At 66.1% G+C, this 93,305-nt stretch carries 93 protein-coding genes, 1 tRNA gene, 3 pseudogenes and 1 riboswitch (1 of these 98 running past the window's edge); of the genes and pseudogenes, 42 read left to right on the top strand and 55 right to left on the bottom strand.

Annotation, left to right across the window (positions count from 1 at the left end):
• The 4 genes and pseudogenes from RM96_RS31140 to RM96_RS31130 all read left to right on the top strand — a co-directional run.
• Positions 1-276 (top strand): annotated as a pseudogene (locus tag RM96_RS31140) (MFS transporter); the annotation flags it as partial.
• A 15-nt stretch (positions 277-291) separates the two neighbouring features.
• Positions 292-984, top strand: coding sequence for a helix-turn-helix domain-containing protein (locus tag RM96_RS31135; protein WP_039015575.1), 693 nt, complete (start codon positions 292-294; stop codon positions 982-984).
• Positions 985-1,189: 205 nt separating this feature from the next.
• Positions 1,190-1,327, top strand: a pseudogene (locus tag RM96_RS38055) (DUF3158 family protein); the annotation flags it as partial.
• Positions 1,328-1,479: 152 nt separating this feature from the next.
• Positions 1,480-1,851: a DUF5594 family protein gene (locus RM96_RS31130; protein WP_039015574.1), complete on the top strand. Its 372-nt coding sequence runs from the start codon at positions 1,480-1,482 to the stop codon at positions 1,849-1,851.
• Between the two features lie 27 nt (positions 1,852-1,878).
• Here RM96_RS31130 and RM96_RS31125 read toward each other — a convergent pair whose 3' ends face one another.
• Positions 1,879-2,781: an aldose epimerase family protein gene (locus RM96_RS31125; protein ID WP_039015573.1), complete on the bottom strand. Its 903-nt coding sequence runs from the start codon at positions 2,779-2,781 to the stop codon at positions 1,879-1,881.
• A gap of 249 nt (positions 2,782-3,030) precedes the next feature.
• Here RM96_RS31125 and RM96_RS31120 point away from each other — a divergent pair, with 249 nt between their 5' ends.
• Positions 3,031-3,471 carry a cupin domain-containing protein gene (locus RM96_RS31120; protein WP_039015572.1) on the top strand — a complete coding sequence of 147 codons (441 nt, stop codon included), beginning with the start codon at positions 3,031-3,033 and terminating at the stop codon, positions 3,469-3,471.
• An 18-nt stretch (positions 3,472-3,489) separates the two neighbouring features.
• Here the strand turns inward: RM96_RS31120 and RM96_RS31115 are convergent, their stop codons facing one another.
• Complete coding sequence (locus RM96_RS31115; protein ID WP_039015598.1) at positions 3,490-4,704, bottom strand: polyhydroxyalkanoate depolymerase; 1,215 nt, start codon at positions 4,702-4,704, stop codon at positions 3,490-3,492.
• A gap of 266 nt (positions 4,705-4,970) precedes the next feature.
• Here RM96_RS31115 and RM96_RS31110 point away from each other — a divergent pair, with 266 nt between their 5' ends.
• Positions 4,971-5,627, top strand: coding sequence for a glutathione S-transferase family protein (locus tag RM96_RS31110; protein ID WP_039015571.1), 657 nt, complete (start codon positions 4,971-4,973; stop codon positions 5,625-5,627).
• Between the two features lie 45 nt (positions 5,628-5,672).
• On the opposite strand, the gene RM96_RS31105 is transcribed toward RM96_RS31110, so the two are convergent.
• Positions 5,673-7,697, bottom strand: coding sequence for an acetoacetate--CoA ligase (locus tag RM96_RS31105; protein WP_052279851.1), 2,025 nt, complete (start codon positions 7,695-7,697; stop codon positions 5,673-5,675).
• A 109-nt stretch (positions 7,698-7,806) separates the two neighbouring features.
• Positions 7,807-9,336 (bottom strand): 4-hydroxy-3-polyprenylbenzoate decarboxylase, encoded by a 1,530-nt coding sequence (gene ubiD / locus RM96_RS31100; protein WP_039015596.1) that lies wholly within the window; start codon positions 9,334-9,336, stop codon positions 7,807-7,809.
• 641 nt (positions 9,337-9,977) lie between these two features.
• On the opposite strand from ubiD, the gene RM96_RS31095 reads away from it, so the two are divergent.
• A complete protein-coding gene (locus tag RM96_RS31095; RefSeq protein ID WP_039015570.1) occupies positions 9,978-11,033 on the top strand; it encodes a lytic transglycosylase domain-containing protein in 1,056 nt (351 codons plus the stop codon).
• Between the two features lie 77 nt (positions 11,034-11,110).
• On the opposite strand, the gene RM96_RS31090 is transcribed toward RM96_RS31095, so the two are convergent.
• The 4 genes from RM96_RS31090 to ribBA form a co-directional block, all read right to left on the bottom strand.
• Entirely contained in the window at positions 11,111-12,292 is a 1,182-nt protein-coding gene (locus tag RM96_RS31090; protein WP_039015569.1) for a pyridoxal phosphate-dependent aminotransferase, read from the bottom strand.
• A 101-nt stretch (positions 12,293-12,393) separates the two neighbouring features.
• Positions 12,394-12,900 (bottom strand): transcription antitermination factor NusB, encoded by a 507-nt coding sequence (gene nusB, locus RM96_RS31085; RefSeq protein ID WP_039015568.1) that lies wholly within the window; start codon positions 12,898-12,900, stop codon positions 12,394-12,396.
• The gene (ribH, locus tag RM96_RS31080) at positions 12,893-13,396 is read right to left on the bottom strand and encodes a 6,7-dimethyl-8-ribityllumazine synthase (RefSeq protein ID WP_039015567.1); all 504 of its coding nucleotides are present in this window, start codon (positions 13,394-13,396) and stop codon (positions 12,893-12,895) included. Before ribH ends, nusB begins: the two co-directional genes overlap by 8 nt.
• Positions 13,397-13,460: 64 nt before the next feature.
• Positions 13,461-14,570, bottom strand: coding sequence for a bifunctional 3,4-dihydroxy-2-butanone-4-phosphate synthase/GTP cyclohydrolase II (gene ribBA / locus RM96_RS31075; RefSeq protein WP_039015595.1), 1,110 nt, complete (start codon positions 14,568-14,570; stop codon positions 13,461-13,463).
• A 308-nt stretch (positions 14,571-14,878) separates the two neighbouring features.
• On the opposite strand from ribBA, the gene RM96_RS31070 reads away from it, so the two are divergent.
• A complete protein-coding gene (locus RM96_RS31070) occupies positions 14,879-15,715 on the top strand; it encodes a serine aminopeptidase domain-containing protein (protein WP_039015566.1) in 837 nt (278 codons plus the stop codon).
• Positions 15,716-15,820: 105 nt separating this feature from the next.
• Here RM96_RS31070 and RM96_RS31065 read toward each other — a convergent pair whose 3' ends face one another.
• From RM96_RS31065 to RM96_RS31055, 3 genes are all read right to left on the bottom strand, one after another.
• On the bottom strand, positions 15,821-16,054 hold the full coding sequence (locus RM96_RS31065; protein WP_039015594.1) for a hypothetical protein: 234 nt from the start codon (positions 16,052-16,054) through the stop codon (positions 15,821-15,823).
• 66 nt (positions 16,055-16,120) lie between these two features.
• Complete coding sequence (locus tag RM96_RS31060; RefSeq protein WP_238587479.1) at positions 16,121-16,699, bottom strand: hypothetical protein; 579 nt, start codon at positions 16,697-16,699, stop codon at positions 16,121-16,123.
• A gap of 264 nt (positions 16,700-16,963) precedes the next feature.
• Positions 16,964-17,278: a hypothetical protein gene (locus tag RM96_RS31055; protein WP_039015564.1), complete on the bottom strand. Its 315-nt coding sequence runs from the start codon at positions 17,276-17,278 to the stop codon at positions 16,964-16,966.
• Between the two features lie 326 nt (positions 17,279-17,604).
• Here RM96_RS31055 and RM96_RS31050 point away from each other — a divergent pair, with 326 nt between their 5' ends.
• Positions 17,605-17,874, top strand: coding sequence for a hypothetical protein (locus tag RM96_RS31050; RefSeq protein WP_039015563.1), 270 nt, complete (start codon positions 17,605-17,607; stop codon positions 17,872-17,874).
• Between the two features lie 81 nt (positions 17,875-17,955).
• Positions 17,956-18,198, top strand: coding sequence for a hypothetical protein (locus tag RM96_RS31045; RefSeq protein WP_039015562.1), 243 nt, complete (start codon positions 17,956-17,958; stop codon positions 18,196-18,198).
• 139 nt (positions 18,199-18,337) lie between these two features.
• On the opposite strand, the gene RM96_RS31040 is transcribed toward RM96_RS31045, so the two are convergent.
• From RM96_RS31040 to RM96_RS40380, 3 genes and pseudogenes are all read right to left on the bottom strand, one after another.
• Positions 18,338-18,961, bottom strand: coding sequence for a riboflavin synthase (locus RM96_RS31040; protein WP_039015561.1), 624 nt, complete (start codon positions 18,959-18,961; stop codon positions 18,338-18,340).
• Between the two features lie 92 nt (positions 18,962-19,053).
• Positions 19,054-20,169 carry a bifunctional diaminohydroxyphosphoribosylaminopyrimidine deaminase/5-amino-6-(5-phosphoribosylamino)uracil reductase RibD gene (ribD, locus tag RM96_RS31035; RefSeq protein ID WP_039015560.1) on the bottom strand — a complete coding sequence of 372 codons (1,116 nt, stop codon included), beginning with the start codon at positions 20,167-20,169 and terminating at the stop codon, positions 19,054-19,056.
• Positions 20,170-20,224: 55 nt separating this feature from the next.
• Positions 20,225-20,428 (bottom strand): annotated as a pseudogene (locus RM96_RS40380) (pilus assembly protein); the annotation flags it as partial.
• On the opposite strand from RM96_RS40380, the gene RM96_RS31030 reads away from it, so the two are divergent.
• Positions 20,349-20,696, top strand: coding sequence for a hypothetical protein (locus RM96_RS31030; RefSeq protein ID WP_152624247.1), 348 nt, complete (start codon positions 20,349-20,351; stop codon positions 20,694-20,696). The pseudogene RM96_RS40380 and the gene RM96_RS31030 overlap by 80 nt on opposite strands.
• 22 nt (positions 20,697-20,718) lie before the next feature.
• Here RM96_RS31030 and nrdR read toward each other — a convergent pair whose 3' ends face one another.
• Together nrdR and glyA are read right to left on the bottom strand one after the other, a co-directional pair.
• Positions 20,719-21,183, bottom strand: coding sequence for a transcriptional regulator NrdR (gene nrdR / locus RM96_RS31025; protein ID WP_039015559.1), 465 nt, complete (start codon positions 21,181-21,183; stop codon positions 20,719-20,721).
• A 148-nt stretch (positions 21,184-21,331) separates the two neighbouring features.
• On the bottom strand, positions 21,332-22,579 hold the full coding sequence (gene glyA, locus RM96_RS31020; protein ID WP_039015558.1) for a serine hydroxymethyltransferase: 1,248 nt from the start codon (positions 22,577-22,579) through the stop codon (positions 21,332-21,334).
• A gap of 137 nt (positions 22,580-22,716) precedes the next feature.
• A riboswitch (ZMP/ZTP riboswitch) is annotated at positions 22,717-22,817 on the bottom strand.
• Positions 22,818-22,971: 154 nt separating this feature from the next.
• Here glyA and ybgC point away from each other — a divergent pair.
• The 11 genes from ybgC (at position 22,972) to RM96_RS30965 (ending at position 33,675) form a co-directional block, all read left to right on the top strand.
• Positions 22,972-23,376 carry a tol-pal system-associated acyl-CoA thioesterase gene (gene ybgC / locus RM96_RS31015; RefSeq protein ID WP_039015557.1) on the top strand — a complete coding sequence of 135 codons (405 nt, stop codon included), beginning with the start codon at positions 22,972-22,974 and terminating at the stop codon, positions 23,374-23,376.
• Positions 23,373-24,056, top strand: coding sequence for a protein TolQ (gene tolQ, locus RM96_RS31010; protein WP_039015556.1), 684 nt, complete (start codon positions 23,373-23,375; stop codon positions 24,054-24,056). Before ybgC ends, tolQ begins: the two co-directional genes overlap by 4 nt.
• 60 nt (positions 24,057-24,116) lie before the next feature.
• Positions 24,117-24,554 carry a protein TolR gene (tolR, locus tag RM96_RS31005; protein ID WP_039015555.1) on the top strand — a complete coding sequence of 146 codons (438 nt, stop codon included), beginning with the start codon at positions 24,117-24,119 and terminating at the stop codon, positions 24,552-24,554.
• Between the two features lie 69 nt (positions 24,555-24,623).
• Positions 24,624-25,667, top strand: a complete 1,044-nt coding sequence (gene tolA, locus RM96_RS31000; protein WP_052279849.1) for a cell envelope integrity protein TolA — start codon at positions 24,624-24,626, stop codon at positions 25,665-25,667.
• A gap of 208 nt (positions 25,668-25,875) precedes the next feature.
• Positions 25,876-27,228, top strand: coding sequence for a Tol-Pal system beta propeller repeat protein TolB (gene tolB, locus RM96_RS30995; protein WP_039015553.1), 1,353 nt, complete (start codon positions 25,876-25,878; stop codon positions 27,226-27,228).
• 15 nt (positions 27,229-27,243) lie between these two features.
• Positions 27,244-27,753, top strand: a complete 510-nt coding sequence (pal, locus tag RM96_RS30990; RefSeq protein ID WP_039015552.1) for a peptidoglycan-associated lipoprotein Pal — start codon at positions 27,244-27,246, stop codon at positions 27,751-27,753.
• Between the two features lie 18 nt (positions 27,754-27,771).
• Positions 27,772-28,530, top strand: a complete 759-nt coding sequence (ybgF, locus tag RM96_RS30985) for a tol-pal system protein YbgF (RefSeq protein ID WP_039015551.1) — start codon at positions 27,772-27,774, stop codon at positions 28,528-28,530.
• A gap of 122 nt (positions 28,531-28,652) precedes the next feature.
• Positions 28,653-29,336, top strand: a complete 684-nt coding sequence (gene queC, locus RM96_RS30980) for a 7-cyano-7-deazaguanine synthase QueC (RefSeq protein ID WP_039015550.1) — start codon at positions 28,653-28,655, stop codon at positions 29,334-29,336.
• 41 nt (positions 29,337-29,377) lie between these two features.
• Complete coding sequence (locus RM96_RS30975; protein ID WP_039015549.1) at positions 29,378-30,493, top strand: YeeE/YedE family protein; 1,116 nt, start codon at positions 29,378-29,380, stop codon at positions 30,491-30,493.
• Positions 30,494-30,559: 66 nt separating this feature from the next.
• Positions 30,560-30,635 (top strand) — tRNA-Lys (locus RM96_RS30970).
• 226 nt (positions 30,636-30,861) lie between these two features.
• On the top strand, positions 30,862-33,675 hold the full coding sequence (locus tag RM96_RS30965; protein WP_082016797.1) for an EAL domain-containing protein: 2,814 nt from the start codon (positions 30,862-30,864) through the stop codon (positions 33,673-33,675).
• Between the two features lie 14 nt (positions 33,676-33,689).
• Here RM96_RS30965 and RM96_RS30960 read toward each other — a convergent pair whose 3' ends face one another.
• From RM96_RS30960 to RM96_RS30950, 3 genes are all read right to left on the bottom strand, one after another.
• Positions 33,690-34,193, bottom strand: a complete 504-nt coding sequence (locus RM96_RS30960) for a DUF3318 domain-containing protein (protein ID WP_039015548.1) — start codon at positions 34,191-34,193, stop codon at positions 33,690-33,692.
• Positions 34,190-34,570, bottom strand: a complete 381-nt coding sequence (locus tag RM96_RS30955; RefSeq protein ID WP_039015547.1) for a phage holin family protein — start codon at positions 34,568-34,570, stop codon at positions 34,190-34,192. The genes RM96_RS30960 and RM96_RS30955 overlap by 4 nt, the downstream gene beginning before the upstream one ends.
• A 171-nt stretch (positions 34,571-34,741) precedes the next feature.
• Positions 34,742-35,068, bottom strand: coding sequence for a DUF883 family protein (locus RM96_RS30950; RefSeq protein ID WP_193752557.1), 327 nt, complete (start codon positions 35,066-35,068; stop codon positions 34,742-34,744).
• 246 nt (positions 35,069-35,314) lie between these two features.
• On the opposite strand from RM96_RS30950, the gene RM96_RS30945 reads away from it, so the two are divergent.
• The gene (locus RM96_RS30945; RefSeq protein ID WP_039015546.1) at positions 35,315-35,953 is read left to right on the top strand and encodes a peroxiredoxin; all 639 of its coding nucleotides are present in this window, start codon (positions 35,315-35,317) and stop codon (positions 35,951-35,953) included.
• 149 nt (positions 35,954-36,102) lie between these two features.
• Here the strand turns inward: RM96_RS30945 and RM96_RS30940 are convergent, their stop codons facing one another.
• A complete protein-coding gene (locus RM96_RS30940; protein WP_039015545.1) occupies positions 36,103-37,296 on the bottom strand; it encodes an acyl-CoA dehydrogenase in 1,194 nt (397 codons plus the stop codon).
• Between the two features lie 250 nt (positions 37,297-37,546).
• Here RM96_RS30940 and RM96_RS30935 point away from each other — a divergent pair, with 250 nt between their 5' ends.
• A complete protein-coding gene (locus tag RM96_RS30935) occupies positions 37,547-38,341 on the top strand; it encodes an IclR family transcriptional regulator (RefSeq protein ID WP_039015544.1) in 795 nt (264 codons plus the stop codon).
• A gap of 12 nt (positions 38,342-38,353) precedes the next feature.
• On the opposite strand, the gene kynA is transcribed toward RM96_RS30935, so the two are convergent.
• From kynA to kynB, 3 genes are read right to left on the bottom strand one after another with little or no spacing between them, the layout of a single operon-like run.
• On the bottom strand, positions 38,354-39,229 hold the full coding sequence (gene kynA / locus RM96_RS30930; RefSeq protein WP_039015543.1) for a tryptophan 2,3-dioxygenase: 876 nt from the start codon (positions 39,227-39,229) through the stop codon (positions 38,354-38,356).
• Positions 39,230-39,241: 12 nt separating this feature from the next.
• Positions 39,242-40,498, bottom strand: a complete 1,257-nt coding sequence (gene kynU / locus RM96_RS30925; protein ID WP_039015542.1) for a kynureninase — start codon at positions 40,496-40,498, stop codon at positions 39,242-39,244.
• 37 nt (positions 40,499-40,535) lie between these two features.
• Complete coding sequence (kynB, locus tag RM96_RS30920) at positions 40,536-41,195, bottom strand: arylformamidase (RefSeq protein ID WP_039015541.1); 660 nt, start codon at positions 41,193-41,195, stop codon at positions 40,536-40,538.
• A 154-nt stretch (positions 41,196-41,349) separates the two neighbouring features.
• Here kynB and RM96_RS30915 point away from each other — a divergent pair, with 154 nt between their 5' ends.
• Positions 41,350-41,832, top strand: coding sequence for an Lrp/AsnC family transcriptional regulator (locus RM96_RS30915; RefSeq protein WP_039015540.1), 483 nt, complete (start codon positions 41,350-41,352; stop codon positions 41,830-41,832).
• Here the strand turns inward: RM96_RS30915 and RM96_RS30910 are convergent.
• Both RM96_RS30910 and RM96_RS30905 read right to left on the bottom strand, forming a co-directional pair.
• On the bottom strand, positions 41,829-42,275 hold the full coding sequence (locus RM96_RS30910; protein WP_039015539.1) for a MarR family winged helix-turn-helix transcriptional regulator: 447 nt from the start codon (positions 42,273-42,275) through the stop codon (positions 41,829-41,831). The two genes, RM96_RS30915 and RM96_RS30910, sit on opposite strands and share 4 nt — an antisense overlap.
• 27 nt (positions 42,276-42,302) lie before the next feature.
• Entirely contained in the window at positions 42,303-42,863 is a 561-nt protein-coding gene (locus tag RM96_RS30905) for a flavin reductase family protein (RefSeq protein WP_039015538.1), read from the bottom strand.
• Positions 42,864-43,012: 149 nt separating this feature from the next.
• Between RM96_RS30905 and RM96_RS30900 the strand changes: the two genes are divergently transcribed.
• From RM96_RS30900 to msrA, 5 genes are all read left to right on the top strand, one after another.
• Positions 43,013-44,083, top strand: a complete 1,071-nt coding sequence (locus tag RM96_RS30900; RefSeq protein ID WP_039015537.1) for a hypothetical protein — start codon at positions 43,013-43,015, stop codon at positions 44,081-44,083.
• Positions 44,080-44,898, top strand: a complete 819-nt coding sequence (locus RM96_RS30895; protein ID WP_039015536.1) for an alpha/beta fold hydrolase — start codon at positions 44,080-44,082, stop codon at positions 44,896-44,898. The genes RM96_RS30900 and RM96_RS30895 overlap by 4 nt, the downstream gene beginning before the upstream one ends.
• A 94-nt stretch (positions 44,899-44,992) precedes the next feature.
• On the top strand, positions 44,993-46,237 hold the full coding sequence (locus RM96_RS30890) for an acyl-CoA dehydrogenase family protein (RefSeq protein ID WP_039015535.1): 1,245 nt from the start codon (positions 44,993-44,995) through the stop codon (positions 46,235-46,237).
• Positions 46,234-47,763: a class I adenylate-forming enzyme family protein gene (locus RM96_RS30885; protein ID WP_052279848.1), complete on the top strand. Its 1,530-nt coding sequence runs from the start codon at positions 46,234-46,236 to the stop codon at positions 47,761-47,763. Before RM96_RS30890 ends, RM96_RS30885 begins: the two co-directional genes overlap by 4 nt.
• A gap of 93 nt (positions 47,764-47,856) precedes the next feature.
• Positions 47,857-48,399 (top strand): peptide-methionine (S)-S-oxide reductase MsrA, encoded by a 543-nt coding sequence (gene msrA / locus RM96_RS30880; RefSeq protein WP_039015534.1) that lies wholly within the window; start codon positions 47,857-47,859, stop codon positions 48,397-48,399.
• Here msrA and RM96_RS30875 read toward each other — a convergent pair.
• The 5 genes from RM96_RS30875 to RM96_RS30855 form a co-directional block, all read right to left on the bottom strand.
• Positions 48,396-49,475: a DUF72 domain-containing protein gene (locus tag RM96_RS30875; RefSeq protein WP_039015533.1), complete on the bottom strand. Its 1,080-nt coding sequence runs from the start codon at positions 49,473-49,475 to the stop codon at positions 48,396-48,398. The two genes, msrA and RM96_RS30875, sit on opposite strands and share 4 nt — an antisense overlap.
• A complete protein-coding gene (locus RM96_RS30870) occupies positions 49,472-50,707 on the bottom strand; it encodes an SAM-dependent methyltransferase (RefSeq protein ID WP_039015532.1) in 1,236 nt (411 codons plus the stop codon). The genes RM96_RS30875 and RM96_RS30870 overlap by 4 nt, the downstream gene beginning before the upstream one ends.
• Positions 50,708-50,937: 230 nt before the next feature.
• Positions 50,938-51,576 carry a pyridoxamine 5'-phosphate oxidase gene (pdxH, locus tag RM96_RS30865; RefSeq protein ID WP_039015531.1) on the bottom strand — a complete coding sequence of 213 codons (639 nt, stop codon included), beginning with the start codon at positions 51,574-51,576 and terminating at the stop codon, positions 50,938-50,940.
• Between the two features lie 128 nt (positions 51,577-51,704).
• Entirely contained in the window at positions 51,705-52,898 is a 1,194-nt protein-coding gene (locus RM96_RS30860; protein WP_039015530.1) for an MFS transporter, read from the bottom strand.
• 329 nt (positions 52,899-53,227) lie between these two features.
• On the bottom strand, positions 53,228-55,537 hold the full coding sequence (locus RM96_RS30855; RefSeq protein WP_039015529.1) for an AsmA family protein: 2,310 nt from the start codon (positions 55,535-55,537) through the stop codon (positions 53,228-53,230).
• Between the two features lie 194 nt (positions 55,538-55,731).
• Between RM96_RS30855 and tcdA the strand changes: the two genes are divergently transcribed.
• Positions 55,732-56,601, top strand: a complete 870-nt coding sequence (gene tcdA / locus RM96_RS30850) for a tRNA cyclic N6-threonylcarbamoyladenosine(37) synthase TcdA (RefSeq protein ID WP_082016796.1) — start codon at positions 55,732-55,734, stop codon at positions 56,599-56,601.
• A 3-nt stretch (positions 56,602-56,604) separates the two neighbouring features.
• On the opposite strand, the gene RM96_RS30845 is transcribed toward tcdA, so the two are convergent.
• A complete protein-coding gene (locus tag RM96_RS30845; protein ID WP_039015528.1) occupies positions 56,605-57,183 on the bottom strand; it encodes an AAA family ATPase in 579 nt (192 codons plus the stop codon).
• Positions 57,184-57,342: 159 nt separating this feature from the next.
• Here RM96_RS30845 and RM96_RS30840 point away from each other — a divergent pair, with 159 nt between their 5' ends.
• Positions 57,343-57,774, top strand: a complete 432-nt coding sequence (locus RM96_RS30840; protein ID WP_039015589.1) for a bacteriohemerythrin — start codon at positions 57,343-57,345, stop codon at positions 57,772-57,774.
• 8 nt (positions 57,775-57,782) lie between these two features.
• Here the strand turns inward: RM96_RS30840 and RM96_RS30835 are convergent, their stop codons facing one another.
• Both RM96_RS30835 and trxA read right to left on the bottom strand, forming a co-directional pair.
• Positions 57,783-58,163 (bottom strand): cupin domain-containing protein, encoded by a 381-nt coding sequence (locus RM96_RS30835; protein ID WP_039015588.1) that lies wholly within the window; start codon positions 58,161-58,163, stop codon positions 57,783-57,785.
• An 82-nt stretch (positions 58,164-58,245) separates the two neighbouring features.
• Positions 58,246-59,091, bottom strand: coding sequence for a thioredoxin (gene trxA, locus RM96_RS30830; protein ID WP_039015527.1), 846 nt, complete (start codon positions 59,089-59,091; stop codon positions 58,246-58,248).
• 207 nt (positions 59,092-59,298) lie between these two features.
• On the opposite strand from trxA, the gene RM96_RS30825 reads away from it, so the two are divergent.
• Positions 59,299-61,014 carry a long-chain fatty acid--CoA ligase gene (locus RM96_RS30825; protein ID WP_039015526.1) on the top strand — a complete coding sequence of 572 codons (1,716 nt, stop codon included), beginning with the start codon at positions 59,299-59,301 and terminating at the stop codon, positions 61,012-61,014.
• Between the two features lie 21 nt (positions 61,015-61,035).
• Here the strand turns inward: RM96_RS30825 and RM96_RS30820 are convergent, their stop codons facing one another.
• Together RM96_RS30820 and RM96_RS30815 are read right to left on the bottom strand one after the other, a co-directional pair.
• Positions 61,036-61,836 carry an ankyrin repeat domain-containing protein gene (locus RM96_RS30820; protein WP_082016795.1) on the bottom strand — a complete coding sequence of 267 codons (801 nt, stop codon included), beginning with the start codon at positions 61,834-61,836 and terminating at the stop codon, positions 61,036-61,038.
• Between the two features lie 13 nt (positions 61,837-61,849).
• Positions 61,850-62,620: a gamma-glutamylcyclotransferase gene (locus RM96_RS30815; RefSeq protein WP_039015586.1), complete on the bottom strand. Its 771-nt coding sequence runs from the start codon at positions 62,618-62,620 to the stop codon at positions 61,850-61,852.
• A gap of 133 nt (positions 62,621-62,753) precedes the next feature.
• Here RM96_RS30815 and RM96_RS30810 point away from each other — a divergent pair, with 133 nt between their 5' ends.
• Together RM96_RS30810 and RM96_RS30805 are read left to right on the top strand one after the other, a co-directional pair.
• Positions 62,754-63,575, top strand: a complete 822-nt coding sequence (locus RM96_RS30810) for a DUF1223 domain-containing protein (protein ID WP_039015525.1) — start codon at positions 62,754-62,756, stop codon at positions 63,573-63,575.
• Positions 63,576-63,687: 112 nt separating this feature from the next.
• Positions 63,688-64,008: a hypothetical protein gene (locus RM96_RS30805; protein ID WP_039015524.1), complete on the top strand. Its 321-nt coding sequence runs from the start codon at positions 63,688-63,690 to the stop codon at positions 64,006-64,008.
• A 32-nt stretch (positions 64,009-64,040) separates the two neighbouring features.
• Here the strand turns inward: RM96_RS30805 and RM96_RS30800 are convergent, their stop codons facing one another.
• The 7 genes from RM96_RS30800 to RM96_RS30770 all read right to left on the bottom strand — a co-directional run bounded on the left by RM96_RS30800 (position 64,041) and on the right by RM96_RS30770 (position 68,614).
• Entirely contained in the window at positions 64,041-64,388 is a 348-nt protein-coding gene (locus RM96_RS30800; protein WP_039015523.1) for an FKBP-type peptidyl-prolyl cis-trans isomerase, read from the bottom strand.
• Between the two features lie 65 nt (positions 64,389-64,453).
• Positions 64,454-65,002, bottom strand: coding sequence for a YaeQ family protein (locus RM96_RS30795; RefSeq protein ID WP_039015522.1), 549 nt, complete (start codon positions 65,000-65,002; stop codon positions 64,454-64,456).
• A gap of 139 nt (positions 65,003-65,141) precedes the next feature.
• Positions 65,142-65,450, bottom strand: coding sequence for a hypothetical protein (locus RM96_RS30790; protein WP_039015521.1), 309 nt, complete (start codon positions 65,448-65,450; stop codon positions 65,142-65,144).
• 100 nt (positions 65,451-65,550) lie between these two features.
• Positions 65,551-66,135 (bottom strand): YceI family protein, encoded by a 585-nt coding sequence (locus RM96_RS30785; RefSeq protein ID WP_039015520.1) that lies wholly within the window; start codon positions 66,133-66,135, stop codon positions 65,551-65,553.
• Positions 66,136-66,157: 22 nt separating this feature from the next.
• Positions 66,158-66,541 carry an MAPEG family protein gene (locus RM96_RS30780; RefSeq protein ID WP_039015519.1) on the bottom strand — a complete coding sequence of 128 codons (384 nt, stop codon included), beginning with the start codon at positions 66,539-66,541 and terminating at the stop codon, positions 66,158-66,160.
• 64 nt (positions 66,542-66,605) lie between these two features.
• Positions 66,606-66,857, bottom strand: a complete 252-nt coding sequence (locus RM96_RS30775) for an RNA-binding S4 domain-containing protein (RefSeq protein WP_193752558.1) — start codon at positions 66,855-66,857, stop codon at positions 66,606-66,608.
• A complete protein-coding gene (locus tag RM96_RS30770; protein ID WP_039015518.1) occupies positions 66,857-68,614 on the bottom strand; it encodes a glutamine--tRNA ligase/YqeY domain fusion protein in 1,758 nt (585 codons plus the stop codon). Before RM96_RS30770 ends, RM96_RS30775 begins: the two co-directional genes overlap by 1 nt.
• Positions 68,615-68,850: 236 nt before the next feature.
• On the opposite strand from RM96_RS30770, the gene RM96_RS30760 reads away from it, so the two are divergent.
• Entirely contained in the window at positions 68,851-70,290 is a 1,440-nt protein-coding gene (locus RM96_RS30760; protein WP_039015516.1) for a CoA transferase, read from the top strand.
• 12 nt (positions 70,291-70,302) lie between these two features.
• On the opposite strand, the gene RM96_RS30755 is transcribed toward RM96_RS30760, so the two are convergent.
• The 5 genes from RM96_RS30755 to RM96_RS30735 all read right to left on the bottom strand — a co-directional run bounded on the left by RM96_RS30755 (position 70,303) and on the right by RM96_RS30735 (position 75,370).
• The gene (locus RM96_RS30755) at positions 70,303-70,920 is read right to left on the bottom strand and encodes an FMN-binding negative transcriptional regulator (protein ID WP_039015515.1); all 618 of its coding nucleotides are present in this window, start codon (positions 70,918-70,920) and stop codon (positions 70,303-70,305) included.
• 32 nt (positions 70,921-70,952) lie between these two features.
• The gene (locus tag RM96_RS30750) at positions 70,953-71,570 is read right to left on the bottom strand and encodes a pyridoxamine 5'-phosphate oxidase family protein (RefSeq protein WP_039015584.1); all 618 of its coding nucleotides are present in this window, start codon (positions 71,568-71,570) and stop codon (positions 70,953-70,955) included.
• A gap of 81 nt (positions 71,571-71,651) precedes the next feature.
• Positions 71,652-72,512, bottom strand: a complete 861-nt coding sequence (locus RM96_RS30745; protein ID WP_039015514.1) for a PhzF family phenazine biosynthesis protein — start codon at positions 72,510-72,512, stop codon at positions 71,652-71,654.
• A gap of 182 nt (positions 72,513-72,694) precedes the next feature.
• Positions 72,695-74,320 carry a gamma-glutamyltransferase gene (gene ggt / locus RM96_RS30740; protein WP_039015513.1) on the bottom strand — a complete coding sequence of 542 codons (1,626 nt, stop codon included), beginning with the start codon at positions 74,318-74,320 and terminating at the stop codon, positions 72,695-72,697.
• Positions 74,321-74,392: 72 nt separating this feature from the next.
• The gene (locus RM96_RS30735) at positions 74,393-75,370 is read right to left on the bottom strand and encodes a Bug family tripartite tricarboxylate transporter substrate binding protein (protein ID WP_039015512.1); all 978 of its coding nucleotides are present in this window, start codon (positions 75,368-75,370) and stop codon (positions 74,393-74,395) included.
• Between the two features lie 187 nt (positions 75,371-75,557).
• On the opposite strand from RM96_RS30735, the gene RM96_RS30730 reads away from it, so the two are divergent.
• Entirely contained in the window at positions 75,558-76,442 is an 885-nt protein-coding gene (locus RM96_RS30730; protein WP_039015511.1) for a LysR substrate-binding domain-containing protein, read from the top strand.
• A 290-nt stretch (positions 76,443-76,732) separates the two neighbouring features.
• Positions 76,733-78,988 carry a catalase/peroxidase HPI gene (gene katG / locus RM96_RS30725; protein ID WP_039015510.1) on the top strand — a complete coding sequence of 752 codons (2,256 nt, stop codon included), beginning with the start codon at positions 76,733-76,735 and terminating at the stop codon, positions 78,986-78,988.
• A gap of 133 nt (positions 78,989-79,121) precedes the next feature.
• Here the strand turns inward: katG and RM96_RS30720 are convergent, their stop codons facing one another.
• Complete coding sequence (locus RM96_RS30720; RefSeq protein WP_039015509.1) at positions 79,122-80,624, bottom strand: tripartite tricarboxylate transporter permease; 1,503 nt, start codon at positions 80,622-80,624, stop codon at positions 79,122-79,124.
• 13 nt (positions 80,625-80,637) lie between these two features.
• Positions 80,638-81,099 carry a tripartite tricarboxylate transporter TctB family protein gene (locus RM96_RS30715; protein WP_039015508.1) on the bottom strand — a complete coding sequence of 154 codons (462 nt, stop codon included), beginning with the start codon at positions 81,097-81,099 and terminating at the stop codon, positions 80,638-80,640.
• Positions 81,100-81,442: 343 nt separating this feature from the next.
• Between RM96_RS30715 and RM96_RS30710 the strand changes: the two genes are divergently transcribed.
• Entirely contained in the window at positions 81,443-83,206 is a 1,764-nt protein-coding gene (locus RM96_RS30710) for a potassium/proton antiporter (protein WP_039015507.1), read from the top strand.
• 15 nt (positions 83,207-83,221) lie between these two features.
• Here RM96_RS30710 and RM96_RS30705 read toward each other — a convergent pair whose 3' ends face one another.
• The 3 genes from RM96_RS30705 to RM96_RS30695 form a co-directional block, all read right to left on the bottom strand.
• The gene (locus tag RM96_RS30705) at positions 83,222-84,217 is read right to left on the bottom strand and encodes a tripartite tricarboxylate transporter substrate binding protein (RefSeq protein ID WP_039015506.1); all 996 of its coding nucleotides are present in this window, start codon (positions 84,215-84,217) and stop codon (positions 83,222-83,224) included.
• A 25-nt stretch (positions 84,218-84,242) separates the two neighbouring features.
• Positions 84,243-84,698, bottom strand: a complete 456-nt coding sequence (locus RM96_RS30700; RefSeq protein ID WP_039015505.1) for a DUF2214 family protein — start codon at positions 84,696-84,698, stop codon at positions 84,243-84,245.
• A gap of 96 nt (positions 84,699-84,794) precedes the next feature.
• Positions 84,795-86,015, bottom strand: a complete 1,221-nt coding sequence (locus RM96_RS30695) for a CaiB/BaiF CoA transferase family protein (RefSeq protein WP_039015504.1) — start codon at positions 86,013-86,015, stop codon at positions 84,795-84,797.
• 273 nt (positions 86,016-86,288) lie between these two features.
• Between RM96_RS30695 and alaS the strand changes: the two genes are divergently transcribed.
• Entirely contained in the window at positions 86,289-88,913 is a 2,625-nt protein-coding gene (gene alaS / locus RM96_RS30690) for an alanine--tRNA ligase (RefSeq protein WP_039015503.1), read from the top strand.
• Between the two features lie 61 nt (positions 88,914-88,974).
• On the opposite strand, the gene RM96_RS30685 is transcribed toward alaS, so the two are convergent.
• From RM96_RS30685 to RM96_RS30675, 3 genes are all read right to left on the bottom strand, one after another.
• Positions 88,975-89,745, bottom strand: a complete 771-nt coding sequence (locus RM96_RS30685) for a slipin family protein (protein ID WP_039015502.1) — start codon at positions 89,743-89,745, stop codon at positions 88,975-88,977.
• Positions 89,746-89,778: 33 nt separating this feature from the next.
• Positions 89,779-91,188, bottom strand: coding sequence for an NfeD family protein (locus RM96_RS30680; RefSeq protein WP_039015501.1), 1,410 nt, complete (start codon positions 91,186-91,188; stop codon positions 89,779-89,781).
• A 107-nt stretch (positions 91,189-91,295) separates the two neighbouring features.
• Complete coding sequence (locus RM96_RS30675) at positions 91,296-92,183, bottom strand: LysR substrate-binding domain-containing protein (protein ID WP_039015500.1); 888 nt, start codon at positions 92,181-92,183, stop codon at positions 91,296-91,298.
• Between the two features lie 151 nt (positions 92,184-92,334).
• On the opposite strand from RM96_RS30675, the gene RM96_RS30670 reads away from it, so the two are divergent.
• On the top strand, positions 92,335-92,538 hold the full coding sequence (locus RM96_RS30670) for a 2-hydroxymuconate tautomerase family protein (protein ID WP_039015499.1): 204 nt from the start codon (positions 92,335-92,337) through the stop codon (positions 92,536-92,538).
• A 2-nt stretch (positions 92,539-92,540) separates the two neighbouring features.
• Positions 92,541-93,305, top strand: the 5' portion of a protein-coding gene (locus tag RM96_RS30665; RefSeq protein ID WP_039015498.1) for a YbfB/YjiJ family MFS transporter. 471 nt of this gene lie beyond the right edge of the window; only the first 765 of its 1,236 coding nucleotides appear in the window; its start codon is at positions 92,541-92,543; its stop codon lies beyond the right edge, outside the window.

The raw sequence follows: 93,305 nt of genomic DNA, 5'->3' as shown, positions 1-93,305 counted from the left end.
ACCATCGCCACCGTGCCGATTGCCGGCGTGCGCGCCTTTCCGGCACCGGTGCGGTTCACCGGTCTCTCGTTTGCCTACAACATGTCTTACGCAGTCTTTGGCGGCCTCACGCCGATGATTCTCACGCTGTGGCTGCAGCACGACACCATGGCGCCGGCTCACTATGTGGCAGTGCTGGCCGCTGTCGGGCTTTTGCTTGCGTTCTGGCCGCTCGCCAGGTGCGGGCATGCCATGCGCAATGACGTGGCCAGCACGGCTGGCCACGTCGGTCGATAACGAAGGAGCAACGCAATGAATGCGACGGAAAACACGCCACCAGTACGCCTGCTGACCCCCGCCGAGCTGGCTGTCTGCATCAAGGTGTTCCGCGATGCCCGGCAATGGACGCAGGAGCAGTTGGCCGTGATCGCTGGGCTCAACGTGCGAACCGTTCAGCGCGTCGAGCTAGGCTGGCCCGCCGGCCCCGACACCTGCCGGGCGCTGGCCAGCGCGTTCGATTTCCTGGACATCGACGCGCTCAACAAGCCATTCGCGATTCCACCGGAAGACGAACTCAAGGCTGCGCAGGAACAGTTCGACCTCGAACACGCCACCTTCGCGGCGATTCCGCTGACTACGGGTAAGCAGTTGGCCGAGCTGGCGCAGACCAGCACGATGGACATGTCGCAGCTGGCCTTCGAGATGGGCCGCGAAGCAGATAAGCGCTTCGCCGCGCTGATGGAATATTTCCGCAACTACCGGGATGGCCAGGACGCCTACACCGAAGCGCAGAAGCGCGAGGCGGCTGACACGATGCAAGCCAACATCGATGTGCTCAAGACCCTTGGCGTTTCGCTACGCTATGCCGAGCGCAACGTGCTGCTGAAGGGGGGCTCGGACCCGGACAGGCCAATGCCAGCTAACGTCCTGTACGTGATCGGATTTCCGCTCGGCAAGGAACCCAAGCTGTTCGCCACGCCAACTTCCGTTGATATCCGTCTGTAGGCTAAAGGGCGAAGATTCACGCTCGCCAGCGCCGCTCCAAGCCGGCCCGCCGATTCGCAGTCGAAATCGTACAAGATGAAGAAGGGAGACGCGCACCAACCGGTCGTTTGGTATAGAGCACGAGAGCTACAGCGCCCACAGCCCCATGAACTCGCCGAACACTGCCGTGCTATCCCCAGGGGATAGCTGGCACACCCGGCCTTCTATGCCCGCTCTGTCGACGCGCTTCACGGCGCTGGAACAGGCGGGCTTCCAACGGCTGGAACACGAAGCCTACCTAAAAGGCCTTTTACAACCTTTTAAAGGTAAGGGGAATATGGAGTCCTGGGTCACCAGTGCTACTAGGGCGATGTGGAGCCACTCAACTGGCTTTTGGGTGTACCGGCCGGCCTGACGCCGGCTGGCGTATAGTGGCTGCCACTGCGGCGCACGGCAGGCGCAGCCAGCACCGCCAACCCGCCACGTCAGGACGTCCCCACCTTGACCACCCATACCATGGACCTCTTCGCCCGCTTTGAAGCCGAATGCCTGCCGCGCATTGCCGACGCGATTGGTCAGCAACACCGGCGCGTGCAACTTGACATCTTGCCTGCCGAAGCCCCCGAATTGCCGCCGCGCCTGCGGCTGACCGGTGACGGAGTGCCGGACCTCCGGCGCCATCCCTATGCGCTGGATGTCACGCTGGCGTGGGACGGGCTGGAGGTGCAGCGGCTGTTCGCAGCCGGTGGCGAGGCGCGCTTTGCCGGCTACCTGGCGGCGCTGCCGTCCAAGCTGCGCGCCTGGGAGGAGCCGCGCGGGATCGACTTTCGTTCGCTGTCGCAGGCGGATCCGCAGGTCCTGATCGGCGGGCTGGACTTCGAGCACTGAGTTTCGAGTCCCGAGACGCCGGCGGAATCAGTCAGTCACCCGCAGCCGGCATACCGCGCTTTCCGATTGCCCGGGCTCGATCCAGCGCAGCCCCTGGCCGTGGTGGATGGCATTGGGCAGGCCCACCCATGGTTCCACGCAATAGAAGTCCGAGGTCTCGGCCTCGGACCACGTGGTGACGGCATGCCACGGCGCGCTGCCGGGCAGGTCGAGCTCGAACGTGATAAGTCGATCCGGCATCGCCAGCACCGCGGACGGGCTGTTGCGGAAGACGTGGAAGGTGTCCTGCAGGCGTGGGTCGTCAAGCTTGTAGCTTGCATCGCCAGGTTTACCAGCCTCGGGGCTGCCGTCGGGCTGCTGGCGCATGCGGTCCGTTCCGGGCAGCGCCAGCGATGCCGCAGCGCGCTGGACATGTGGCAACGCAAAGTAGAAATGGTGGCCGGCATAGTAGGGCAGGCGGGTGGTGCCGGTGTTCAGGGTGCGCAGGCAAACCTCCAGGCCGTCAGGCAGCAGGCGATAGCTGGTCTCGAACACGAAGTCATATGGATAGCCGGTTCGCGTCGCTTCGGACGCGCGCAAGGTCATGGCGATGAATGATTGCGCGTCGGCGTCGGAGACTTCGAAAGGCAGATCCCGTGCAAAGCCGTGCTGAGGCAGCGCGTGGATACGGCCGTCGGCGTCTTTCCATTGACCCGCTGCACCTTCCACAAAGTGCCGTCCGATGAAAGGAAAGAGCAGTGGATTGCCGCCGCGGATCTTGGCCGGCCGGCTCCAGTCCGCCTGCTCTGGCCAGTAAAGGATGTCTTCGCCATGATGGACCCAGCGAACCAGCCGGCCGCCATATTGAGGTGCCAGCAGGAGGAAGGTATTGGCATTGCCGATCTGGACCAGATCCTGGCCCTGGAAACGTGTGGTTGGAGTCTGCGGCATTGTCTTGCAGTAGGGAGTTTCTGCGCAGCGCAATCATACGGCACCCGTCGTGCGCGATCCGGGCTGGCGCGCACCGAAATCGTGGCGTCGCCCGTGGCAGCAAGCCGCCCGGCCTATCCTTAATGGTGCAGCGGACGCACGTCAGCAGGCGCATTCGGCACAAAGCCATCTCTTGTCCGACACCCGCTGATGGCGTAAATGTTGCAGCGCAGGCATCTCCGCTTGATTTCCTTGCATAAGGAGCTTGTCATGGCCGAGTTCACTCCGACGCAGTTTTCTCACGTACGCCCGCAGGACACGGAATATGTCGACCAGGGTTTGCGCGATTTCTTCCTCTACCGGGACCTCGGCGTGGCGCAGGCCACCAATGGCAAGGTACTGGTGCAGCTGGTCAAGGCCAACCTGCCGCCCGAGCAGGGGACCGGCTGGCATCGCCATGAAGCGGATTTCCACGTGGTCCTGATGCTCAAGGGCTGGGCCAGGTTTATGTACGAGGACAAGGAGACGCTGGTGGCCGCAGGCGATTGCGTGCATCAGCGCCCCGGCATCACGCATTACCTGTTCGACTACTCGCCCGACATGGAATACCTGGAGATCGTTGCCCCGGCGGACTTCAAGACCGTGGACGCCCCGGCGCCGTGCGTAGTCCCCGCGGTGACGCCCTGGCCGGCTAGCAAGCCCGCGGCTTAGCGTCTTGCAGCAGCGGCCTTATTCGTTCATGTAGATGGTGTCGCGCACCAGCGGATAGACCTGTGTTTCCCAGCGCTTGCCGTTGAACACCCCGTAGTGGCCCACGCCGGTCTGCACGTGATGCATTCGCATGTAAGGCCGCAGGCTGGCGCACAGGTCCTGCGCGGCCATGGTCTGGCCGATGGCGCAGATGTCGTCGCGTTCGCCTTCCACGGTGAGCAGGGCGGTGCGCGAGATGGCGCGGGTGGAGACGCGCCGGCCGCCCACGTCGAGCAGCCCCTGCGCCAGCAGGAAGCGCTGGAACACCATGCTGACGGTCTCCAGGTAGAACTCGGCCGTCAGGTCCATGGTGGCGAAGTATTCCGTGTAGAAGGACTGGATGACGTCCGCCTTGGCGTGCTCGCCACGGGCGCGCAGGGCATAGAGGTCCTGCATGGCCTGCTCGTGGCGGTCCAGGTTCATGCTCATGAAGGCGATGAGTTGCACGTAGCCGGGGTAGACGCGCCGCATCGCGCCGGAAAAGCGCAGCGGGACGAAGCCAATCAGCGTTCGCTCGAACCACTCGATGGGGCGGCTCATCGCCAGTTCATTGACCTTGGTGGGATTGACGCGCGCATCGATGGGCCCGGCCATCAGCGTCAGGCTCGGCGGCTGGGCCGGATCGCCGTCTTCGGCCATCAGCGCCACCGCTGCCAGCGCGGCCACGGTTGGCTGGCAAACCGCCACCAGATGCGTGCCCCCACCGAGTGCATGCAGGAACGCAATGACGTGCTGGACGAATTCATCGAAGCCGAAACGGCCGGCCATGAGCGGGACGTCGCGTGGATTGTGCCAGTCGGTAATGTAGACGTCATGATCGGCGAGCATGGTCTGGGCTGTGCCGCGCAGCAGCGTGGCGAAGTGCCCCGACATCGGCGCGATCAGCAGTACGCGCGGCTGTCCGACGATGCCATGGCGGCGCAGGCGCAGCAGCGAGCAGAACGGCGTGCGTGCCACCACCTCTTCCGTCACCTGGACCGGCTGGCCGTTGACAACGACGCTGTCGATGCCGAAGGGCGGGCGGTGATGTGTCAGCCGCGCCAGTGCGAGCAGTTCGCACGCCCCCCACAGCGAGCGCATGGCGTCAGAGCCTGCAATGCGGGGGTTTGCGGCCAACAGGGACGCGGCGACGTCGGCCAGCGCGCAGGCCGGTTGTATTATGTCCGCATAGGTCTGGTACGCCTGGTACAGCATGGCTCGGCCCCCGTTATTCGATGCGTCCATATCCGCAATATATATGCCATTGGCGTGAATGTTGGCACGGGGCTTGCGCGTCGCACCGATCAGGCCGTAAAAATGCACCGCGGGTGGCGTGACAGCCGCCCGGTGCGCGTCGCCGCAACGCTAGCGGCGCGCAGGCCTCAGTCTGGTGCTCGCAGTCATGCACTGCATGAGTGCAGCGGCAGCGAACCAACTGGCGCTGGCAAGCGCTGCTCGCCCGGGGGCGACAAGGAGGCGTGATGGCAAAGACCACACTGACCATCAGCAGCAAGACCTATTCCTCATGGTCTTTGCGTGGCTGGCTGCTGGCTCGTTTTGCCGGACTGGAATTTGAAGAGGTACTGGTGCCACCGGACGACGCAGCGGCGCGCGCCGAGATCCTGCTGCTGTCGCCGTCGATCCTGGTGCCATGCCTGCGTCATCAGGGCGTGACGGTCTGGGATACCCTGGCGATTGCCGAATACCTCAACGAGATCCGCCCCCAGGCCGGCCTCCTGCCTGACGATGTCCCTGCGCGTGCCCATTGCCGCGCTATTTGCGGTGAGATGCATTCCGGCTTTGCCGCCATGCGCGCGGCGCTGCCGATGAACCTGAAGGGGCATTTCCCCGGACTCAAGGTGTGGTCGCGCGCGCAGGCCGATATCGACCGCATCATTGCCATCTGGACGGAGTGCCTGACCTGCTACGGCGGGCCTTACCTGTTTGGCGCGAAGCGCACCATGGCCGATGCGATGTACGCGCCTGTGGTGACGCGCTTCGTGACGTACGGCGTGATGCTGGATCCGGTGCCGGTCGAGTATTGCAAGCAGATCCTTGCCATGCCCGAGTTGCAGGAATGGATTGCCGCGGCGCGCGAAGAGCCCGACGAGATCAGCGAACTCGATGTCGAGTTCTAGCAGAAGCCTGTGCAACGGCTGCCCGGAGGGCAGCCGTTGCATCCGCTAAGCGTTGGCCGCTTCTGCCCGCCTTGCCGCGAGAAAGCGCTCGGCGTAGGCAAAATACCAGTCCAGGCTGTCCGGATTTGCCATCGCATCGCGATTGGCGATGCCCTGCGGCGCGTGCCCGAGCAGCAGCTTCTTGATCGGCACTTCCATCTTCTTGCCCGACAGGGTGCGCGGCACCCCCGGCACCTGCAGGATCTCGTTCGGCACATGGCGCGATGACAGCGCATCGCGAATGCGCGCGCGCAAGGTATCGCGCAGTGCATCGTCGAGCGTCACGCCTTCGCGCAGCACCACGAACAGCGGCATGTACGATTCGCGCCCGAGGTATTCAAGGTCGACCACCATGCTGTCGAGCACCTCCGGCAGGTCTTCAACCACGCGGTACAGCTCGCTGGTGCCCATGCGGATGCCGTGCCGGTTGATGGTGGCGTCGGAGCGCCCGTAAATGATCGCGCCGCCGCGGTGCGTGATCTTGATCCAGTCGCCGTGCCGCCAGGCGCCCGGATAGGTGTCGAAGTAGCTGTCGCGATAGCGCTTGCCGTCGGTGTCGCCCCACAGGAACAGCGGCATCGAGGGCATCGGCTCGGTGCAGACCAGTTCGCCGACCACGTCGATCAGCGGCTTGCCGTTGTCGTCGAAGGCTTCCACCCTGGCGCCAAGGCAGCGGCATTGCATCTCGCCCGAGTAGACCGGCAGCAGCGGGCAGCCGGCGACGAAGGAGCCCGCGAAGTCGGTGCCACCCGACATCGGCACCAGCCAGATATCGTCGCGCACATGGCGGTAGATCCAGTCGTAGGCTTCCACCGGCAGCGGCGAGCCGGTCGACCCAAGCCCGCGCAGGCGCGACAGGTCGGCAATGCGGGCCGGCTCCGTACCCGCTTTCATGCAGCTCGTGAAGAACGCGGCGCCGGCGCCGAACATCGTGACGCCGGCATCATCGACGAAGCGCCAGAGCACGCCGGCGTCCGGCCAGGCCGGGTTGCCGTCATACAGTGCAATGGTGGTGCCGAGCAGCAGCCCCGCCACCTGCGCGTTCCACATGATCCAGCCGCTGCTGCTGTACCAGTGGAAGACATCGTCCGGGCCGAGATTGTTGTGGAACGCCATCAGCTTGAGCTGTTCGATGACGATGCCGCCATGCCCGTGGACGATGGGCTTGGGCATGCCCGTGGTGCCCGACGAGTAGACGATCCACAGCGGATGGTCGAACGGCACCGATTCGATCTGCAGTGGCACGCGGTGCGCGAGTACCTCCTGCCAGGCGTGCTGGCGCAATCCTTTGCTCGGCGCCACTGTGCTGCCGACCTGCGGCACGATGACCAGGTCCGTCAGCGAGGGCAGGGAGGCTACCAGCTCCGCAAGCACTGGCGCGCGATCGTAAGTCTTGCCGCCGTAGCGGTAGCCATCGACTGCGATCAGCACTTTGGGTTCGATCTGGCGGAAGCGGTCGGTCACCGCCACCTGGCCCATGTCGGGCGCACAGCCCGACCACACCGCGCCGAGGCTGGCGGTGGCGAGGAACGCAATGATCGTGGCGGGGATGTTCGGCAGGTAGCCGGCGACGCGGTCGCCGCGGCCCACGCCCATCAGGCGTAGCGCATGGGCAAGCGAGGCCACCTGCTGCTCGAGTGCGTCCCAGCTCAGGTCGGCCAGCGGCCGGTCTTCGGCGGCATGGCGAATGGCGGCGCGCTGGCGGGCCTCGCCGCTGCCCGCGTGGCGGAACACCTGCTGCACATAGTTCAGGCTGGCGCCCTCGAACCAGCGTGCGCCGGGCATGGTGCGCCGGTCCAGTACGCGCTCGGCGGGCGTATCGAAGCGGATGTCGAAATAGGCGCGCACCGCATCCCAGAACGCCTCGATTTCCGTGACCGACCATTGCCAGAGGCTGGCGTAGTCGTCAAAAGCGAGGCCGCGCTCGCGCTGCAGCCAGTGCATGAACTGCGCCAGCTGGCTGCCGTCGCGAAAGGCCGCGGACGGCGTCCACATCAGGTTCCCTTCCGTAAGCGGGGCGGGGGTGGTCATGTCTCCTCCTTGGACCCGTCTGTCGCGGGCATCGGATGGTGTTGGCGAGGGCCGGCGGGCGCCTGTGACGGCACCCGGACTCAGCCCTGCATGATAGCGGCGGATGCGGTCACGCGCCGGCAGGGCGATCGAACAGGGTTTCCCACAGGCCATCGACCTTCGCCTTGACCGCCGGATCCATGGTGATGGTGCGGCCCCATTCGCGCGTGGTCTCGCCGGGCCACTTGTCGGTGGCGTCGATGCCCATCTTCGAGCCCAGTCCGGAAACCGGCGAAGCGAAGTCGAGGTAGTCGATCGGCGTGTTGTCCACCAGTACGGTGTCGCGGCTCGGGTCGACGCGCGTGGTGATGGCCCAGATCACTTCCTTCCAGTCACGCACGTCCACGTCGTCGTCCACCACCACGATGAACTTCGTATACATGAACTGGCGCAGGAAGCTCCAGACGCCGAACATCACGCGCTTGGCGTGGCCGGCGTACTGCTTCTTCATGCGCACCAGCGCCATGCGGTAGCTGCAACCCTCGGGTGGCAGGTAGAAGTCGGTGATTTCGGGGAACTGCTTTTGCAGCAGCGGCACGAACACCTCGTTGAGCGCCACGCCGAGCACGGCCGGCTCGTCGGGCGGCTTGCCGGTGTAGGTGGAGTGATAGATCGGGTCGCGCCGCATGGTGATGCGGTCGATCGTGAAGACGGGGAACCAGTCCTGCTCGTTGTAGTAGCCGGTGTGGTCGCCGAACGGACCTTCCAGTGCGTGCTGGTAGCCGGAAGGGTGGTCCGGATCGGGCTGGATATGGCCCTCGAGCACGATTTCGGCGGAGGCGGGCACGTTCAGCTCGGACAGGGTCGGCGTGATGCAGCCGGCCAGCGCGGTGCGGCTGCCGCGCAGCAGCCCGGCGAACTGGTATTCGGAGAGGGTATCCGGCACCGGCGTGACGGCGCCGAGGATGGTCGCGGGATCGGCGCCCAGCGCCACGGCGATCGGGAAGGGCTTGCCCGGATTGGCCAGCGCGTGCTCGCGGAAATCGAGCGCGCCGCCGCGATGCGCCAGCCAGCGCATGATGACCTGGTTGCGGCCGATCACCTGCTGCCGGTAGATGCCCAAGTTCTGGCGCTTCTTGTGCGGGCCCTTGGTGACCACCAGGCCCCAGGTGATCAGCGGCGCGGCATCGCCGGGCCAGCAGGTCTGGATCGGCAGGCGCGCCAGGTCGACGTCATTGCCTTCCCAGACGACTTCCTGGCAGGCGGGGCTGCTGACGCGCCTGGGCGCCATGTCCCACACCGATTTGACCAGCGTCAGCAGCTTGCCGGCTTCACGCAGTCCGCGCGGCGGCTCGGGTTCCTTCAGGGCAGAGAGCACGCGGCCGATGTCGCGCAGGTCCTCCATCGACTCGGCGCCCATGCCAAGTGCGACCCTGTGTGTGGTGCCGAACAGATTCGCCAGCACCGGTACGCTATAGATGCCATCAGCGCTGCGATAACCCGCTGGCCTTTCGAACAGGACTGCCGGCCCGCCGGCACGCAGCAGACGGTCGCAGATCTCCGTCATTTCCAGATTGGGCGCAACGGGCGCGCTGATGCGCCGCAGTTCTCCCAGCCCTTCCAGCTGGCTGATGAAGTCGCGCAAGTCGTTGTATTTCATGGTGAATTCTGTCGTGATGCGGCGCCGCGTCAAGGAACTAGGCACTGCCGCAATGTGTGTGACGATACACACGCGCTGGCGCCCCGGCAAAAAAATCGATTAAACGGTCCGGCGCAAATTGTAAGTTTTTTGACAGCCCAGCTGCTTTCTGAATGGGCGGCACCCTATGGCAGGCCTACGTTTGCCGGCATCGCTGTGATCCCAGGGCGACGTGTTTGCTCTTGTTACAAATAACCAAAAGTAGTAGATGCTGTAGTTGTTATTCTTGACGGGATATAAAAGCGTTCCTACAATCCGTTCTGCTCAATGGAGTGTTGCGTCGCAACATGGATTTTTCCCCTGTGTCAAGGGGTGCACATCAAAACGTGCAAGAAGAATCCTCCATTCAGATCGATAGTGCGGACCCGGCAGACACGAGGTCCGACCGGTCACCTCCGGCCGCTTGGCGGAGCGTTAAGAGTTTTCGTGGCAGGGTGCGCTCCCCCAAGAGCGTACCCTGTTTCTAGTTGGGCGCATGGGGAGTGCCCACCAACAGATGCTGGCTGCCACTGCTAGGCGGCGCGGCGTCCTTACTTGAGTACGTTGAGATCGGGTGCGAGCCGCAGTCTGGCGCGCGCAGCGGGCAACGGATGGAGGTAAGTATGAGCGGTTGGAAAACCCTTCATCTTCCCGGCATCGGGCGGGCATTGCAGGTCCGCTTCAGACAGCCGGTACCCGGAGTGAGTCGGGCATTGCAGGTCCGTCTCGCGCATCGGGTTGCGGGCCGCGCGTTGCGCGGTGGCCGCACAACATTGAAGTACGCCCTGAACAGTCTCGGGGTGGTCTCGGTCATCACGGCCGTATCGCTGTCGCTTAGCCACGAATGGCGCACCACGCTCGCTGCCGCACTGGCCGGCGACGAGGCACCCGCTGTGCTGGTTGGCGCCGCTGCGCCTGCCGTGGCAAGCACAGGCGTGCCGGCAAGCTCGGCGGACGTGGCGGCAGCCCGTATCGGACAAGGCAGGGGCGGTCTGCCCACCGTGTCCGGTGTGGATGAATGGAGTATTGCCTCGGCAGGCAAGGTGCCCTCGGTGGCCCACCTGGCGGCACAGATTCCCGTGACCCGCGTGGCGCTTGATGCCCGCAGCACGAGTACCCTAGGCACCGCGCGCGAACAGGCGGCCGTGGCCGAGTACATCGCCCGCAAATACCGCGTGGCGGCGCAGGCAACCGCGCAACTGGTGAAGGCTGCGTACCTGACCGGCCGCGAGGTCGGCATCGATCCGCTCCTAATCCTGGGCGTGATTGCGATCGAGTCCAGCTTCAACCCGTACGCCGAGAGCGGCGTGGGTGCGCAGGGCCTGATGCAGGTCATGACCAAGGTCCACCAGGACAAGTACGAAGCCGTGGGCGGCGTCTCCGCGGCGCTGAATCCGTACGCCAACATCAAGATCGGTGCGCTGGTGCTGAAGGATTGCATCGCCCGTGCCGGTACGATCGAGGGCGGCCTGAAGTATTACGTGGGCGCTACCACCAATACCGACGGCGGCTACGGTGCCAAGGTGCTCGCCGAGCGCTCGCGCCTGCGGCAACTGCTGGGCGTGCGCGTGGCGGTCGAAGCCCAGGCCGAAAAGCCGGCAGCGGATGGCAAGACGCAGGCCGAGCACGGCCAGGGTGGCGGCAAGCTGGAAGCCAACAACGGTCCGCATAGCGCCTGACCCGGGTCGGTTGCCCGTATAACAAGAAAAAGCACCCCGCGGGGTGCTTTTTCTTTGCCTGCGGCCTTTGCGGCAGATCAGCGGAACAGGCCCTGCAGCCGCAGCATCGCCTCCTCGATATTCTGCCGTGACGTCGCATACGAGATGCGGATGTAGTCCTTCGCCGTGTGCGGCCCGAAATCCTGGCCCGGCACCATGACAACCCCGGCATCGTGCAGCATCGCCTGTGTCAGCCGGTCGGCGTCGCCCGCGGCGGGGTGGTTGACCTCGCGGCAGTCTGCGTAGACATAGAAGGCGCCGTCCGGCTTGACCGGCACCCGCAGTCCCAGCGCTTCCAGCGCCGGCACGATCAGGTCGCGGCGGCGGCGGAATTCCGCCTTGCGCTCGTCGTAGATGGCCAGCGCTTCCGGCGTGAAGCAGGCGAGCGCCGCATACTGCGCCACGGCCGAGGCGCAGATGAAGAGGTTCTGCGCGACTTTCTCGAAGTCCGCCACCAGCGCATCGGGCACCACCAGCCAGCCCAGCCGCCAGCCCGTCATATTGAAGTACTTCGAGAAGCTGTTCACCGTGACGACGTTGTCGTCCAGGCTCAGCGCCGATACCGGTGGCGCGTCGTAGGACAGGCCCTGGTAGATCTCGTCCAGGATCGCAAATCCATTCCGGGCCCGTACGGCCCGCAGGATGCGCGCGAGCTCGTCCGGCAGGATCGAGGTGCCGGTCGGGTTCGAGGGCGACGCCAGCAAGACGCCGCGCGTGCGCTCGCCCCAGTTGGCCTCGACCTGGGCGGCGGTCAGCTGGAAGCGCTCGGCCGGGCCGCTCGGGATCATCCGCGCCGCGCCGTCGAAGGCGGCCACGAAATGCCGGTTGCAGGGGTAGCTCGGGTCTGGCATCAGCACTTCGGCGCCGATCTCGACCAGCACGGCACACGCCAGCAGCAGGGCACCGGAGGCGCCGGCCGTGACGATCACGCGCCGCGCCGGGATATCCAGACCGTACGCGGTCTTGTAATGGCCGGCGATGGCTTCGCGCAGCGCGTGGATGCCGAGCGCCCCGGTGTACTGCGTGACGCCGCGCCGCATGGCCGCTTCGGCGGCCCGCACCACGGGTTCGGCCGCGGTGAAGTCCGGCTCGCCGATGCCCATGTGGATGATATGGCGGCCGGCGCGCTCCAGTTCGTGGGCCTGCTTGGCCAGTTCCATCACGTGGAAGGCATTGATATTGGCGAGGCGGGAGGCGGTGGCGAGTCGCTGCAGGTCCATGGCGTGTCGGGCGGAGCCCGTGTCTGGCGTTATCGGAAAGTGAAAACACCCGCGTGAGCGGGTGTCGTAAGCATCACCGGAGGCGCAAGGGCCCGGGGCGATCAGCGGCGCGCGGCAACCTCGGGCGCGCGCACCTGCGCGGCCAGCTTGTCCAGCACGCCATTGACGTACTTGTAGCCTTCGACGCCGCCAAAGGTCTTGGTCAGCTCGACGGCTTCATTGATCACGACCTTGTACGGGATGTCGACGCAGTGCACCAGCTCGTAGCTGCCGACCAGCAGGGCGGCGCGCTCGACCGGCGACAGCTCGTCCACCGTACGGTCCAGGAACGGCTCGAAGGCGGCCGTCAGGCGGGCCTCTTCACGCACGGCACCGTTGAGCAGCGCATCGAAGTGCTCGCGATCGGCCTTGTTGAAGCCCTGGGCATCGTGCAGGTGGGCCTGGATCGCGCCGATGTCGTTGCGGTTCAGCAGCCACTGGTACAGGCCCTGCAGCGCGAGCTCGCGCGAGCGGCGGCGCGCGCTCTTGGGCGGCGCCTTGGCTTCGGTGCGGGCGGCGGGCTTGCCGCCGGCTGCCTTGCCCGCGTCGTTGTTGGACGTGTCACTCATCGTCGTCCTCGTCTTCATCGTCTTCCTGGCTGCGCAGCGAATCGAGGGCTACGACCAGGTTGGCCATTTCCACCGCGGCGCGGGCGCAGTCGCGGCCCTTTTCGCGGGTGCGGGCATGGGCCTGCTCGTCGGTGTCGACGGTCAGGATGCCGTTGGCGATCGGCACGTTGAAATCCAGGCCGACGCGGGTGATGCCGGCGCCGGACTCGTTCGAGACCAGCTCGAAATGATAGGTCTCGCCGCGCACCACGGCGCCCAGGGCGACCAGTGCGTCGAACTGGCCGCTTTCGGCCATCTTCTGCAACGCCAGCGGAATTTCCAGCGCGCCGGGGACGGTCACCACCAGGGTGTCCTCGCCCTCCACGCCGAGCTTGTCCAGCTCGGCCGTGCAGGCTTCGAGCAGTTCGGCGCAGACCGGTTCGTTGAAGCGGGCCTGCACGATGCCGATGCGCAGGCCTTCACCGTCGAGGTTGCTGGGGTAGAAGCCGTGATCCATGTTCAGTTCTCCAGGGTTCGGGGGTGGCGGACGCAAGTAGACGCGGCCGCCAGATTGTTCAGGTTCAGTCGGCCTGGCCGCTCATGGGCTGGTAGCCGGTCACTTCCAGATCGTAGCCGGTCATGCTGGGCATCTTCAGCGGCGATGCCAGCACGCGCATCCTGCCCACGCCCACATCCTTCAGGATCTGCGCGCCCATGCCATAGGTGCGCAGGTCGGGCTTGCGGCGGGGGCGCGATTGCGGCGCGTCCAGGGCGCTGAACTGGGTGAAGAGCTGGTCGGACGAGTCGCCGCAGTTCAGCAGCACCATCACGCCGCTCTCGGCCTTGCCGATGGCTTCCAGCGCCGCGGGCAGGCTCCACGAGTGGGTCGTGCGCGACACTTCCAGCATATCCAGCACCGAGAACGGCTCGTGCACGCGCACCAGCGTCTCGGTGGAGGGCGTCGGCGTGCCCTTGATCAGTGCGAGGTGGGCCTGGCCGGTCGGCTTGTCGCGGTAGGCGATGCTGTGGAAAGCGCCATACGGGGTCTGCATGGCGCGCTCGCCCACGCGCTCGACAATGCTTTCGGTACGGCTGCGGTAGTGAATCAGGTCGGCGATGGTGCCGATCTTCAGGTCGTGTTCCTGTGCGAATTCGATCAGGTCCGGCAGGCGCGCCATGGTGCCGTCGTCCTTCATGATCTCGCAGATCACGGCCGCGGGCGTCAGGCCGGCCAGCGCGCCAAGGTCGCAACCGGCTTCGGTATGGCCGGCACGGATCAGCACGCCGCCGGGTTGGGCCGTCAGCGGGAAGATGTGGCCCGGCTGGACCAGGTCCGCCGGCCTGGCGTCACGGGCGACCGCCGCCTGGACGGTGCGCGCGCGGTCGGCGGCGGAAATGCCGGTAGTGACGCCTTCGGCCGCTTCGATCGAGACCGTGAAGTTGGTGCCGTGCTGGGTGCCGTTGCGGCTCACCATCGGGTGCAGGTCGAGCTGGCGGCAGCGTTCGGCCGTCAGCGTCAGGCAAATCAGCCCCCGGCCGTGCTTGGCCATGAAGTTGATGGCCTCCGGAGTGACGAAATCGGCAGCCAGGACGAGGTCCCCTTCATTTTCGCGGTCTTCTTCGTCAACAAGGATGACCATGCGGCCGGCACGGATGTCGGCAATGATGTCTTCGGTACGGGCGATTGTCATGGCGTGCTGGACGGCAAATAGGGCGGAAATGCGGAAAGGAAACGGCGACGGCTGGTAATTGCGGGTGAACTGCGGCGGCGGGGCGTGGCCCGGGCCGACCATGGCGGGGACGCCCAGTCAAGCCAGCTATTGTACGCCAAGGCAGGCAAGGAGGGAGGGGAGCGGCGCCCGCGGGATGGGGCCTCCCCGATCCGGGCGGGATTGCCAGGCGGCCGGTCCTCTATATTGATTGGCATCAGGCGCATTTCCTCTGCACCCGCCATGCGCCGTGTCCTGCAAACAGAACAATCAACAAGCGGAGCACAGCAATGAAAACTCTCATGGCGGCAGTCGTGCTTTGCCTGAGCGTCTCGGTATGGGCCCAGGAAGCGGCGCTGGAAGAATCCGTTGTCACGGTGGCGCTGGCGAGCGGCAGTGACCTGAATCTCATCGTCAGCAAGCAGCGGGGCAGCCAGCCACAGGTCGCCGTGCTGCTGTTTCCCGGCTATCCGGGCGTACTGAAGATCCAGAACGAAGGCGGCACGCCCACCTATCAACTGCGTGGCAACTTCCTGGTTCGGGCGCGGCGGCACCTGGTCAGCGACAAGGTTCTGGCCGTGATGGTGGATTGCCCGAAGGCGCGCTGGAACAGTTGCGATGATGCCTATCGGACTTCGGAGCAGTATGCGCAGGACATTGGTGCGGCCATCGACAAACTGAAGGCCGACTATGGTGTCAGCAAGATCTATCTGATCGGCACGAGCTACGGCACGGTATCCAGCGCTTTTCTTGCATTGAAGCTTGGGAATCGAATCGACGGTGCGGTGCACACGGCCACATTCACCGATCCACGCACCGGGCGCGTCCTGGCGCACGGCTTGCCGATGCGCGACTTCGACTGGAGTGCGGTGAAGACCGATCAGCTATTCGTTCATCACCAGGACGACCCGTGTCCGGTGACGCAATACCGCAGCATTGTCGCCCGCAAGGGCAATGCGCCGCTCGTCACCGTGCGCGGCACCAAGGGGGCGCGTGGTGATCCGTGCGAGGCGTTTTCCGCGCACGGCTTTGTCGGGCGGGAGCGCCCGGTAATGCTGGCGATATCGGACTGGATGCTGTCGCGGAAAGTGCAGGAGACCGTCGGCGCGGAATCGAACGAGGAGTAGTGCCGATTGCTGACGCGTGCGGCCACGCCCGCGATGGTGCCGGCCGACCGATGGCGGAAGCAGCCAGATGTCAGGAACTTGCCGGCGCTGTCAATGCGTTGCGATTCAGGGCATTGCCATGGCCGGGATCGGATCGCGGATCCGGGATGTCCTGGCGATGCGGGATCTTGCGGCCCTGGTCGCGTCGGCCAGGGCAAGGTCGCGCGTGAGAAACGCATCGGCCGGGTTGGTGAAACGGGCGTGGTCGTCCAGCACATAGGACCAGTCCCAGCTGCCGAAGGTCACTTCGGCAAGCGTCACTACGACATGGCAATCGTGATAGAAAAAACTCTCAGCCATCTTTGACCTCGGTTCGATGACGACGCGCTTCCATCGTTGGGCGCCGGCGCACGTCAGCGGCATTATTCATAGCCATCTGAAGTTCGGCAGCAGGTCGTCATGTTCATCAATGCTGACAGCGCCCAGTTCATTGACTGTCCGCTTCAGCTGCTCCTTGGAACTTCTTTCGCAACTGGTGACCATCAAAAACTGGCCTTCCACCAATTGCACTTTTTGTCGCGCCAGCCCGATGCGCACGACCCTCACGCCGATCAGTCCGCCGATCCACCAGCCGATCATGGCACCAAGCATCATAGCGCCGATGTACGCCAGGACGCCGGCGCCCATGCCGGCCGGTACGCCGTATCGGTAGATCACCAGCGCTGCCAGGAGCGCTCCGACCGGAAGACCGGCGATAGCCGCTTCCTCGCGATATGTGGTCTGGCCGATATCGGTCTTTGGCAGGCCATCGACTGCCTGATTGTCGCGCTGGACGAACCACGGTCCTCCGATACGTGCCGGCGTTCCCGCCAGTTCGCCAAGGCGTGTCTGAGCCAGCCTGGCTGTGGCGATGTCCTTCAGCCTGAAATACAGTAGCGTGCGCATGGTCGTACCTTTACTTACGGGACTAACTGAAAATTCCGGTGAAACGTCGGAAGCCGGCATAGCGCTTCCCGCTGGAGCGGCGGAACCGCTTGAGCAACGGGGTCGAGGGTGGCTGCAATCTGGGCCAGCCTTCATCGACCGCCCGATCCCAGTCGATCAGCAGCGTGGCAGCGCGGTGCCAATGAGTTGCCGTGAGCCGGACAAATCCGAATCTGCAGGCAGTCGCCTTGAGCGACATGCCGGATCGGCGGCAGCGCAGCATTCGCATGAGGGGAACGGGCCGGTAGAGAAACTTCGTGGCGGGATCTGACACGGTCATTCCTTTTAGTGTTTGAGCGACGGCTGCAGGCGGGCAGCGCTGCGAAATGCGCGCGCGTGCCACTGCGATCGTGTGACGGTCTCCATCCTGTCGGCATTGCCCAGGATTTCCAGCGCATCATCGTCACAACGTGGGTGCGGCTCGGGCAGCCAAGGTCGCGCCAGGCCGGCAAAAATCGCGCGAATCAGCCTGGCGATTGGCTTGCGGATAGCTTCGGGTGGAAATCGTCCGAGATCGACGGTGTCGATCCTGGCGAATGAGCAAAACCGCGGGTGACCGAGGTCGCAGGCGACCAGAAGTCGCGGCAGGGAGTCTTGCATGAATTTTCCAGGTGTCCCCGTAAGTGACTTCAGGAGTCACTGGTCCTAAGACGTCATCGAGGGGGAAGCCCGGAAACGAGTGGCAGGCGTTACCTGGGGCACATGCCCGGGAAACGCTCCAATAACATTCTAGTTGTCCGCTGCCTGGCATCCTAGGTCACTTACAACATAGGCCGGCAGCATAGGCCGAAAGGCATTGCATGGCGCACCTTCGGAATGGCGGACCGCACGTGGACGCGGATCGCGGCAGCTGCCGGTGTTGCACCAGAAGTAAATCGGACACAACCTGGCTATCAGCGTATGCTCAGTGATGAAAGGAGACCAACATGTCTCAGAACAACGCGATCTACAAGGGTTTCAAAGTGTCTGCTAACGTGCGTCGTGCACCCGGTGAAGCCCCGGGCGGCGAAGCGGCGCAACCGGGCTTCCTCGCTACCGTGACCATCACCCAGGTCAGCGCCGGCATGGGGTCCCTGCGGCAGGTGCCACCGCTGATTCAGCATTTCGCCAACGCGCCGCACGCTGCCATCGCGCTTGCCTTGTCTTCAGCCAGGGAAGCCATCGACGGCATGTCCACCTTCGTCAAGGCAAGGTGATCGGAACGTCCGCGAATACAGTTAGCGCGCGGCATGGATCGCGCCACAGGCTTTGCTCAGAAAGGAAGGGGAGAGACATCCATGCCGAGACAGATCAAGCACAAGGCTGAACTGCGCGCCATGCTCCGTGCGGAGCAGTCGAAATATGCGCAATGCGAGGGCGCCTGTTTCGGCGATGTGGTCTGGCACGCGCCGGACGCCAGCGGCTGCAACTGGAGTCTGTCGACCATGGAGGGCGGCAATAGTGCCGCGTGCGTCGAGGCAATCCTGCCGTTTGCCAGCAAGCTGCGTGAGACATACAACGTGCCTGACGAAGGCAAGTAGAGTCGTCTCAGAGTTCTTCCGCGATATCCGGTTTCGCTCGACGCGAGCAAAGTGAACTGGCTGGGCGCAATACCTGCCCGTCGCGATGATCGCGGGGCGTGGAACGCGCAAGCATTCCACGCCCCGCGAAGCTTGCCCGTTACGATGGCGCCTGCGCCGTGGACAGCATCCGCTCCACGTACCGCGCGATCAGGTCGATCTCGAGGTTCACGCGAGCGCCCGGCTTGAGTTCCTGCAGCGTGGTCACTTCAACCGTATGCGGAATGAGGTTGATGGAAAATACGCAGCCATCGGCTTCATCGCTGACGCGGTTGACGGTCAGCGACACGCCGTTGACCACCACCGAACCCTTGTACGCCAGGTAGCGGCCGAGTTCGCGCGGGGCGCGAATGCGCAGTTCGTGCGATTCGCCGACCGGCGCGAAATGGACGACTTCGCCCAGTCCGTCGACATGGCCCGACACCAGGTGGCCACCGAGCCGATCCGCCAGGCGCAGGGCCTTTTCGAGATTGACGCGGCCGGCGCGCTCCAGCCCCACGGTCTTGTCGAGCGACTCCCGCGAGACCTCCACGTCAAAGCCGTCTGCCGCCAGCGCGACCACCGTCATGCATGCGCCCTGGATGGCGATGCTGTCGCCGATGATGACATCCGACAGGTCAAGCTCGCCCGATGCAATGCGCAGGCGCACGCCGGCGTCGGCGCCAGCGCCCAGTGGAGTCACGGTTTCGATGCGGCCTACGGCCGCCACAATGCCAGTAAACATGATGGGTTCTTGAATCGTTCTGAAAGTTGGGCGGGGATCCCGCATGTTATCTATGGGGCCGTGAGGGCTCGTGCCGCGTGCCGGCCCGGCGGTCAGCTGTCGTTGCGGCGGGCGATCAACCGCAGGTCGTCGCCGATCTGCCGCACGTCGTGCCAGCGGAACGCTGCGGCATCCTGCAACCGCGACAGCGGCGGCAGGTTGAACATGCCCTGCGCGTCGCCGAGCAGCTTGGGTGCGAGGTAGATCAGCAGTTCGTCGGCGCAATGCTCACGGATCAGTGATCCGTTGAGCTTGTAACCGGCTTCCACATGCAGTTCGTTGATGCCGCGCCGACCGAGCTCTTCCAGCATCTTGCGCAGCTCGACCTTGCCGTGCGGGTTGGGCAGCACCACCACTTCGGCGCCGCGGGCTTCAAGCGCATGGCGCCGCTCGCGGTTGTCGAGGGCGCAGAATACCAGCACGGGTTTGGCAAAGTCGCCGGTGTCGGCGGCGAGCATGCGCGCGTCCAGCGGAACCTCCAGGCGGGAATCGACCAGCACGCGTTGCGGCTGGCGCGGGGTCGGGATGGCGCGCACGGTCAGTTGCGGATTGTCGTCGCGCACGGTGCCAATGCCGGTCAGGATCGCGCAGGCGCGCGCGCGCCAGGCGTGCCCGTCATCGCGCGCTGCCTGTCCGGTGATCCACTGGCTGGTGCCGTCGTGCAGCGCCGTGCCGCCGTCCATCGATGCGGCCACCTTGACGCGCACCCAGGGCAGGCCGCGCGTCATCCGGGACACGAAACCGATATTCAGGTCGCGCGCCTCTTTCTCGAGCAGGCCGCACCGTACGTCGATGCCTGCTTCGCGCAGCCGCTGCAGACCACGGCCCGACACCGCCGGGTTGGGATCTTCCATCGCCGCCACCACGCGCGCGATGCCGGCGCGAACCAGCGCCTCGGCACAAGGGGGCGTGCGGCCGAAATGGCTGCACGGCTCCAGCGTGACATACGCCGTGGCGCCGGCAGGATCGAAGCCACGCCCCACCGCATCCTTCATCGCCTGGATCTCGGCGTGGTCGTGCCCGGCCGGCTGGGTGAAGCCCTGGCCGATGATCTGCCCGTCCTTGCTCAGCACGCAGCCGACGCGCGGATTCGGGGTTGTGATGAACATGCCACGCGCGGCGAGCGCGAGCGCCTGTTGCATGGCGGCGTGGTCGGTGTCGGAAAACATTGAGCCTGTAGCGTTTGGCTGGTTGGCAGTCGATGGGAAGGATGGCTTTCCAGGGTCACGGCGGGCCGGGCCCGTCCGCGGTATCGCAGTCGCTGTCGCGCACCGGTGTGCAGAGTCGGATACGTCCCTGCGCCCCAAGCCGGACCTGGCGCTGCCCGCCGCGACGGCTGAGCGAGAAGGTGGCCGCCTGGAAGCCGCCTTGCTCCGATCGAGAGTATCCCACAGCTGTGAATCGCAGCGCATGGCTGCCACGCCCGGTCTATGACCGCTACAACCCGGACGCGGGCGGCATAGCCTACGCGCTGCCGGCCGCGTTCAGGACATCGCCACGCGACAGTGCGCGAGTTCGCTTCAACATTTCGATTGTCGCCAATTCGTTGACGGCGAAGGGCTATGTCCTGCAGGCAGTGCCAGTGGATGCCACCGCCGACGCATGCGGCACGTGCACGTTGGATCAGGCCGGCACGCGGCTGAATACAGTCGGGGCGAATCCGGCGGCCTACCTCCAGAATTGCTGGGAGCGCTGAAGGCGGCAGCGGGTCGCAAGCCTCACCGCTTGCTGTTCCCCGCCGTCACCTCGGCCAGCACATCTGAAAACTCCGACACATCCTCAAAACTCCGGTACACCGAAGCAAAGCGGATATACGCGATCTTGTCGAGCTTGCGCAGTTCGCGCATGACCAGTTCGCCGACCTGGCTGCTGGGGATTTCCTTCTCGCCGAGGGCGAGCAGTTTTTCTTCGATGCGGGTGATGGCTTCGTCGATGGCTTCGGCCGAGACGGGGCGCTTGCGCAGGGCCAGGCGCATCGAGCCTTTCAGCTTGTCGCGGGTGTAGTCGACGCGGGAGCCGTTCTTCTTGACGATGGCCGGGAAGAACAGTTCGATCCGTTCATAGGTGGTGAAGCGGCGGTCGCAGGATTCGCAGCGGCGGCGGCGGCGGACAGTATCGCCGTCTTCCGACATGCGGGTGTCGAGCACCTGGGTATTGGAATGACCGCAAAAGGGGCATTTCATGCCTGACCACCTTCAGATTTGAGCCCGGCTGCCTTGCCTGTGTTGTCTTTCTGCGGCAGCAGGGTGGGTTGGCGACGCCCGCAAGCCATACCTGAGGGGCAGGCTTGCGGGGCTGCCGGCCACCCTCGGGGAGGGCGGCCTCGATGCATCAGCCGTAGACCGGGAAACGCTTGGTCAGGGCCGCGACCTGCTCGCGCACGGCGGCGATGTTGCCTTCGTCATGCGGGTTGTCCAGCACGTCGGCGATCAGGTTGCCGACGATGCGGGCTTCTTCTTCCTGGAAGCCGCGCGTGGTCATGGCCGGGGAGCCCAGGCGGATGCCCGAGGTGACGAACGGCTTTTCCGGATCGTTGGGAATGGCGTTCTTGTTGACCGTGATATGCGCGTCGCCCAGGATCTTCTCGGCTTCCTTGCCGGTGATGTTCTTGGCGCGCAGGTCGACCAGCATCACGTGGCTTTCGGTGCGGCCGGAGACGATGCGCAGGCCACGCGCGATCAGGGTTTCGGCCAGCACGTCGGCGTTCTTCACCACTTGCGCCTGGTAGGCCTTGAACTCGGGGGTCAGCGCTTCCTTGAAGGCCACGGCCTTGCCGGCGATGACGTGCATCAGCGGGCCGCCCTGGATGCCGGGGAAGATGGCCGAGTTGATGGCCTTCTCGTGCTCGGCCTTCATCAGGATCACGCCACCGCGCGGGCCGCGCAGGCTCTTGTGGGTGGTGGTGGTGACGAAGTCGGCGTGCGGGACCGGGTTCGGGTAGACGCCCGCGGCGATCAGGCCGGCGTAGTGGGCCATGTCGACCATGAAATAGGCGCCGATCGACTTGGCCACCTTGCCGATGCGCTCGAAGTCGATGCGCAGGGCGAAGGCCGACGCGCCGGCGATGATCAGCTTGGGCTTCTTCTCGATGGCCAGCTTTTCCAGGGCGTCGTAGTCGATGTCTTCCTTGGCGTTCAGGCCATAGCTGACCACGTTGAACCACTTGCCGCTCATGTTCAGGGCCATGCCGTGGGTCAGGTGACCGCCTTCGGCCAGGCTCATGCCCATGATGGTGTCGCCCGGCTTCAGCACGGCGAAATACACGCCCTGGTTGGCCTGCGAGCCCGAGTTGGGCTGCACGTTGGCGGCTTCGGCGCCGAACAGCTGCTTGACGCGGTCGATGGCGAGCTGCTCGACCATGTCAACAAATTCGCAACCACCGTAGTAGCGCTTGCCGGGATAGCCCTCGGCGTACTTGTTGGTCAGTTGCGAACCTTGCGCGGCCATCACGGCCGGCGAGGTGTAGTTTTCGGAAGCGATCAGTTCAATATGGTCTTCCTGGCGCTGGTTTTCCTTCTGGATAGCGGCAAAGACCTCGGGGTCGATCTGGTCGATCGTATAGCGGCTGCGTTCGAACATGGCGAAACTCGTCTGAAAAAGGGGATTCCGATTGGTGCATCGGGGTAGGGCGCGCGGGGAAGGCATCGGCGACCGGCACCGGCCGGCAACCCGTTCTGACGGGTTGGCAAGTCGGCACAGGGCGCACCCTGCTTCCCATTCGCTGCCCAGGCGAGCGGCAGGCGTTTGAACTTCACGCCAGAGAACTTGCGCTTCCTCGTGGTAGTACCCACTGACATCGCCAGTCGCGCAAGGTGGAATGGTTGGCCGCAGTTTATCGCGAGGCAGGGATTTGCCGCAAGCCACAGGCCCTGCCCGCAAAGCCAGGCCTGGCCTGGCCGGCAACTTGCTGTTGCAAAGTCGTCCTGCGGGTTAACACCGAACGGGCCATTGTCTCCGTTACAATCGCGGCCATGACAAACTTTGTCTGGACCCTGCGGGTGTACTGGGAAGACACCGACGCGGGTGGCGTAGTGTTCTACGCCAACTACCTCAAGTTCTTCGAGCGCGCCCGCACCGAGTGGCTGCGCTCGCTCGGTATCGAACAGCAGGCGCTGGCCGACGAGGCCGGCGTGGTCTTTATCGTCCGCAGCACTGCAGTGGACTACAATGCGCCCGCCCGGCTGGACGACCAGCTCGATATCCGTACACGCATCGAGCGGGTGGGGCCGGCGTCGGTCCAGTTCGCCCAGGAAGCGTGGCGCGGAGATCTCCTGCTGGCAACCGGCGCCATCCGCGTTGGCTGTGTAGACCGAAGCACTTTCCGTCCTGCGCCCATTCCCGCCCCTGTCCTAGCAACCATCAAGACCGCTCGATGAATCCCGTGACCGTCACGCAAGACCTGTCGATCATTTCGCTGGTGCTTCACGCCAGCCTGCTTGCGCAGGCCGTCATGGCGCTGTTGCTCGTCATGTCCCTGTTTTCGTGGACGTATATCTTCCGCAAGCACCTGGCGCTGCGTTCCGCGCGCACCCAGACGGAAGGATTCGAACGCGATTTCTGGGCGGGCGGCGATCTGCAGGCGCTCTATAACAGTGCCGTGAACAACCGCCACAATACCGGCGCGCTGGAGCGGATCTTCGAATCGGGCATGGGCGAATTCCTGAAGGCACGCGAGCGCGGCAATGAAGCCGGCGCGCTGCTCGATGCGGCCCGCCGCGCCATGCGCGCGGCCTACCAGCGCGAGATGGACGTGCTCGAATCCCACCTGCCGTTCCTGGCTTCGGTGGGTTCGGTGAGCCCGTATATCGGCCTGTTCGGCACGGTGTGGGGGATCATGAATGCTTTCCGCGGGCTGTCGAATGTGCAGCAGGCGACGCTTGCATCGGTGGCGCCCGGCATTGCCGAAGCGCTCGTGGCCACGGCCATCGGCCTGTTTGCAGCCATTCCGGCGGTGATTGCGTACAACCGCTATGCCACCGAAATCGACCGCCTGGCGATCCGTTTCGAAAGCTTCATGGAAGAATTCCTGAACATCCTGCAACGGCAGACCCGCTAACCGAATCAGATAGGAACGATCCGGCCTGGCGGTCGGATCAACGTCCCAGGAGCACCTGCAATGGCAGCCATTCAGCGTCGCGGCGGCTCGCGCCGTCGTGCCAGCGCCGAGATCAACGTCGTGCCTTACATCGACGTGATGCTCGTGCTGCTGGTCATCTTCATGGTGGCGGCTCCGATCGTGAGCCCCGCGGTGGTCGACCTCCCGACCGTGGCCAACGCCACGCCGCAACAGAAGGCCCCGCCGATCGTCGTGACCGTAAACGAGAGCGGCGTCCTGACCGCGCGCGGCAAGGACAACGCCGGCAATGCATTCGAGCACAAGCTCGACAAGCAGGGCCTGCTCGACTTCGTCCACCAGCGCCAGAACGAGAACCCGGACCAGCCGGTGGTGATCGCCGCCGACCGCTCGGTCAAGTATGAATCCGTGCTGGACGTGATGTCCGTGCTCAAGGCCGATGGCATCAAGCGCGTCGGCCTGATGGTGAAGTCCAAGTAGTCCCCGTCGATCTCGTCAATTCCGCCAATCCCGTCGCGTGACACGCCCAACCGATTGCCGCCGCGCCCAATGAAGACCGCCGCCTATCCTTATCAGCCGGTAAAGGAGCGGGGAACCATGCGTTCCTTCCTGCTCGCGCTCTTCATGCACGTGCTGCTGGCCATCCTGCTTTATTACGGCGTGCGCTGGCAGAGCAGCACGCCCGTCGGTGCCGAGGCCGAGCTGTGGGAAGAGATTCCCGCCACGACCGCGCCGCCACCTCCGCCGCCGCCCGAGCCCGTGGTGCAGCCGCGGCCGGTGCCGCCTGCGCCCGAGGTAAAGAGCAAGGTCGAGGACGAAGCCGACATCGCGCTCGAGCGGCAGAAGCGCCGTGCCGCCGAGCAGGCCGCCCGCGATGAGGCAGCGCGCAAGGAAGCAGAGGCCGCGCGCAAGGACGCGGCACGCAAGGAGGCTGACCGCAAGGAAGCCGAGCGTAAGGCCGCGGATCGCAAGGAGGCCGAACGCCAGGAGGCGCTGCGCAAGGAAGACCAGCGCAAGGAAGAGGCGACGAAGAAGGCGGCGCAGGAACAGCAGCACAAGGAACAGGCAGAGCGCGACCGCAAGGAAGCCGACGCGAAGGCCAGGGCGGACGCGAAGGCGCAGGCCGACGCCAGGGCAAGGGCTGACGCCGAAGCGAAGGCCAAGGCCAAGGCGGATGCCGACGCGAAGGCCAGGCGCGAAGCGGCGGCCAATGCACAGCGCAAGAGCGAACTGGCGCGCCTGCAGGCGCTGGCCGGCGGCTCCGGTGCCGGTGGCGGTGGTGTGGGCAATACCGCTGGCGCGGGTGCCGGCGGCGGTGGCAAGGCGTCGCCTGGCTATGCCGACCGCGTGCGTCGCCGCGTGAAGCCGAATATCGTCTTTACCGAGGACGTGCCGGGCAATCCGAGTGCTGTCGTCTCGGTGCAACTGGCGCCGGACGGCTCGCTGATGTCGGCACGCCTGAGCAAGTCCAGCGGCAACTCCGCGTGGGACAATGCCGTGCTGCGTGCCGTGGAGCGATCGGACCCGCTGCCGCGCGACGAGAATGGCAAGGCACCGGCCACCTTCACCATCACCTTCCGTCCGAAGGACTGAGTGACCCGGGCGCCATGATTTGCAACATTATGCAACCTTCATCGCCGGGCGCCGGTCCCACCGCTACCATGTTAGGTTGCCTGACGCAGCCGGCAGTGTGCAATTCGCACGCAGAACGGGCATGCGCCATGCGCAGTAGTGCTGGTTCTGCCCGTTTTGCCGATTGCCTGCCGTGCCCGATGAAACTTGTAATCGACTGAGGAGCAGCATGCGAAAGCTTTGGGCCCCCAACTGGCAGTCCGCGAGGCGCCAATCCGCAAATCAACAGGTCAGCCGCCTTGTCGGCCGACGCGCCCTGATGGCCTGGCTGGCCGCGGCGCTGGCCATGTCCGCAGGTGCCGCGCAGGCACAGCTGAACGTTGAGATCTCCGGCGTTGGCTCCAGCCAGTTTCCGGTCGCAACGGCCAACTTCCAGGGCGAGGCACAAGCCCCGCAGAACCTGACCGCCATCATCCGCAGCGACCTGCAACGCAGTGGCCGCTTCCGCAACGTGGATCCGGGCGGCGCCACCGTCGCCGAATCCGCCAATGTCGACCTGGGCAGCTGGAAGACGCGCGGTGCCGATGCCTTCGTGGCCGGCAGCGTCACGCCGTCGGGCAACGGCCAGTACGACGTGCGCTTCCGCCTCTACGACACCGTCAAGGGCCAAAGCCTGGGCGGCCTGGCGTTCAACGTGAGCCAGAGCCAGCTGCGCGTGACGGGCCACAAGATTGCTGACTATATCTACGAGAAGCTGCTGGGCGAGCGCGGCGTGTTTGCCACGCGCCTATCGTACGTGTCTCGCGTGGGCGGCCGCTACCAGCTGCTGATTTCCGACTCGGACGGCCAGAACTCGCAGATCGCGCTGACCAGCAACGAGCCGATCATCTCGCCGTCGTGGTCGCCGGATGGCCGCCGCGTGGCCTATGTTTCCTTCGAAGCCAAGAAGCCGGTGGTGTACGTGCACGACCTGGCCACGGGCCGCCGCACGCTGGTGTCGAACCAGAAGGGCAACAACAGCGCCCCGTCGTGGTCGCCGGACGGCCAGCACCTGGCCCTGGCCCTGTCGCGCGACGGCAATACGCAGGTCTACCAGGTGAATGCGGATGGCTCCGGCATTCACCGCCTGAGCCGCAGCAGCGCCATCGACACCGAGCCGCAATACTCGCCTGACGGCAAGAGCATCTACTTCACCAGCGACCGTGGCGGCGCGCCGCAGATCTACCGCATGCCGGCTTCGGGCGAAGAGGGCGGCGGTGCGCAGCGCGTGACCTTCAAGGGCAGCTACAACGTGAGCCCGCGGATCTCGCCGGACGGCAAGTCGCTTGCCTATATCACTCGTGCGGGCGGCTTCAAGCTGCAGCTGCAGGATCTGTCCAACGGCGATGTGACCTCGCTGACCGACACGGCCAACGACGAAGCCCCGAGCTTCGCGGCCAACGGCAAGTACATCCTCTATGCCACCCGCGTGGGAGGCCGCGCGGTGCTGGCAGCGGTTTCCACTGACGGGCGCACCCGGCAGGTTCTGTCCCTCCAGTCCGGCGACGTTCGCGAGCCGTCCTGGGGTCCTTTCATGCAATAACAGGAGCCACTCACCATGCCCCAACTGATGACCAAAACCCTCGCCGTTGCCGCTCTGCTTGCCCTCGGTGCCTGCAGCTCCGGCGTGAAGCTGGATGACACCGCCAACGCGGGTGCCAAGGGCGGCGCCGGTACCGACGCCCGCACCGTCACGCCGGTGAACGTAGCGAATGACCCGCTGAACGACCCGAACAGCCCGCTGGCCAAGCGCAGCGTGTACTTCGACTTCGACAGCTACAGCGTCAAGCAGGACTATCAGGGCATGCTGACCGAGCACGCCAAGTACCTGGGCTCCAACAAGGGCCGCAAGATCCTGATCCAGGGCAACACCGACGAACGCGGCACCAGCGAGTACAACCTCGCGCTGGGCCAGAAGCGTGCCGAAGCCGTGCGCCGTTCGCTGGGCTCGATGGGCGTGCCTGACAGCCAGATGGAAGCCGTGAGCCTGGGCAAGGAAAAGCCGAAGGCCAGCGGTCACGATGAAGCCTCGTGGGCAGAGAACCGCCGCGCGGACATCAACTACTGATCTGCGGACAGCCAATCCATGAAAGCACGCGTTTCCACCCTGTTGTGGCTCGCCGCCGTCTCCGGCGGCGGCATGTTGCCGCTTACCCAGGTGCATGCTGGCGTTTTCGACGATGACGAAGCGCGTCGCGCGGTCATTACCCTGCGCGACCAGTTCAACGGTTTCCAGGCGACCGCGACGCAGCGCATCGAGCAGAACAGCCGCACCACGCTTGACATGCAGAACCAGCTCGAAGGTCTGCGCCAGGAAGTGGCGCGTCTGCGCGGCCAGAATGAGGTGTTGCAGAACACCGTGGATACGCTGCAGAAGCAGCAGAAGGACTACTACGCTGACCTGGATGCGCGCCTGAAGAAATTCGAGCCGCAGCAGGTCACCGTAGATGGCCGCGAAGGACTGTCGCAGCCGAACGAGAAGCCCGAGTACGACGCCGCCCTCAAGCAGTTCCAGGCCGGCGATTTCAAGAGCGCGGGCAGTTCCTTCTCGGGGTTTATCAAGAAGTATCCGCAGAGCCCGTACCTGCCGCTGGCGCAGTTCTGGCTCGGCAACTCGCTGTATGCCCAGCGCGACTACAAGGGGTCGACGGCGGTCCTGCAGAACATGCTCCAGGCCAACCCGACCCATCCGAAGGCGCCGGATGCGATGATCGCGATCGCCAACAACCAGCTCGAATCGGGCCAGAAGGCCGCGGCCCGCAAGACGCTGGAGCAGGTGGTGGCCAAGTATCCCGGCACCGAGGGCGCCCAGGCTGCGAGCAACCGGCTGAAGAGCCTGAAGTAAGCCGTCCGGCTGTGCCTCCGACTGCAAGGCCCGCGTTCAGCGGGCCTTTTTCTTGTGTCGCGCTAAAATAACTGATTCGCCTGAATTTTTTGCGCGCTGCCCGGGCGGCGCGCCTTGCAATCATGACCAAACGCGCCATCGTCCTGCTATCCGGCGGACTCGACTCCGCCACCGTACTTGCCATGGCCAAGGCACAGGGTTTCGAGACCTATGCCCTGTCGATGCGCTATGGCCAGCGCCATTCATCCGAGCTGGAAGCCGCCAAACGCGTGGCCGGCGCGCTCGGCGCGGTGCGCCACGAGATCGTCGACCTCGACCTGCGCCGCTTCGGCGGTTCCGCGCTGACCGACGACACCCTCGACGTGCCGACCGATGGTGCGTCCGTGGGCATCCCGATCACCTACGTGCCGGCGCGCAATACCATCATGCTGTCGCTGGCGCTCGGCTGGGCCGAGGCCGTCGGCGGCCGCGACCTGTTCTTCGGCGCCAACGCGGTCGACTACTCGGGCTATCCGGACTGCCGCCCGGAATACGTGGCGGCGTATGAAACGCTCGCCAACCTTGCGACCAAGGCCGGTGTCGAGGGCGACCGCTTCCGCGTGCATGCGCCCATCATCGACATGACCAAGGGCGAGATCATCCGCGCCGGCATCCGCCTGGGCGTCGACTACAGCCTCACGGTATCGTGCTACCAGGCCGACGACGATGGCCGCGCCTGCGGCGTATGCGATTCCTGCCGGATCCGCCGAGCCGGTTTCGAAGCCGCCGGCGTGCCTGACCCGACCCGCTACCAGAGCGCCGCCTGAGCACCGCCTGGCCGCAGTTTTCGCCCGCAACCGCCCCCGACATGCCTGAAATCGATATTGCCGCGCTCTCGCGCACCGTGCTGCTGAGCACGTTTGTCCTGACCTTCCTGTTCGGCGCGGTCCTGCAGCGCACGCACTTCTGCACCATGGGTGCGGTCTCGGATGTCGTCAACATGGGCGACTGGAGCCGCATGCGCATGTGGGGCCTGGCGATCGGCGTGGCCATGATCGGCACCGGCGTGCTGGCCTGGGCCGGCCAGATCGACCCGACCAAGACCATCTATGCGGCCAGCAAGCTGAGCTGGTTGTCCGCGCTGGTGGGCGGCCTGATGTTCGGCTTCGGCATGGTGCTGGCGTCGGGCTGCGGCAGCAAGACGCTGGTGCGCATCGGTGCCGGCAACCTGAAGTCGGTGGTGGTGTTTGTCTTCCTCGGGCTGTCCGCGTACATGACGCTGCGCGGCCTGTTCGGCGTGGTGCGGGTCAACACCGTGGATGCGGTATCGCTGACGCTGCCGACGACGCAGGATCTGCCTTCGCTGCTTGCACAGGGCACAGGCGTTGCGCGCGGTGCGCTGCAGATGTGGCTGGCGCTGCTGCTCGGCGGCGCGCTGGTGGTCTGGGCGCTGGCCGCGCGCAACTTCCGCTCCTTCGACAACCTCCTTGGCGGCATTGCGGTCGGGCTGATCATCGTGGGCATGTGGTACGTGTCGGGCCATATCGGCTATGTGGCCGAGGATCCCAATACGCTGGAAGAGCTCTTCGCCGCCACCAACAGCGGTCGCATGGAGAGCCTCAGCTTCGTCGCGCCTTACGCCTATACGCTCGACTGGCTGATGATGTTCAGCGACAAGAGCAAGGTTCTGACCATCGGCATCGTCAGCGTCATCGGCGTGATCGCCGGCGCGGCGATCTATGCGCTGGCGACGCGCACCTTCCGCTGGGAAGGGTTCGGCAATGCAGAGGACGTGGCCAATCACATGGTAGGCGGCATCCTGATGGGCGCCGGCGGCGTGACGGCGCTGGGCTGCACGGTGGGGCAGGGGCTGTCGGGCGTGTCGACACTGGCCATCGGCTCCTTCATCGCGCTTGCGGGTATCCTCACCGGTGCGGTGCTGGCGTTCCGCTACCAGATATGGCGTCTGGAGCGCATGGTTTAGCCGGGGCCCATGTGCAGGCTTGACACGCCGAGAAGGGTATCCCTATAATCGCGGTTCTGTTTTTTCGGGTCGTTAGCTCAGTCGGTAGAGCAGCGGACTTTTAATCCGTTGGTCGCGTGTTCGAGTCACGCACGACCCACCAGTATTTCAAAAAGGCCTCGCAGGAATCTGCGAGGCCTTTTTCATTTGCGCATCCGTGGCGATGGGGCGCTGCGGGCTGCCGCGCGTTGCCGCATTAACTATTTCGAGTTAGAGACTTCGCCCGCGCCGCGCAGGACAATGGGACAGCCGCGCCGCCTCCGGCGCGGCCCTCACACAGAGCCGGCAGCCAGCCGGCCGGGGTCCCTATGCGGCAAACAGGCGTTTCCTTGCCGGCCAGTGGGCATGTATTGCGCATCATCTGGCCGTTCGTTCCTGTTGTTGTTGCGCTGGCGCTGTTCAGCATCGCCAGTCTCGACCTGCTTTCCGCGGCGCGTGCGTTTGTTGCCGGCGAGAGCCAGTGGTCCAAGGGACAGAAGAACGCCGTCATGCACCTGCTGCGCTACGGCGAGTATCGCAACCCGGCCGATTTCGCCGCCTACCTGGCCGCCATCGCGATTCCCCTGGGCGACCATCAGGCACGGGTGGAGCTGGACCGCGACCAGCCCGATTTCGATCGGGCCCGGGCGGGCCTGAGCGCCGGTGGCAATCATGCTGACGACATTCCGGGCATGATCCGGCTCTACCGCAATTTCCGCAACATCGAGGAAGTCGATGCCGCCATCCGCGTATGGGCGGCCGGCGACCTCGAGATCGGCGCGCTGCATGCCCAGGCGCTTGCGCTGCACCGCCTTGCCGCGCAGCCCGATTGCGGCAAGCGCTGCGTCGAGCCGATCCTGCGCAGCATTGTCGAGATCGACGGCCGGCTGACACCGCTCGAACTTGCGTTTTCGGACAATCTTGGCCAGGCGTCGCGCCGGGTCACGCGGCTGCTGACAACCGGCAGCGCGGTGGCGGCGGCGGCGTTGCTGCTGTCGGCGATCCTGCTGTCGCAAGGCAGGCTGCGGCGCGAACACAGGCTGCGCGAGGCCCTGGCGTTGAGCGAAGAGCAACTGCAACTGGCCGTGGGCGGCAGCAATGACGGCCTGTGGGACTGGCACCTGGAACGCGGCGAACTCTATTTCTCGCCGCGATGCGCGCAGATGCTCGGCTTTGCGCCGGACGAGCTGCCGCACGCGCGCGAGACCGTGCTGGGGCTGTTGCATCCATCCGATCACTGCGCCTTCGAAGAAAAGCTCACCAGGTATCTGCGCAGCGGCAAGCCCTACGATGCCGAGTTCCGTCTGCGCACCCGCAGTGGCGACTACCTGTGGGTCCGCGCGCGTGGACGCATGGTGCGAGGCGCCAGGCGGCGGCACGCGCGCATGGCCGGCTCACTTTCCGATATTTCCGACAACAAGCGCTACGAGGCGCAGCTGTTTGCCGAGAAGGAACGCGCGCAGGTCACCCTGCAGGCCATCGGCGATGCGGTGGTCACCACGGACGTCTGGGGGAGGGTCGGCTCGCTGAATCCGGCGGCGGAGGCGCTGACCGGATGGCGCGAGGACGAGGCCGTGGGCCTGCCGCTTGCCCAGGTCTGTGTGCTGGAGGAGGAGGGCAGCAAGGTGCCGGTGCCGGATCTCGTTACGCTGGGTTTGCAGCAGCACTGGCCAAATCAGACCTTGCTGCTGGTGCGGCGCGGTGGGCCTCCTGTCGCGGTCAAGGCATCGGTGTCCCTGATCCGGGACCGGGCGGCACAGGTGATCGGCGTGGTGGTGGTGCTGCATGATGTCAGCCAGGAGCGCGCGCATGCCGCGCAGTTGATCTACGAGGCCAGTCATGACGCGCTGACCGGGCTGGTCAACCGCGCGGAATTCGAGCGGCGCCTGGCCGCCGCGCTGGCACGCCCGCGCGATGAAGGCCGCATGCACAGCCTGATGTACCTGGATCTCGACCAGTTCAAGGTCGTCAACGATACCTGCGGACACGCCGCTGGCGATGAACTGATCCGGCAGATGGCAGAGCTCATGCGCAGCCAGCTGCGCAAGGGCGATACGCTGGCGCGCCTGGGCGGCGACGAATTCGGCATCCTGCTGGAGCATTGCGTTGGCGCAGACAGCGAGCGCGTGGCGGAAGCGCTGCGCCGCGCGATTTCCGGCTTCCGCTTCGTGCACAGGCAGCGCACGTTCACGCTGGGAGTCAGCATCGGCCTGGTGGCGCTCGACGGGCACGCCGGCGGGGTGGCCGAGGCGCTCAGCGCTGCCGATGCCGCCTGCTACATGGCCAAGGAATGCGGCCGCAACCGGGTGCAGGTCTACCATCCGCACGATAGCGTGGTGCGGATGCGGCACGGCGAGATGGAATGGGTGAGCCGCGTCCATTCAGCGCTTGCCGCGGGACGCTTCTGCCTGTACGCGCAGGAGATTGTCCCGCTACAGGACGATGGCGGAGCGGGGCGGCATGTCGAGCTGTTGTTGCGCATGGTCGGCGAGCGTGGGCAGCTGGTGCCGCCGATGGCATTCGTGCCGGCCTGCGAACGCTATAACCTGATGCCGATGATCGACCGGTGGGTGGTGGAAACGGCGTTCGCCACGCTGGCGAGCGGGTGTGCCGGCGATATCGCGACTTGCGCGATCAACCTGTCGGGATCGTCGTTGGCGGACATCCACTTTCCGGAGTTCGTGCGCGAGCAGGCGGAGCGTGCCGGCGTTGCGCTGAGCACGATCTGTTTCGAGGTCACCGAAACGGCGGCCATTGGCAACCTGGCGCAGGCCGCCAGCTTTATCGAGCAACTGCAGCGGCTGGGCTGCAGTTTCGCGCTCGATGACTTCGGTGCTGGCATGGCGTCGTTCACCTACCTCAAGCATCTGCCGGCGGCCTACCTGAAGATCGACGGCAGTTTTGTGCGGGAGATGCTGGACGACCCGGTCAATCTGGTGATGGTGGAGGTGATCCAGCGCATCGGGCACGCCATGGGCAAGAAGACTATCGCCGAATTTGTCGAAAGCGAGGCGATGCTGGTGCGGCTACGCGAACTGGGCGTGGACCTGGCGCAGGGCCATCACATCGGCCTGCCGGTCCCGTTTTCCTTGGGCAACGTGCATGCTGTCCACGCAGTGCACAGGCAGGACGGCGAAGCCCCGCTGGCGATTGCCGCCCGGTAATCCGGGCGCGAGCGTCAGCGAACCAGCGGATCGCGGAATCCGGTATCGACGGCGGGTGCGCCGCTGACGGGGGCGGAACCCGCGCTTGCCGGAGGAACAGCCTGGCTCTTTGCTTCGCGCCAGGTGTTGTAGGCCCAGTAGGCGGCGCCAGCCACGAGCCCGACCTTCGACAGTTTCCACGTCCACCGCAGAACCGGCGTGCGCTTTACCAGCGGCAGTGCCAGCGTGAGCGCCGTGCTGACGAGCGGGTAGTCGTGTGCCAGGCCAAGGACTTTGGTCCACGAGCCCGGGCGAAAAATGCGCGGAAGCCAGCTACCAAGGCTGCCAAGCCGGCGGGCACCGCCCCGGACCTGGTGCAGTGCCTGGTAGCAATCGTGGCGTTCCAGCGCCGCGCGGGTCAGCAGCAGTTCCTTGCGCACAGCCAGCGGCAGGCGTACTTCGCGCGAAAAGCGCACGGGCCGCGCATGCTCGCGGCGACGCGCTTCGGCGCCTTCCAGGGATTCGGGTGGCGTGCTCATCGGCGCAGGATCTCCCGGTCTTTGTCGATTTCGGCGAGCGTGGCTTCGAACAGCGGCGGGGCGTTGCGCACCAGGTGGCGTGCGAATGCCAGGCAGCCGGCGCACAGCAGTAGGTAGACCAGCGTCAGCCCGGTAAGGGCCTGCCAGCGGTAGGTGTCCCAGAACAGGATGGCGATCAGCGCGGTCAGCGTCAGCAGTGCCAGGCCGAAGAAGACCAGGCCAAAGCACGCCAGCAAACCGACCTTCATCAGCCGGGTGCGCTCCTCGGCAAGCTCGACGCTGGCCAGTTCAAGGCGAGTCTGGACCATTGCCACCAGCGAGCCGGTCAGGTTGCGCAGGGACTCGAAAAACTTGGGGGAGGCGGTGGGTTCGCTCATGCGGCTCCGGCGAGCAAGCAATGTGCCGGCGCTTGCCGGGCACACGTTCAGCGGACGCAGCCTAGGCCCGCGGCGCGAGGGCCGCGGGCCCGGGCCACTGGCATCTCCCTCATCTGATGCTGGGCGATACCGTGATGGAAGCGGCGCACGCGCGCCGCGGTGTTGCCTGGATTACTTGCGGTTCAGCAGTAGGCCGATCAGCAGGCCAACGCCGGCTGCCACGCCAACGGCGCGCCACGGGTGGTCATGCACGTAGTCGTCGGTTGCGCGGGCAGCAGCCTTGCTCTTTGTCACCACGGCGTCTTGCAGGTCCTGGGCCTTTTCTTTTGCCTGCTTCAGCAGGCCCATGCCACGCTCGCGCAGTTCGGCAGCTTTTTCGCCGGTGGTCGAGGCCGCTTGCTTAAGCAGTTCTTCGGCGTCGGACAGAACGGTCTTGACATCGCTCATCAGTTTCTCCTGTTTGCGGGCGGTTGGTTCGGATTGTGCGGATTCTGACATTTTGCCTTCCTCGCGTGGCTAACGGCATTTCTTGTCTGTTACTTAGCATATGTGGCAGGCCACCGTGGTTTCAAGACCACGTCGCCGGCAAGGGCAAGTTAGGACAAGTGCGCGGGAAGTGGCTCAGGCGAACGGCAACAAATGTCGTTATGACTTCGAGTGATTTTGTAGTGACTTTATATTCGTTTGGGTTGGATATCAATCCGATTACTCTGGTTCCACTCGTTTTTTCTCAGGAGACAGAGCATGGCATTGCGTCTTGGCGATATCGCCCCCGACTTCGAGCAGGACTCGAGCGAAGGCCGCATCCGGTTTCATGAGTGGTTGGGCGAAGGCTGGGGCGTGCTGTTCTCGCATCCCGCCGACTATACGCCGGTGTGCACTACGGAGCTGGGCCTGACGGCGAAGCTGAAGGACGAATTCGCGCGCCGCGGCGTCAAGGCCATTGCGCTGTCGGTCGATGGCGTGGACTCGCACCACGGCTGGATCCGGGACATCAACGAAACGCAGTCGACCACGGTGAACTTCCCGATCCTGGCCGACGGAGACCGCAAGGTTTCGCAGCTCTACGACATGATCCACCCGAACGCTAGCGAAACGCTGACCGTCCGCTCGCTGTTCATCATCGATCCGAAGAAGAAGGTGCGCCTGATCATCACGTATCCGGCCAGCACCGGCCGCAATTTCAATGAAATCCTGCGCGTGATCGACTCGCTTCAGCTGACCGACAACCACAGCGTGGCCACGCCGGGCAACTGGCAGGATGGCGATGACGTGGTGATCGTGCCGTCGCTGAAGGACGAGGCAGCGATTCGCGAGAAGTTTCCGAAGGGCTACAAGGCCGTGCGGCCCTATCTGCGGCTCACTCCGCAACCCAACAAATGAACGCGGCCCCGCATGAAGGCGGGGCCGGCGTGAACCACAGGTGTTTTATCGACGGGGGCAGCCTCGTCGTCTCCTTGGTAGTGTGCTTGGCCCGGCTGTGAAGCCGGGCTTTTTTACGTCTGCAGCACCCGGGCAATGCCCGGCCAGGATCAGAAGAAGGCCTGGATGCCGGTCTGGGCGCGGCCCAGGATCAGCGCGTGGATGTCGTGCGTGCCTTCGTAGGTGTTGACCACTTCCAGGTTCACCACGTGGCGGATCACGCCGAACTCGTCCGAGATGCCGTTGCCACCCAGCATGTCGCGCGCCACGCGGGCAATGTCCAGCGACTTGCCGCACGAGTTGCGCTTCATGATCGAGGTGATCTCCACCGCGGCGGTGCCTTCGTCCTTCATGCGGCCCAGGCGCAGGCAGCCCTGCAGGCCCAGCGTGATCTCGGTCTGCATGTCGGCGAGCTTCTTCTGCACCAGCTGCGTGGCGGCCAGCGGGCGGCCGAACTGCTTGCGGTCCAGCGTGTACTGGCGGGCGGTGTGCCAGCAGAATTCGGCGGCGCCGAGCGCGCCCCAGGCGATGCCGTAGCGGGCCGAGTTCAGGCAGGTGAACGGGCCCTTCAGGCCGCTTACGCCCGGCATCAGGTTCTCTTCCGGCACGAATACCTGGTCCAGCACGATTTCGCCGGTGATCGAGGTACGCAGGCCGACCTTGCCATGGATGGCCGGTGCGCTCAGGCCCTTCCAGCCCTTTTCCAGGATGAAGCCGCGGATGGCTTCCTTGCCGTCGTCGCCTTGCAGCTTGGCCCACACCACGAACACGTCGGCGATTGGCGAGTTGGTGATCCACATCTTGGCGCCGGTCAGCTCGTAGCCGCCGTCGACCTTCTTCGCGCGGGTGACCATCGAGCCGGGGTCGGAGCCGTGGTTCGGCTCGGTCAGGCCGAAGCAGCCGATCCACTCGCCGGTGGCCAGCTTGGGCAGGTACTTCTGCTTTTGCGCTTCGCTGCCGAATTCATGGATCGGCACCATCACTAGCGAAGACTGCACGCTCATCATCGAGCGGTAGCCCGAATCCACACGCTCCACTTCACGCGCGATCAGGCCGTAGCTCACATAGTTCAGGCCAGGGCCGCCGTATTGCTCGGGGATGGTCGGGCCCAGCAGGCCGAGTTCGCCCATCTCGCGGAAGATCTCCACGTCGGTCTTTTCATTGCGGAACGACTGCAATACGCGCGGCATCAGCTTGTCCTGGCTGTATGCCGCGGCTGCGTCGCGCACCATGCGTTCTTCGGCGGTCAGTTGCTGATCCAGCAACAGGGGGTCGGCCCAGTGGAATTCGGCGTTGGCAGCCATGCAGGTCTCCTTCGGTAGAGCGGTGTGATCGACGGCCGGCGTCATGTGATGTCGCGTGCCGGTCCGGCATTTCCGGGAAAAGTGGTGGAACTGGCAAGAAACCGGTGAGAATTCTTGGTTCCGCATTGCGGAACTGTGTTCCGTTGAATTAGTATATCGCAATGCGTTTGCCGTGCAATAGGGAATCTAGGCCAATCCGGATTGCCTTGTGCGATGAGCGGACATTCACGGCGCCCGCCAGGAGACACTAATGACCAGTCATCCACTTCCGCCGCCACCGGCGCGTGAGAGCGATCCGAATTTCGTCACCGCGCTGGCGCGCGGGCTGGAGCTGCTGCGTTGCTTTCGCACCGGCGAGGCCATGCTGGGCAACCAGGATTTCGTGCGCCGTACCGGCTTTCCCAAAGCCACGGTCAGCCGGCTGGCCGGCACGCTGGTCCAGCTGGGCTACCTGCGCTATGACGAGAGCCTGGGCAAATACGCGCTGGACGCGGGCGTGCTGGCGCTCGGCTATTCGTATTTGTCGGCGTCGGACGTAGTTGCGCTGGCGCGGCCGCATATGCTGGCGTTTGCGCAGTCATACGGCGTGTCGGTGTCGCTCGGCAAGCGCGAGCGGATGGAGGTGATCTACCTGGAGTCGATCCGTAACGACGCTGGCGTCATGCTGGGCCTGGGCGTGGGATCGCGCCTGTCGCTGGTATCGAGTTCGATGGGGCGCGCCTACCTGGCGGCGCTGCCGCCGGCCAGGCGCGAGCGGGTGCTGGCCGAATTCAGCCAGGCATTTCCGGAACAGTGGAGGCAGCAGGAGGCACCGCTGCGCGCTGCGCTGGCGGAGGCGGAGACCCGCGGCTATTCCGCCTCGTTCCGCGACTGGCACCCGGCCATCCATGCCTGCGCAGTGGCATTCCGGCCGGTGGGAGAGAAGGAGCCGCACATGCTCAGTTGCAGCGCCTCATATGGCACCGTGGCGGAATCGGTTTTTCATGAGACCCTTGCCCCGGCACTGCAGGCGCTGGCCGCCAGGTTGTCGGCCCCGGCGGCCTAAACGCGAACGGTCTCAAAGGTCCGTGCGCAGCTTCCACAGTTCCGGGAACAGCACCACGTCCAGCATCTTGCGCAGATAGCTGACGCCTTCGGTGCCGCCGGTGCCGCGCTTGAAGCCGATCACGCGCTCGACCGTGGTCACATGGCGGAAGCGCCATTGGCGGAACGAGTCTTCCAGGTCGACGAACTTCTCGCCGAGTTCGTACAGCTCCCAGTGCGCCGACGGATTGCGATACACCTCCAGCCACGCCGCTTCGACCGAAGCGTTGTAGGCCGTTGGCTGGGTCCAGTCTCGCTCCACGCACGCCGCATCGATGGCAAAGCCGCGGCGCGCCATCAGCCGGATCGCTTCGTCATACATCGACGGCGTGTTCAGCGCGGTTTCCACCAGCGCCAGATGCTCGGGCCGGTGCGCGTGGGGCTTCAGCATGGACGCGTTCTTGTTGCCAAGGATGAACTCGATCTCGCGATACTGGTACGACTGGAAGCCCGACGACATGCCCAGGTAGGGCCGCATGGCCGAGTACTCCGGCGGCGTCATCGTCGCCAGCACGTTCCACGCCTGCACCAGCTGGTCCATGATGCGCGACACGCGCGTGAGCATCTTGAACGCCGGCGGCAGGTGATCGTCCTTCACCGACTCGCGCGCCGCGCGCAGCTCGTGCAGCATCAGCTTCATCCACAGCTCGGTGGTCTGGTGCTGCACGATGAAGAGCATCTCGTTGTGATCCGGCGAGAGCGGGTGCTGCGCGCTCAGGATCTGGTCCAGGCCGAGATAGTCGCCATAGCTCATGTCCCTGGCGAAATCCATCTGCGCGCCGTGCCAGCTGCCGTCTTGCTCCGCCTTGGCGCCTGCGCCCGACATCGGGCAACCCTTGAATTCACTCATGATGCGCTCCGCTCAGGTCACCGTGCTGCGCTTCAGGAAGCGCTCGTCGCGGAAGCTGCCGGAATCCAGCACATCGCGCAGGATTTCGACGGCGTCCCACACTTCAGTAAAGCTCGTATAGAGCGGCGTGAAGCCGAACCGGATGATGCGCGGCTCGCGGTAGTCGCCGATCACGCCGCGTTCGATCAGGGCCTGCATCACGGCATAGCCTTCCGGATGCTCGAAACTGACCTGGCTGCCGCGGCGGGCGTGATCGCGCGGCGTGACCAGCGTGAGCGGATGATGGCCGCAGCGGGACTCGACCAGCTCGATGAACAGGTCGGTCAGCAGCAATGACTTGGCGCGCAGCACCTGCATATTGGTCTGGGCGAAGATGTCCAGGCCGCATTCCACCATCGCCATCGAGGTGACCGGCTGCGTGCCGCACAGGAAGCGGCGCACGCCGTCGACCGGGCGGTATTGCGGTTCCATCGCGAACGGCGCGGCATGGCCCCACCAGCCCGACAGCGGCTGCCAGAAGGCATCGCGCAGTGCGGGAGCAACCCACACGAAGGCCGGCGAACCCGGGCCGCCGTTGAGGTACTTGTAGGTGCAGCCGATCGCGTAGTCGGCTTTCGACGCATTCAGCGCGACCGGCACTGCCCCGGCGGAATGGCACAGGTCCCACACGGTCAGCACGCCGCGCGCATGGGCGAGTTCGGTCAGGCCTGCCATGTCGAGCATTTCGCCGCTCTTGTAGTTGACGTGCGTGAGCATCAGCACGGCGGTGTCGGCGCCCACGGCGGCGTCGATCTCCGCCGGCGAGTTCACCAGGCGCAGGGAATAGCCTTGCTGCAGCAGGTCGGCCAGGCCCTGGGCGATATACAGGTCGGTGGGGAAATTGCTGGCTTCCGACACGATCACCTTGCGCGACGGATCGCGCGTCTGCTGCACGCGCACGGCGGCGGCCAGCACCTTGAACAGGTTGATCGAGGTGGTGTCGGTGACGACCACCTCGTTCTCGCCAGCGCCGACCAGCGGCGCCAGCTTGTTGCCCAGCCGCTGCGGCAGCTCGAACCAGCCGGCGGTGTTCCAGCTGCGGATCAGGCCGACGCCCCATTCTTCGCTCACCACTTCGGCGGCACGGGCGGCCGAGGCGCGCGGACGGGCGCCCAGCGAATTGCCATCGAGATAGATCACGCCGTCGGGAAGCGCGAACTGGTCGCGCAATGCGCGCAGGGGATCATGCAGGTCGAGCGATTCACATTGCTCGCGGGTCTGTGTGGTCATGTCTGAATGTGCAATTGGGTGCGGGGGATTGTGGAATTCAGGCCAGACTGCGCAGCACGGCGCGCACCGGGCTGGCGTCCAGCCCGGCGAAGCGCAGCGGCAGCGCGATCAGTTCGTAGTCGGCCTCGGGGACTTCGTCGAGGACGATGCCTTCGAGGATCGCCAGCCCATGGCGCCGCACGGCGTTGTGGGCGTCCATGGTCTTCGATTCCTGCGGGTCCAGCGACGGCGTGTCGATGCCGACCAGTTTCACGCCATGCGCGGCGAGAAGGGCAATCGTCTCGGCGGCTACCGCGCAAAAGCCGGAGTCCCATTGCTCGACCGGCGCGCGCCGATAGGTGCGCAGCAATACGCGCGGCGGAACACCAGCCAGCGCGTGTTCGACGTGATGCGGGGCGACCACCGGCGAGGCGCCGATGCAATGGATCACGCGGCACGGTCCCAGGTAGGGTTCCAGCCCCACGGCGCCGATCGGTGCGCCGTCGGCCGCGTAGTGCAGCGGCGCATCGGCATGGGCGCCGGTGTGCGGCGACAGTGTGATGCGCCCGACGTTGACGGGGCAGTGCTCATCCATCTGCCACGCTGCTTCCTGCTGGAACGGCGTGTCGCCCGGCCATACGGGGGTGGCGGGGGAAAGCATAGGGCTGATGTCCCACAACTTGCGGGCGTCGGCCGGATGGGCGGGGCGATTTGTCATGTTGGCCGCGGCTTTGTGAGATGCCGCTGGTGTCTTCCTCGATGACGGCATGATAGTCAAAATCCCCGGCAAGAGGCTTGCGAAATCAGCTGTGTACAGGCCGTGCTTTCGCATAGAATTCGAAGATTCAAGGGCAAATAGAAGGAAAATTCGAATGAACCTCGATCCGACGGATTTGCGCATCCTGACCTGCCTGCAGGAGAACGGGCGCATCAGCAATCAGGACCTGGCGGATCGCGTGGCCCTGTCGCCGTCGGCGTGCCTGCGGCGCGTGCGCTTGCTGGAAGAGGCGGGCGTGATTGGCGGCTATCGCGCCTGGTTCGATGCCGAGCGGCTGGGACTGGAGCTGGAGGCAATCGTGCAGGTGTCGATGCGGCACGATGTGGAGGGCTGGCACGACACATTCATCGAGGCCGTGCAGTCCTGGCCGGAAGTGCTGTCGGCCTACATCATCACCGGCGACAGCAACTACATCCTGCGCGTGCAGGCGCGCAACCTGAAGCACTACTCCGATTTCATCGTGAACCGGCTGTACCGTACCAAGGGCGTGATGGACATCCGCTCGAACATCGTGCTGCAGCGGATCAAGGTCGACAGCTCGCCGCTGGCGGTGCTGAAGGCGGGCGAGGCAGACTAGCGCTGCGTGTGCAGCGCAATCAGCTTGCGCAGCGTTTCCTTGAGCAGCGCGCCTTGCTGCGGCCCGAAGTCCTCCAGCACGGCCTGCTCATGCTGAGCGGCCTCAGCCAGCAGCGGCAATACCACTTCGCGCCCGCGCGCCGTAATGGAAATCAGCGCGTGGCGGCGGTCTTCCAGGCCGGGGCGGCGCGCGACCAGCCCATCCGCCGCCATGCGGTCGATCAGCTTGGTCAGCGTGGGCTGCTTGGTCAGGGTGATTTCGGCGAGGGTGCCGATGGTGCACTCCTCACGGTCGGCCAGCGTGGCCAGCACGCGCCATTCGGGAATGGACAGCCCGCTGGCTGCAACCTGGCGGTGGAACTCGCCCGAGATCAGGTGGCTGGCCCGCGCCAGCAGGTAGGCGAGATAGCCGTCGACAAAGGGCTGGGAGGGCCGGTCTGCCATGATCGCCTGATCGTTTGTCGGGGGCGCTCAGTCTTCCAGCGGCGTGGTGGTGGAAAAGACGCCACCCTGGAATACCAGCGGGTGACCGCCGCTGTCGAGCACGCCGCAGCGTTCGACTTCGCCGACGAAGATCACATGGTCGCCTTCGTCATAGCGGCTGCGGTTATGGCATTCGAACCAGGCCAGCGCGTTGGCCAGGATCGGCAGGCCGGTGGCTGACAATCGGTAATCGACACCGGCAAAGCGGTCACCCTTCAGCGTGGCAAAACGCTGGCACAGGTCGATTTGCGATGCAGAAAGCACATTGATGATGTAGTGCGAGCCGTCGCGGAACATCGGCAGGCTGTTGGCACGCGTGGCCATGCTCCACAGCACCAGCGGCGGATCCAGTGAAACCGAGTTGAACGAGCTGGCGGTGATGCCGACAAACGGCGGCCCACCGGCAGCAACAGCGCCGTCACTGGCGCGCGTGGTGATGACCGTCACCCCGGTCGCAAACTGCGACAGGGTGCGGCGGAACTGCTGCGTATCGAAATCGGGGGCGGCGGCATTGCCGACGAACTGTGGCCGGGCCTCAGGCATGCCCATCGCGGGGGCTCCACTGGAGTTCATGAAATTTCATATATATTATTCGCGCCAGGGCCTCGAATCACAAGCAAAAGCTGGTGCACTGTGCCGACGGGATCGGTGGCCGGCGCACAAAGCAAACACGCCCTGCCGTACAGGAGGAGACAACCATGCTCATCGAGCAGATCGAACACCGCTGGCTGGCGGCGTTCCGGCGCACCCTGGAACTCTGTGCCTTGTCGGGCACGGAAGTTGTTGGAATTGTAACGGAGTCGCAATCCCGCAGCGTCAACGTGGAGTTGGCGGAACTGGCGGTCCAGTCGCTGGGGGCCACCCCGGTCCGCATCCGCATTCCCACCCCCGCACTGAGCGCGCCGGCGCCGGTCCGCTCCACCGGCGCCAGCGATGCCCTGCAAGGCCTGGCGCCCGTGGTCGCGGCGCTGTCACGCTGCCATCTGGTGCTGGACTGCACGGTCGAAGGCCTGCTCCACGCGCCCGAACTGCCGCTGATCCTGCGCGGCGCCGACGGCATCGTGCCGCGGATGCTGATGGTCAGCAACGAACATCCCGAAATCCTGGAACGCTGCCAGCTGGATCCGGCGCTGGAAGGCACCGTGCGTGCCGCCATGAGGCGCCTGCGCGGCGCGCGCGAGATGCGCGTGCATTCGGCCGCCGGCACCGAGCTGCGCATCGGGCTGGCCAATGCGCGCGTGGGCGGCGTCTGGGGCTTCTGCAACAAGCCGGGGCAGGTCTCCCACTGGCCGGGCGGGTTGTGCCTGGCGTTCCCGGCCAGCCGGCAGGTCAACGGCACGCTGGTGCTGGCGCCCGGCGACGTCAATCTCACCTTCAAGACCTACCTGCGCGACACCGTCGTCTGCCATGTCGAGGACGACTACATCGTCGGCATCGAAGGGCAGGGCATGGACGTCGACATGATGCGCGGCTACTACGAAGCCTGGGCAAACCGCGAGGGCAACCGCGACGCGTACGCGGTCTCGCACGTCGGCTGGGGCCTGAACCCGCTGGCGCGCTGGGACGCCATGACCTTCTACGACAAGCGCGACTGCAACGGCACCGAGTTGCGCGCCTTCGCCGGCAACTTCCTGTTCTCGACCGGCGCCAACGAAGTTGCGGGCCGCCACACGCTGGGTCACTTCGACCTGCCGCTGCGCAACTGCACGGTCTCGCTCGATGGCCGCAATGAGGTGGAGGAAGGCAGGCTGGTGGAGGGGCAGGCATGAGTGCGCCCGTGGTTTTGCGGCATCCCAACGGCATGGGTACGCTTGCGTGGGGCGACGGCCCGGTCGCGGTCGTCATGTTGCATGGCATCGGCGGCGGCAAGGCCGCATGGCCGGCGCAGGGCGAGGCGCTGGCGCAGGCCGGCTATCGCGCCGTGGCCTGGGATATGCCCGGCTACGGCGACAGCGCCATGATCAACCCCTATGACTTCGACGGCCTGGCGAGCGCGCTGCAACCGCTGTTGCAGGCCGAGCGCGATGCCGGCCGCCGCGTGGTGCTGCTTGGCCACAGCATGGGCGGCATGGTCGCGCAGCAGGCCTGCGCCACCACGCCGGCATTGATCGACGGCATGGTGCTGTCCGGCACCTCGCCCGCCTTCGGCAAGGGCGACGGGCAATGGCAGCGCGACTTCGTGGCTGCGCGCACGGCGCCACTCGACGCCGGCAAGAGCATGGCGGAAATGGCGCAGGGACTGGTCCGCACGATGGTCGCGCCCGATGCCGATGCGCAGGCCGTGGCCTTTGCCACTGCCGTGATGGCGGCGGTTCCGGCGGCAACGTATCGCGCCGCGCTTGGCGCGCTGGTGCGCTTCAACCAGCGCGACGCGCTGACTCGAATCGCCGTGCCGGTGCTGGCGCTTGCCGGCGAGCATGACAGCAATGCCGCGCCCGAGGTGATGGCGCGGATGGCGCAACGCATTCCGGGCGCCGAGTACGTGTGCCTGCCCGATGTAGGTCATCTGGCCTGCATGGAGCGCCCGGCGCCGTTCAACGACGCCGTGCTCGATTTCCTGCGCCGGCATTTCCCCGTGCACTGAACTCGCGCTCCGCTGCGTCGGCAGGCGAGGCGCGGCGGGAACAAGAACGATATCCGCGCCGACCCGCAGGTGATGGCGCACTGGAGACTGCGACATGCCACTCGATTTCATCCCCGCCGTCGGCACCGCCGATTTCTCGGACCAGCAGGTGCGCCTGCTGACGCTGGTCAATCAGCTCGGACGTGAGAACTTCGCGCCGCGCGCCGCGCAATGGGACCGCGAGGCGAGCTTCCCGTTCGCCAACTACGACGACCTGCGCGGCGCGGGCCTGCTGGCGCTGTGCGTGCCGAAGGCCTTCGGCGGCGAGGGCGCGGATTTTGCCACCTATTGCATGGTGGGCGCGGAGATCGGCCGCTACTGCGGCGCGACCGCGCTGACCTACAACATGCACATCTGCTCGACGATGTGGACGGGCATGCTGTCGGACGGCATCGGGATGACAGCGGAACAGCGGGCCGAGCACGAAGCCCGCCGCGAGTTGCATTTCGCGCGCGTGGTGCGCGACGGCGCGGTCTATGCCCAGCCGTTCTCGGAAGGCTCGGCGGCGGCGGCCGGCAAGGCGCCGTTCGGCACCACCGCGCGCAAGGTCGACGGCGGCTGGGTGCTCAATGGCCGCAAGATCTTCGCGTCGCTGTCTGGCGCCGCCGACTACTACGGCATTCTTTGCACCGAGGACCGCGGCGACCAGCATCCGGACATGCGCGATACGCTGTATATCGCCGTTCCGGGCAAGGCGCCGGGCCTCACCGTCGCGGGCGAGTGGGACCCGATGGGCATGCGCGGCACGGTGTCGCGCACGCTGCTGCTCAAGGACGTGTTCGTACCCGACCAGGAGCAGCTGATGCCGCGCGGCGTCTACTTCAAGGCGGCGCAGACCTGGCCGGCGATGTTCTTCACGCTGTCGCCCACCTACCTCGGCGTGGCGCAGGCCGCCTACGATTTCACCGTGCAGTACCTGCGCGGAGAAGTCCCCGGCCAGCCGCCGGTGAAGCGCCGCATGTACCCGACCAAGCAGATCGCGGTGGCGCAGATGCGCATCCAGCTGGAGAACATGCGTTCGATCTTCTGGCGCGTCATTCATGAGGCGAAGCCGAACCCGACCAAGGACGAACGGATGCGCCTGTACGCGGCGCACTATTCAGTGATGGAGGGCGCCAACGATATCGCGCGCCTCGCCATTCGTACTTGCGGCGGACAATCGATGCTGAAGGACCTGCCGCTGGAACGCCTCTATCGCGATTCGCGCTGCGGTGCGCTGATGCTGCCGTGGACGGCCGAACTGATCCTTGACCGCATGGGCCGCGAAACGCTGTACGAATCCGGCGAGCGCGACGAATGAGCGGTGCCCTGCGCCCCGGGGCCGCCGGTCTTGGCACCTTGCCGGCCTTGCTGTACCGGCATGCCAGCGAGACAACACGGCGCCCGGCACTTCAGTACCTGGGCCGTACGTTCTCCTACGGAAAGCTGTGGCGGCGCGTGGAGCGCGTGTCCGCACACCTGGCCGGCACGTGGGGCATCCAGCCCGGCGATCGCGTCGGTACGCTGAGCCTCAACCACGAGCTGCAGCTGGCGATGCTGTTTGCCTGCGCACGCATCGGGGCGATGTTCGTGCCGATGAATTTCAGGCTGGCGGTGCCGGAATTGCGTGCCATCGCGGAGCATGCCGGCTTGCGCGCGATCTTTCACGATGATTCCCACGCGGACATGGCCAGTGCCGTCGCGAGCGGGAAAGCCGCATGCGCGCACATCGACCGCCTGATCGCGCAGCCGGCCCCGTTCGGCCTCGCTTTCGCGCCCGTGCCCGACGATGCGCCGGTGCTGCTTGCCTACACCTCGGGCACCACGGGCAAGCCAAAGGGCGCGGTGCACACGCAGGCGGGCCTGCTGGCCAATGCGCGGGCGAGCTGGTGGGCGCATGGCATGCGCGCGGATGACCACATCCTGTCGGTGCTGCCGATGTTTCATGTCGGCGGCCTGTGCATCCAGACGCTGCCGGCATTGCTGGCCGGTGCGCAGGTGACGCTGCACGACCGCTTCACCCCGGGCGGCTGGCTCGACGCCGTGGCGCGGCAGCGGCCGACGCTGTCGCTGATGGTCCCGGCGACGCTGCGCGCGGTGCTGGAACACCCGGATTGGGCCGATGCCGACCTGTCATCGCTGCGCGGCGTGATGGCGGGTTCGTCGACCATCCCGCTCGCCTATATCGAAGCCTTCCACGCGCGCGGCGTGCCGCTCGGGCAAGTCTATGGCGCCACCGAGACCGGGCCGGTGTCCGTGGTGCTGCGGCTCGATCAGGCGATGGCCCGGCCGGGCTACGCGGGCTGGCCGCAGCCCGAGGCGGAAGTGCGGCTGGTCGGCGCGGATGGCGAGGAAGTGCCGCAGGGCGCGGTCGGCGAGCTGTGGGTGCGCGGTGCCAACGTGATGCAGGGCTACTGGGCGCGGCAGGATGCCAGCTTCGTGGATGGCTGGTTCCATTCGGGCGACCTGGCGCACCGGGACGCCGACGGCTGCATCGAAGTGGTTGGCCGCAGCAAGGACATGATCATCTCCGGTGGCGAGAATATCTACCCGGCCGAGATCGAGAACGTGCTGGTCGGCATGCCCGGTGTGCAGGAGTGTGCCGTGGTGGGCGTGCCGGACCCGCGCTGGGGCGAGGTGCCGGTAGCCGTGATCGTGCCGGCGCCGGGTGCCGACCGTGCCGCGCTGGAGGGCGTCATCCTGCGCGAGGCGCTGGCCGAACGCGTGGCCCGCTTCAAGCTGCCGCGCGAGGTGGTGCTGCTCGACGACATGCCCCGCAGCGCCCTTGGCAAGGTGCTCAAGCCACAGTTGCGGGCCATGCTGGAGGCGCGCCAGCCCGCACGGTGAGGTCTCCCCCGCGCTTTCCGCAAGCACGACTGCAGTTCTGCGCTTATGCTTAAGGGCATTACATCCACACAACACCTTGAGGGGGCGGCGGATATGGAACACGGGCTTGAGGTTGCGACGCTGGGTGGCGGATGTTTCTGGTGCCTGGAAGCTGTGTATCAACAGGTCGACGGCGTGCGGGCAGTGGAGTCCGGCTATACCGGCGGACATGTGAGTCATCCGTCCTATCAGCAGATCTGCGAGGGCGACACCGGCCACGCCGAAGTGGTGCGCGTGACCTTCGACCCGTCCGTAATCAACTACCGGGAGATCATCGAGATCTTCTTTGCCATCCACGACCCGACCACGCTCAACCGCCAGGGCAATGACGTCGGCACGCAGTATCGCTCGGTCATCTTCACGCACTCGGAGGCGCAGCGCGCCGTGGCGGAATACGTGATGCGCGAGCTGGTCGCCAACAAGACCTTCGATGCGCCGATCGTGACGCAGATCGAACCCGAGCAGCCGTACTGGCGCGCCGAGGCCAGTCACCAGAACTACTACCAGGACCACCCCAGCCAGGGTTACTGCGCTTTTGTCATCTCGCCCAAGCTGGCCAAGTTCCGCGAGAAGTTCGCGAACAAGCTGCGCCGTTAGGCTGCCTGCAGCCGGGCCGCGATGGCTTCGGCCAGCCGCACGCAACTGAGCGGGGCCGAGCCCTCGGCGTTGTTGCTGATGATGACCGTCGCGGGCTGCCCGGCGCGCAGCGTCTGCGCAACCAGGTCGGCAATGGCGTGGCGGGTTTCGGGCTCTTCTTCGACCAGCCGGTTGAACGGCGCATAGGCGGATTCGGCCTGCTCGTAGCCGCGTCCGGTGCGCAACATCCAGCGCAGCACCAGAGGGCCCGGTTCGACCGCATCCATCAGCGCCTGCGCGCCGGCCTGCCTCTGGACCGGCGGCAGGCGGTCGCGCGCCGAGACGCAGAAGCGCACGCCGTGCGAGCGCAGCAGCTTGATATAGCGCGGCGTCAGCAGGGCGGGGTCGCGCATCTCCACGGCGTAGCAGGCATGCGGCGTGATGCTCGGATCGAGCCGCGGCAGCGCCGACAGGAATGCATCCAGCTTTTCAAGGAAGCCCGCGCTGTCCTCTGCCATGCTGCCTAATGGCGACAGCTGGAACAACAGCGGCCCGCACTTCGCGCCCAGTCCGCTGGTGGCGGGAACGACGAAATCGCGAATGGCGATTTCCGCATCGAGAAAGGCGGCGTTGGCGAGCCGGCCGGCGCCATCGGAACTGCGCAGCCAGGCATCGCAGACGCTGGCGGGCGCCTTGACCAGGAAGCGGAACTGCTCCGGCACCTGCGCGGCATACGACAGGTAGTCGGCCTGCGGAATCGGTCCGTAGAAGCCGCGGTCGATCCCGGCTGCACGCAGCAGCGGATGCTGAGAATAGGCGGCCAGTCCCTTGCGCGACAGCAGGCTGTCGCTGTATTCGCCTTCATACACGAGCCCGTCCCAGCCGTTGTACGACCAGGAAGATGTGCCGAGGTACAGGTTGGACGGCAACTGCGCGGCCAGCGCCTGCAGTGCGGCGCTGGCCTGCGCCGGGCGCACGGATTTGCCGCGCGCAGGCTTGTCGGAAGCAACACCCGCCGCGCTCCGGGCGGAGGCGGCGGTGACGGGAGACGGTGATGAAGCTGGCGGTAGCAGGTCGCCGAACAGGTCTGAGGTCAAACTGGCGTGCCGATCGGATGTTCGTAGATATAGCGGCGCGACCACGGCAGCGTGGCGGACGACTTGCCGGCCTTGTGGCAGACCACCTGGTAGATCGACATCTGGTCGGTATCGAAAGCATGGGCGCAGCCGGCCAGGTACACGCGCCAGATGCGGTATTTCTTTTCGCCGACCATCTCGCGGATGGTGTCGCCCCTGGCCTCGAAATTGTCGGCCCAGTGATGCAGTGTGCGCGCGTAGTGGCGCCGCAGCAATTCTACGTCGAACGCTTCAAGCCCGCCTTCCTGCAAGGTGCGCAGCACCAGGCCGATGTGCGGCAGCTCGCCCTGCGGGAACACGTAGCGGTCCATGAAATCCGAACCGTCCATCGGGTCGTCGCTCGGGTCGGGCACGGTGATGCCGTGGTTCATGGCGAAGCCGTCGTCCGCGAGCAGTTCGCGCATGCGGCCGAAGTAGGCGGGCAGGTTCTTCTTGCCCACGTGCTCGAACATGCCGACGCTGGTGATGCGGTCGAAGGTGCCGCTAGTGTCGCGGTAGTCCTGCAGTCGGATCTCGATCCGATCCGACAGGCCCGCCGCGCGCACACGTTCGGTGGCCAGGTCGAACTGGTTCTGCGACAGCGTTATGCCGACGCAGCGCGCATTGAACTTCTGCGCCGCGCGCAGCACCAGCGCGCCCCAGCCACAGCCGATGTCCAGCAGCGTCTGCCCCGGCTGGAGGCGGATCTTGGTCAGGATGTGGTCGATCTTCTTCAGCTGCGCGGTGGCCAGGTCTTCATTGCCGTTCTCGAAATAGGCGCATGAATACACCATGTTCGGGTCCAGCCACAGCTTGTAGAAATCATTGGAGACGTCGTAGTGATACTGGATGGACGCCTTGTCTTCCTGCTTGGTGTGCGTGAAATGCTGCGCCATCTTGTTCAGCACGCCGCCGGCGCGACGCTTGGCGGCCGCCGAGAAGCGGTAACCCACGTCGATGATGTCGGTGAGCTTGCCTTCCAGGTCGATCTTGCCCTGCACGTAGGCTTCGCCCAGGTTGTCCAGGCTTGGCGTCAGCAGCAGGGGGAGGGCAGCCGCTTCACGCACGGTCAGCGTGACGTTGGGCTTTTCGAACTGCCCCAGCGGAAATTCGCTGCCATTCCACAGGCGCAGACTGACCGGCAAGTTGGCATTCTCGCGCAGGTCGGCGATCCAGTTGTCCAGTTGCTTGTCCAGGGCTTGCTTGAAAAACATGCGCTTTCCCTCCTGACGGTTGCGGCACACTCTTCGAACGAACGCCTCCTGCGGGGCTGGCGGGATTGCCGCCCGCACAGGAGCCTGGTCGCGCAATGCTTGCAGAAGCAATCAGCTAAGCGACTCTTATCCCACTTTAGTCCAATTTCAAAGCTTGTGCAGCGCACCCCCTCAATGCCCCGGGGACTGAACCGTCCGGCCGCGCCCGGGCCGGACAGGAACCAGCAGGCTCAGGGCGAAAGCCGGACGATCTGCCAGTTGCCGGCGGGCTGCAGCCGGTAGGCGATGCGGTCATGCAGCCGTGACGGCCGTCCTTGCCAGAACTCGATCGCGGTCGGGACCAGCCGGTAGCCGCCCCAATGCGCGGGACGCGGCGGGTTCTCGCCGAACTTGCTGCGGAAATCCGCCTCGCGCTGCTCCAGCACATCGCGGCCGGTGACTTCACGGCTCTGCTCCGAGGCCCAGGCGCCCAGGCGGGAGCCAAGCGGCCGCGATGCGTAGTAGGCGTCGCTCTCGGCCTCGTCGACTTTTTCGACGTAGCCTTCCACGCGCACCTGGCGTTCCAGCTGTACCCAGTGGAACAGCAGTGCCGCGCGCGGGTTCGCGGCCAGGTCCAGCCCTTTGCGGCTCTCGTAGTTGGTGAAGAAGGTGAAGCCGCGTTCGTCCATGCCCTTGAGCAGCACGATGCGCGCCGACGGCTGGCCATCGGCATCGACCGTTGCCAGTGTCATGGCGTTCGGCTCGGGCAGCTTGGCGGTGATCGCCTCGTCGAACCAGCGCTTGAACTGGCTGATCGGATCAGGGGCCACGTCGGTTTCGGAAAGCGAGCCCAGGACATAGGTGCGGCGGAGGTCGGCGAGTTGAGTCATGTCGCAATCAAATTGAAGTCGGACGGGATACATGGCGCGCCTCGGGGGAGGAACGCGGGCCCGGCTGATTTGAGTATAGCGAATGCGCTGCAGGCCGCATTTGTGCCCGGACAAGCGGCAACAGAGTTTCAGGCCGGCGGCGAGATCTTGCGGCTGGTCTGATTGCGGGAGTAATAGCCCGCCATGCCCATTGCCCCTGCCATCGACAGGAAGATTGGCAGCATGCCCAGCGCCGTGCCGACCACGCCGAATGTCAGCGGCCACACCACCTGGCTGGTATTGAGCACTGCGGAGCGCAGCCCCAGTGCCTCGCCGGCGCGCCCGCTCGGCGAGACGGTGTGGAGGATGTTCATCACGTTCGGCTGCGCGCTGCCCAGGGCAAGGCCCAGGATAAATGCGAGGCTGCACATCAGCCAGAAATGCGCGACGAAGGGGTAGACCAGGTAAGCCATCGCCCCGACCATCAGCGCGATGCGGATGATCTTCCACTCCGACAGCCGGCGCGAGACCATCGGCATGGCCACCCGAATGGCAAAGGTGGCGATGGCGAACGCGCCCAGCACCCACCCGATCGACGATGGCGACAGCCCGATGCGCGAGCCCTGGATCGGGATCAGGAAAGCGTGCAGGTCCCAGGCGGCAGACAGCACGGCGCTGGCGATAAAGACCGCGCGCAGTTCGGGATGCTGCAGCAGGTCAAGCGTGGAGCGGCGGCTGCCGTCTTCGATAGCGATCCGCCCGGCATTGCCGCCCTGCGCCGGCAGGCGAGGGCGCACCAGCTGCAGGCCGGCCTGGCCAGCCAGTGCCACCGCGACCAGCACAAGGAATGCAGGGCGGAAGCCGGCATGCTCGATTACATAGCCCATCACCACCGGCCCCAGCGTGCCGGATATCGACAGCCCCAGCGCATGCAGCGTGTAGTTGCGCAGCCGGGTCTCGTTGGTCGAAACTTGCCCGATCAGCAACTGCATGGCCACTTGCACCAGCATGAATCCCACGCCGATCAGCGCACAGGAGAAATAGAGCGCGGAGATGTCTTGCCAGACCGCCGGCAGCAGGGTGCCCGCCACCACCATCAGTGAGCCTGCCGTCATCGGCTTGCGCGGGCCGATCTCGTCGATCCGCTTGCCCGCGCGGATGGCAAGGAGCATCGGCAGCAACGCATACAGCGACATCAGGATGCCGAGCGTGACGGTGGAAGCCTTGAGTGAGATGGCGAACAGCGACACCACCACGCGGCTCGCGTTGAATGCCACGTGATTGCACACCGTCAGTGCGATCAGCCAGCTGATCGGCGGGACGGCGGCATGTGGCAGCGTCATGGGAGGGGCGTTCGGATCGTGTTGACCGCGCCATGCATTGCGCACCGGCACGGAAAAACAAGTGCGGCCGCAGCCGCACCCATCGAAGGATACCGACGCCGGCCGAAGCCGGAAGTGGCATCCGATGCTTGCCATGCTTAAAGTTCTTAAATGGCCATTTAATTATGCGACGGGTGTCGGCCGGGCACAACGGCAAAATCGTCGAACGGCGAAATCGGGGGCGATGCGCGGCCAAAGTGTTGCGAATTTGCTTCGCCAATTGAGGAAAGGCGCGAGGAGTGCGGCTACGGCGCAACACCTGGCCGCCGGGCGGCGGCCAGGCGTGATGCCTAGCCCCCCTGGTAGAGGGCCGAATTGTTGTCCGGACGCATTGCCGGACGCGTTACCTTGCCGGCCGTGTCGGGCTTGCCGCCCTGGTCGACGGCACCCGAAGGCTCGTTCTTGCCGGCTTCGGCCGCCTTGGCGGCCTTCGGATCCTTGTAGGTCTTGCCGGGCGGCGGTGCGGTCGGACGCTTGCGCAGGTCGGCCAATAACCTGGTGCACTGGTTTTCCTTCTCGGAAGGCGAGAGGTCGACCAGCGGCACGACCGCGGTCGCAACCGGGGCCAGAATCGCCAGCGCGAGGGCGCCGCCCGCGCGCAGGGCGAGCACGCCGATATCGGGACTGACGCGGGGCTTCTTGATGGTGCCGCCGACGTAGAGCGGCGAACGCAGCGAGAAGACGCGCAGTCCCTTCGAATCCGGATGGATGGTCAGGGCGAGTTTCTCGCTGCCCATGTCGACGGCCCCGGTGGTTTCAATCACGGCATCGTGGGTATCGAGCACGAAGGTGCGCGCCCGCGCAATGCCGTCGGTGAAGGCAAAGTCGCCGACACCGCAGTTGATCTGCACCGGCTTGTCGCCGAACAGTTTGGAAATCACCACGCTGCCCACGTTCAGGCCCATGGCTTCCAGCAGGAACTTGCTGACGGTGCCGTTTTCCACAAGCAGCTTGGCTTCGCCGTTGGAAGTGCCCAGCAGCGTGGCAACCGAGTTGCCGGTAGCCGACAGCTTGGCACTGCCGTTCAGCTCACCGATGCTTGCGCGCATCAGGTCCACGGTCGGGAACAGTTGCTTGAGCTTCATGTGGCGCGCGGTCATGTCGACCATGGCCCCCATCGGTTGGCGCTTGCCGTCGAGCCTGATGGTCGACACCAGATTGCCGCCCGCCACGCCGAAGTTGAGCGGATCGAGCAGCAGCACGCCGTCCTGCAGCCTGAGGTGGGTGACCAGGTCGTTGATCGGCAGGCTTTGGTCACGGATGATTCGCTTGCCAGTGAACTTGACGTCGGCGTCGATGGCGTCCCAGCGCTCGGTCCGGAACGGGGCGACCGGCAAGGCCTTGTCCGCGGGCTGCTTCACCGGGCTGTCGGCCGCCGCCTTGCCTGGCTTGGCGCCGCCGCCGATCAGCGGCGCCAGATCAACAAAGCGCAGCTGGTTCGAAACCAGTTCGCCGGCCAGCAGGGGCCGTGGATCGTGCTTGGTGAAGGTGAGCGTGCCAGAGAGATCGCTGCCGCCGACGCGGCCGGTGAACTTCTGGTACTCGTAGACCGAGCCTTCCTTGCGCAGCGTGGCCATCAGCCGGCCGTGGGTTTCGTAGGGCGGCGTTGACGGCAGCACGACCCCGGTCAGCGGGTAGAGCTTGGCCATGCTGTCGCCCGACAGCGTCAGGAGCACGTCGAGCGCGCCGAGATGGGCCGGATTGGTCAGCGTGCCTTCGATCACGGCGCGCGTCGTGCCGACACGCACATCGGCGAACACCGGGAAGGGGACCTGGGTGTCGCGCAGGCTCAGCACCGTACCGGCTTTGCCGCTCGCATTGATCGTCGCTTCGTTGTAGCGTCCGGTGGCCTTCCAGCGCACCCCGTAGCGCTGGGAGCCGGCCATGGCCGAGGCCGGCGGGCCGGAGGCCGGCACCGAGGCGGCGGTTTCGGACGCCGGCGGTGGCGAGGACGCCGCCGCGGCATCCGAGGCCGTGGCCGCGCCCGATGCCTCGGGGGTCATCAGCGCGCCGTCGCGTGCCTTGTCGAGCAGGGCGTTGTCGCCGATGGTATCGAGCGTGGCCTGCAAGTCGATTTTCTGCGCCTGGTCCGACAGCGCCAGGTTGCCGCGCGCCAGCACGACCTCGCCGATATCGAGGCTCCACTTCGAGGTGCCGGTCTTCGGCCCCGTGTCGAATGTCCAGTTGTTGCGGTTGTCGGCCAGCCGCTCGAGCCAGACGGCCGGGCTGTCGATGACGATGGTCGGCACGGCGATCTGGTGCGCCAGCAGCGGCACCGGCCGCAGCACGAAGATCAGCTCGCGTACGCTGGCGATATTGGGTGCCTTGGCCCAGTCGGGATTGCCGATGGTGATGTCGCGGGCCGACAGGCGTGGCCATGGCACCAGGGTGTGCCAGCCGGTCTCGCCTTCGGCGCTGCGCCAGGTGACGGTGAGGTCGCCGTTGATGGCGAAGGGCCGGCCGATGGCTTCGGAGACCTTGTCCTTCAGCCAGGGCTTCAGCCGGTTCCAGTCGAAGGTCAGGATCACGATCAGCACCAGCGCGACCAGGGCGATCGGTGTCAGCACTGTCCAGAGTACTACCTTGCGTCGCACGGGCATGAGGTCGGGCTCCTGTTCAGACCGGCACGTCCCCACGACTTTGTGCGGCGGACGAACCACTGCATGACTATTGTATAGTTGCGCGCTTCGCTTACCTGTCGGGTGATGGCTGACATGGTAGTGCGACAAACACCTGTTTTCGCTACTTTTGTGTGCAGATCTGCCGTGATCTGTGCCCGATCCGACCTGCCAGCATGAACCACGCCGTTCCTGACCAGACGCACCTGCCCGGGTTGCCCGAGCCGCTGACGCACGAAACGCCGGCCGATGACGATTACCACCGGCGCTTCGGCGGCGTGGCCCGGCTCTATGGCGCCGCCGGCCTGGCGCGGCTGGAAGCCGCCCACGTCTGCGTGGTTGGCATCGGCGGCGTGGGCAGCTGGGCCGCCGAGGCCCTGGCCCGCAACGCGGTAGGCCGCGTCACGCTGATCGACCTGGACCATATCGCACTGTCCAACACCAACCGGCAGATCCACGCGCTGGGCGACGCCTACGGGCGCGCCAAGGTGGAAGCGATGGCCGAGCGCATGGTGGCGATCAACCCGCGCTGCCGGGTCCGCCAGATCGACGATTTCGTGACGACCGAGAACTTCGCCGACCTGCTCGGCGCCGGCTACGACTACGTCATCGACGCCATCGACTCGGTTCGCGTCAAGACCGCCATGCTTGGCTGGGCAAGGCGCCAGGGCGTGCCCGTGATCACCTGCGGCGGCGCCGGCGGCCAGCTCGACCCGACCCGCGTGCGCATCGACGACCTCGCCCGCACCATCCAGGATCCGCTGCTTTCCAAGGTGCGCGCCGGCCTGCGCAAGGAGTGGGGCTTTACGCGCGATCCGAAGAAGAAGTTCGGCATCGCCGCGGTCTATTCCGACGAGCCGCTGCAGTACCCGGAGCCGGAACAGCAGGCCTGCGAGATCGACGAAGCCCCGCCCGCTGAAGCCCCGGCGCCGCAGCACGGGCCGCAGGGACTGGCCTGCGCCGGGTTTGGCTCGTCGGTGGCGGTGACGGCGGTATTCGGCTTCGTCGCCGCATCGGCCGTCATCAGCGCGATTGCAATACGTTAGAAATCAGGCGCTCAGCGCGGCCAGCAGCGCCTCCAGCTCGGCCTCGCCCGGCGCCAGGTTGTCGAAAAAGATCAATTCGGGGTAATCCGCTGGCGCCGGCATGAAGCGGCGCGTGCGGTAGGCGTCCCAGTGGGCAAGCTTGTAGGCGTCATTGGGGTTGCCGCGCCGGATGATGCGCGCGTGGGCCTCGTCTTCCGGCAGGTGCACCCAGACCGTTTGCGTGGTGGTGCCCGGCGGCAGATGCAGCCAGGCCGGGTCGTTCAGCAGGTGGCCACGCACCTCGCGCGACAAGGGGCCGACCACGAGCACGCTAATGCCGAGCACCAGGTTCTCGCGCGCCGTATCGAGCAGGCCGTGGTACTCCGGATCGCGCAGGTTTTCCAGGTAGGCAGGGCTGTCGCGATCATTGGGGTCGCCGGTGATGGCGGCCATCGCGGCGGCGCTATAGCGGCCGTACAGCGTGTCCTTGTCCAGCAGGCAGAATGGTTCGCCGGTGCGCTGCATCAGCGGGCTGATCAGGCGATGGGCCAGGGTCGACTTGCCGGTGCCGGCATGGCCGCAGAAGAAGAGGAGTCGGGGCATCGGTGGGCTGCAGGGGAATCGAAGAGGTGCCGGATCCGGCCGGATAGCCGCAAGCATACCCCGCGCTGGCCAGATCGAGCGGCCGCCGTGATTTGCGCCAGATCAGGTCCGGTGATGCCGGATTCGGTATCCTTTCGCTTTTCCCCCGCCGTCCGCGCCATGACCGCTCAAGCCCAGCTCTCCTCCGCCGGCCTGCCCGAAGACCTTCACCTCGGCGAGCCGGTGACCGATGCCACCCATGCCGAATTCGTGCAGCTGCTCGATGCCGCAGCCCGCGCCGACGACGCCGGATTCCTGGCCGCAATGGACGAGTGGATCGACCACACGCGCCACCACTTCGCGCAGGAAGAGGCCTGGATGGAGGCAATGGGCTTCGGCCCGCGCCACTGCCATGCCGGCGAGCACCAGCAGGTGCTCGCGGTAGCGGCCGCGGTGCGGGACAAGGTCGCGCAGGATAATGCGCTGGAACTGGGCCGCCGGCTGGTGGCTGAACTCTCGGGCTGGTTCGATCACCATGTCAGGTCGATGGACGCGATGATGGTCGGGCACATGCGCGAGAACGGCTTCTCCCTGATCGAAGCGCCGGCCTGACCCTGGCCTCAGTCCGGCCGCGCGGCCTCGCGGTCGATCACCACGAAATACTTCCGCACCGGCTCCAGCACTTCGAACAGGCCGGTAAAGCCGGCCGGAATGACGCACGCGTTGCCCGGGCCGAACTCGCTGGCCTGGCCGGCATCGTCGCTGATGCGGATGCGCCCGCTGATGACGTGGAAGAACTCCTCCTTGCCGGCCGGAAAGGCGATCCGCCACGCGCCCGGCTCGCATGCCCAGATCCCGCAGTCGAAATCCCCGTGCTGTGCGCTGTAATGCGTCCAGGTGGTGCGGTCCGGATTGCCGGCAACCAGCCGGTCCGGGCGTGGGCGGTCGTGCGTCGGCGCCGGGGTGATGGCGTTGAAATCGATGAGGCGAGGGGCGGGGATGTTCATGGCGGACAGCTCGGACCGGAAAAGAAAAGGCGGGACAGGCCCGCCAGTTTACCGTTCCCGAAGCCGCTGTTCGGGCTCAGTTGAGCGATGTGCTCAACTGCCGGCGCCAGCGCGATACCACCTCGGGCTGGTCCGCCAGCAGGTCAAAGACCGACAGCATGGTCTTGCGGCCGATGTCTTCCTCGAATTCCCGGTCGGTGCGCACGATCGCCAGCAACTGCTCCAGCGCCGGCTCGTAGTGCTGGCGCGCGATCAGCAGCCGCGCCAGGTCGAGACGGGCAGGCAGGTCGGCGGGATTGGCGGCAATGCGGCCGGTCAGCGTGCCTTCGTCCGGCAGGGCGGCAACCCCCTGCATGGCATCCATGCGCGTGCGCAGCGCCGCATAGGTATCTTCCTGTGCGGCAGCAGGCGTGAGCTTGTCGAACTCGGCCTGGGCCTCGGTCAGCGCATTGTCGTCGAGCAGGAAGCCGATATAGGCAAAGCGGGCGGCGTCGAAGCCCGGGTCGAGCGCCAGCACTGACTGGAATGCAGCCTTTGCCGCAGGGCGGTCGCCGTCCGCGGCAAGTGCCAGCGCTTCATGCAGCGCGACCTGGGCGGGGTTGGGCATCAGGCGCCCGATGAATTCCCGCAATCCCGATTCGGGCAGCACGCCGACGAACTGATCGACCGCCTGGCCATCGGCAATCGCCACCACGTGTGGAATGCTGCGCACTCCGAAGTGCGCGGCCAGCTCCTGGTTCTCATCGACATTGACCTTGGTCAGCGTCCACTTGCCCCCGGCTTCGGCTTCCAGCTTTTCCAGCATCGGGCCAAGCGTGCGGCACGGGCCGCACCAGGGTGCCCAGAAATCCACAAGGACCGGGGCCTGGCGGGATGCCTCGATGACGTCGGCTTCAAAATTCTGCAGGGTTACATCGCTCATGAGAGTGCCTTGGGGATTGGGCGCAAAGCGGCCATGGATAGTCCTATTGTGAGGGCGAAGCCGCCAAATGCAACGGCAAGCCGCCGCTGCGCTTACATCATTGCGATCCTCTCCGGGAAGACACCGGTTGAAAATAGAACGATCGTTCGGTTATATTCTTTGACGATTTCAATATCAGGTCGCACAGGCCAAACAGGAGACTCCCTCATGCAGACCCCCGCCCGCCCGCATTTCCAGTTCTGGCCCAAGCGCCTGCCGACCGCGATCGTGCTGCCGGAGACTTCGCTCTGGTACAACCTGGAGGTCTCCGCGCTGCGCTACGCCGACAAGGCGGCAATCCGCTATTTCGGCAATACCGTCACTTTCCGCGAACTGGAGGAGCAGGCCACCGCGCTGGCCGGCTGGCTGCAGCAGAAGGCGGGCGTGAAGAAGGGCGACCGGGTGCTGCTGTACATGCAGAACTGCCCGCAGTTCATCGTCAGCTACTACGCGATCCTGCGTGCCGACGCCGTGGTGGTGCCGGTCAACCCGATGAACCGCGCCGAGGAATTCAAGCACTACGTGACCGACGCGCAGGCGCGCGTGGCGATCTGCACGGCGGACCTGGCGGCCGGTGTCGAACAGGCCGTTGCCGAACTGGAACCGGCGCAGCGCCTGCAGCATCTGCTCGTGACCCAGTATTCGGACGCACTGCCGCCGCGCCACGAGCATCCGGAAGACGCGCCGGCTGCCTGGCTGACCACGCAGCATCCGCTGCCCGCCGGGGCTACCGCCTGGGCCGAGGCGCTCGGCGCCGGCCTGCAGCCGGGGCCGCATACCGCGGGCCCCGATGACCTGGCCGTGATGCCCTACACCTCGGGCACCACCGGCTTCCCGAAGGGCTGCATCCATACGCATCGCTCGGTCATGCACAACATCGTTGGCGGCGCCACCTGGTCAGGCGCCGGCGCAGAATCCGTGATCCTGTCGGTGCTGCCGCTGTTCCACGTCACCGGCATGCAGTACGGCATGAACGGCCCGATCTACAGCGGCGCCACGGTGGTGATGCTGCCGCGCTGGGACCGCGAAGTGGCGGGCCGCCTGATCTCGCGCTACCAGGTCACGCACTGGACCAACATCCCGACTATGGTGATCGACTTCCTCGCCAGCCCGAACCTGGCCGAGTTCAACCTGTCGAGCCTGCGCTATATCGGCGGTGGCGGCGCGGCCATGCCGCAGGCGGTGGCCGAGCGCCTGCGTGAACAGTTCGGACTGAGCTACCTGGAAGGCTACGGGCTGTCCGAGACCATGGCGCCAACCCACAGCAATCCGTCCGACCGCCCCAAGCTGCAGTGCCTGGGCGTGCCGACTTTCAACACCGACGCGCGCGTGATCGATCCCGTTACGCTCAAGGAGCTGCCGCCCAATGAAGTCGGCGAGATCATCGTGAGTGGACCGCAGGTGTTCAAGGGCTACTGGGGCAAGGAAGACGCGACGCGCGATGCCTTCATCGAATTCGAAGGCAAGACCTTCTTCCGCACCGGCGACCTGGGGCGCATGGACGAAGAGGGCTACTACTTCATCACCGACCGCCTCAAGCGCATGATCAACGCGTCGGGCTTCAAGGTCTGGCCGGCCGAGGTGGAGAACCTGCTGTACAAGCATCCCGACGTGCAGGAAGCCTGCATCATCGGCACGCGCGACGCGTATCGCGGCGAGACGGTCAAGGCCGTGGTGGTGCTGCGCGCCCACGCCAAAGGCAAGACCACGCCCGAGCAGATCATCGAATGGGCCAAGGAAAACATGGCCGCCTACAAGTACCCGCGCGTGGTGGAGTTTGTCGATGCGCTGCCCAAGTCGGGCACGGGCAAGGTGATGTGGCGTCAGCTGCAGGAAAGCGAGAACGCGCGCAGTGAAGGCTCTGCCAAGCCAGCTGCGGCCTGACGCAGTTCCCCGTGCGCGGGCTCAGTGCCCGCGCGCGCGCATCAACATCTTCACCATCGTCTTGTAGCCCCGCTCACGTGCATGCCGCGTCGGGGTCACGCCTTCGCGGTCGGCCAGGTTGGCGTCCGCGCCGGCATCCAGCAGCAACTGCACGATTTCCTCGTAGGGCGCGCTGCCGTCTCCCAGGATCACGGCTTCAAGCAGCGCGGTCCAGCCGAGCTGGTTGACGTGGTCGACCGCGATTCCGCCCTTGAGCAGCAGCTTCACCACTTCGGTATTGCCGTGCTGGCTGGCGGCGATCAGTGCCGTCCCGTCATAGCGGTCGGTGCTGGCCAGGTCGGCGCCGTGCGCCATGGCCAGCCGCACCACGTCGGCCTGGCCGGTCGAGGCGGCCAGCAGGAAGGGGCTGTTCGATTCGGTGTCCTTGCGGTTCACGTCCGCGCCGGCCAGCACAAGGCTCCGGGCCACGTCGCCATGCCGGTTGTAGACCGCCGCCAGCAGGGCACTGCGTCCGCGTTCGTCCACGGCCTGCGGTGAGGCGCCTGCGGCGATCAGGCGATTGACCAGTTCCAGATCGCCGCCGGATGCAGCGGTAATCAGGTTCCGATCCAGGGCGCTGATGCTGTCGTTCCGTGCCGCGGCATGGTTGGAGTCGCCGCGCTGGCCGCGGGGCGGGTAGGGCGCACTGCCTGCCGATGAAGGCCGTGCCGCGAGAGTCTGGCCGCCTTGTCCGGCCAGCAGTGCGCCGCCCATCAGCAGGCCCATCAACCCGAGCATCTCGCCAAGCGTCTGTCTGCGGGTGCGGGCGGCGGGGCGCGTCATGGCGGTTCCTGACTCAGACGGTTTCGTGCGGGCGCGCCGGCAATGGTACTTCCTTGCCGTTGGCCTCGGTGGAATGGGCGGCGGCCGAAGCCCTGGCGGCGTCGGCTGCATCGTCCTCCTGAAGCTGGCGCCACAGCCGGCCGAGGTAGGGATCGTCGACGCCGTTGGTGGCCAGGCCGAGCAGGGTTTGCTGCAGGTATTCGCGTGCCGGCCCGTACAGGCCGGTCGCGTGGCGCAGGCGCTCCACTACGCGGCTATCGGGCAGGCGACCCGCATAGCCTTCGTGCTCGCGGTTCATGACGAAGGCCAGCGCGCGTTGCTCGGGCGCGTCCGGGCCGCCCATGCGGATGCGCAGCCAGCGCGGGTGGTAGGCGCCGGTCAGCATCTCGCGGCGCCAGAGCAGGCGGAACTCCTGCTCGATCATGTGGCTGGGGATGCGGAACACCATGCCATGGCAGCAGCCGCCGCGGTCCAGGCCCAGCACCAGGCCGGGGTTGTCCCAGGTGCCGCGGTTGATGCGGGAGTACAGATAGAAGCCGCGATGGTAGCCGTGCACGGTGGCGCGCTGGCGCTCGGTGTGCACCACCATCGGATTCCAGATCAGGGAGCCGTAGCCGAACACCCAGACGTCGCCGTTGAGCGGACCGGCGTCGGGCCGGCAGGCGAGGGCGTCAAGCAGGGAACGCTCGAAAACGTCTTCAGGCAGCAGCGAGGACGCGAGCGGCGTGCTGCACAGCGAGGCGCGCAGCCGATCCGATTCGAGATCCTGTCTTGTGATGGCCATGGTGCAAGCATAATTCAAAGCGGCATCGCAGGCAGAGGGTGAAAATGCCATAAGTGTCAGTTTCCGCCCATATTTCCTGTAAGGCCGGCGCGGGTGTGGACGACTGACAACGGTTACCCCGCAGGAGTCAGCCATGTCATGCCTGTCGAACCTCCACCATCGGAATCTGGCCCCCGCCGTGCTGGCGTCCTGTCTGTATGTGCTGTCCGGGCCCGGTGCCGCCGCAGTGGACGGCAAAGTCCCGGCCAGCTGCATGCACGCCAGCCCGCCGCACCGGGTGGCGCTGGTCGAACTCTACACATCCGAGGGCTGCAACAGCTGCCCGCCGGCCGACCGCTGGCTCAGCCGCAGTGCATCCCGGCTGCCGCCGACGCAGGCCATTGCCATGGCATTGCATGTGGACTACTGGGACAGCCTGGCCTGGCGCGACCGCTTCGGCAGCCCGGTGTTCACCGCCCGCCAGCGCATGCTGGCCGAAGCGGTTGGCAGCCGGACCGTCTACACGCCGGAAGTCTTTGTCGGGGCGAGGGAGGAGCGCCGCTGGCCGGATTCGGCAGCCATCGGCGACCGTATTGCCGCCATCAATGCCCGGCCAGCCGGCGCGGCGCTGTCGGCCGGATGGCAGTTCGAGGGCGCACAGGCGATGCAGCTGGCGCTGCGCGCGGAGCCCGCACAGGGCACGGGGCCGCTGCAAGTCTATGCCGCGCTGGTGGAAGACGGCCTGGAGTCGGCAGTGGCGGCGGGGGAGAACCAGGGTGCAACCCTGCACCACGACCGCGTGGTGCGGCTCTGGCTGGGCCCGTTCCCGGTGCCTGCGCAAGGGCTGGCGTGGTCGGGGCGGGTGCCGCTGCCGGCGGGAAGCCAGCCGCGCAAGCTGGCCTGGGTGGCATTTGCGCAGGCCCCCGGCGGCGAAGTCGCCCAGGCGGTGCTGGCGCCGTCGTGCGAGGTGCGATAGAAGTGACACAAATGCCGGCTTGTCCGGGATCAGGCAGCACTGCAATTGGCCGCCCTGCCGGGTCGCCGTGTCCTTACAATGGAAGCCTCATTGCGACCAAGGAGAAGCTGCGATGGCGCGTACCCTGACGGTGATGTTCGGCAGCGGCAAGGAGTTCGAATTCACGATCAGCCAGTCAGAACTGGCGGCAATCGGCGAAGATGCCGCGTGGCGCTGGTTCGATCATGAGTACAACGAGCTGGATTGCCAGGCATCGAGCCCGGTGGGCAAGGTGCTGGTGATCGACAAGATCCTGAACGTGGCCAAGTTCTCGGGTGAGGCGCGCTTCACCAACGATACCGCCTGGGCGCAGGATTATGCGCGCCATGCGGCGCGCCTGCTGGACCGTGACAAGGTCCGCGTCGATGTCGGCAACGCCGCCATCGGTTTCTGAGGCGGGCTGGCGCCCGCCCCGATAGCCAGCGCTTAAACGGCCAGCAGTTCCACTTCAAACAGCAGCGTCGCGTTCGGCGGAATCACGCCGCCGGCGCCGCGCGCACCGTAGCCGAGATCGGCCGGGATCACCAGGCGTCGGGTGCCGCCGACCTTCATGCCTTGCACGCCTTCGTCCCAGCCGCGGATCACGTGGCCGGCGCCCAGCGGGAACACGAACGGATCGTTGCGGTCCTTGCTCGAATCGAACTTGCGGCCAGCCTGGCCATTTTCATACAGCCAGCCGGTGTAGTGCACGGTCACGTGCTTGCCGGCGGTGGCTTCGGCGCCCGCGCCGACGGTGGTGTCTTCGTATTGCAGGCCAGAGGGAGTGGTTTGCATCGCAGTATTCCTTGAAAAAAAGGCAAAACTACTGGTTGGCGGGGAGCGAAGCGCGCCGGCTTCGCTCAGTTAGCGGCACGCTGGAGCACGTCCAGCGTCAGTTGCACGTTGTGGTCGTCGTCGCTGACCCAGATTTCGCCGTCCTGGATCGTGACCGACAGGCGCATGGCGCGCTGGGCCATGCCGGCGAGCGCCTCGACGGCGTCTCCGGGCACATTGTAGATCGTCACGTTGCGCAGCTTGCTTGCCTTGCCGGCCATGCCTTTCCACCACTCGCGCGCGCTGGCCGGGTTGTAGGTGTACACGGTGACGCGGCTGGCCCGTGCGGCGGCGCGCTTGAGGCGGGCTTCGTCTGGCTGGCCCAGTTCGACCCAGTGCTCGATCTCGCCGGTCAGGGTCTTGTCCCACAGATCCGGCTCGTCAGGTTCGTCCAGGCCGCGCGTGAACGCGAGCGTTTCGCTGGCTTCGCACGCGAACGCCAGCAGGCGCACCATCATGCGGGCGTCGTTCTCGGACGGATGCTGGGCAATGGTCAGCGCGTGGGTGCCGTAGTAGGGCCGGTCCATGTCGGACACGGACAGCTCGGCTTTGAAAATAGTGGACTTGAGCGCCATGGAGTGAAGGTTGCGGCAGGCGTCGCTCGCGACGCGAAAGGCCGCATCATACGTGATTCGGGCGCGTGGCCGTGTGAAGGCCGGATGAAGGCTGTGGTCCGGCGCACCGAAGCGGATCCGGGCACCCGCAACATGCGGATCAGCGCTTGCGATATTCGCTGAGGTAGTACCGCAGCAGTGCCGCCAACAGCACCGTGGTCAGGAATGCCGCGGCGACGACCATTGCCCGCCCCGCGGGTGATTCGACCTGGCCAGCCATGGCGAGCCGGAACAGCCAGGTGCCGACCGTCATGGCCAGGAAGGGCAGCAGCAGGGCGCCCTTGCCGTAGGTACGCACCGCCCACAGCGGGAACTTGCGCAGGAAGTCGCCGGGAATACTGCACGCGAGGCATGCGCCTGCAGCGGCCAGCGCGGCCGCCACTATGTCCCCCGAATGGATCTCGATCATTCTTCTGTCTCGCGTAGCCGGCACGCGGCTAGGCGCGGCAGGTGTTTGGCAAAGCGCTGATTCTACAAAAGAATCGGCAATTAAAGGTGACTGGCGGCCGTCATGGCGCCGCGGCGCCGGCGGGCGATGCCTCGACCGATATCTGCAGCGTGACGAGATCGCCAACTTCGGGCAGGAAGCGCGTCATGCCAAAGGCGCTGCGGGGCAGCGAGCCATGGAAATCGCCGCCGCAGACATTGCGGCGCACGCCGAACAGCACAATCTCCCCACAGCTGAAGCGATCGGCCTCCAGCCGTAGCGGGTGCGTCACACCGTGCAATTCCAGCTCCCCCTCGACTGCCACCAGCTTGCCGCCCTCGGCGACAAAGTGGTTCGCGCGTAGCCGTACCACCGGGAAAGTGGCCGAATCGAAGAATTGTGCTGAGCGCAGCACGCCATCCAGGCTGCGATTGCCCGTATCGACCGAGCCGGTGTCGACCGTGAAATCGATCGCCCCGGTGCCCGTATCCGGGTCATAGACGATCCGTCCTTCGATCTTGCCGAAGCGCCCGCGCACCGAGGTGCGCTCGAAGTGGCTTGTGGCGAAATAGACGGAAGTATGGGTCGGGTCGACGGTGTAGGCGGTCGGGGCGGCAGTTGCTGCGGCTGTGGGCATTGCCAGCAGCAGGGCCAGTGTTCGCGCCATCGTGCTCACGTTTCCCATCAGGCTAGTGCACAAACACCGGCAGCAGGAAGATGCCCACCACCGTCAGGTAGCCGATCGTCCAGCAAAGCGTGCGCAGCGTGGCGCGGTCGGTCAGGTAGCAGATGGTGTAGAGCACGCGGGTGACGATGAAGACGATTGCCAACTCGTCGATGCGCGCCTGCGGTGCCGCCAGGTGGCTGGCGGTCAGCACCGCCGCGGCGAAGAAGGGGAAGGCCTCGAAGTGGTTCCGGTGCGCCATGTCGGCGCGGCGGGTGCGCCCGCTTTGCTGGTCGAGCCAGCCGCGCGGATCATGGTTGTCGAAGCCGGGGCCGCTGGCCTTGGCGATGGCAACCGTGACCAGGGGCAGGATGCCCGCCAGCAATACGCACCAGAACGCGATCGGCATGGTTCAGTCCCTTCTTCTCGGACGGCTTCCTTTCACGTGCGCTGAAAGCCGCCCGCCCGGCGGATCAGCTCGCGACCACGCGGATGTCGATGCCGGACAGGCTGACGACCTGGCCGGCACGAATTTTCGCAGTCTTGCGCGATTCGGGCGCGCCGTCCACCGAGACTTCGCCGGCAGCCACCAGCGCCTTGCCGGCGCCGCCGCTGTCGCACACGCCGGCCAGCTTGAGCAGGTCATTGAGCGCGATGAATTCGCCTTCCAGCGGGAAGGTGATGGTCTGCACGGCAGCGCGGCCGGATTTCCCTGCTTTCGCCATCACTTGCCCCAGCTGTCCTTCAACCCGACGATGCGGTTGAAGACAGGCTTGCCCGGTCGCGAATCCGTGCGGTCGGCGACGAAGTAGCCGTGCCGCTCGAACTGGAAGCGGTCTTCCGGCTTCGCTTCGCGCAGGCCGGGTTCAAGGTAGGCCTTGATGACCTTCTTCGAGTCCGGGTTCAGCGCTTCCAGGAAGTTCTTGCCACCGGCGTCCGGGTTCGGGTCGTTGAACAGGCGGTCGTACAGGCGCACCTCGGCTTCATATGCATGCGCCGCACTGACCCAGTGGATCACGCCCTTCACCTTGACGCTGTCGGCGCCCGGCGTGCCGCTTTTGGTTTCGGGCAGGTAGTTGGCGTGCACGGCCACGACGTTGCCGTCGGCGTCCTTGTCCACGCTGGTGCACTCGATGACATAACCGTACTTCAGGCGCACCTTGTTGCCCGGGAACAGGCGGAAGTAACCCTTGGGCGGGGTCTCGTTGAAGTCCTCGCGCTCGATCCACAGTTCGCGCGACAGCGGGAACACGCGGCGGCCCAGCTCCGGCTTCTTGGGATGCACGGGCGCCGAGCATTCTTCGCTCTGGCCTTCGGGGTAGTTGTCGATCACCAAGCGCAGCGGGTCCAGTACGCCCACGCCGCGGGCGGCACGGCCATCCAGGTCGTCGCGCACGGCACCTTCCAGCGTGCTCATATCGATCCAGCTGTCGGCCTTGGCCACGCCGATCCGGTCGCAGAACAGCTGGATGGACTCGGGCGTGTAGCCGCGGCGGCGCACGCCGACGAGGGTAGGCATGCGCGGATCGTCCCAGCCGTCCACGCGCTTTTCATCGACCAGCTGCTTGAGCCTGCGCTTGCTGGTGATGGCATAGGTCAGGTTCAGGCGCGCGAACTCGTACTGGTGCGGCAGCGGGTCGCGGAACACGCCGCAGTCGCGCAGGTGTTCCAGCACCCAGTCGTACAGCGGGCGGTTGTTCTCGAACTCCAGCGTGCACAGCGAATGCGTGATGTTCTCGATCGCGTCCGAAATGCAGTGCGTGAAGTCATACATCGGATAGATGCACCACTTGTCGCCCGTGCGATGGTGGTGGGCATGGCGGATGCGGTAGATGACCGGGTCGCGCATCACGATGTTCGGCGCGCTCATGTCGATCTTCGCGCGCAGCACGTGCTCGCCGTCGCCGTACTTGCCGGCTTTCATGTCGCGGAACAGCTGCAGGTTCTCCGCCACGCTGCGTTCGCGGAACGGCGAAGGCGTGCCCGGTTCCGAGAAGTTGCCGCGGCTGGCGGCAATCTGCTCGGCGGTCTGGCTGTCGATGTAGGCGGCACCGCGCTCGATCAGCTTTTCGGCAAAGGCGTAGAGCTGGTCGAAGTAGTCGCTGGCGTAGTACAGGTGCGCGTGCTTTTCGCCATCCTTGCCCTGGCTGTCCCAGGAAAAGCCCAGCCAGTGCACGGCGTCGATGATCGAATCGACGTATTCGGTGTCTTCCTTGACCGGGTTGGTGTCGTCAAAGCGCAGGTGGCAGCGGCCGCCGTAGTCGCGGGCCATGCCGAAGTTCAGGCAGATGCTCTTGGCATGGCCGATGTGCAGGTAGCCGTTGGGCTCCGGCGGAAAACGGGTGATGACAGTCGGCAGCGGCTCGCCCTGGTTGTCCTGGCGGCCGGCGTAGGTGCCGGAGGCGAGGTCCTGGTCGATGATGCTTCGCAGGAAATTGGAAGCGGCGGGCGTGCTGTCGGTAGGCTTGTTGTCGTGGCTCATGGTGGCGCCGGTTGACCGGCTGGAGGAACGGCAGAGTTTGCGTGGCGGAATGCCAATTCCGTGATTTTACCGTGCCAGCGGGGCAGGCCGTTGCGAGCACGGCAGATTTCCCCCTGTATTTGACGGTTGCGGGCCGGATGTGCCGGGAAGTGACGTCCGGGAGTAGCATGGAGGGCCAGACAGTCGCCGGGCCGCGCGGCGCGCCGGATTTCCTCAATCTCGCCTGATTCGCCCCCATGAACGCCACTTCCGCCACCTCTCCCGTTCCACCCGAACCCTCCGAAGTCGTCGCCGCGCTCTGGCGCGACGCCGGCATGCCCGCCGAAGCCCTCGGCCATCTCAGCCTGACCGGGGCCGAGCCGGTGCTGCCGTCGAGCTTCGCGGTCGGCACGGCCGCTCAGGCCAGTCTGAGCGCATCGGCCCTGGCTGCTGCAGCCTTGTGGGCCCAGCGTACCGGCCGATGGCAGCAGGTCGGCGTCGACATGCGCCATGCCATCACCGAGTTCCGCAGCGAGCGCTACCTGCGCGTGGACGGCGGCGCCGCGCCCGAACTGTGGGACAAGATCGCCGGAACCTACCAGTGCGGCGATGGCCGCTGGGTCCGGCTGCACACCAACTTCCCGCATCACCGCGACGGCGTGCTGCATCTGCTCGGCTGTGCCAACGACAAGGCCGCGGTGCAGGCCGCGCTCGGCAAATGGGAGGCGGAGGCCTTCGAGACTGCGGCGTCCGATGCCGGCATGGTGGTTGCCGCCATGCGCAGCTTCGACGAATGGGACCGGCACCCGCAGGCCGCGGCATTGCGCGGGCTGCCGCCGGTGACGATCGAGCGCATCGGCGAGGCACCGCCGCAGCCTTTGCCCGAGCCAGCTTCGCCGGAAGCGCGGCCGCTGTCGGACGTGCGCGTGCTGGACTTCACCCGCATCATCGCCGGGCCGGTTGCCGGCCGCACGCTGGCCGCGCATGGCGCCGACGTGCTGCTGGTCACCGCCGCGCACCTGCCGTCGATCGCACCGCTGGTGATCGACACCGGCCGCGGCAAGCGTTCCTGCCAGCTCGACCTGCGCGATCCCGACGACAAGCGCACCCTGCACAAGCTGCTGCATGGCGCCGACGTGGTGGTGCAGGGCTATCGCCCCGGCGGACTCGCCGAACTGGGCGTGGGGCCGGAAGCGGCGGCGCGTGCGCGGCCGGGCATCGTCTACGTCTCGCTAAGCGCCTACGGCCATGTCGGGCCGTGGTCGGGCAAGCGGGGCTTCGATTCGCTGGTGCAGACCGCGACCGGCTTCAATCACGCCGAAGCGCAGGCTGCGGGCAGCGGTGCGCCGCGCCCGCTGCCGGCGCAGGTGCTGGATCACGCGGCGGGGTATCTGCTGGCGTTCGGGGCGATGGCGGCGCTGCACCGCCGCGCCGTCGAGGGCGGCAGCTGGCATGTGCGCGTGTCGCTCGCGCAGGTGGCGCAATGGCTGCGCGGGCTGGGGAGGGTGGCGGACGGTCTGCACGCGCCGGAGCAGAAGATCGACGATGTGGCGGACCTGCTCGAGGTCTTGCCGTCGGGCTTCGGCATGCTTACCGTGGTGCGCCATGCGGCGCAGCTGTCCGAGACGCCGGCGCGCTGGACGCTACCGTCCGAGCCGCTCGGCACGCACGCGGCGGAGTGGCGGCCGCGCGGCTGAAGGCAGCCGGCTTCAGGCGCCGGTCAGCCGCGCCATCCACTCGGCCATGTCGCGTTCGGTCTCGTTGCCGTCGCGCTGCGCGGCCAGGATGCGGGCACGATCGCCGGCTGGCCGGTTCTGGCTCAGCTTGAACTTGGCTTCCACCCGCGTCGGCACGATGCGCAGGCCCACGATGGCGCCCAGCATCTTCTGCTGGAAGTCCTCAGGCAGGCCGCGCCACTGTTCGGCGTAGCCCGGCTCGTTGCGGCCGATCAGGCGCTTGAGCAGTGCATCCTTGTCGGCCGCGTCGTGCACGGTGGCCACATTGGCATAGACGTGCACCGCGACGTAGTTCCACGTCGGCACCGACAGCTTCTGGTCATACAGCGAGGGCGACACATAGCCATGCGGCCCCTGGAACACCAGCAACGCCTGCGGCGTCTGCTCCAGCCAGCGCCAGTGCGGATTGGCGCGCGCCACGTGGGCGTCGATCCGCCAGCTATCGCCGTCACGCTGCGCCACCACCGGCAGGTGGGTGGCGAACGGCGTGCCATCCGCGTCATTGCCGAACAGCGTGGCGAACGGATAGCGTTGCATGACCTCGTCGATGATCGCGGGGTCGTCGCTGGAGAAGTGGGCGGGCGTGTACATGGGGGAATTTCCGTGTTGTTCCGGGTCGGGCGCTAGTAGAGCGTCGTGCGTTGCCGCTCGGGCAGGTCGCGGTCGTAGGCGGCGCCGTCGATGGCGTTCTGGCTGAGCGTGGCGAGGATCTCGCCGTTGCTGGGCAGCGTGTTGCGTGCAACCTGCGCATCGGCGGCCCACAGGCGCGAACGGATCAGCGCGCGTGCGCACTGGAAGAAGACCGCCTCGACCCTGATCACCAGCACCGTGGTGGGCGCCTTGCCATCGACCAGGCAGCGCGCGATCAGGGCAGGGTCGACCGAGATCTGCGCGGTGCCGTTGACGCGGATCGTCTCATTGACGCCGGGGATCACGAACAGCAGGCCGACACGCGGGTCGGCGACGATATTGCGCAGGCTGTCGATCCGGTTGTTGCCGCGCCGGTCGGGCATCAGTAGCGTGCGGTCGTCCAGTACCTGCACGAAGCCCGGTGCGTCGCCGCGCGGTGAGCATTCGGCCCATTGCCCGCCGACGGTGGAGAGCAGGCAGAACGGAGCGGCCTCGATGAATGCGCGGTAATGCGGATGCAGGTGGTCGACCTGCTTGGCGAGCGACGGGGCGGCCGGCTGTGGGTAGAGGGCTTCCAGCTCGGCGAGGGTGGTGATGGCGTGCGATCTCATGGTGGCGGGGCGCTGTGCGTTGTCCATCGTGTCCGGAGACAGCCGCCAATGTACCGCAGAGCAGGCAGCTATCGCTGTGGGTCAGATCGTGATCGTGCCGCGGCCGATTTCGATCACCCGCCCGCCCACGCGGATCGCGCCGTCAGGGCTCACCGCCAGGCGCAGCCGGCACGGGCGGCCGACGGCCTCGCCCTGGTCGATCTCGTACTCGGCCGGCAGCGCGTGCCCGTTGGCCAGCAGCCAGCCACCCAGGTTGGCGCAGGCCGAACCCGTACCCGGATCCTCGGCCACGCCGCCACCCTGCTTGGTGAAGAAGTAGCGCGACAGCACGCGTCCGGGCTGCGTCGGGTCGAAGGCAAAGACATAGGCGGACTTGCGGCCCAGGCTGCTTTGCGGCCAGGCGTCCAGCCGCGCGCTGTCCGGCCGGGTGCGCCGCACGGCATCCGTCGTCCTGACGGCGACCAGCAACTGGTCGGCGCCGGTATCGACCCATATCGGCGAAACCAGCAGGTCGCGTTCTTCCAGGCCCAGCAGCGCTGCCATGTCGGCATCGGGGATGCCTGCCGGTGCGGTCTTCGGCTTGCCGCTGTGCGGCGCGGTAAGGGTCCAGGCATCGCCGTGCGCTGTCACGGGGACCACGCCAGCCTTGAACTCCAGCGTCAGCGCATCGCCGGTGCCCGCGAGTTCGCGCACCACGTGCGCCGTACCGAGCGTGGGATGGCCGGCAAAGCGCATCTCGTAGCCGGGCGTGAAGATGCGGACCTGTGCGCTGGCCGCATCGGACGGCAGGATGAACGTGGTCTCGGACAGGTTGAACTGCAGGGCCAGGGCCTGCATCGTGGCTTCGTCCATGCCGCGCGCGTCCTCGAACACGCACAGGGGGTTGCCGCCGAAGGTGGATTCGGCAAAGACATTGAGCAGGCGGAAGGCGTAGGTGGTCATGAGGGGGAGTCTCCTGAGGCTTCTGCGCCACAGTGTACGGGGGCTGGGCGGCGACACCATGCACAGTTGCGCAGAAGCCGGGCAGGCCAGTTTCTGACAGCTGGCTGCCGCCATCTGCGCCAATGAAAAACGCCCGGGTGGCCCCGGGCGTGATTGCCTTTTTCAGGTGAGCGCTGGCAGGCTCAGAAGCCCACCGCCTGGCCGTCGCGCCGGCTGTCGCTGGCGGCCACGTAGCCGCGCTCCGCATCGTCCGACAGGCGCCAGATGAACTGGCCCGAACCGAAGTCCATATACGGATCGTCGACCGACTTGAGCTGGTGGCCGCGTGCCTTGAGGCCCTCGACGGTGCCGGGGTCCATCGTGCCTTCCACGTCGAGCGTGAAGTCGCGGTTGACCTTCCAGCGCGGCGCGCAGCAGGCGGCCTGCGGCTGCTGGTTGTAGTCCAGCATGCGCACCACGGTCTGCAGGTGGCCCTGCGGCTGCATGTCGCCACCCATCACGCCGAAGCTCATCACCGGCTGGCCGCCCCTGGTGAGGAAGGCCGGGATGATGGTGTGGAACGGGCGCTTGCCGCCCGCCACCACGTTTGCCGACTTCGGATCCATCGAGAAGCCCACGCCGCGGTTCTGCAGGCTGATGCCGGTGCCCGGCACCACCACGCCCGAACCGAAGCCCATGTAGTTCGACTGGATGAACGAGATCATCATGCCGTTCTCGTCGGCGGCGGTCAGGTAGATGGTGCCGCCCACCTTGGGCATGCCGAACTTGAAGTGCGTGGCGCGCTGCATGTCGATCAGCTTTGCGCGCGACTTGAGGTAGGCATCGTCCAGCATCTGCTCGGGCGTGACTTCCATGCTGCGCGGATCGGCCACGTAGCGGTAGAGGTCGGCAAAGGCGAGCTTCATTGCCTCGATCTGCAGATGCTGCGAATCGACCGAATCAACCGGCAGCGAACCCACGTCGAACTGGCTGAGGATGCCCAGCGCCATCAGCGCGGCAATGCCCTGGCCGTTGGGCGGGATCTCGTGCATCTCGTAGCCGCGGTAGGACTTGCTGATCGGCTTGACCCAGTCCGGGCGGTAGTTGCGCAGGTCGTCCAGCGTCATGGCGCCGCCGCACTGCTTGCTGAATGCAGCGATCTTCTCGGCGATTTCGCCTTCGTAGTAGGCACGGCCACGCGTTTCGCCGATCTTGCGCAGCGTCTCCGCGGCGGCCTTCATGGTGAATGTCTCGCCGACATGCGGGGCGCGGCCATTCGGCATGAAGGTGTCGGCATAGCCGGGCTGATCCTTCAGGTCAGGCACGGCGGCGGCCCACTTGTGCGCCACCACGGGCGGCACGGCGTAGCCGCGCTCGGCGATTTCAATGGCGGGCTCCATCAGGTCGGCGAACGGCAGCTTGCCGAAGCGCTCGTGCAGCGCGGCCCAGCCGGCGATGACGCCAGGCACCGTGACCGAATCCCAGCCGCGGATGGGGCGGTTGGCCAGGCCGTTGCCGTCGGTGCCGTACTTGTTCTTGAAATACTCAGGGTTCCACGCCGCCGGCGCCACGCCCGACGAGTTCAGACCGTGCAGTTCCTTGCCGTCCCACAGGATGGCGAAGGCATCGCTGCCCAGGCCGCACGACACGGGCTCGACGATGGTGATCGCGGCCGCGGCGGCGATGGCCGCATCGACCGCGTTGCCGCCCTTGAGCAGCATGCGCAGGCCGGCCTGTGCGGCGAGCGGGTGCGAGGTGGAAACCACGTTGCGCGCAAACAGCGGAATGCGCACGGAGGGGTAGGGGTTGGTCCAGTTGAAATTCTGCATGACTGTATCTGTTGTCCGAGGAGTGGGCCGGGCCACTGCAGGACCCGGTCCCGGAATGCGTGCTGTACAGGCTTATTCTGCCGTGATCTTGCGATCCTTGATCAGCTTGCCCCAGCGGGCGCTGTCCTTCTTCACCATCGCCGCGAACTGCGCCGGCGTGCCGCCGACCGGCTCCGCGCCCAGCTTGCCCAGCCGTTCCTTCACGTCCGGCGACTGGATGGCCTTGTTGAACTCGGCATTGAGGCGGTTGACGATATCGGCCGGCATGCCCTTGGGCCCGTAGATGCCGAACCAGGTATCGGACTCGAAGCCGGGCAGGCCGGATTCGCTGGCGGTCGGAATCTCGGGCGCCAGCGGCGAGCGCTTCAGGCTGGTCACCGCCAGCGCCTTCAGCTTGCCGTCCTTCACGTGCGGCAGGCCCGACACGATGCTGTCGAACAGCACCTGCACCTTGCCCGAGATCAGGTCGGGCACGGCCAGCGCGGTGCCGCGATACGGAATGTGCGTGATGAACACGCCAGCCTGGGCCTTGAACGCTTCGGCGGTCAGGTGGACCACGGTGCCGTTGCCGCTGGACGCGTAGTTCAGTTCGCCCGGATGCTTCTTCGCATAGTCGATCAGTTCGCGGACGCTCTTCACCGGCAGGCTGTTCGGCACCACCAGCACATTGGTGGCAATCGCGACCTCGCCGACCGGCGTGAAATCGGTCTCGGTGTTGTACGGCAGGTGGGTATTGATGAACGGCCCGATCGAATGCGTGCTGGTGGTGGCGATCAGCAGCGTGTAGCCATCTGCGGGCGCCTTGGCGGCCATGTCGGATCCGATGGCGCCGCCCGCGCCGGGACGGTTGTCCACCACGATCTGCTGGCCGATGTTCGCACCCACCTTCTGCGCAATGGCACGCGCCAGCAGGTCGGTGGCGCCGCTCGCGGGGAACGGCACGATCAGGCGGATCGGCTTGCTGGGGTAGTTGTCCGCCAGTGCGGGCGTGGCAGCCAGGCACAGGCTGGAGGCAAGGCCGATGCCGAGCAGGCGCAGCCAGGGTTTCATACGCATCTCCGTGAAGCGAAGCAGGTAAGCGGAAGGCGGGGGGCGCTGCGCTCTCGCGGCGGCAACACTTGAAGAAAGTGAACCGCGCGAGCGCTTCCGCACTATTATTCCGCGCGACGGATCACAAAGAAAGCTAATATTTCTTTTCCTTGACACAAGATTTTCTTATGAAAGCCGGTCTATCCAGATGAGCACGATCCGCTTTCTCCGCACCTTCGTGGCCGTGGCCGAACATGGCTCCTTCGCCGCTGCCGCCGGGCAGGTGGCGCTGACCCAGGCAGCGGTCAGCCTGCAAATGCGCGCGCTGGAAACCGAACTGAGGCGCGAACTGTTCGATCGCAGTGGCCGCGTCGCGGTGCTCAATGCGGATGGCCGGGCGCTGCTGCCACAGGCGCGAAAACTGCTGGCGCTGTATGACGAAATGCGACTGCCGCTGGCCTCGGCCGAGGCCATGGCCGGGGCGGTCGCAGTGGGTGCCGTGGTGTCGGTGATGGGCGGCCTGTCGCACGCGGTGGCGCGCATGAAGCGCACCTATCCGGCGTTGGACGTGCGCCTTGTCGGCGCCAAGTCGATCGAGCTGGCCGCGCAGGTCGAGGCCGGCGAGCTCGACGCGGCCATCCTGGTCGAAGGGGCCACGCGCGTGCCAGGTGCGTTGCGCTGGACGCCGCTGTACCAGGAGCCGCTGGTGGCCATCGTGGCACGCGGCAGCCCGGGCCGCGACGCGCGCGAGGCGCTGGCGGCCAATCCCTACCTGCGCTTCGATCGCAGCCAGCGCACCGGCGTGCTGGTCGAGCGGGCGCTGCGGCGCGCGCATCTCAAGGTGAATGAGTTCCTGGAGCTGAACGCCATCGAGGCGCTGGTCGAACTGGTGCGCCAGGAAGTGGGCGTGACCGTGGTGCCGCTGCTGCGGCGCGCGCGCTGGCGCGACGATGAGGCGCTGCGTGTGCTGCCCCTGCTGGTCAATGGCGAGCCGGTGATGCGCACCATCGGCATGCTGGAGCGGCGCGATCACGGGCGGGGGCGGGTGACCGCGGCGGTGCGGGCGGCCTGCAGCGAGCTGTTTGGCACCTAGGGCCGCCATAGCCAGCACCTATCGGGAGGATAGTCAGAATGACATTCTCCTGAAGATCACTGCTGCATATATTTTGGTTGCGGTTGGCCGTTGACGCGGCCCATATTGCTATGGGCGCCACGATATCCCACGTGGGCATACGCCCACGCGCGTTCGCTGACCGGTGGTGATGCGCCGGCGCGGGATTGACACGCAAATGCCGCGCAAATGCGGCGGAATTGCCGATGTGCCAGCAAACCTTGACGCTATAGCTGCAGCGTATTCAGTACGTCCCCACAAGGAGAGAACGTATGTCTAACGAAGCAAAGTGCCCCTTTAGCCATGCCGCCGGCGGCGGCACGACGAATCGTGACTGGTGGCCGAATCAACTGCGTCTGGACCTGCTGAGCCAGCATTCCGGCAAGTCCAACCCGCTGGACGGCGACTTCAACTATGCCGAGGCCTTCAAGAGTCTCGACTTCCCAGCATTGAAGCAGGACCTGGCCGCGCTGATGACTGACTCGCAGGACTGGTGGCCGGCGGACTTCGGCCACTATGGCCCGCTGTTTATCCGCATGGCCTGGCACAGCGCGGGCACGTACCGCATTGGCGATGGCCGCGGTGGTGCAGGGCGCGGCCAGCAGCGTTTCGCACCGCTCAACAGCTGGCCGGACAACGCCAGCCTGGATAAGGCGCGCCGCCTGCTATGGCCGATCAAGCAGAAGTACGGCCAGAAGATCTCCTGGGCCGACCTGATGATCCTGGCCGGCAACGTCGCACTCGAGACCATGGGCTTTAAGACGTTCGGCTTCGGCGGTGGCCGGGTAGACACCTGGGAACCAGATGCCGATGTTTCCTGGGGCAAGGAAAAGACCTGGCTGGGCGGTGACCTCCGCTACGGCAAGGGTGCTGCCGGCAAGGATGAAGGCGTCGTCGTGGCCGACGAGGCATTGCATGGCGCCGAAACCAGCCGCACCGACCCTGGACGCAACCTGGAGAACCCGCTGGCCGCCGTGCAGATGGGCCTGATCTACGTGAACCCGGAAGGCCCCGACGGCAATCCGGACCCGCTCGCCGCGGCGCACGACATCCGCGAATCGTTCGGGCGCATGGCCATGGACGACGAGGAGACCGTCGCGCTGATCGCCGGCGGGCATGCCTTCGGCAAGACCCACGGTGCCGGTCCCGCCGACAACATCGGGCCCGAACCCGAGGGCGCCGATCTCGAACGCCAGGGCCTGGGATGGGCGAGCACCTTTGGCACCGGCAAGGGCGCCGACACCATCACCAGCGGCCTGGAGGTGACCTGGAGCAGTACCCCGACGAAGTGGGGCAATAGCTATCTGGAGAGCCTGTTTGGCCACGAATGGGAGCTGACCAAGAGTCCCGCCGGTGCCAACCAGTGGGTAGCCAAGGATGCCGGGGAAACCATCCCGCACGCCTACGATCCTTCGAAGAAGCTGCGGCCGACGATGCTGACCACGGATCTGTCGCTGCGTTTCGACCCGGCCTACGAGAAGATCTCGCGGCGCTTCCTGGAGCATCCTGACCAGCTCGCCGATGCCTTTGCGCGCGCCTGGTTCAAGCTGATCCACCGCGACATGGGGCCGCGCGCCCGCTACCTTGGACCGGAAGTGCCGGCCGAAGAGCTGCTCTGGCAGGATCCGATCCCGGCGGTCGATCATCCGCTGGTCAATGAGCAGGACGTCGCCGCGCTCAAGCAGAAGATCCTGGCGTCAGGGCTGCCGGTCTCGCAACTGGTGCAGACCGCGTGGGCCTCGGCATCCACCTTCCGCGGCTCGGACAAGCGCGGCGGCGCCAATGGTGCGCGTATCCGCCTGGCGCCGCAGAAGGACTGGGCAGCCAACCAGCCAGAGCAACTGGCGAAGGTGCTGAAGGTCCTCGAAGGGATCCAGGCCGAGTTCAACGGCGCACAGTCCGGCGGCAAGAAGATCTCGCTTGCCGACCTGATCGTGCTGGCCGGTGGCGCGGGGATCGAGCAGGCGGCGCAGAAGGCCGGCCATCGGGTGACCGTGCCGTTTACGCCGGGCCGCATGGACGCGTCGCAGGAACAGACCGACGTGCAATCCGTCGGGGCGCTCGAGCCGATTGCAGATGGCTTCCGCAACTTCCTGAAGGGGAAGTACAACATCGCGGCGGAGGACCTGCTGATCGACAAGGCGCAATTGCTGACCCTGACGGCTCCCGAGATGACGGTGCTCATTGGCGGACTGCGCGTCCTGAACGTGCATACCGGGCAGGATGCGCACGGCGTCTTCACCGACCGCCCGGAAACGCTGAGCAACGACTTCTTCCGCAACCTGCTCGACATGCGTACGGAATGGAAGCCGCTGTCGGAGGCCCGGGACGTGTTCGAGGGGCGTGACAGCAAGACCGGTGCGAAGAAGTGGACCGGCACCCGCGTCGACCTGGTGTTCGGTTCGAATTCCCAGCTCCGGGCCCTTTGCGAAGTCTACGCAAGCGAGGACGGGCAGGAGAAGTTTGTCCGTGACTTCGTCGCCGCCTGGGCCAAGGTGATGAACCTCGACCGGTTCGACGTCGCCTGAGCGGCCGCCTGGCCCCGTCGGGATTGTCATCCCTGACGGGGCTTTGTCCGCACAAGATACAAAAAAAGGGCGCCTCGCGGCGCCCTCAGTCTTACGTCGTGTCGCCGGCGCAAGCGCCGGCGTGGTTCCCTGCTTATTCTTCCTGGAACGCTTCCTCGCGCTTGGACTTGATCGACGGCATGGCCACGATCAGCACCAGCACCGCAGCGGCGATCAGCAGGCCCATCGACAGCGGACGGGTCACGAACACGCTGAAATCACCACGCGACAGCAGCAGCGAGCGGCGGAAGTTTTCTTCCATCATCGGTCCCAGCACGAAGCCCAGCAGCAGCGGAGCCGGTTCGCACTTGAGCTTGATGAACAGGTAGCCGATCACGCCGAAGGCCGCGGTCTGGAACACGTCGAACGTAGTGTTCTGGACCGAGTACACGCCGATGCAGCAGAACACGAGGATGGCCGGGTAGAGGTAGCGGTAAGGCACCTTCAGCAGCTTCACCCAGATACCGATCAGCGGCAGGTTCAGCACGATCAGCATGAAGTTGCCGATCCACATCGAGGCGATCAGGCCCCAGAACAGCGCCGGGTTGCTGGTCATCACCTGCGGGCCGGGCTGGATGTTGTGGATGGTCATGGCACCGACCATCAGCGCCATCACGGCATTGGGCGGAATGCCCAGCGTCAGCAGCGGAATGAATGAAGTCTGTGCCGCGGCGTTGTTGGCCGATTCCGGACCTGCCACGCCTTCGATCGCACCCTTGCCGAATTCATGCGCGTACTTCGAGGTCTTCTTTTCCAGCGAGTAGGCTGCAAACGAAGCCAGCGCCGCACCGCCGCCCGGCAGGATGCCCAGTGCCGAGCCCAGTACCGTGCCGCGCAGCACGGCCGGGATCATGCGCTTGAAGTCTTCCTTGGTCGGGAACAGGTTGGTGATGTGGTCGGTGAACGTTTCGCGATGTTCCTTCTGCTCCAGGTTCGCGATGATTTCCGCGAAGCCGAACACGCCCATGGCCACCGAGACGAAGTTCAGGCCGTCGGTCAGTTCAGGCACGTCGAACGAGAAGCGCGCGGCGCCCGAGTTCACGTCGGTACCCACCAGGCCGAGCAGCAGGCCCAGCACGATCATCGCAATGGCCTTGACCAGCGAACCCGAAGCCAGCACCACGGCGCCGATCAGGCCCAGCACCATCAGCGAGAAGTATTCGGCGGGGCCGAACTTGAACGCCAGTTCCGACAGCGGCGCGGCAAACGCAGCCAGGATCAGGGTGGCCACGCAGCCGGCGAAGAACGAGCCGAGACCGGCTGTGGCAAGTGCCACGCCCGCTCGCCCTCGCCGCGCCATCTGGTAGCCGTCGATGGTTGTCACCACCGACGACGATTCGCCCGGCAGGTTCACCAGGATGGCGGTGGTCGAACCACCGTACTGTGCGCCGTAGTAGATACCGGCGAGCATGATCAGCGCGGCCACCGGCGGCAGCGTGTAGGTCACCGGCAGCAGCATGGCGATGGTAGCCAGCGGCCCCAGGCCCGGCAGCACGCCGATCAGGGTGCCCAGCACACAGCCCAGGAAGGCGTAGGCGAGGTTCTGGAAGGAGAGGGCGGTAGCAAAGCCCAGACCGAGGTTAGAAAGTAGTTCCATGTTGGCGGGCTCCTTAGCTTGCCAGGAAAGCCGGCCACACCGGCATCTGCAGATTGATGCCGTACACGAAGGCGCCCAGGCTGATCACCACGAGGATGATCGCGTTCAGGATGGCACCCTTCCAGCTGAATTCGTGGCTGGCCATCGACGAGACCAGCACCAGCACCAGCACAGACAGCACCATGCCCAGCGGCTTGAGCAGCAGGCCGAACAGGATCACGGCACCGAGGATCCACAGCAGCGTCTTGATATCCCAGCGTGCGAGCTGATCCTCTTCCATCCTGGAAGACAGCGAGCCCCACAGCACCAGCGCGCCCAGCAGGGCGAGCACGATGCCGAGCCAGAACGGGAAATACCCCGGTCCCATCTTCGCAGCGGTTCCCATGGAATAGCCGCGTGCGACCCAGGAAAAGCCGAATCCGACCAGGATAAACATCAGGCCGGAGGCAAAGTCCTTTTGGCTACGTATGCGCAAAGTGATTCTCCTCGATAAGACAGCTTGAAATCTGCGTGCGGCTCCGGTTTTTGCACTGCAGCATGCTGCAGAAATTCCGGGCTCGCCTGCGGGCAGGGTGCAAGGTAAGGGGACGACCTTTCAGCTACCTTTCAGATGTCTGCAAACAGGGTCATGCTGAGGGTATCCCCTAGTGATTCGGCGCTTAAAAGGGCCGTCTTTCCCAGTATTCATGCGGCCAGGCGGGCGGAGCCGGCACCGGGGTGGGCTATCATCGGGCGCAGTGGATCGAGACTGTCGCGTGGCGAAGACCTCGCTTTGCTGAAAGGTTCCGAAAGGTAAAAGCAAGAAAAGAAGGAGCGCTTTGGAGAGCATCGACCACGTCATCCTTATCGGCGCCGTCGTGATGTCACTGGGCATCGTGGTGGGCGCCTTCTCGGCACGCGTGGGCGTGCCGTTCCTGCTGGTCTTTCTGGGCGTCGGCATGCTGGCCGGCGTCGACGGGCCGGGCGGCATTCGTTTCTCCAATACCTGGCTGAGCTTCCTGGTGGGCAACCTGGCCCTTGCCGTGATCCTGCTGGACGGGGGGCTGCGGACGCAGTTCACCACCTTCCGCGTCGCGCTCAGGCCGTCCTTGTCGCTGGCCACGGTCGGCGTGCTGGTGACCGCGGGGCTGGTGGGATGGTTCGCGGCGTGGGTGCTCGGCATCGACTGGCGGCTCGGGCTGCTGCTGGGCGCGATTGTCGGGTCTACGGATGCCGCGGCGGTTTTCTCCCTGTTGCACAGCAGCGGGATCCGGCTCAAGGAGCGCGTGGCGAGCGTGCTTGAGATCGAGTCGGGCATCAACGACCCGATGGCGATTTTCCTGACGCTGACGCTGATGGAGTGGTTGACCGCGCCTGAAGGCCTGACGCCTGGCGGGCTGGCGATGCGCCTGGTGGTGCAGTTCGGGGTGGGCGGCGCGCTCGGCCTCGGGCTGGGGTACTGCCTGGCCAAGGTGCTCGAGCGTATCCGCGTGGCGGAAGGGCTGCAGGCCATCCTGCTGTGCTCGGGTGGTGCGATGGTGTTTGCCATCGTGCAGACCGCGGGCGGCAGCGGTTTCCTGGCGGTCTACCTGACTGGCATGCTGATCGGCAACCGCGACCGCGCCGTGACATCGGACACCATGCGCGCCATGGACGGCATGGCCTGGCTGGCGCAGTCGGCCATGTTCCTGCTGCTCGGCCTGCTGGTGGCGCCGCACCGGATCTGGGAAGTGGCGCTGCCGGCGGTTGCGGTGGCGGCATTCCTGATGCTGGTGGCACGCCCGCTGGCGGTATGGATCGCCTTGCTGCCATTCCGCTTCAATGCCCGCGAGAAAGGCTTTATCGCCTGGATGGGCCTGCGCGGCGCCGTGCCGATCGTGCTGGCGCTGTTCCCGCTGCTCAAGGACGTGCCCGAATCGGGACTGCTGTTCCGCATCGCGTTTGCGGTGGTGCTGGCCAGCCTGCTGTTCCAGGGCACCACGGTGTCGGTGGCGGCGCGCTTGGCGCGCGTGCTGCGTCCGGGTTATCCGGAGCCGCTGGCGCGCTCGCGCCTGCGGGGCACGCGGGCGCCGACGCTGGAAGTGATGCAGTTCGAGGTCGGGCCGAACTCGCCGGTCGAGAATGTGCGTGCGGACCAGCTCGAACTGCCGCCAAATTGCCGCCTGATGACGGTGGCACGCGACGAGGCGCTGGCCGCGCCCGAGCAGACCGTGCTGCGCGCCGGGGATGCGGTTTCGGTCCTGGCGCCAGCAACCAGCCTGGCAATGCTGTCCGTGCTGTTCCAGACGCCGGGCCGTGCCCCCGCGTGGGAGCAGGCCTCGCACGATTTCCTGCTGTCGGGCGACGCCTTCCTGCGCGACGTTGCGGGGCTTTACGGCAACCGCGCGCTGACGCCGGCCGAGTATCCGCTGACACTGGAAGATGCGATGCAGCAGGTGTTCACATCACCGCCGGTGGAGGGAGACAGCGTCGAAATCGCCGGCCTGCGCCTGACGGTCACGCGCATGGACGGAGCACGCATCATCCAGGTAGGCCTGCTGCTGCCGCGGCTGGAGGGCGAGAGGCCGGCGCATCGCTGGCCGCGCAAACGCAAGGACCCTTGAATAGCCGGGGCGCGCTCAGTCTACCTTGGCGCCCGACACCTTCACGATCTGCGCGTACTTCTTCAGTTCGCGCTGGATCAGCGCGGCAAACTGCTCGGGCGTGGTCGGCGCGGGCTGGGCACCGATGCGGGCCAGCCGCGCCTTCATGTCGTCGGTCTTGAGAATGGCGACGATATCGTGGTTGAGCTTTTCGACGATCTCGCGCGGCGTATTGGCCGGCGCAAACACGCCGAACCACGTCGAAATATCGAAGCCCTCCAGCCCCAGTCCCTTGCCGGCCTCGGCAATGGTCGGCAGCTCGGGGAATGCGGCGGCGCGGCTGGAGGTGGTGACCGCGAACGCCTTGAGCTTGCCGGCCTTGATATTGGCCGACGCCGAAGCCAGGTTGTCGAAGATCAGGTCAGTCTGGCCCGACAGCACCGACAGCTGCGCGGGCGATGCGCCGTTGTACGGGATATGGACCATGCTGATCTTCGCCATGCTCTTGAACAGCTCGCCCGACAGGTGCCCGGCGCTGCCGTTGCCGCCCGAGGCATAGTCCAGCTTGCCCGGATGCTTGCGTGCGTACTCCACCAGCTCGCGCACATTGCCGATGTGAAGCTCGGCCGCCTTGCCCGGATGCATCACCAGCACGTTCGGCACGTCGGCCACCAGCGTGATCGGCGCGAAGTCCTTCACCGGGTCATATGGCATCTTGCTGAACAGCGCCGGGTTGATGGCGTGGGTGGCCACCGCGCCCATGACGATGGTGTAGCCGTCCGCCGGCTGCTTGGCGACGTAGTCCGCGCCCAGGTTGCCGCCGGCGCCCGGCTTGTTCTCCACCACCACCGGCTGGCCCAGGCTGTCGCGCAGCTTCTCGCCGATGGCGCGCGCCACGGTATCGAGCGGCCCGCCAGCGGGGTAGGGCACCACGAAGCGGATCGGCTTGGTCGGGTAGGCGGTGGCCGCCAGGGCGGCCGTGGCAGGGAGCATGGCAGCCGTCAGGGCGGCGGCGAGCAGTTTCTTCAGCATGTCTGACTGGGAGGGATTGGAATTCTTATCGGGCGCCAATGCCACGGGCCATCATCACGGCGCACAGTGGCAGCAGGATCAGCAGGTGGGCTTCGATCATGACCCAGCGGCGCGCCTTCTTCAGCTCGGACGGCGGCGGCACGTAGTCCGGCAGCTTGCTCGCCTGCTTGCGCCAGCGCGAAATGGCAAAGGTCGGCGGCAGCGAGCACAGCGCGATCAGCACAAACACGCTGATCTTGGCGTGGAACCACGGGTTGTGCAGGTAAAAATCGACGCCCTTGGCGCCATAGAACAGGCGCAAGAGGCCGGTGGCAAGCACCACCATCGCGGACAGGAAGTAGAACAGGTCGTACAGCGACAGGCGCCGCACCGTGGCTGGCGTGATGTCCGGGCGCAGGACCACCGCTTCGGCGGCCATCAGGGTGATCAGGACGAAGATGGCAAGGAAATGCAGGAAGGCCAGCAGGGCATCGGTCAGCATGGGTTCTCCTCTGGTGCTTCAGTCGGGAAGGGAATGGCTTCCGGAAATGACAGCACCGTGGGCGGACCGAAGCCCGCCCACGGTCGGAGGAGAATCTTACAGCACACCCTTTGCGCGTAGTGCTGCGATCTGCTCAGCGCTGTAGCCCAGCGTGCCGGCCAGCACCGTGTCGGTGTGTTCGCCCAGCAGCGGCGGGTGGCGCAGCGCCTGCGGCGGCGTGGCGCTCATCTTGATCGGGCTGCCGACCAGCTTGACCTCGCCGGCGCTCGGGTGGGGCAGGTCCACGCGCAGGCCGCGTGCCTTGACCTGCTCGTCCTCGAACACGTCGTCGAGCGTGTTGATCGGGCCGCACGGCACGCCAGCCGCTTCCAGGTCGCGGATCCATTGCGCGCGGGTGCGCGGGCGCACCATCTCGGCCAGGATCGGCACCAGCACATCGCGGTTGGCCACGCGCTGCGGGTTGGTGGCGAAGCGCGGATCGTCGGCCAGCTCGGGCTTGCCGCCGTCGGTGACGAACTTGCGGAACTGCCCGTCGTTGCCCACCGCGACGATGATCCAGCCGTCGGCCGCCTGGAAGGTCTGGTAAGGCACGATGTTCGGGTGTGCGTTGCCCCAGCGGCGCGGCGCCTCGCCGCTGGCGAGGTAGTTGGTGTTCATGTTGGCCAGCATCGCCACCTGCACGTCGAGCAGGGCCATGTCGATGTACTGGCCAACGCCTGTGCGGTCGCGGTGCGCCAGCGCCGCCAGCACGGCGATGGTGGCGTACTGGCCGGTCATCAGGTCGGAAATCGCCACGCCGGCCTTTTGCGGGCCGCCGCCGGGCAGGTCGTCGCGTTCGCCGGTCAGGCTCATGAAGCCGCCCATGCCCTGGATGATGAAGTCATAGCCCGGGCGCGCGGCATAAGGGCCGTTCTGGCCGAAGCCGGTCACCGAGCAGTAGATCAGGTCCGGCTTGACCTGCTTCAGCGATTCGTAGTCGAGCCCGTACTTCTTGAGCTGGCCGACCTTGTAGTTCTCGAGCACCACGTCGCTCTGCGCCGCCAGCTCGCGCACGACCTGCTGGCCTTCCGGCGTGCTGATGTCGCAGGTGACCGAGCGCTTGTTGCGGTTGGCGGCCAGGTAGTAGGCAGCCTCGGCAGTGTCGCGGCCGTCGGCGTCCCTGAGCCAGGGCGGGCCCCACGTCCGGGTGTCGTCACCGGCGCCCGGGCGCTCGATCTTGATCACATCGGCACCGAAATCGGCAAGGTTCTGGGCGCACCATGGCCCGGCAAGGACGCGGGTCAGGTCGAGGACGCGGAGGTGACTTAAGGCTCCCATGGCAGTGAGGCGATCCTGGCTTGAAGTGGGATAAATGGAGGGGGTTCCGCCGCCGGCGGCAGGGCCGCAGCGGACTGCAAGCACTCTACCACCGGCATGCCGGCGGGCCGCTCCGGGACCGCCGCCCGGCGCGAGAAGTGGGCGATAGCCGGCCGCCGCGCCATGGCCCCCGCGGGAGTGCCCGGGGGGCTGGCTTGCCCGTATAATCAACGGTTTGCAAATCCAATCCGATTGATTGCGCCCTGCCACGCCGCGGGATGCGCCTGCCAAAACATGAAAGTCTCCGACATTCGCAGCAAGTTCCTGCAGTTCTTCGAATCGAAGGGCCATACCGTGGTCCGCTCGTCCAGCCTGGTGCCGGCGAACGACCCGACGCTGCTGTTTACCAATTCCGGCATGGTGCAGTTCAAGGACGTGTTCCTGGGCACCGACAAGCGGCCCTACACCCGCGCCACCTCATCGCAGCGCTCGGTACGCGCCGGCGGCAAGCATAACGACCTGGAGAACGTGGGCTACACGGCCCGCCACCATACGTTCTTCGAAATGCTGGGCAACTTCTCGTTCGGCGACTACTTCAAGCGCGAAGCCATCCAGTACGCGTGGGAGCTGCTGACCAAGGTCTACCAGCTGCCCGCCGAGAAGCTGTGGGTGACGGTGTATGCCGAGGACGACGAGGCCTACGACATCTGGGCAAAGGAAGTCGGCGTGCCGGCCGAGCGGATCGTGCGCATCGGCGACAACAAGGGCGCGCGCTACGCTTCGGACAACTTCTGGCAGATGGCCGACACCGGCCCCTGCGGCCCGTGCTCAGAAATCTTCTACGACCACGGCCCGGACGTGTGGGGCGGCCCCCCGGGATCGCCCGAGGAAGACGGCGACCGCTACATCGAGATCTGGAACCTGGTGTTCATGCAGTTCAACCGCGACGAGCAGGGCAATATGACGCCGCTGCCCAAGCCGTGCGTGGACACCGGCATGGGCCTGGAACGCATTGCCGCGGTGCTGCAGCACGTGCACAGCAACTACGAGATCGACCTGTTCCAGGCGCTGATCAAGGCCGCCGCGCGCGAAACGCATATCGACAACCTGAACCAGAACTCGCTGAAGGTCATCGCCGACCATATCCGCGCTTGCTCGTTCCTGATCGTCGACGGCGTGATCCCCGGCAACGAAGGCCGCGGCTACGTGCTGCGCCGGATCATCCGCCGCGCCATCCGCCACGGCTACAAGCTGGGCCAGAAGACGCCGTTCTTCCACAAGCTGGTGCCGGACCTGGTCGCGCAGATGGGCCAGGCCTATCCGGAGCTGGCCGAAGCGCAGTCGCGCGTGATCGAAGTGCTGAAGGCCGAGGAAGAGCGCTTCTTCGAGACCATCGAAAACGGCATGTCGATCCTGGACGCCGCGCTGGCCGAGCTCAAGCTCAAGGGCGGCAAGACGCTCGACGGCGAACTGGCATTCAAGCTGCATGACACCTTCGGCTTCCCGCTCGACCTGACGCAGGACGTCTGCCGCGAGCAGGAAATCGCCGTGGACGAGGCCGCCTTCGACGCCGCCATGACGCGCCAGCGCGCGCAGGCGCGCGCCGCCGGCAAGTTCAAGATGGCCGCCGGCCTGGAGTACACCGGTGACAAGACCGTGTTCCACGGCTATGAGAAGCTGGAACTGCCGCAGGCGAAGATTACGGCGCTGTATGTCGACGGCGCCTCGGTCGATGCCATGCAGCCGGGCCAGACCGGCGTGGTCGTGCTCGACAACACCCCGTTCTACGCCGAGTCCGGCGGCCAGGCCGGCGACCAGGGCGTGCTGACGGCAGGCAACGCCGTCTTCGCCGTGGCTGACACCACCAAGGTCCAGGCCGACGTGTTCGGCCACCAGGGCACGCTGGAAGGCGGCGCGCTGAAGGTGGGCGACACCGTGTCGGCCCAGGTCGACGCGCAGCGCCGCGCGCGCACCGTGCGCAACCACTCGGCCACCCACCTGATGCACAAGGCCCTGCGCGAAGTGCTGGGCAGCCACGTGCAGCAGAAGGGCTCGCTGGTGGATGCGGACAAGACCCGCTTCGACTTCTCGCACAACGCCCCGCTGACCGACGAGCAGATCCGCCGCGTGGAAGAGATCGTCAACGCCGAGATCCTGCGCAACGATGATACGCACGCCGAGATCATGCCGTTCGATGATGCGGTCAAGAGCGGCGCGATGGCACTGTTCGGCGAGAAGTACGCGGACGACGTGCGCGTGCTGTCGATCGGCACCTCGAAGGAACTGTGCGGCGGCACCCACGTGCACCGCACCGGCGATATTGGCCTGTTCAAGATCGTGGTCGAAGGCGGCGTCGCTGCCGGCATCCGCCGCGTGGAAGCCATCACCGGCGACAACGCGCTGCACTACCTGCAGAACCTGGATGCGAAGCTGAATGAAGCCGCCGCCGCGCTGAAGGCCCAGCCGTCCGAACTGGTCCCGCGCATCGGTCAGGTGCAGGACCAGGTGCGCGCGCTGGAGAAGGAACTGGAGCGCCTGAAGAGCAAGCTGGCCGCCTCGCAGGGCGACGAACTGGCCGCGCAGGCCGTCGACATCAAGGGCCTGAAGGTGCTGGCTGCCCAGCTCGACGGCGCCGACGCGAAGACGCTCCGCGAGACCATGGACAAGCTCAAGGACAAGCTGCAGAGCGCGGCCATCGTGCTGGGTGCGGTGTCCGACGGCAAGGTCAGCCTGATCGCGGGTGTTACCGCGGATGCGACGGGCAAGGTCAAGGCCGGCGAACTGGTCAACTTTGTCGCCCAGCAGGTCGGTGGCAAGGGCGGCGGCCGTCCGGACATGGCACAGGCTGGCGGTACCGAGCCGGCCAAGCTGCCGCAGGCGCTGGCGGGTGTCAGCGAGTGGGTGGCGAGCAAGGTATGATTTGCTGAGGGGAGCCACCCCTCACGCACAGCCCTTCCCAATGGCGCTTCGGCGCCATTTTCTATGGGCGCTCGTCGCCGCTGGTCGGTTTGCCGGCCAGCCGGTTGAGGATGTCGATCGGCAGCGGAAAGACGATGGTCGAACTCTTGTCCCCCGCGATCTGGGTCAGCGTCTGCAGGTAGCGCAGCTGCATCGCCTGCGGTTCGCGCGCCAGCATCTGGGCGGCTTCCAGCAGCTTCACTGAAGCCTGCAGTTCGCCCTCGGCATGGATCACCTTGGCGCGCCGCTCGCGCTCGGCCTCGGCCTGCCGCGCGATGGCGCGGATCATGGTTTCGTTCAGGTCGACGTGCTTGATCTCGACGTTCGATACCTTGATGCCCCAGCCGTCGGTCTGTGCGTCCAGCGCCTGCTGGATATCGAGGTTGAGCTTCTCGCGCTCGGCCAGCATTTCATCCAGTTCGTGCTTGCCCAGTACCGAACGCAGGGTGGTCTGCGCAAGCTGGCTGGTCGCTTCGAGGAAGTTCGCGACCTGGATGATGGCGCGCTCCGGGTCCACCACGCGGAAGTACACCACCGCATTCACCTTCACCGAAACGTTGTCGCGCGAGATCACGTCCTGTGGCGGTACGTCCATCACCACCGTGCGCAGGTCGACCCGCACCATCTGCTGCACGGCCGGAATCAGGATGACGAGCCCCGGCCCCTTGACCTTCCAGAAGCGGCCCAGCATGAACACCACGCCGCGTTCGTATTCGCGTAGCACGCGAAAGGCGGTGATGATGAGCAGGGCGAGCAGGAATACGAAACCGCCGGCACTGAATCCAAAGGCCATGATCAGGCTCCCAGGGTTGGTTGGATGAATGCTTCAGTTCGGTACCACGTCCAGCACAAGCCCGTGCCGCGCGGTCACGCGCACGCACTGGCCGCGCACCAGCGGCTGCCTGCTGTGGATGCGCCAGCGCTCGCCGCGCACTTCTGCCCAGCCTTCGTCCTGCAGGTCGTCCAGCACCACGCCCTGGACGCCGATCATGGCCTCGCCGCTGACTACGGGGCGGCGGCGCGAGCGCAAGAGCAGTGTCGAGAGCAGGAACAGGAACAAGCCACTGATTGCCGCCAGGCTCGCGATCAGGCTGAGCGGGATGCCGAAGCCGGGAACATCCGTATCGATCAGCATCACCGCACCGAACGCGAAGGCGATGATGCCGCCGACGCCCAGCGTGCCGAAGGTGGGCAGGAACAGCTCCGCCACCATGCAGCCGATGCCCAGCGCGATCAGCGCCAGCCCTGCGTAGTTGACCGGCAGCATATGCAGCGCGAACAGGGCCAGCAGCAGGCAGATCGCGCCGGCGATGCCCGGCACCACCATGCCGGGCGTGGAGAACTCGAAGATCAGGCCATAGATGCCGATCATCATCAGGATCAGCGCCACGCTGGGATCCGTGATGACTGCCAGGAAGTGGCTGCGCCAGTCGGGCTCCAGCGTGATGACCGGCGCGTCGGCGGTGTGCAGCACGCGCGTGGCGTTGGCGGAGCCCGCCACGGTGATGCGCCGCCCGTCGACCTCGCGCAGCAGTGCCGGCAGGTCGGAAGCCACCAAATCGGCCACGTGCTGGGCGGCTGCCTCGTCGGCTGACAGGCTCACCGCTTCGCGCACGGCGCGCTCGGCCCACTCGGCATTGCGTCCGCGCAATTGGGCAAGGCCGCGGATATAGGCCGAGGCATCGTGCATCTGTTTCCGCTCCATGGTGTCCTGCGGGCTGGCCGGTGCGCTGGCCGGCGCCGACGCGGGGTTCGCCTCCGGCTTCTGCGGCACCCCCTGCGGTCCTTGCGGGCCGCCGATACCGATCTGCACGGGGCTGGCGGCGCCCAGGTTGGTGCCCGGCGCCATGGCTGCGATGTGGCTGGCGTACAGGATGTAGGTGCCTGCGCTGGCGGCGCGGGCGCCACCGGGGTAGACATAGCTCGCCACCGGGACCGGCGAGGCCAGGATGGCCTGGATGATCTCGCGCATCGACAGGTCGAGGCCGCCCGGCGTGTCCATTTCAAGCACGATCAGCTGCGCGCCTTCCTTGCGCGCCCGCTCCATGCTACGCATGACGAAGCCCGCGCTGGCCGGACCGATCGCGCCCTTGAGCGGGACCACATAGACGGGCGCGGCAGCTGCAGCGCGGGATGGGGCAGGCGGCGCGGCGCGCGCGGCAAAGCACAATGCCAGCGCCAGCCCCGCGAGCAGCAGCCCCAGGAGCGGCCTTGAATGCGCAGTGGCAGATCTCATCACGTGGGCGTGGCATGCAAGAGTGCCGTGGCGACGCCACTTTCAGTGTAGGCGACCGGCCACATCTTGCACGCCGGCCGCCGCCGGCATCGCGTGCCCCGCGTGACTCAGGCGGCAGCGGGAAGCGCGGCCTTCCCGGCTTTTTCCTCGGAAAGTGCGTCCACCAGCGCACCCAGCGCGGCGCCGGCCATGGCCGGGTGCCAGGCCAGCATGGTGCGCACGCGCCCGGCTTCGCCGAGGCTGTGCTGGCTGATTTTCGGCAGGTCGCGGTAGAGCGCCAGGACCGAGCGCGGCACGATGGCGGCGCCGATGCCGGCCGCCGCGCAGGCGATGATCGCGTGATAAGAGCCCAGTTCCAGCACGCGGCGCGGCGCGGCGTCGGATGCCGAGTACCAGGCTTCGAGCCGCGCGCGGTAGTTGCAGCCCGGCTCGAAGGCGAGCAGGGTGGGAATTTCGAGGTCGGCCGAGCTGTGGATCGGGCGATGGTGTTCGCGCGCGATCACCACCAGTTCTTCCTCGAAGGCCGGGACGCAGACCAGCGCGGGCTCGTTCACCGGTTCGGCGACAAACGCGCAATCCACCTCAAAGCGGGCGAGCGCATCCAGCGCCTGCCGGGTCGGGCAGGTCACCAGTTCCAGTTGCACGTCCGGCCAGGCCTGGTGATAGGTGGCGAGTACGTTCGGCAACCGGCTGGCGGCCGTGCTTTCCATCGAGGCAATGCGCAGCCGGCCATGCGGTCGGGCCGGCAGCACGGCATGGCGCGCTTCCTCGGCCAGTTGCAGCATCCGGCACGCGTAGTCGAGCAGGGTTTGGCCAGCCGGCGTCAGCACCAGGCGCTTGCCGTCGCGCAGGAACAACTCGACGCCCAGCGACTGCTCGAGCTGGCGAATGCGCGTGGTCACGTTGGATTGCACGCGATGCAGTCGCGTGGCGGCACGGGTGATGCCGCCGGCTTCGACGACGGCGCGGAAGATTTCCAGGGCGGCGAGATCCATATGAGACTCCTGCTATAGCGTCTGGGTGTAGATATCATCTTGTATCGAGATGATATCTATCTTGATAATTCATTTTTTAAGATGATGCTCAGGGCGTAGGATAGGTAAATCCAGATAAAAATGCCACTCAGGCGAGAAGGAAACTACCGTCATGCCATACGTCAACATCAAGATCACCCGTGAAGGCGCCACTGCCGAGCAGAAGGCGCAACTGATCCAGGGCGCCACCCAATTGCTGGTGGATGTGCTGGGCAAGAACCCCAATACGACCGTTGTCGTGATCGACGAGGTCGATACCGACAACTGGGGCATCGGCGGCGAGTCCGTCACCGTGCGCCGCAAGGCGGGGAAGTAGCCATGGCCACGGTCGGCAGCAGCGTAACCGCCCGGCCGCTGGTGCGGCGGGAAGCCGGAGCGGTCGCCATCGCACTGGCGGGGCTGGTGTCCCTGGCCGTCGCGATGGGCATCGGGCGTTTTGCCTTTACCCCGCTGTTGCCGATGATGCTGCATGACGGCAGCGTCACGCTCAACGGGGGCGGCTGGCTGGCCACGCTCAACTACATCGGCTATTTCGCCGGCGCGGCAATCTGCCTGTTCATCCGGCCCGACGCCGCGCGCATGATTCGCTACGGCCTGGCCGCCACGGTCCTGCTGACCCTCGGCATGGCCTTGCCCGGCGGCATGCTGGCCTGGGCGGCCTGGCGTACCGCGGCAGGCGTGGCCAGCGCGCTGGTGCTGGTCTACACCTCCGGCTGGTGCATGCAACGGCTGGCCGAACTGCACAGGCCGGCACTGGGCGGCCTGATCTTCTGCGGACCGGGGCTCGGCATCGTCGCCACGGGGCTGTCTGCCTTCGGCATGGTCGGCGGTGGGTGGAAGGCGGACTGGGCGTGGCTGGCGTTCACCGCTCTGGGCGCGGTGCTGGTCGCAGCGGTGTGGCGAGTTTTCGCGTCCGGGGCCGATGCCGCGCAAGCGGCCACGCCGGCCGTGACGGCTGCCTCACCCGCGCCGGCCGCCGCGCGCCTGGACGGCGAGGCCTGGGCGCTGACGTTCGCATACGGGCTGGCGGGCTTCGGCTACATCATCACCGCGACCTTCCTGCCGGTCATTGCGCGCCAGGCC

This window comes from Cupriavidus sp. IDO, assembly GCF_000812465.1.
Lineage (GTDB): Bacteria > Pseudomonadota > Gammaproteobacteria > Burkholderiales > Burkholderiaceae > Cupriavidus.
Note: the sequence above shows the minus strand (reverse complement) of the source record. Positions and strands in the feature narration are given on the sequence as shown.

Excerpts from the sequence above, each read along its gene's own strand:
- RM96_RS30780 (WP_039015519.1), bottom strand. The coding sequence starts at position 66,541 with ATGCCGATCGCGTTCTGGTGCGTATTGCTGGCGGGCATCCTGCCCCTG.
- glyA (WP_039015558.1), bottom strand. The coding sequence starts at position 22,579 with ATGTTCGAACGCAGCCGCTATACGATCGACCAGATCGACCCCGAGGTC.
- RM96_RS30895 (WP_039015536.1), top strand. The coding sequence starts at position 44,080 with ATGAGTGCGCCCGTGGTTTTGCGGCATCCCAACGGCATGGGTACGCTT.
- RM96_RS30825 (WP_039015526.1), top strand. The coding sequence starts at position 59,299 with ATGCAGACCCCCGCCCGCCCGCATTTCCAGTTCTGGCCCAAGCGCCTG.
- RM96_RS30735 (WP_039015512.1), bottom strand. The coding sequence starts at position 75,370 with ATGAAACCCTGGCTGCGCCTGCTCGGCATCGGCCTTGCCTCCAGCCTG.
- RM96_RS30890 (WP_039015535.1), top strand. The coding sequence starts at position 44,993 with ATGCCACTCGATTTCATCCCCGCCGTCGGCACCGCCGATTTCTCGGAC.
- RM96_RS31095 (WP_039015570.1), top strand. The coding sequence starts at position 9,978 with ATGAGCGGTTGGAAAACCCTTCATCTTCCCGGCATCGGGCGGGCATTG.
- RM96_RS30800 (WP_039015523.1), bottom strand. The coding sequence starts at position 64,388 with ATGCAAACCACTCCCTCTGGCCTGCAATACGAAGACACCACCGTCGGC.
- pdxH (WP_039015531.1), bottom strand. The coding sequence starts at position 51,576 with ATGACTCAACTCGCCGACCTCCGCCGCACCTATGTCCTGGGCTCGCTT.
- nrdR (WP_039015559.1), bottom strand. The coding sequence starts at position 21,183 with ATGAAATGCCCCTTTTGCGGTCATTCCAATACCCAGGTGCTCGACACC.
- RM96_RS30915 (WP_039015540.1), top strand. The coding sequence starts at position 41,350 with ATGAACCTCGATCCGACGGATTTGCGCATCCTGACCTGCCTGCAGGAG.
- RM96_RS31055 (WP_039015564.1), bottom strand. The coding sequence starts at position 17,278 with ATGCAAGACTCCCTGCCGCGACTTCTGGTCGCCTGCGACCTCGGTCAC.
- RM96_RS30950 (WP_193752557.1), bottom strand. The coding sequence starts at position 35,068 with ATGTCAGAATCCGCACAATCCGAACCAACCGCCCGCAAACAGGAGAAA.
- RM96_RS30905 (WP_039015538.1), bottom strand. The coding sequence starts at position 42,863 with ATGGGCATGCCTGAGGCCCGGCCACAGTTCGTCGGCAATGCCGCCGCC.
- RM96_RS31125 (WP_039015573.1), bottom strand. The coding sequence starts at position 2,781 with ATGCCGCAGACTCCAACCACACGTTTCCAGGGCCAGGATCTGGTCCAG.
- RM96_RS30755 (WP_039015515.1), bottom strand. The coding sequence starts at position 70,920 with ATGTACACGCCCGCCCACTTCTCCAGCGACGACCCCGCGATCATCGAC.
- ribD (WP_039015560.1), bottom strand. The coding sequence starts at position 20,169 with ATGTTTTCCGACACCGACCACGCCGCCATGCAACAGGCGCTCGCGCTC.
- RM96_RS31120 (WP_039015572.1), top strand. The coding sequence starts at position 3,031 with ATGGCCGAGTTCACTCCGACGCAGTTTTCTCACGTACGCCCGCAGGAC.
- RM96_RS31050 (WP_039015563.1), top strand. The coding sequence starts at position 17,605 with ATGTCTCAGAACAACGCGATCTACAAGGGTTTCAAAGTGTCTGCTAAC.
- tolR (WP_039015555.1), top strand. The coding sequence starts at position 24,117 with ATGGCAGCCATTCAGCGTCGCGGCGGCTCGCGCCGTCGTGCCAGCGCC.
- RM96_RS31045 (WP_039015562.1), top strand. The coding sequence starts at position 17,956 with ATGCCGAGACAGATCAAGCACAAGGCTGAACTGCGCGCCATGCTCCGT.
- RM96_RS30790 (WP_039015521.1), bottom strand. The coding sequence starts at position 65,450 with ATGATCGAGATCCATTCGGGGGACATAGTGGCGGCCGCGCTGGCCGCT.
- RM96_RS30775 (WP_193752558.1), bottom strand. The coding sequence starts at position 66,857 with ATGGCGAAAGCAGGGAAATCCGGCCGCGCTGCCGTGCAGACCATCACC.
- RM96_RS31105 (WP_052279851.1), bottom strand. The coding sequence starts at position 7,697 with ATGACCACCCCCGCCCCGCTTACGGAAGGGAACCTGATGTGGACGCCG.
- RM96_RS31065 (WP_039015594.1), bottom strand. The coding sequence starts at position 16,054 with ATGGCTGAGAGTTTTTTCTATCACGATTGCCATGTCGTAGTGACGCTT.
- RM96_RS30840 (WP_039015589.1), top strand. The coding sequence starts at position 57,343 with ATGACCGCTCAAGCCCAGCTCTCCTCCGCCGGCCTGCCCGAAGACCTT.
- RM96_RS30870 (WP_039015532.1), bottom strand. The coding sequence starts at position 50,707 with ATGTTTTTCAAGCAAGCCCTGGACAAGCAACTGGACAACTGGATCGCC.
- RM96_RS30695 (WP_039015504.1), bottom strand. The coding sequence starts at position 86,015 with ATGGGAGCCTTAAGTCACCTCCGCGTCCTCGACCTGACCCGCGTCCTT.
- katG (WP_039015510.1), top strand. The coding sequence starts at position 76,733 with ATGTCTAACGAAGCAAAGTGCCCCTTTAGCCATGCCGCCGGCGGCGGC.
- msrA (WP_039015534.1), top strand. The coding sequence starts at position 47,857 with ATGGAACACGGGCTTGAGGTTGCGACGCTGGGTGGCGGATGTTTCTGG.
- RM96_RS31130 (WP_039015574.1), top strand. The coding sequence starts at position 1,480 with ATGGACCTCTTCGCCCGCTTTGAAGCCGAATGCCTGCCGCGCATTGCC.
- RM96_RS30675 (WP_039015500.1), bottom strand. The coding sequence starts at position 92,183 with ATGGATCTCGCCGCCCTGGAAATCTTCCGCGCCGTCGTCGAAGCCGGC.
- tcdA (WP_082016796.1), top strand. The coding sequence starts at position 55,732 with ATGAACCACGCCGTTCCTGACCAGACGCACCTGCCCGGGTTGCCCGAG.
- RM96_RS30945 (WP_039015546.1), top strand. The coding sequence starts at position 35,315 with ATGGCATTGCGTCTTGGCGATATCGCCCCCGACTTCGAGCAGGACTCG.
- ribH (WP_039015567.1), bottom strand. The coding sequence starts at position 13,396 with ATGGATCACGGCTTCTACCCCAGCAACCTCGACGGTGAAGGCCTGCGC.
- pal (WP_039015552.1), top strand. The coding sequence starts at position 27,244 with ATGCCCCAACTGATGACCAAAACCCTCGCCGTTGCCGCTCTGCTTGCC.
- RM96_RS30935 (WP_039015544.1), top strand. The coding sequence starts at position 37,547 with ATGACCAGTCATCCACTTCCGCCGCCACCGGCGCGTGAGAGCGATCCG.
- ggt (WP_039015513.1), bottom strand. The coding sequence starts at position 74,320 with ATGCAGAATTTCAACTGGACCAACCCCTACCCCTCCGTGCGCATTCCG.
- ribBA (WP_039015595.1), bottom strand. The coding sequence starts at position 14,570 with ATGACAATCGCCCGTACCGAAGACATCATTGCCGACATCCGTGCCGGC.
- ybgF (WP_039015551.1), top strand. The coding sequence starts at position 27,772 with ATGAAAGCACGCGTTTCCACCCTGTTGTGGCTCGCCGCCGTCTCCGGC.
- RM96_RS31070 (WP_039015566.1), top strand. The coding sequence starts at position 14,879 with ATGAAAACTCTCATGGCGGCAGTCGTGCTTTGCCTGAGCGTCTCGGTA.
- RM96_RS30960 (WP_039015548.1), bottom strand. The coding sequence starts at position 34,193 with ATGAGCACGCCACCCGAATCCCTGGAAGGCGCCGAAGCGCGTCGCCGC.
- RM96_RS30820 (WP_082016795.1), bottom strand. The coding sequence starts at position 61,836 with ATGACGCGCCCCGCCGCCCGCACCCGCAGACAGACGCTTGGCGAGATG.
- RM96_RS31090 (WP_039015569.1), bottom strand. The coding sequence starts at position 12,292 with ATGGACCTGCAGCGACTCGCCACCGCCTCCCGCCTCGCCAATATCAAT.
- RM96_RS31135 (WP_039015575.1), top strand. The coding sequence starts at position 292 with ATGAATGCGACGGAAAACACGCCACCAGTACGCCTGCTGACCCCCGCC.
- RM96_RS30940 (WP_039015545.1), bottom strand. The coding sequence starts at position 37,296 with ATGGCTGCCAACGCCGAATTCCACTGGGCCGACCCCCTGTTGCTGGAT.
- tolA (WP_052279849.1), top strand. The coding sequence starts at position 24,624 with ATGAAGACCGCCGCCTATCCTTATCAGCCGGTAAAGGAGCGGGGAACC.
- queC (WP_039015550.1), top strand. The coding sequence starts at position 28,653 with ATGACCAAACGCGCCATCGTCCTGCTATCCGGCGGACTCGACTCCGCC.
- kynU (WP_039015542.1), bottom strand. The coding sequence starts at position 40,498 with ATGACCACACAGACCCGCGAGCAATGTGAATCGCTCGACCTGCATGAT.
- tolB (WP_039015553.1), top strand. The coding sequence starts at position 25,876 with ATGCGAAAGCTTTGGGCCCCCAACTGGCAGTCCGCGAGGCGCCAATCC.
- RM96_RS30955 (WP_039015547.1), bottom strand. The coding sequence starts at position 34,570 with ATGAGCGAACCCACCGCCTCCCCCAAGTTTTTCGAGTCCCTGCGCAAC.
- nusB (WP_039015568.1), bottom strand. The coding sequence starts at position 12,900 with ATGAGTGACACGTCCAACAACGACGCGGGCAAGGCAGCCGGCGGCAAG.
- RM96_RS30770 (WP_039015518.1), bottom strand. The coding sequence starts at position 68,614 with ATGAGCCACGACAACAAGCCTACCGACAGCACGCCCGCCGCTTCCAAT.
- RM96_RS31115 (WP_039015598.1), bottom strand. The coding sequence starts at position 4,704 with ATGCTGTACCAGGCGTACCAGACCTATGCGGACATAATACAACCGGCC.
- RM96_RS31040 (WP_039015561.1), bottom strand. The coding sequence starts at position 18,961 with ATGTTTACTGGCATTGTGGCGGCCGTAGGCCGCATCGAAACCGTGACT.
- RM96_RS30975 (WP_039015549.1), top strand. The coding sequence starts at position 29,378 with ATGCCTGAAATCGATATTGCCGCGCTCTCGCGCACCGTGCTGCTGAGC.
- trxA (WP_039015527.1), bottom strand. The coding sequence starts at position 59,091 with ATGAGCGATGTAACCCTGCAGAATTTTGAAGCCGACGTCATCGAGGCA.
- RM96_RS30885 (WP_052279848.1), top strand. The coding sequence starts at position 46,234 with ATGAGCGGTGCCCTGCGCCCCGGGGCCGCCGGTCTTGGCACCTTGCCG.
- RM96_RS30805 (WP_039015524.1), top strand. The coding sequence starts at position 63,688 with ATGGCGCGTACCCTGACGGTGATGTTCGGCAGCGGCAAGGAGTTCGAA.
- RM96_RS30730 (WP_039015511.1), top strand. The coding sequence starts at position 75,558 with ATGAGCACGATCCGCTTTCTCCGCACCTTCGTGGCCGTGGCCGAACAT.
- RM96_RS30685 (WP_039015502.1), bottom strand. The coding sequence starts at position 89,745 with ATGGCCTTTGGATTCAGTGCCGGCGGTTTCGTATTCCTGCTCGCCCTG.
- RM96_RS30785 (WP_039015520.1), bottom strand. The coding sequence starts at position 66,135 with ATGGCGCGAACACTGGCCCTGCTGCTGGCAATGCCCACAGCCGCAGCA.
- RM96_RS30900 (WP_039015537.1), top strand. The coding sequence starts at position 43,013 with ATGCTCATCGAGCAGATCGAACACCGCTGGCTGGCGGCGTTCCGGCGC.
- kynB (WP_039015541.1), bottom strand. The coding sequence starts at position 41,195 with ATGACAAATCGCCCCGCCCATCCGGCCGACGCCCGCAAGTTGTGGGAC.
- RM96_RS30680 (WP_039015501.1), bottom strand. The coding sequence starts at position 91,188 with ATGAGATCTGCCACTGCGCATTCAAGGCCGCTCCTGGGGCTGCTGCTC.
- RM96_RS30855 (WP_039015529.1), bottom strand. The coding sequence starts at position 55,537 with ATGCCCGTGCGACGCAAGGTAGTACTCTGGACAGTGCTGACACCGATC.
- RM96_RS30810 (WP_039015525.1), top strand. The coding sequence starts at position 62,754 with ATGTCATGCCTGTCGAACCTCCACCATCGGAATCTGGCCCCCGCCGTG.
- alaS (WP_039015503.1), top strand. The coding sequence starts at position 86,289 with ATGAAAGTCTCCGACATTCGCAGCAAGTTCCTGCAGTTCTTCGAATCG.
- RM96_RS31110 (WP_039015571.1), top strand. The coding sequence starts at position 4,971 with ATGGCAAAGACCACACTGACCATCAGCAGCAAGACCTATTCCTCATGG.
- RM96_RS30795 (WP_039015522.1), bottom strand. The coding sequence starts at position 65,002 with ATGGCGCTCAAGTCCACTATTTTCAAAGCCGAGCTGTCCGTGTCCGAC.
- RM96_RS30845 (WP_039015528.1), bottom strand. The coding sequence starts at position 57,183 with ATGCCCCGACTCCTCTTCTTCTGCGGCCATGCCGGCACCGGCAAGTCG.
- RM96_RS30700 (WP_039015505.1), bottom strand. The coding sequence starts at position 84,698 with ATGCTGACCGATGCCCTGCTGGCCTTCCTGCATTTCCTTGCCATCTTC.
- RM96_RS30760 (WP_039015516.1), top strand. The coding sequence starts at position 68,851 with ATGAACGCCACTTCCGCCACCTCTCCCGTTCCACCCGAACCCTCCGAA.
- RM96_RS30720 (WP_039015509.1), bottom strand. The coding sequence starts at position 80,624 with ATGGAACTACTTTCTAACCTCGGTCTGGGCTTTGCTACCGCCCTCTCC.
- RM96_RS30860 (WP_039015530.1), bottom strand. The coding sequence starts at position 52,898 with ATGACGCTGCCACATGCCGCCGTCCCGCCGATCAGCTGGCTGATCGCA.
- tolQ (WP_039015556.1), top strand. The coding sequence starts at position 23,373 with ATGAATCCCGTGACCGTCACGCAAGACCTGTCGATCATTTCGCTGGTG.
- RM96_RS30750 (WP_039015584.1), bottom strand. The coding sequence starts at position 71,570 with ATGAGATCGCACGCCATCACCACCCTCGCCGAGCTGGAAGCCCTCTAC.
- ubiD (WP_039015596.1), bottom strand. The coding sequence starts at position 9,336 with ATGAAATACAACGACTTGCGCGACTTCATCAGCCAGCTGGAAGGGCTG.
- RM96_RS30815 (WP_039015586.1), bottom strand. The coding sequence starts at position 62,620 with ATGGCCATCACAAGACAGGATCTCGAATCGGATCGGCTGCGCGCCTCG.
- RM96_RS30670 (WP_039015499.1), top strand. The coding sequence starts at position 92,335 with ATGCCATACGTCAACATCAAGATCACCCGTGAAGGCGCCACTGCCGAG.
- RM96_RS31060 (WP_238587479.1), bottom strand. The coding sequence starts at position 16,699 with ATGCCGGCTTCCGACGTTTCACCGGAATTTTCAGTTAGTCCCGTAAGT.
- RM96_RS30910 (WP_039015539.1), bottom strand. The coding sequence starts at position 42,275 with ATGGCAGACCGGCCCTCCCAGCCCTTTGTCGACGGCTATCTCGCCTAC.
- RM96_RS30705 (WP_039015506.1), bottom strand. The coding sequence starts at position 84,217 with ATGCTGAAGAAACTGCTCGCCGCCGCCCTGACGGCTGCCATGCTCCCT.
- RM96_RS30745 (WP_039015514.1), bottom strand. The coding sequence starts at position 72,512 with ATGACCACCTACGCCTTCCGCCTGCTCAATGTCTTTGCCGAATCCACC.
- ybgC (WP_039015557.1), top strand. The coding sequence starts at position 22,972 with ATGACAAACTTTGTCTGGACCCTGCGGGTGTACTGGGAAGACACCGAC.
- kynA (WP_039015543.1), bottom strand. The coding sequence starts at position 39,229 with ATGAGTGAATTCAAGGGTTGCCCGATGTCGGGCGCAGGCGCCAAGGCG.